This window comes from Devosia pacifica (assembly GCF_014652635.1).
GTDB classification, from domain to species: domain Bacteria; phylum Pseudomonadota; class Alphaproteobacteria; order Rhizobiales; family Devosiaceae; genus Devosia; species Devosia pacifica.
Map to the genome: position 1 here is coordinate 55,165 of NZ_BMZE01000002.1, position 112,226 is coordinate 167,390.

Here is a 112,226-nt window from a genome sequence, read left to right on the forward strand (position 1 = left end):
GGGCCGCCTCAAAGCACTGGGGGATGAAATTGAAGCTTGTCGGTGTTGTCGCTGCACTCGTCGTCGCCGTTGGTATCGCGCTGGCGGGATGGTTCGTTGGCTCTTCGCTGGTCGAAAGCCGGCAACCGCTGCGAACCGTGACCGTCAAGGGACTATCGGAGCGCCCTGTGCGCGCTGATCTTGGCTTTTGGCCAATCAGGTTTGTTGCAACGGGGGCGAGTCTTGAGGAGGCTCGGGCGGGGCTGGCCGATTCAGAATCCGCCGTTCGGGCCTTTTTGGCGGATAGAGCGTTCTCGGACGAGGAGATTCAGGTCCAGACTGTTCTCGTCGAAGATCGCGCTGCCGGATACAATGCCGGCTCGACGCCTGATGCATTCCGGTTCGTACTGACAGAAGAAATGCTGGTAACGACCAACAAAGTCGAAGAGCTCGCCGAGGCATCGCGCATGGTGGCCGACCTGCTCCGCCAGGGGGTCGTGTTTTCGTCGGACGCCTATAATGCGGGAGCCTCGTTCGTCTTCACGGGCGTCAATGACTACAAGGCTGATATGCTGACTGAGGCGACGCAGCGGGCTCGGGAAACAGCAGCACAGTTCGCCGAGGAGTCGAACGCCGTAGTGGGTGATATCCAGACCGCCAATCAGGGCGTTTTCGAAATCCTGCCGGCCGTCGAGATACCGAATGACCGGCCGGAAAAGCAGATCGACAAGAAGCTGCGAGTGGTGACGACGATCACCTACTTCTTAAGCGACTGAGTGTCTCTACGAGCTGTCTACCGACACACATCAAGAGGCGCGCCGCCATGGCGCGGCACCAAGAAATTTGCGCAGTTCAGCTTCCGGCATCGGCCGCGCGAACGCATATCCCTGCAGAATGTCGCAGCCGAGATCGCGCAGGATCCGCGCGTGCTGCATGGTTTCAACGCCCTCCGCCAGCACCTCGATGTCGAGCGATTTGCCGATATCGATGATCGATGTCAGGAGCTTGCGCTGGGCTTTATCGCTGACAATGGGATCCACCAGTTGGCGATCGATCTTGAGACGTTTCGGGCGCAGCTTCTGCAAGGAGACGATCGAGGCATAGCCGGTTCCAAAATCATCGATTTCGATGTCGACGCCCAGCTCCTTGAGCTGATCGATGTTCCAGCCAACCATGTCCTGGCTGTCGTCGAGGAAGATCGACTCTACCAGTTCAAAAGAAAGCTGCCCGGGCTTGAAATGCAGCTGCCTGAGGCTCGGAACAAGGTTCTCCTCATGCAACCGGCGCAATGAGACGTTCACGGAGACGCGCGGGACGGCGACGCCCGCCGCATTCCACGCGCGCAGGTCGCGCAACGCCACCTCCATGATGTGCCGGTCGATGTTCGCGACAACGTTAAGGTCTTCTGCGATACCCAAGAATGTGTCCGGCGCCTGCAGGCCACGCTCAGGGTGATCCCAGCGTGCCAGCGCTTCCACCCCGACAACATCGTGCGTGGCCGCATCGAACTGCGGCTGGTAATGCGCCACAAACTCCTGGCGCTCCAGGCCGACCAGGATCTCGTCAGCCATTTGCTTGGTCCGGACAAGTTCGGCCTGCAGCGCATCGCTGAAGAACTCGAAGCGACTTCTGCCGCTGGACTTCGCGCGATAAAGCGCGATGTCGGCATTTACCAGAAGCGTGCGGACATCCATGTCGCCCCGCTCGACAGCAATGCCAACGCTCACACCACAACGACATTCATGTCCCTGATAGGGTACGGGCTGGCGCATCAGCGCGATGATCCGCTCGGCGAGTTCGACCAGCTTCTCCTCGCCATGCGAGACCGAACAGACGATAACGAACTCGTCTCCACCGATCCGGGCAACAAAGTCGCCGGGCGCCACAGACGTCGTCAGCACACGCGCAGCGTGACATAGCAGAGAGTCGCCGGCGGCATGCCCCAGCGTGTCATTGATCTGCTTGAACCGGTCCAGGTCTATGTGCAGAAGAGCGACAGGGTTCCTGCGGGTCTCGAGTTGCGCTCTACGGCGCAGCATTTCGTCAAGATAGCGCCGGTTCGGCAGCCCGGTCAGGCTGTCATGCAGCGCGTTGTGTTCAATTCTCGCCTTGGCAGCTTCCAGCTCAAGATTGCGCTCTTCCGTGAGCTGCTTGGCACGACGAAGGTCCTCGTTCCGCCTGACGTCAGCCGTCACATCCCAGTTTACGCCGATCACACGCGGCGTTTCACCAACGGAGCGGACGACGCTGCCAAGGGACCTTATGTGCCGCACCTCGCCGGATTTCATCTGGATACGGAATTCCGTTTCAAGCGTTCCACCGTCTTCCGTCACCTGGCGGAGTTCTTGCTCTGTCCGGGAACGGTCATCCGGGTGCAGAGCTGAGGACCAGTCTTCGTAGCTGCCGCTGCGCGCCGTTGGTACGAGCCCATAAAGCTCGTGCATCCGCTCATCCCAAATCAGCTGCCGCGTCGTAAGGTCCAGCTCCCACACACCTACACGCGAGCTTTCGAGAGCAAGCGTCAGCCTCTTGGAAAGCGTTGCCAGTTCAACCTCGCGCTGGCGCAATTGTCGAACAGTCTTTTGGCGCTGCGCCAGAAAGTGCCCTGTCGTCACGATTGGCACGACGACCAGCAGCCCCGCGATCGCAACAGCAGCGCGAATCCACCAGATTTCGGAACTTGGTTGAGTCCATCCCGTGGTTGGTATTCCAGCGATCTGCCAGGATCCATTTGGCAAATCCACTGTGGCCAGGACGGGATCGCGATCGAAGACTGCTGAGTCTCCGTAAAACAGCTGCCCTTCGGTGCCACGGCCGTCTCGTCCGAGGATCGCGAGATCGAGAGGCGAGTCTGCATCGAGCAGCCCGGCGTTGGCGTAAAGTATATCGGCGTCGATCACTGCAGAAACGACGCCCCAGAACGCGCCGCTATTTGTGGTTACGGGGAAGCGTGCGACGAATCCGCGACCGCCCTGCACGAGATCGACGGGACCGGCGACGATAATCCGGTTCTCCCGCATCACCCGCATCGCCGCCTCACTTTGCTCTGGCTGCGTGCGGTAATTGAGACCCATCACCGACTCATTGCCAGCGAGCGGCGCGACCATCGTAACAGTCATGTCGGGGGCCGCCGCGATGCTGCGCAACGATGAGCCGGCAGTAAACAGGGAGCGCGTGAGGTTCGCAAATCGCTGTTGATCGATGTCCGGCTCGGCCGCAATTACACTGACGAGACCACGCACCAGCTGGATATTTCCAGAGATTTCGCCTTCGAGCTTGGCACGCAGAAGCGAGACGTCAGACGTGACCTGTGTGCGAAGCCGCTCGCGGGCGACCTGGTTGTGCTGCCATTCCGCGAACACGCCGGCTACCACGACAATCAGCAAAGCGATCGAGGCGGCAATCAGCGGCGTTGGCCTGAGCAAGCGCCCGACACCTGAATTATGCCCTGTCTGGTCACTCACCTGAAAGACCCTGCACTGGATATACTGCGCAGGACGTTAGTCGAGGTTCGTTTACAAACAGCTTAGCCAGTGCAAAGCGCTTCCAGGGCGCATCTGTCGTTTTCTGATCTTACTCGACCCGCTGTCCCGTCTCGCTAACGAAGCTGTGAAGGGCAGATGCTGGCATGAACAGTTTGATATGACTGCCTTCGCCCTCGGCGAGGCGCCCCTGCACTACGACGGTTGCCAGCGTCTCTATCCCGTTGAGATTGACATAGACGTGGCTCTCACCGCCGACCGGCTCAATCAGCTCCACCGTCCCCTCGAGCGCGATGAAGGGTTCCGCCGGCTCTTCGAGCCGCAGCGCTTCGGGACGAATCCCGACGAGATCGGCTTTCGCGGGAATGCTGGCTGGAAGCGTCGTTCCCGGAAGTTGACGCAAAGTCGCCAGCTCGAAAATGTTCATCGGCGGGGAGCCGATGAACCCCGCAACGAAGAGCGACGCCGGGCGCTCGAACAGATCTACGGGCTTGCCGACCTGCTCGATCCGGCCCGCATTCATCACCACCAGGCGGTCCGCCAGCGTCATCGCCTCGAGCTGATCGTGTGTGACGTAAACGCTCGTGGTTTTCAGTGATCGCTGCAGGCGCTTGATCTCGATCCGCATCTGGCCGCGCAACTTGGCATCAAGATTGCTCAGCGGCTCATCAAACAGGAATGCCTTTGGCTGGCGTACGATCGCCCGGCCCATCGCAACGCGCTGGCGCTGGCCACCAGAGAGCTGGCGCGGTTTTCGGTCGAGGAATCGGGTTATTTCGAGAATGCGGGCAGCCTCGTTTACGCGTTGCTCAATTTCCGCTTTCGGCGTCCTGCGGTTCTTGAGGCCATACTCAAGGTTCTGGCGCACGCTCATATGCGGATAAAGCGCGTAATTCTGGAACACCATGGCAATGTCGCGCTCAGCGGGTTCAAGCTTGTTGACGACCTTGTCGCCAATCCTGACTTCGCCGGCGGTGATGCTCTCGAGCCCAGCGATCATGCGCAGGAGGGTGGACTTGCCGCAGCCAGATGGGCCGACGAGGACAACGAGTTCACCGTCCGAGATGTCGAGATTGAGATCGCTGATCGCTTCGACATTGCCCGGATAGACCTTGCGGACGGAGGAGATTTTGATGCTAGCCATGATTATTTCTCCGTTTCGACCAGGCCCTTGACGAACAGGCGCTGCATGGAAAGGACCACGAGAACAGGGGGAAGCATGGCGAGGATGACGGTCGCCATCACCAGGTTCCAGTCGGGCTCGCGGTCGGTCTGCGCCATCAGGCGCTTAATGCCCATGACGATGGTGTAGAACTGTTCCTGCGTGGTGACGAGCAGCGGCCACAGGTACTGGATCCAGCCATAAATGAACATGATCACGAACAGCGCCGCGATGTTGGTGATCGATACCGGAACGAGGATATCCTTGAAGAACTTCATTGGACCGGCGCCATCGACGCGGGCCGCTTCCATCAGTTCTTCCGGCACAGTCATGAAAAACTGACGGAACAGGAAGGTGGCGGTAGCCGAGGCTATAAGCGGCAGCGTGAGACCAGCGTAAGAGTTCAGCAATCCGAGATCTGCGACGACGGCGAAGGTCGGCATGATGCGCACTTCGACCGGCAGCATCAGGGTGATGAAGATCGTCCAGAACGCCAGGGTGCGAAGCGGAAAGCGGAAGTAGACGATGGCAAATGCCGACAGCAGCGAGATGATGATCTTGCCGACGGCGATGATCATCGCCATCCAGAATGAGTTGGTGAGCATCAGCCACACTGGCGGCGTGCCGGCCAGTTCGAGCCCCTCTCCGAGCATACGCGAATAGGTCTCGACCATGTTGTCGCCCGGCAGCAGCGGCATGACGCCACGCACGAAGGCAGACGGCTCGTGCGTCGAGGCAATGAAGGCGACATAGACCGGGAAGGCAACGATCAGTACGCCGACCACAAGGACGAGATGGGTCAGAGCATCGAGCCAGGGCCTGTTTTCTACCATTGGACCGCTCCCTTAGTAGTTGACCCGGCGTTCGACGTACCGGAACTGAATGAAGGTGAGGAAGATGACAATGCCCATCAGCAGCACCGACTGGGCCGAGGACGAGCCGATATTGAGCCCCGCAACGCCATCAACATAAACTTTGTAGACGAGGGTCGTGGTGGACTGACCCGGGCCGCCTGAGGTCGTGGCGTCGATCGTTCCGAAGCTTTCGAACATCACGTAGTTGATGTTGATGATCATCAGGAAGAACGTTGTTGGCGACAGCAGCGGAAAGATAATCGTCCAGAAGCGCTTGAACGGCCCTGCGCCGTCGATGGAAGCGGCCTCGGAGAGCGACGCTGGAACCGACTGCAGGCCGGCGACAAAGAACAGGAAATTGTAGGAAATCTGCTTCCACGCCGATGCGATGACGATCAGTGCCATCGCCTGGCCACCGGAGACCCGATGATTCCAGTCATAGCCGAAGCCTTCGAGGATGTAGGGCAAGAGGCCAATAGTGGGGTTGAACAGGAACCACCACAAGACGCCCGCCACAACCGGCGCAACGGCGTAAGGCCATACAAGCAGCGTCGTGTAAAGCCGTGCCGTGCGGATCGCCCGATCAACGCACACAGCCAGCAACAGCGCGAAGCCCATCGAAACAGCGACGACACCAAATGCGAACACTGCCGTGTTCCATAGGGCATTGGCGTAGGACGGATCGGACAGAACACGCGTATAGTTTTCGAACCAGACGAAGGTGGTGCGAAATCCGAAGGGATCCTGCCGCTCAAAGCTCGAGGTCACTGCCTGGCTTGCCGGCCAGATAAAGAAGATGAGGGTAATTATGAGTTGCGGCGCCAGCAGGACATAAGGAAGCCAGCGATTGGTAAAGATAGACCGTTTGGTCTGCATGGAGCGCCCCTGAACTGATTGTTCTTGTTCCGCCGGCCTTCTTTGGCGTGCCGGTTGAATAGAGCAGACCCCGGCCCATCGGGCCGAGGTCCTAATCTATTAGCGCAACTTAGGAGTTGGCAGCTTCGAAATCGCGCAGGATCTGGTTGCCGCGCTCGACAGCGGAGTCGAGTGCTTCCTGACCAGTCTTGTCACCAGCGAGAACCGACTGCAGTTCCTCGTCCATGACCATGCGGAACTGCGGCATGTTGCCGAAGCGCAGGCCCTTCGAGTTCTCGGTCGGCTCGTTCAGGTTGATCTGTTCGATGGCGATATCAGCGCCCGGGTTCTCTTCGTAGTAACCCTGCTCCTGGCTCAGCTCGTAAGCAGCCTGCGTGATCGGCAGGTAGCCAGTCCCCTGGTGCCATTCGGCCTGAACCTCTGCGGAGGAGAGGTAGTCGAAGAACGCAGCAGTTGCCGCATATTCCTCATCGGAATGGCCCTGAAGAACCCAGAGGGTCGCGCCGCCGATGATCGAGTTCTGCGGAGCACCATCGACATCGTCATAATAAGGCAGCATGCCGAACCCGACTTCGAAATCGGTGTTGGCCAGCACGCCGGCGCGCGAAGCAGACGAGCCCATGTAGATGGCGCATTCACCCGAATAGAAGGCCGGAGCGTTGTCCGAACCGCCAGCAGGGCCGCCATAAACAAAGATGCCTTCATCCTGCCAGCGAGCGAGGTCGTCCCAGAAGCGGGCTACGGTCTCGTTGTTGAAGGTGAACTCTGTACCGAGACCACCGAAGCCGTTCTCCATGGTACCGTAAGGCAGGTTGTGAAGAGCGGAGAAGTTCTCGGAGCCGATCCATGTGGCCGTGTAGGTGATCGCCATGCCGCAATTGGCAGCGCCGGATTCAACGATCTGGCGGGACATTTCCTCGGCTTCCGCCCAGGTGGTCGGGGCTGTTTCCGGGTCGAGGCCGGCTTCTTCGAACACGTCCTTGTTGTAGTAGAGGATTGGCGTCGAAGAGTTGAACGGCATCGAGAGCATGTTGCCGTTGGTATCGGTATAGTAGCCGGTGACAACCGGGAGGAAGTTCGACGGGTCGAAGTCGTTGCCGTACTCTTCCATCAGTTCATAAACCGGATAGACGGCGCCTTCGGCAGCCATCATGGTGCCGGTACCCACTTCGTAGATCTGCACGATCGTGGGCTGCTCGCCGGCGCGGAAGGCGGCGATGGTGTTGACCATCGTCTCTTCGTACTCACCGCGATAAGAGGGGGTGACGACATAGTCGTCTTGGCCGGCATTGAAGTCTTCGGCGATCTGATTGACGCGCTCGCCCAGTTCGCCACCCATCGAGTGCCACCAGGAAATTTCGGTCTGCGCGAACGCGACCGACGATGACAGCGTGACGGCCAGAGCCGCAAGGCCCGCCTTCGCAGTAAACTTATGCATGATGTTCTCCCGTTGATCGGACTTCCACTGCGGAATTCCGCGCACCTGCCAGGCCTTCTTTGCCTGTGCCTGATCAGATTTATGACAGCTAGTCAGAATAGTTTTTGCTGGTCAAGACGAACCCCAACCGAAACCAAAACACCAGATATCCGAAACCTGATATGCGCAGATGGAACCTTGGCCACTCAAGGTGTTGGCCATGAACCGGTGCCCCGTCTAGTCAGACTGGATAAATGCTCGATGACGGTTTCATGACAGATTTATGACTGAGGTTCGAGCGAAGCTTGCTGCAGCTCAACAAGGGTTCCTGCGAAGTCCTTGGGATGCATGAAGATAACGGGCAATCCGTGTGCGCCGAGACGCGGCGCCCCATCGCCCAGCACCGTGGCTCCATCGGCTTTGAGCCGCGCCATCGCGGCCTCTATATCGGGTACTTCGAAGCACAAATGGTGCTGACCGCCCTGCGGATGACGCTCCAAGAACCGGTGCAAGGTCGAATCCGGACCAAGCGGGGAGAGCAGTTCCAAACTTGCGCTACCGGCTTCGATGAATGCGACCGTCACCCCATGCTCCGGCAAGTCCTTCGGTTCGCCAATGTCGGCGCCGAGTCGGGTTCGATACAGCGCCGAGGCCGCAGCGATATCGGGTACAGCTATGCCGATGTGATGCAGACGCCCGATCATCGGTTGCTCCTGCGGCCTTCGATGCGGTCAAGGACGGCAAATGCAGCCGCCAGAACGTTCGTACCGGGGCCGAAGATTTCGGCGACACCAGCGTCTTGTAGCGCCTCCTGATCCTGCTGAGGCACAATACCACCGACAACGACAATCATCTCGTCCGCCCCTCGCTCGGTGAGGGCGGTCATCAGTTCAGGAACAAGCGTTGCGTGACCTGCGGCAAGGCTCGACACGCCGATAGCGTCAACACCGAGGCTCTGGGCCTGCGCTGCCGCCTCCTCCGGCGTCTCGAAAAGATCACCCAAATGCACCGTCAGCCCGACATCCGCGAAGGCGGACGCAATGACCTTGGCACCGCGATCATGACCATCCTGGCCGAGCTTGGCGATATAGATCGAAGGCGCACGGCCGGAGGTACTTGCGAAGCGTTCGATACGATCGATGAGCGCTGCGTATTCTGGATCGTTTCGGTAGGCGTCGCCATAAACGCCCTTCACCACCCGCGTCTCAGCGACGTGGCGGCCATAGACATCCTCAAGCGCGGCGGTAATCTCCCCGAGCGTTGCTCGCGCCCGCGCCGCGGCGACCGCTGCTTCGAGCAGATTGCCCTCGTTCATCGCTGCATATTCTCGCAACGCCGCGAGCATTGCCCGGCACTCCGGATCGTTGCGCTGATTGCGCACAGCTTCAAGCGTAGCCGCCTGTTCAGCACGCACCCGGGCGGTATCGACGATACGCGGCTCCACCCGGCCTGCAGCATCCGAGCGGTATCGGTTAACGCCGACGATGACCTCCTCGCCGCGGTCGATCCTCGCCTGCTTCAGCGTCGCTGCCGTCTCAATCGCCAGTTTCGGGCTGCCTGCTGCAACCGCAGCCGTCATCCCACCCTCCGCCTCGATCGAGGCGATCAACTGCTGGGCTTTATCGACCAGTTCAGCCGTGAGCGCTTCGACATAGTAGGATCCGCCGAGTGGATCGACGACATCCGTCACATGACTTTCGTTCTGAAGGATCAACTGGGTATTGCGAGCGATGCGCGCGGCATCGTCGCTCGGCAAGGCGATAGCTTCGTCGAAGCCATTGGTATGAAGGCTCTGTGTTCCGCCGAGTACCGCTGCAAGGGCCTCGAGTGTCGTCCGGACGACGTTATTATAGGGGTCCTGCTCGGTCAACGAGACGCCCGAAGTCTGGCAATGCGTGCGCAGCATCTTTGAGCGCGAATCTTTTGCCCCCAGCTCACTCATCATCCCGGCCCAGAGCATCCGCGCCGCGCGCAGCTTCGCCGCCTCGAGGAAGAGATTCATGCCGATGCCGAAAAAGAACGACAGGCGTGGCGCGAACCGGTCGATCTCGAGACCCCGGCGCATGGCGGCGCGCACATATTCGCGGCCATCAGCGAGGGTATAGGCCAGTTCCTGTACCGCCGTCGCTCCGGCCTCGTGCATGTGATAGCCGGAGATCGATACGGAGTTGAATCGCGGCATGCGTTCGGCCGTATAGGCGATGATATCGCCAACGATCCGCATCGAGGGTTCGGGCGGATAAATGTATGTGTTGCGGACCATGAACTCCTTGAGGATGTCGTTCTGGATGGTCCCCGTCAGGGCGCCCTGAGAGACGCCCTGCTCTTCCGCCGCGACGATAAACATCGCCAGAACCGGCAGCACTGCGCCATTCATGGTCATCGAGACCGAGACGTCATTCAACGGAATACCGGCGAAGAGTGCCTTCATGTCCTCGACGGTATCGATGGCGACTCCAGCCTTGCCGACATCGCCGGCAACGCGAGGATGGTCGCTGTCATAGCCACGATGGGTTGCGAGATCGAAGGCGACGGATAATCCTTTTTGTCCCTCCGAGAGCGCCTGCCTGTAGAACGCGTTGCTTTCCCGCGCGGTCGAAAAACCGGCATATTGGCGAATGGTCCAGGGACGGTTTGCATACATCGTGGCCCTGACGCCACGGGCGAACGGCTCCTGCCCTGGGATTGCCGCTGCGGCATCGGCGGGCACGTCTGAGGCGAAATAGGCGGGGCGCGTCTCGATCCCCCCGTAGTCCTTGTTCAACGCAGATGGATCTTTATCGCCGAGCTCGTTTGCGGCGATGTGTGCCCAATCGGCGAAGGTTGCGGGTCTGTCGGGCATCAGGGTGCTTCGAACTCCATCATCACGGCATCGACAGCCAGAACGTCACCCACAGCGACATTCAAGGCGGCGACACGCGCGCGCTTTTGTGCCCGCAGGACATTCTCCATTTTCATCGCCTCAACGATTGCAAGTGCCTGACCTTCTTCCACAATATCCCCCTCGGCGACATCGAGGCGCACCACCTGGCCCGGCATTGGGCAAAGCAGCTGGTTGGAACGATCGGGCGGTGTCTTGACCGGCATCAGCGGCATCAACGCCGCTATGTGCGGTGGCAGCACGCACGCGTTGAGGTTAACACCACGGTAACGCAACCGGTATCCGAGTGTCGTCGGTTCGGTCTTGATTGCGGCATTGAAGGCCCAGCCATGTCCGCCGCTCGCTTCCTTATAGAGCCTTGCAATCGTGTCGCCGGGACGCCAGTCGATCCGAACGGTCTCCACGTTATTCTCAAAGCGCATTGCCAGAGTCGTGCCGGGGTCCGGAACGTTTGTCGAGGCCAGATGTTCGGGCTCGACGATGACCGCCACGGGCGCCTCGTCTATGCCTCCAACGCAATAGTCCCGCTGCGCCGCGCCCCCCGGTTCGCGTCCGATCTGGACGCGCTGGTCTGAAATCCAACGCAGCGCCGCAGCAACTTGAATAAGGTTCTGACGCTCGTTTGTTGAAAGCACCGGACCATTAAAGCCGTCGGGAAACTCCTCGGCGATATAGCCTGTCGTCAGGCCGGCTGTCCTGAACCGCTGCTGGCCGAAGACAGTGGCCAGGAAGGGCAGATTGTGGCCGATGCCCTCGAGCTCGAACTGATCGAGCGCATCGCGTATCGTCGCGATTGCCGCATCGCGACTGGGCCCCCAACTGCACAGCTTGGAAATCATCGGATCGTAATAGGGCGAGATCTCGCCGCCCTCTAAAACGCCGCCATCTATCCGCACTACGCTGGTCTCGTCTGCGCGTTCCTCAGGTGGCCGATACCGCGTCAGCCGACCGGTTGACGGCAGGAAATTGCGGTAGGGATCCTCTGCGTAAACGCGGGCCTCGATGGCCCAGCCTTCGAGCCGAACATCCTCCTGCCGCAGCACAAGCGGTTCGCCTGCGGCAATCCTGATCATCAATTCGACAAGGTCGAGACCGGTCACCAGTTCCGTGACTGGATGCTCCACCTGCAGCCGGGTGTTCATCTCGAGAAAGTAGAAGTTCTGATCGCTGTCCGCGACGAACTCGACCGTGCCGGCGCTGCGATAGCCAACCGCCTTTGCCAGTGCCACAGCCTGCGCGCCCATTGCGGCGCGTGTGTTCGCGTCGAGCAGCGGAGACGGGGCTTCTTCGATGACCTTCTGGTTGCGGCGCTGGATCGAACACTCACGTTCACCGAGGTGAATGGTGAGACCATGCGCATCGGCAAGTACCTGAATCTCGATGTGCCGCGGGTTTTCAATGAATTTTTCGATGAACAACCGGCCATCGCCGAATGCTGCCGAGGCTTCGGCGCCGGCGCGCTCGAACCCCTCACGCACCTCATCGGCATCATGCGCAATGCGCATGCCCTTGCCGCCGCCGCCAGCCGAGGCTTTCAGCATGACGGGATAGCCTATGCTTTCGGCAATCTCGATTGCTGCGCTTGCGGACGCAATCTCGCCGGCTTGCCCCGGCACCACCGAAACGCCCGCCTCCGCAGCCAGCCGCTTGGCAGTAATCTTGTCGCCCATGGCTGCGATTGCAGATGCCGGCGGACCGATAAAGACAATGCCGGCGGCTTCGAGCGCTTCTGCGAAACGCGCGTTCTCGGAGAGAAACCCGTAGCCAGGATGAACCGCATCGGCGCCGGTTTCGCGGCATGCCGCAATGATCCGCTCGATCACCAGATAGCTATCGCGCGTCGGTGCCGGGCCGATATGGACGGCTTCATCGGCCAGTTCGACATGCAGCGCCTGCGCGTCGGCGTCGGAATAGACGGCGACCGTCGCGATGCCCATGCGCCGGGCGGTCCTGATCACCCGGCAGGCGATTTCACCGCGATTGGCTATGAGGATCTTTCGAAACATCGGCGCTTTGCCTCAATTGCCGGCGTCTGGGCGGCGCGCCACCAGGTCGATTTCGACCAGCGCATGCAGCGCCAGCCCGTTGACCCCGACAGTTGTTCGTGCCGGGCGCCGGCCTTCGGGAAAGGTCTCCATCCAGATGGCATTGAGCGCATCGTAGTCGCGGTAGAAATCCGTGAGGTAGATGCGTGCCATAACAATGTGCTCAAGGCTCAGCCCGATGCCGGCAAGCACGATCCGCAGATTCTCGATGACCCTGTGGGTCTGTGCCTTGATCCCCTCTGGCAGCGGAGCGTCGGGCGCTTCCGGATCGGTGGGCATTTGCCCGGTGACGAACACCAGCCCGTCAGTCTCAACGGCATGCGAGAATGGAGCGACGGGACGCGGCCCGCCAGCGATCATGTGAAAAAGCGGATCGGTCATGCCTGTCCCTAAAGTGGAATATTGTCGTGTTTCTTGGGTGGGGTTTGGGTGCGCTTATCGGCAAGCGTTGAGAACGCCCGGATGATGCGGCGACGCGAGCTGTGCGGCATGATCACATCATCGATGAAGCCGCGCTCGGCGGCAACGAAGGGGTTGGCAAAGCGCGCCTCGTACTCTGCGGTGCGTTCGGCGATTTTTTGGGGATCGTCGCGCTCGGAGCGATAAAGGATTTCCGTTGCGCCCTTCGGTCCCATGACGGCGATCTCGGCGGTGGGCCAGGCATAGTTCACGTCAGCGCGGATGTGCTTTGATGCCATGACGTCATAGGCGCCGCCATAGGCCTTGCGGGTGATCAGGGTCACCATCGGCACTGTCGCCTCGGAATAAGCGAACAGCAGTTTGGCGCCGTGCTTGATGATGCCGTTATGCTCCTGCGCAACTCCGGGCAGGAAGCCCGGCACATCGACGAGGGTCAGAATCGGTATCTCGAACGCATCGCAAAAGCGGATGAACCGCGCCGCCTTTCGCGACGCGGCGATATCGAGGCACCCCGCCAGCACCATTGGCTGGTTGGCGACAACACCGACGGGGTGGCCATCGAGACGGATAAAGCCAGTCAGGATATTGCCGGCATAGTCCTTTTGCTGTTCTAAAAACTCGCCCTCATCTGCGACGGCTCTGACGATTTCTGCCATGTCGTAAGGCATGTTGGCGTTGGCGGGAACGATGCTGTCGAGACTGGGGATCGTCCTGTCCTGCCGGTCAGCGCTGGCCTGCCTTGGTGGTTTCATGCCGGCTCGTGCCGGCAGAAACCCGACCAGCCGACGAACCTCCAGCAAGGCTTCGATATCGTTGTCGAATGCCCGGTCCGCGACGGCAGAGATTTTGGTGTGCGTTTCGGCGCCGCCGAGAGCCTCGTGCGTCACTGTTTCATTGGTGACGGTCTTCACCACATCGGGACCGGTCACGAACATGTAGCTGGTGTCGCGCACCATGTAGGTGAAATCGGTCATTGCCGGTGAATAGACGGCGCCACCGGCGCATGGGCCCATGATCACCGATATCTGGGGGACGGCGCCGGAGGCCTGCACGTTGCGCCAGAAGACTTCGGCATAACCACCGAGCGAGGCCACGCCTTCCTGGATGCGGGCGCCGCCGGAATCATTGAGCCCGATGACCGGAGCGCCATTCTGCATCGCCAGATCCATGATCTTGCAGATCTTTTGCGCGTGTGTTTCGGACAGCGAACCGCCGAAGACCGTAAAATCCTGGCTGAAGACATAGACCGGCCGGCCATCGATTGTTCCCCAGCCGGTAATCACGCCATCACCGTGAAACACCTTGCCGGCCATTCCGAAATCGGTCGCGCGGTGGGTGACGAACATGTCGTATTCTTCGAAGCTGTCTCTGTCGAGCAGGACGTCGAGCCGCTCGCGTGCGGTCAGCTTGCCTTTTTCATGCTGCGCAGCAATGCGATGGTCTCCGCCGCCCTTGCGCGCTTCTGCCCGCCGCTCCTCAAGCTGTTCGAGAATAGTCTGCACGCGCACCCCTCGCCGCATTCTTGCTGCTGTGTGACGAAGAGTGACGGCAGAGGCGGGAAAAAGCAATTGCCGCGCGTGAAGGCTATCCTCAGGCCGGATCGAAGTCGCGCGGATGGCCTGGCACCAGCTCCAAGCCGCGCGCGAAGCGCCTGGCGTTTTCGACATAGCCGTCTGCAGACTTCCTGAGCCCAGCTACCGCCTCGGCGTCGAGTTCGCGCGCCACCTTGCCAGGGGCGCCGATAACAAGCGAGTTGTCTGGAATGGTCTTGCCTTCGGTGACCAGCGCGCCGGCGCCGATCAGGCAGTTGCGTCCTATCTTCGCCCCATTGAGGATTGTCGCGCCCATACCGATAAGCGTGTTGTCACCGATGACGCATCCATGCAGCATCGCCTTGTGCCCGATCGTACATCCCTGCCCGATGGTCAGGGGAAAGCCCATATCGGTGTGCAGCACCACATTTTCCTGAACGTTGCTGCGGGCACCGATGGTGATTGGCTCGTTGTCGCCACGCGCGACGACGCCGAACCATATGCCCACCTCGGGGCCGACAATGACCCGCCCGACCAGAACGGCGGTGGGCGCGATCCAAGCTAAGTCCGGGGCGAGTGTCGGCGCTACGCCATCGAGCGCGTAAATCGGCATCGCATATCCTCCTAAGGCACGATGGCGTAAGCTTGGCGCATCTCGGCAATCTGTTCCAGCGTCTGTGTGAAAAGCCGCCAGTCGTCGCTATCGGCGATCGGCGCCCAGATCGCCTCAACGTCTTCGATCAGCATGGTACGCGGCGTCTGGCGGGCGAAATAGTCATGATCTAGATTGAGGTCTGCAACAGGAGTGAAGTTTTCGAGCGCGTCCGCCACCGGGCGAAATGCCTCGGTTGCGTAGTGCTCATGCGCGGGGCTTTCGGCGGCACGTTTCGCGCTCGCTATGCCGCCATACCAATCAAAGAAGAACTGCTCGTAAGGGGCCTTGCTGCGACCAAGGAAGCCAAAGAGCGCAGTAACGAACGCAGTGTCGGCCTCGCCGCCCGTCGGCTTGAGCCCGAGCCGGCCAAGTATTGCATCGGACAGTGTCTTGCGAAACTCCGGCCAGACCGTGTTGAGCGCCGGCTCAAGCGCCTCGACGCTCGAGATTGGCACAAGGCACTCCGCCAGCCGCGTCAGGTTCCAGGCCAGCGTATCCGGCTGCCGACCGAAGGCATAAAGCCCCGTTTCATCGAAATAGGCGGCCGTGAAATCGGGGTCATAGTGCGGCAGGAAACGCCACGGCCCGTAATCGAAGCTCTCGCCGGTGATGTTGATGTTGTCGGTGTTGAGGACGCCATGAACGAAACCCGCCGCCGTCCATTGCGCACCGAGTTGCGCAACCCTCGCGGTGACCGCTCTCAAGAACGCGGCGGCTTTATCATCGCTGCCAGCAAGCTGTGGATAATAGGTCTCGATGCAGTAATCGAGGAGGCGCGCTATCGCCGCGTCGTCCTCGAGATAGGCAAGGCGCTGAAACGTACCAATGCGAATATGCGAATGGCTGAGCCGGGTGAGCACCGCAGATCGCGTCGGGGACGGCTCGTCGCCGCGCCATAGCTGCTCGCCAGTCTCGACGAGCGACAGACTTTTTGATGTGTAAACGCCAAGCGCCTCGAGCATTTCCGTCGCGAGAACTTCGCGCACGCCGCCCTTCAGCGTCAGCCGTCCATCGCCGCCCCGAGACCAGGGCGTTCGCCCGGAGCCTTTGGTGCCGAGATCGAGCAGGCGGTCGTCCTTTAGATCGTGGCATTGCGCAAAGAGGAACCCGCGCCCATCGCCAAGTTCGGGATTGTAGCTGCGAAACTGGTGGCCGTGATAACGCAGCGCCAGCGGCGCTTCGAGACTACCCTTTAGTGGCTCGAACCGCCCAAAATGCCGGAGCCAGTCTTCTTCGCTGAGGTGTTCGAGCCCGATGCGCCCGGCCCAGCGCTGATCACGGTGACGAAGGACGGTTTGCGGAAATTGCGCCGGCTGCACCGGATCGAAGAAGTCGGTGCCGAGACGCTCATGGTTGCGTGCTGGTCTGAATTCACCCATGCCGCTGCAACGCCTTTATGGCCACATCGATCCTGACTAGACCGCCGCGACCGCCTTGCGATTCTGCCAGCTGTTCCGGATGAACACGACAATGAAGATCGCCGTCAGCAGCAGCACAATCGTCGGAGCCGGTGCACTGTCGATCCAGAAGCTGGCATAGATCCCGGCAATCGTCGAGAAGACCGAGATAGCGGTCGCAAAGATCAGCATGTGCGACAGGCGCTTGGTCAACAGGAACGCGATGGCACCAGGCGCAACCATCAGCGAGATGACCAGAATGATGCCGACGGCCTTCAGCGCGCCGACGATGGTCAGCGAGAGGATCGCGAGAAGGCCATAATGCAGCAGGCGCACCGGCAGACCGATGGCGGAGGCCTGTTGCTGATCGAAAACATAAAGCATGAGGTCACGCCAGCGGAATACAATAACCAGCGTGACGACCGTCGCGATGACGGCGCTTTCGGCGATATCCGCCCAGCTGGCGCCAAGCATGTTGCCGAACAGGATGTGATCAAGGTGAAGATCAGTGGTGATCGCCGTATAAAGGACGACGCCGAGCCCGAACATGCCCGAGAACATGACACCCATCACGGTGTCTTCCTTGATGCGGCTATTCTCTCTGAGATATCCGGTGCCAATGGCGCATACCATGCCGGCAGCGAAGGCGCCGATGGCGATGGGGAGACCGACGACATAAGCAAGGACGACGCCGGGCAAGACGGCGTGAGAGATCGCATCGCCCATCAGCGACCAGCCCCGCAGCACCAGAAAGCAGCTGAGCAGCGCCGCCGGCATGGCAACGAGCACGCCGATGATGAAAGCGTTCTGCATGAAGCCGAACTGGAACGGCCAGGTAAGATAGAGCAGCGCCTCGTTCATCAGCGCACCCCCTCTCTGACGCGCCGACGTGAAGCCAGAAGGCCATGTTTCGGGGCAAAGAGGAAGGCTGTGAAGAACACCAGCATCTGCAAAAGGACGATAACGCCGCCGGTGGCGCCATCGAGAAAGAAGCTGAGATAGGCACCGATGCTGCTGGTGAACACGCCGACGGCAATGGCGATGAGAATGAGCGGACCGAAGCGATCGGTCAGCAGGTAGGCGGTGGCGCCAGGGGTCACCACCATCGCGATGACCAGAAATGCCCCGACAGTCTGCATGGCGGCAACCGTTGCGGCACTGAGCAGCGTGAAGAAGATCACCTTGAGCAGTTGTGGGCGCAGCCCTACCGAGCGCGCGTGGTTCTCATCGAAGAACACCACCATCAGGTCGCGCCAGATCACCAGCATTACGACAAAGCAGACGACGGCGATGATGACGAGTTGCGTGGTGTCAGCCGGCGTGATCGCCAGAATGTTGCCGAGAACAATGCTCTGCACGTCGACAGGTATCGGGGAGAGCGAGACCATGAACAGCCCCAGCCCGAAAAAGCCGGTGAAGATCAGCCCGATAATGGCATCCTCGCGCAGTTTGCTGCGCTGGGTGAGAAACAGCATGGCCGCTGCGGCCAAGCCTCCGGAGAAGAACGCGCCGAGCGAGAACGGCAGCCCGAGCATATAGGCGCCGGCGACGCCCGGCACGATCGAGTGGCTGAGCGCATCGCCGATCAGTGACCATCCCTTGAGCATCAGATAGGCCGACAGGAACGCGCAGATGCCGCCGACCATGGCGGATACCCAGATAGCGTTGACCATGTAGCCATATGCGAACGGCTCCAGCAGCAGGTCGATCATCGATCGTTCGTCTCCGGGGCGGGATCGACATGCGATTGATGCTGCATGCGGTCCTTTTCGCCGTACATCACCAAAGGCCGTTCATCATCGGTGATAACCGAAAGCGTACGTGGGTCGGCATCGTCGTGAAGGCCCTGCCCTCCGAGAACGAAATGCCGCAACACGCCACCAAATGCCTGTTCGAGATTGCTTCTGGTGAAGATCTCGGGGGTGGGGCCATAGGCGAGCACCGTGCCTTTGACGAGTATGGTGCGATCGCAGAACTCCGGGACCGAGCCGAGATTGTGCGTCGAAACGAGAATGACGCGTCCTTCGTCGCGCAGCGCCCTGAGGAGTGCAATGATCGCGTCCTCGGTCTTGACGTCGACGCCGGTGAACGGCTCGTCCAGGAGGATGATCTGGCCTTCCTGTGCCAGTGCCCGCGCAAGAAACACGCGCTTGCGCTGTCCGCCTGAGAGTTCGCCGATCTGACGCTTGGCGTATTCGAGCATGTTGACCCGCTCGAGGGCCGTGCGGACCATCTCGCGATCGCGCTGCTTCGGGCGGCGCAGGGGCCCCATGTGTCCGTAGCGCCCCATCATCACGACGTCCTCGACGAGGACCGGGAAATTCCAGTCGACCTCCTCGCTTTGCGGCACATAGGCCACGAGGTTGGCCTTGAGCGCGTCTCGCCCACGGCGGCCGAGGATCTCGACGCTGCCCTTCGCCAGTGGGACAAAGCCCATCAATGCCTTGAAGAGGGTCGATTTACCGGAGCCATTGACCCCGACGAGCGCGGCAATGCTGCCGCGCGGCACGACAAAGCTCGCATCGCGCATCGCCATCGTGCCATTGCGATAGGCGACGGTGACATCCGAGACGACAAGGCCAGAGCTTTCGCTCATCTTCATTCGCTAAGTCCCGCGACTATTGTTTCGATCGTAACGCGCAAAAGGTCGAGATAGGTTGGCACCGGGCCATCTTCGGTGGTCAGGGAGTCGACGTAAAGAACGCCGCCATACTCAGCGCCGGTTTCACGCGCGACCTGCTCTGCGGGACGCGAAGAGATCGTGCTTTCGGAAAAGATCGCGGGCACATCGTTCTCACGCACAAGGTCTATAACTTCACGAACCTGCTGCGGCGTTCCCTGCTGGTCGGCATTGATCGGCCAGAGATAGGCTTCGTTGAGCCCGAGATCACGCGCCAGATAAGAGAACGCCCCCTCACTGGTGACAAGCCAGCGGCGCTCTGGCGCGATCTCATCGATCGCAGCGCGCAATGGCGCGACGGTGTCATCGAGGCGCTCGGCATAGGCCGCAGCGTTGGCAGCGTAGGTCTCGGCGTTATCGGGGTCATAGGTGCTGAAGGCGTCGCGGATGTTCTCGATATAGATCAGCGCGTCGGATGGTGACATCCAGGCGTGCGGGTTGGGCCGCCCTTCGTAAGGCCCCGCGCCTATGCTCATCGGCTCCACACCTTCTGAGACGACGACGCTCGGAATGTCGCCAAGGTTGGACAGGAACTGCTCGAACCACAGTTCGAGGTTGAGGCCGTTATACAAAATGAGATCGGCATCCTGGGCGCCGATGAGATCGCCGGGTGTGGGCTGATAGTTATGAATCTCAGCGCCTGGCCGGGTGATCGAGACGACGTCGGCTTCGTTGCCGGCCACGTTGCGCGCCATGTCGGCAATGACGGTGAAGGTGGTAACGACCTTCAAGCGCTCCTGAGCCATTGCCGGCGTTGCGAGCATGAAGAGAACCAGCGCTGCAAGAAATTTGTGCATGAGAACGTGCCTCCGTCAGTCTGCAGAACCGGTCATACTGCAATTGCAAATCATTCGCAAGTTCGTTCGCTGTTAACCGCCGACACTGAAGCAACCCGCCGACCTTCAGCGCCGTTTCAACGCCCGAAGGCAAACACACACACCCATAGGCGAAACGAATGGCAAACAAGACACTCAACGATCTGTTCGAAGATACCCTGCGCGATATCTATTATGCCGAACGTCAGATTCTGAAGGCTCTGCCGAAAATGGCAAAGGCTGCGCAGTCGGACGAGCTTCGGGCAGGCTTTGAAAAGCACCGCACCGAGACCGAAGGGCATGTCGAGCGCCTCGAGCAGGTGTTCGAACTCATCGGCAAGCGCCCGCGTGGCAAGACCTGCGATGCCATCCTCGGAATTATCGAGGAAGGCAAGGAGATCATGGAAGAGTTCGACGGCACCGATGCTCTCGACGCCGGCCTGGTTTCCGCAGCGCAGGCTGTTGAGCACTACGAGATGGCCCGTTACGGCACCCTCAAGACCTGGGCTCAGCAGCTCGGCATGAACGACGCCGTCAAGCTCTTCGATGCAACGCTTTCCGAAGAGAAGGCCACTGACGAGACGCTGAGCAAGCTCGCAACGCAGCAGGCCAACAAGAAGGCCGCCTAATCGTTTGGAGGATTAAGGCGTAATGCCCGACCCTAACGACCCGCAAGATCTCGCAGAGTTTCAGCACGCCGTGCGTGATACGGCATATTTTCTGTGGGAGCAGGCCGGCCGCCCGGAGGGGCGGCCGGACGAGTTCTGGTTCCAGGCTTTGGAAATCCATCTTCGGTCCCGCGCCTATAGCCACTGGCTTAGAGAACAAAAGGTTGATCCTGAGCCGCGAGCGGAAGAACGCTCCAAAGAGCCCTATGGGGCTATCGAAGATGGGGCGCTCGACGATGATGAAGCCATGCGCATGGCAGAATCGATCGAGGAAGAGCGTGATGCCTAAAAACCGTACCATAGCAGACAGATCGCCGATATTCCCAGGTCTCTTAATCGCGACGCGCGCATACTAGCCCGTCTCGGTGCCCTGCGAGGTAGGCCCTATGCACGTTTCCGCGGACCCTTCGAGCTTCGTTCTCACCTACATCGTGCTTGATGCCAGCTGGACGCACGAGCGTCTGGCCAATCGCGTTGTCGGCCGCGTTCACGTGGTGCTCGAAGAAAATCGAAATGGTGAAAAGCAGGAGCATCGCCTGACGGTCCGCTCATGGACAGACCGACGCGACGAGATGAGCGAGGCGGATATCGAGTTGGCGCTCATCAATCGCGCAAGTGACATCGTCGCTCGCATAGTCCGGCGTCTCGAAAACTCTCAAGGGGTTGAGGCGGCGCCGGTTCCGCGGGACTTCAGCGAAGACTAACTCTCAAAAACCAATCGAGCGGAGAGCCTGGCGACGCGACATCTGGACCGCCGTTCCACCGGCGATGCGCCGTGCGTCATGAACCTTGCGCCTTTGCGCATTCACCGCCTCGATGTCGATGCTCGGCCCCGGACGGCGCTGTTCGCGGCGCCTTGTCCGCTCATCGAGAACGAACCCGATAACGGTGATGAGAACAATCGCGAGGATCGCCACCAATTGCCACAACATGTGCGTTCACCTGCCTGAAGACTTGCGTGAACGAACTCTTAACGCAGCTGGCCGCGCTGAAAAGTGTAACCCTTGGTTAAGTTTAATGGATAAAGTCTTAACTATCGCTCGTCTGGCAAATCGAGCGTCGCGCCGCGATTAAGAGCGACCAGCATATGGCGCACCTGTTCTTCTGCTGCCCGCGTCACCGCCTTGCGGTCAGCCTCGCGCTCGAGCGTCAACGGGGCGCCAAAGGCGACGGTGGCATCGCGAACGCCGCCTGTCAGAATCTCGCGAATATTCTGCCCGAGGGATTTTGACTTGATCCAGGCGATCAAGGAGCGGTCGGTACGCCCGACGGGAAGCCCTTGCAGGCGGGTATAGGCGATTGTCATCGGCTGGATCAGCACTTGTGCCGCCCCGGCTTCAAGCATTGCGTGTTGCGCTGCACCAACGAGGGCCGACCGGAACGGCAGCACGTGCGTCCCGATGTCTGAGCGCCCCTCGGCGAACAGCACCACGGCGTTGCCTTCGGCCATGTGCGCTCCCATTTCGCGGCTGGTGCGGCCGGCATCGCCGCGTCGTGTCCGGTTCACATAAATCGTTCGCTGCAGGGACGCGACGAACCCGACGAAAAACCAGGACTTGATTTCGGACTTGGCAACGAAGGTCACATCGGCGACCGAGCCGATCGCGACGATATCGGTCCAGGAAATGTGGTTGGACAGCAAGAGCGTTGCGCGGCCGGTGGCGGGTTGGCCAAGTACCGTGACGCGCAGGCCGAGGAACAAGCAGCCTAGGCGATGAAACATCCGCGGCAGGACGTTCCAGCCCGGCAGGCGCAGCTTCAAGATCAACGCCTGAAGCGGCATCGCGATCAGCATGAATGGCAGCAGTACGAAGACGAAGAACAAGGCCCTGAAGATCAATTCAGCGCTCCTCGTCCTTCTTCTTGCCCGGCAGCGGCACTGCGTAAAGTTCCAGCCGATGGTCGACCAGCGTGTAGCCAAGCTTGCGGGCAATAACCTCCTGAATCGCCTCGATTTCCTCGTTGCGAAACTCGATCACCTGACCAGAGCGGATATCGATGAGGTGATCGTGGTGCTCATCGGGAATCGGCTCGAAGCGGGCCCGCCCATCCTTGAAGTCATGCTTGGTGACCAGCCCCGCCTCCTCGAACAGGTTGACGGTGCGGTAGACTGTCGAAAGCGAGATGCGCGGATCAATGGCGGCAGCGCGCCGATACAGCTCTTCCACATCCGGGTGGTCGTCTGCACCTTCGATGACTTGCGCGATCACCCGACGCTGATCGGTCATGCGCATGCCTCGGGCAGCGCAGGCTTCTTCCAGCGTGGGTTCCTGAGAGCTGCTGGTCACGGCTCCCCCTACTGATACTCTTGGGCCCGGTTAGCCAAGTTCGCGGCTCATGACAAGCGCGGTGGCATGCCGTCCATCGGGGCGCTCATAGTATCCTCGCCGCTCGCCGACACGGTTGAAACCCGTCGTTCGATAGAGCGATACGGCCGCGGCATTGTCCTCCGCCACCTCGAGGAACAGCCGCGCAACCGGAGAGTAGCGCAAATCATCGATGCCCGCCACGAGCAGCGCCCGACCGATGCCCTTGCCGCGCCAGCGCCGCTCTACCGCTATGGTCAGAAGTTCCGCTTCATCCACCGCCACGCGCCAGATTGCGAAGCCGGCAATGCGGCGCCGGCTGTCACAGGCGACATAGGCGGGCGTGCGGTGCGGCTCGTTCAGCATCGCTTCGAACTCTTCAGGGCTCCAGCCTCGATAAAAGCCTGCCTGATGCAGCTGCGCCAGCTTATGCGCGTCCGCAGCAACTGCCGGCTCGATATGTAAGCCCGCAGGGGCAAGCCACAACCGGTCCATCGTCAACGCCTCGCGATGCGTTTGCCATCCTGCGGTTTGGCATCCGCTGAACGCACATAGACCGGCTCTGGGGGATAGTCTCGCGGCACCTGGGTGGCGGCCCATTCGGCGACAGCGGCGATGTCGCAAAACGGCGTTTCAAGCACCTTCATTCCGGCGGGCACGTGTGATGTGACGGCGTCGGCCGGACTCAGCACAGGGTGCTGCAATGGCACGCCCCTGTCTTCAAAGAGCTGCAGATAGGCTTCGCCGCGCCTTGCATCGACGCACACCGCCAAAGGGGCTGCCAGTTCGGCAGACAGGGAGATCGCGAGAAGGCTCGGCACGCCAATGACCGGTATCCGACGCGCCAAGCCGATGCCGCGCGCCGCCGACAGCCCTATTCGCAGGCCAGTGAACGAGCCAGGTCCGGTGGTTACGGCAAGGCGGTCGAGCATGGCATAGGAGGCATTGTTTCGGGCAAGGAGAGCCTCGATGCCCGGGAAAATGCGTTCGGCATGCCCGGTGCCGAGTTCATCGACAATCGTGTCGGGCTGCGCATCGGCGCGACGCAACGCGAGTTGCAGGCGAGGACCGGCGGTATCGATGGCGAGCAGCATAGCGCCGGTATCGTCCCTGTGCCCTGTTCTTGCAAGTCCTCAAACCTGCTTCGTGCGCTTGACGCACCAGAGCAACCCGGCGAGCTTCGTCGCCAATGCCGATTCGCCCGGGGGCACCCTCATGACCTGGCTGGCCGAGACCGCCATGCTGGCCTATGGCTGGCGCCGCTTTGCGCTGCTGCTGATAGCCGGGGCTGTCGCAGGTCTGTCGATCCCGCCGCTGTTTTTCCTGCCCGCCCTGTTCATTGCCATGCCGGTCTGGATCTGGGCGCTCGACGGCACCGCGCCGCAAGGCGGCTGGCGTCGCGTCTTCGGATCGGCGTTCGGCATCGGCTTTGCCTTCGGGTGGGGCTATTTCCTTGTTGCCTTTCACTGGCTGGGTGCGGCGTTTTTCGTCGATGGCGGAATCATGCTTGTGCTGATGGTGCCAGCAATACTGGCGCTCGCAGCGCTGATCGCACTGTTCTGGGGCCTCGCCAGCAGCCTTGCTCATGCGCTGTGGTCGCATAGCGGCTGGCGCATCTTGACGCTGGCGACGGCGCTAAGCGCGGCGGAATGGACCCGCGGGCACGTGCTGACGGGGTTTCCGTTCGATTTGCTCGGCTATGCGCTGACACCCACGGCCGAGATGATGCAGCTGTCTGCCGTCATCGGCGTCTACGGGCTGACGTTTCTTGCCGCGCTGCTGGCGATGACGCCGGCATTGATCTGGCCCGCTGATGAGCGCCCCCTGACGCAGAGGCTGACGCCATTCTTCGCGGCCATTGCGATTTTGGCGGCGCAGCTAGGCTATGGCTACAACCGGCTGCAGGGTGCAACAACGGCTCCGATCGAGGACATGCGGATGCGACTGGTGCAGCCGCTGGTCTACGAGCATTCCAACTGGAGCAGCGCCAACCCCGAGGCCCTGATCGAGCGGCTGATCACCCTGTCGCAGATGCAGGCCTCGCCGGAGGATCCGGGGCTTGCAGCAGTAACGCACCTCGTCTGGCCGGAATCGGCGCTGCCGTTTTATCTCGAACGCTATCCCGAAAGCCTGGCGCGGATCGGCCGCATGCTTGGCCCGGAGCAGATCCTTTTGACCGGCGCTCCGCGCATCTCCTATAGCGGGGCGCCCGACCAGCCTCCCTTCAATTCGGTTCTGGCGATCGACCAGAGCGGCGCTGCGGTTGCGAGCTACGACAAGGCACATCTGGTGCCGTTTGGCGAATTTCTGCCGTACCAGTCTTTTTTTGCCGAACTCGGTATCAAGCAGTTCGTACCGGGGGCCAATGGCTGGCAACCGGGAGATCCGCGTCAGCGGGTGATGGCCCTGCCCTTTGGTCCGACGCTGCTTGTTCTTATCTGCTATGAGATCCTGTTTTCCGGCGATCTCGGCGAGACCGAGGACGCCGAGTTGTTGTTCAACATTACCAATGACGCCTGGTTCGATGGGTCGATCGGGCCGGCGCAGCATGCGCACCATGCGCGGGTGCGGGCCGTTGAGGAAGGCATGAGCCTCGTGCGCGCGGCCAACTCGGGAATTACGTTCGCCACGGATCCTTTCGGGCGCATCACGGGACAATTGCCGGCGCGGCAGATGGACGTGCTCGATGTAACCCCCATGCAGCGGCTCGAGGCTACGCCGTTCACGCAAGTGCGGCACTGGCCGTTTCTGGCGGCGATGCTGGTTGGTGGTCTCGCCAGTGTTTACGCGGCGATCAGGCACGGCGTCCGCCCAAGGCGGCATCAGCGTCACTGATCAGACATATCAAGCTTTCTTTATATCTCTATTGACCAGCCCGCGCGGCAGTGCCAAAACGCCCCATCCGCTCGTTTCTAGAGCTTTTATGCCAGTTTCAGGGGACTACGCTTGGCCCGCTCCTCTTACCATTTCACCTCCGAATCCGTTTCCGAAGGACATCCGGACAAGGTTTGCGACCGGATTTCCGATGAAATCGTCGACATGGTGTTCCGCGAGGCCAAGAAGGCCGGCATGGACGCAGGCAAGGTGCGCGTGGCCTGCGAGACCCTTGCGACCACCAACCGCGTGGTGATCGCGGGCGAGGTGCGCGTGCCGGAGACTCTGCTGAAGAAGGGCAAGGATGGGCAGGTGCTCAAGGACAGCGCCGGCAACCCCGTCGTCAATCCAACCCGCTTCCGCTCTGCTGCGCGCAAGGCGATCCGCAGTATCGGCTACGAGCAGGACGGGTTTCACTGGAAAACCTGCCGCATCGACATGCTGCTGCATGGCCAGTCCGCTGATATTGCACAGGGCGTCGACGAGACCGGCAACAAGGATGTGGGTGCCGGCGACCAAGGCATCATGTTCGGCTATGCGGCGCGCGAGACCCCGGAGCTGCAGCCCGCGCCGATCTACTACGCGCATCGCATTCTCAAGGTCCTGGCCGATGCCCGCAAGGCCGGCGAAGGCTCGGCAGCTGTTCTCGGCCCTGATGCAAAAAGCCAGGTTACCGTCCGTTACGAAAACGGCATGCCTGTTGCCGTGACGCAGATCGTATTGTCGACGCAACATCTCGACGACCGGCTGACGTCGGCCGACATCCGCAAGATCGTCGAACCCTATATCCTCGAGGCGCTGCCCGAGGGGTGGGTGAGCGAGGAGACGGTGTGGCACGTCAATCCCACCGGCAAGTTCGTCGTCGGCGGGCCCGATGGCGATGCCGGCCTGACCGGGCGCAAGATCATCGTCGACACCTATGGCGGTGCTGCACCGCATGGTGGCGGGGCCTTCTCGGGCAAGGATCCGACCAAGGTCGACCGGTCGGCAGCCTATGCCGCGCGCTATCTGGCAAAGAACGTCGTTGCCGCCGGACTTGCCGATCGCGCCACGATTCAGCTGTCCTACGCCATCGGCGTTGCCGAGCCGCTATCGATCTATGTTGACCTTCATGGCACCGGCAAGGTCGAGGAAGACCGCCTCGAACGCGCCCTCAATAAGGTCATGGACCTGACGCCGCGCGGCATCCGTACGCATCTCGACCTCAACAAGCCGATCTATGCCAAGACCGCAGCCTACGGGCATTTCGGCCGCAAGGCGGGTCGCGACGGTTCGTTCAGTTGGGAGCGCACCGATCTGGTCAAGGAACTCAAGGCCGCCGTCAAGACAGCCTGAGCCACTGCGGGAGCGACATGACCAACGAGCTGCCGAAGACCCGCGACGGGGAGGCCAGGGCGTTTTTCGGGCGTCGTTCCGGCAAGGGCCTGCATCCAGGCCAGCGCGCGCTCTATGAGCGCATGCTGCCGGACTATGAAATCGAGCAGGCGGACACGCCCCTCGATCCCAGGACGTTGGTCCCGGACAGCGACAAATATGTGCTCGAGATCGGTTATGGCGGCGGCGAGCATCTGGCCCGGCTGGCAGGCGAGCAACCGCAGACCGGCTTTATCGGATGCGAGGTGTTTTCCGGCGGCATCGCCAAGATGCTGCAGCTGATCGACGAGACCGGGCTCTCAAACGTCAGGCTGTTCACGGACGACGCCATCAAGCTGCTGCCGCGCCTGCCTGAGGCAAGCCTCGATTGCGTATATCTGCTGTATCCCGACCCTTGGCCGAAGACCCGCCATCACAAGCGCCGGTTTGTCTCCCCATCGACCCTGCGCGAAGTGGTCCGCGTTATTCGACCGGGCGGCACCTTTCGCTTCGCAACCGATATCGAGGACTATGCGAACTGGACGCTGGCGCATGTGCTGCGAGAACCGGCGCTGCGGTTTAGTCCACGATCACCGGGAAACTGGCACGAGCCTTTTGCTGGCTGGAAGCCGACGCGCTACGAACAAAAGGCGCGGCGTGAAGGGCGCATGACCAGCTTCTATTTCAGCTTCAACAGGCTTTAGCGCCACTCGTTGAACGCACTGATTGCAGTTTCGGTCTGGATGTTGCGGGCGGGAGCACCATATCGGTGTCAAAGCTTCGGAGACTTCCCATGTCGGAACCGGATACACCCTCTTCACTCGCGGGCGAGACCCTATTGGCCGTCAAACCTTCGAAATGGACGCTGGTGATCGTTACCAGCCTTCGAGAGAATACCCTGAGATTTAACGAGTTGAGGCGAGGGATCGGCGGCATCTCGCAAAAGATCCTTGCGAGTACGTTGCGTGAACTGGAGCGTGACGGGTTTGTGCGCCGCACGGTGTTCGCGACCATTCCGCCGCGTGTCGAGTATCAACTAACCGCGCTCGGGCGTGATCTGTTGCGGATCGCCGAAGCCTGTGAGCAGTTCGTGCGCGAACATCGCGCAGACGTCGAGGCGGCACGTGAGCAATTCGACGCCCAGGCATCGAGCGCGCCGCATTCCCAAATCTGACCTCAACATTGGCACAATGTTAGCTGGAGCCGCCGCCGGAGGCGAACGGCTCCAGGAGGTTGTTAGAGCGTGACTTGCTGGAGCGTGTCGGGCTCGAAGAACAGCATGGTGGTGCTGCCGTCGTCCTGACGGACATATGCGCGAACCAGCGGTCCCCACTCCTCGACATTGGTTGCGTCAACGCCTGACTGCTGCAGGCGCACCAAGATCGAATAGGCAGCAAATTCACGGCTGTCGCTCGACCCTTCGCCAAACGGACGGCCGGTATCCGCAAAGGCAGGAGCGGCTGCCGTCAGCCCGACGGTTGCGACGAGAGCTGCAAGGATTGTCTTACGCATTTTCGTGTTCCTTTCGTTGTTGAACACACTGGAAATGCGCATGCTGCATCAGCTCGCCAAGCCGCAGATTTCAAGAAATTCGCACTTGAAATAGCCTTTGTCGAACCGACGGTTTTGTTTCGTAAAGTCAGTACTTTAAGGCTTACTTATGCACCTGGCGGCAACCTAGTTTCCAGCGCGACACCTAGGCAAATGCATGCGCCCGAGGCAGTGGCCGGGAACCGGATGCGGCTCCGTCGCGTCATCTTCGGAAAGGAGCTGCCATATGCCGACAAGCGTCGCGATCAAGTCGATCAAGCCCGTCACCCACAACGTCAATCATTACCGGGTTGAAAAGCCGAAAGGCTTCACGTTTTCGCCGGGCCAGGCCACTGAGCTTTCCATCGACAAAGATGGCTGGCGCGATGAGACGCGACCCTTCACCTTTACCTCACTCAACAAGTGGGACGAGCTCGAGTTCACCATCAAGTCCTATGACGACCACCACGGCGTCACGCACATGCTTGGTGGGCTCAATGCAGGCGATAGGGTGCTGCTGCGCGATGCCTGGGGCACCATCAAGTACAAAGGCGCGGGCACTTTCATCGCCGGTGGTGCAGGCGTCACCCCGTTCATCGCCATCTTACGCGATCTTGCAGACAAGGGCGGGCTGGCGGGCAACCGCCTCATCGCCTCGCATGCCAGTGAACGCGACATTATCCTGCGCGATGAGTTCGAAGGCATGGCGGGGCTTGAAACCATCTGGACAGTTACCGACGATTCAAAGTCCTCGCTGCTGCAGGAACGGATCGACGCCGATTTTCTCAAGCGGCATATCGACGATTTCGGCCAGAACTTTTACATTTGCGGGCCTGATGCCATGGTCTCGGAACTCCGCGATATCCTCGGCGACCTCGGCGCGAAGGTCGATTCCATAACCTACGAGGAATGAGCTAAAGGCTCATCCAGTGCGCGAGCGCGCCCTGAACCGCAGCGGGTTGTTCGAGCGGCACGAGGTGACCAGCACCCGGCACCCGCGTCAGCTTCGCGCCGGGCACCGTGTTTGCGATCTCCACTGCGGCCTCGACCCCCGTAATCTGATCGGTTTCACCGACGATCACGGCTGTCGGGCATCCGATGCCGGCAAGCATGGGACGGGAATCAGGACGCGCGATGATTGCTTTTTGCTGGACAACATAGGTCTCGGCGCCGGTCGCTGCAGCCATGTCGAGATGAATGGCGCGCAACCGTTCATTGCCGACATTATCCGAGTGAACGACAAGGGGAAACGCTGCCTTTGCGACTGAAGCGAATTTCCCGGATTCCGTCAAAGCGATCTGGCGCTCCCGGTTTTCTGTCTGTTCAGGCGTGTCGGGGCGGGCGGATGTTGCAAGACAGCACAGCCGCTCTATCCGATGCGGTGCCTGGCGAAAGATTTCGAAGGCGATATAGCCGCCCATGGAAAATCCCAGCAGGGCAAATCGTTCAGGGGCTTCCGCGAGAATGCCGCGAGCAATTTCGGTAACGGTGCCCCCTCGCCTGTGATTGGCAATGGTGACGGACCCGAAGGGCCAAAGGGCCGGCAGCACTTCAACAAAGGCACGCTCGGTGCAATTCAGGCCAGGCACGAGGACGATCGGCGTGAGGGGCATCAGCAACCTTTCAAGATCAAAGCGTGATGAGCGAGCCCGTGGAGATGGCTTGCAGGGCGCTTCAAACACGGCTATAAGAGTGACCAATATCTCTGGCTGAATTGCAGAGTGGGGCTTCAACCGGCCCCACTCTTTTTTATTACCCGAAGGGATTTGTCGACGCCAATGGCTTTCGACCTCACCGAAAAACGCTACATCAAGGAGACCGGGCTCGAGGCGCGCATCGCCGCGATCGTCGAGCCGGTGGCAAACGATCTCGGCTATTCGCTCGTGCGCGTGAAGATGACCCAGGAAAACGGGCTTACGCTGCAGATCATGGCCGAAGACGGGAACGCACGATTCACCATCGCCGATTGTGAGACCCTCTCCAAGGAGCTGTCGCCGGTCCTTGACGCGGAAGATCCGATCGATCGCGAATATCACCTCGAAGTCTCGTCGCCCGGCATCGACCGTCCGCTGGTACGGCGGCGCGATTTTGAGAGCTATATCGGATACGAAGCGCGCATCGAGCTTGCCGACCCGATCGATGGCCGCAAGCGCTATCGTGGCGAGATTGCTGGTGTCGACGAGACCAGCTTCACCATCCGGCTGCCCGACGCCCCTGCCGATTCCGAGCCCGATCATCGCCTGCCGTTTGTGCAGCTCGGCGAGGCCAAGCTGATCATGACCGATGCCTTGATGGACAAGGCGCGGCAGGACCAGGAACTACATCCCATCGACGACGAGGATACCGAAATCGTCGAGTACCAAGACGACACTTCCGAGGAGTTGAACTGATGGCCGTCAGTGCGAACAGGCTGGAACTGCTGCAGATCGCGGATGCCGTTGCCCGCGAAAAGTCGATCGACCGCATGATCGTGATCGAGGCAATGCAGGACGCCATCGAAAAGGCCGCCAAAGCACGCTATGGCGCAGAGACCGAGGTCAAGGCCGAGATCAACCCGCGCTCTGGCGAATTGCGGATGTGGCGTCTGCTCGAGATCGTTGCGGATGTTGAAGAGCCAAGCCGGCAAGTGACCCTGGATTTCGCCAAGGCGAAGAGCCCGAATGCCAAGCTCGGGGACTTCCTGACCGAGCCGCTGCCGCCGATCGAATTCGGCCGCATAGCCGCACAGTCGGCCAAGCAGGTGATCGTCCAGAAGGTGCGCGATGCCGAGCGCGACCGGATGTATGACGAATATTCCGGCCGTATCGGTGAAGTCGTCAACGGCACCGTAAAGCGCGTCGAATACGGCAATGTGATTGTCGACCTTGGCCGCGGTGAAGGCATCATTCGGCGTGATGAGCTGATTCCGCGTGAACTCTATCGCTACGGCGACCGCGTGCGGGCCTATATTTACGATGTGCGTCGCGAACAGCGCGGACCGCAGATCTTTCTCAGCCGTACGCACCCGCAGTTCATGGCCAAGCTGTTCATGCAGGAAGTGCCGGAAATCTACGACGGCATCATCACCATCCGCTCGATCGCGCGCGATCCGGGCAGCCGCGCCAAGATTGCGGTCACCAGCTCTGATTCCTCGATCGATCCGGTCGGTGCCTGTGTCGGTATGCGCGGCAGCCGTGTTCAGGCCGTGGTTGGCGAGTTGCAGGGCGAAAAAATCGACATCATCCCCTGGACCGACAGCATTGCAGACCTTGTCGTCTCGGCGCTTCAGCCGGCGGATGTGGCAAAGGTCGTTCTCGACGAGCAGGCCGAGCGCATTGAAGTTGTGGTGCCCGACGAGCAGTTGTCGCTTGCCATCGGCCGGCGCGGCCAGAACGTGCGCCTCGCCAGCCAGCTGATCGGCTGGGATATCGACATTCTTACCGAGCAGGAAGAGTCCGAACGGCGCAATAAGGAGTTCACCGAACGCTCCGGCCTGTTCATGGAAGCCCTTGACGTCGACGAGATGGTTGCCCAACTACTGGCATCGGAAGGGTTCTCGACGGTCGAGGAACTGGCCTATGTCGATCTGGTGGAAATCGCCTCGATCGAAGGGTTTGACGAAGAGACCGCTTCTGAGATCCAGAACCGTGCTTCCGAGTATCTTGCCGAGATCGAACGCGGGCAGGACGAGGAACGCGTCAAGCTTGGTGTATCCGAAGAGCTTTATGATATTGCTGGCCTCAATGCCGCGATGCTCGTGGCGCTTGGTCAGGAGGACATCAAGACGGTCGAGGATTTCGCCGGCTGCGCAGCAGACGACCTTGTTGGCTGGACCGAACGCAAGGACGGCGAAGTGAAGCGGTTCGACGGTACGTTCAAGGACTTCCCGGTGTCGCGCGAAGAGGCCGAGGATATGATCATGCAGGCGCGTCTCAAGGCGGGCTGGATCACCGAGGACGAACTGGCTGACGCTTCCGGTGAAGACGAGAGCGAAGCGAGCGAGGAGGAGGCGGTCTGATCCTGAGGGGTCACGGAGGACCGCAAGATGGCCAAAAGCCCTTCTTCCACCGAACGGATGTGCGCGCTCACCCGCGCGCACAAACCGATTTCGGAGCTCATACGGTTTGTCCTCAGCCCTGACGGGGTGCTGGTTCCGGACACGGAAGCCAAGGCCGAAGGGCGCGGTGTGTGGATCAGTCTTGATGCCGCATCGGTAACGGAGGCGGCGCGCAAGAATGTATTTGCGCGCAGCCTCAAGACCGCAGTCACCGTTCCTGACGGGCTGGCGGAGCTGACCGCAGAAAGATTGCAGCAACGATTTGCTGCATCGCTTTCGATGGCGCGAAAGGCCGGCCAGTTGGTGACCGGCTCGACAAAGGTGAGGGTGGCGATCGAAAGCGGCGATATTCTCGCCCTAGTGACCGCCACCGACGCGGCGCCCGACGGGCGCAACAAGATGATGTCGGCGGTGCGAGCCCTGCAATACGCCGCCAAAGAGGATGGAGACGCCGATTTTTCGGTGCCTCATCTGGAATTACTCAGTTCGGACCAATTGGGTTTGGCACTCGGACTGGAAAATGTGATACATGCTGCGCTCACGACAGGGGCTGCAGCCCAAGCCGCGCTTGAAAAAGGCCAGAGACTGGCCCATTACGGCGCGAGAACCGAGGAAAGCGACCACCGCCGCACCACGCGGAGCGGTGTCGCTTTGCCGCACGAGACGAGATAGAGACGCGATATACATGGCTGATAACGACGACAAGCGCACAGACGACACCTCCAGCGGCGGCGGAAAGAAGACGCTGACCCTGAAGGGTGGCCCTGGCCTGGGCAACCGGTCGGGTATGTCGCGTTCCTCGCGCACGGTGGTGGTTGAAAAACGCACCCGCCGCGTCGCGACGCCTCCAGGCGGCGGCAACCAGCGCCCACAAGGCGGCGGCCCCCCTTCCGGGCGCCCGCAGTCGCGCCAGAACCAGGGTCAGCCGCGCAGCGGTGCCGGGCTTTCGGCCACAGAGGCCGAGGCACGCCGCATAGCGCTGCGCGAGGCAGCCGCCCGCCAGGCCGACGACCAGGAACGCTTCAAGGCAGATGAGCAGCGCCGCATCGAGGAAGATGCGCGCCGCCGTCAGGTGCGTGAAGAATCCGCGCGCCAGGAAGAAGAAAAGCGCCAGCAGGCGGAAGCCGAGGCGCGCGCCAGCGAAGAGGCTGCCAACGCACCGGCCAGCGAGCCGGAGCCCGAAGCGTCACCCGCTGCAGCTGCTGCTGCTCCGCAAAAGCGCGAGGCCGGCCCGAAGTCGGTGCGCTATGTTTCGGGTCGCCCTGGTCAGCCGGCACGACCTGCCCGCAAGGATGCACGTCCCTCAACGCCCGAGGGCCGCAGTGGCACCAGCGAGCGTCCGCAGCGTGGCGAGCGTGCAGCGCCCTCCGACCGGCGCAGTGCCGGCGCGGGCATGTCCCCGATTGCCAATGTGCCGCCCCCGCCCCCGAGCGAGGCGGATGGCCGTCGTACGCGTTCGGCGCCGCCTGCCAACAAGGCTTCGGTGAGCGACGCAGAGATGGAGAACGCCCGCCGTGTTTCACGCGGCGCAGACCGTCCTTCGCGCCGCACCGGTGCCGATAGCGGCAAGCGTGGTCGGTTGACGGTGACCAATGCGGGTGTCGAGGGCGATCGTGATCGCGGTCCCTCGCTCGCGGCCATGCGCCGCCGCCGCGACAAGAAGATGGGTCGCTCGAACCAGCAGGCGCAGCCCAAGCTGAGCCGTGAGGTGACTGTTCCGGACGCGATTACCGTTCAGGAACTCGCCAACCGCATGGCCGAGCGTGCCGTTGATGTCATCAAGATCCTGATGACGCAGGGCCAGATGGCCACCATCAACGATGTCATCGATGCCGATACGGCTGAACTGATTGCCATTGAACTCGGCCACACCGTCAAGCGTGTTTCCGAATCGGATGTTGAAGAGGGCCTGTTCGACGTGCCCTCCGAAGATAATCCGGCCGACCTGCGCCCACGCGCACCGGTGGTGACGATCATGGGTCACGTCGACCACGGCAAGACCTCGCTGCTCGATGCGATCCGTCAGGCCAATGTGGTTTCGGGCGAAGCCGGCGGTATCACGCAGCACATCGGCGCTTATCAGGTTGAGCAGAATGATCAGCAGGTAACCTTCCTCGACACCCCCGGCCACGAGGCGTTCACCGCCATGCGTGCCCGTGGTGCGCAGGCAACGGATATCGCTGTTCTGGTCGTTGCTGCAGACGATGGCGTGATGCCGCAGACCATCGAGTCCATTCGGCACGCGAAGGCGGCCGAAGTACCGATTATCGTCGCGATCAACAAGATCGATAAGCCGGAGTCGGATGCCCAGCGCGTGCGCACGGAATTGCTTCAGCATGAAGTGTTCGTGGAATCCATGGGCGGTGATGTTCTTGACGTTGAGGTTTCCGCGCATACCCGCCAGGGCCTCGACAAGTTGCTCGAGACCATTCTGCTTCAGGCCGAGTTCCTCGAACTCAAGGCGGTCCCGGAAGGGCGTGCCGAGGGTTTGGTGATCGAAGCCAAGCTTGACCGCGGCCGCGGTGCCGTGGCGACTGTGCTGGTTCAGCGCGGCACGCTGCGTGTTGGCGACATTCTGGTGGCCGGCACAGAGTTTGCCCGAGTTCGTGCTCTGATCAACGACAAGGGCGAACAGGTCAAGGAAGCGGGCCCCTCGACTCCGGTGGAAGTGCTCGGCTTTAACGGCGTGCCGTCAGCTGGCGATCGCTTCTCGGTGGTCGAGAACGATGCCCGCGCTCGTGAGGTCACCGAGTATCGTCAGCGCGCCATCCGTGAGAAGACGGCAGGCGGCGGTGCGACCAGCCTCGAGCAGATGATGACCCAGCTCAAGGCCTCCGGAATCGCCAAGTTCCCGCTGGTGATCAAGGGCGACGTGCAGGGTTCGGTGGAAGCCATCGTCGCCTCGCTCGACAAGCTCGGCACCGACGAAGTGTCGGCGCAGATCATCCTGTCTGGCGTTGGCGGCATCACCGAGTCGGATGTGACCCTCGCCTCCGCGTCGAATGCGATCATCATCGGCTTCAACGTGCGTGCCAACAAGCAGGCACAAGAGCTGGCGAGCCGCGACGGCATCGAAATTCGCTACTACAACATCATCTACGATCTCGTCGACGATGTGAAACAGGCGATGTCGGGTCTGCTCAAGCCGGAGCGCCGCGAGACCTTCATCGGCTACGCCGAAATTCTCGAAGTTTTCAATATCACCAGGGTCGGCAAGGTCGCGGGTTGCCGCGTCACCGAGGGCATGGTGGAGCGTGGTGCGGGCGTGCGCCTGCTGCGTGATGACGTGGTTATTCACGAAGGCAAGCTGTCGACGCTCAAGCGCTTCAAGGACGAGGTCAAGGACGTCCAGGTCGGCCAGGAATGCGGCATGGCGTTCGAGCGGTACGAAGATATTCGTCCGGGCGACGTTATCGAGTGCTTCCGCGTCGAGACCGTCCAGCGCAGCCTCTAGGCCGCCAGACGCAAGAAACAGTATCGAAAGGGCGCCACTGGCGCCCTTTTTTGTGTCCAGGGAGAGCTAAACAGGCGTTCGACACGTAGCAATCAGGCTACGGGAGATCAGCATGCAGCTTGTCGTCGTACTTGGTGATCAACTTACACTCGGCACCGGTCCGCTCGAAGCGCTCGAGCGAGAGGACACAGTCATCCTCATGGCCGAAGTCGGGACAGAGACCACCTATGCCTGGCACCACAAGCAGAAGTTGGTGCTTGTCCTGTCGGCAATGCGTCACTTCGCCGAAGACCTGCGCGCCGAAGGCTGGCATGTCGATTACGTTCAATTCACCGATGACGGTAACAGCCATAGCCTTGATGGAGAGGTTCAACGGGCAGTTGAGCGCCATAAGCCTGAGAGGATCCACGTCATCGAGGCTGCCGAGTGGCGGGTGCAGCAGATGCTGCTCGGATGGGAGGGGCTCACTGGCGTGCCCGTCTCCATCTACGAGGATCAGCGTTTCATCTGCAGCCACGCAACGTTCAACGGCTGGGCCGAGAACCGCAAACAGTGGACGATGGAATTCTTCTATCGCGAGATGCGCAAGCAGACGGGACTCCTGCTCGATGCCGGTGGAGAGCCTGTCGGTGGAAGATGGAATTTTGATACGGAGAACCGCAAGCCGGCGCAGAAAGACCTGTTCACACCCAAGAGCCGCCGCTTCGAGCCAGACGACACGACCAAGGCGGTGATGGAACTCGTGGCTGACCGGTTCGGAGGCAATCCCGGCAGCCTTGAGCAATTCGGCTATGCCGTCACCCGCGAGGACGCCGAGGCCGCTCGCGACAGCTTCATCGACGAGTTGCTGCCACGCTTTGGCGATTATCAGGATGCGATGCTTACGGGCGAGCCGACGCTCTACCATTCAGTGCTGTCGGCTTACATCAATATTGGCCTGCTCGATCCGCTCGACGTCTGCAAGCGTGCAGAGGCAGCGTACGAGGCAGGCGATGTGCCGCTCAACTGCGCCGAAGGGTTCATTCGGCAGATCCTCGGCTGGCGAGAGTATGTGCGTGGCGTTTATTGGCAGCAGATGCCGGACTATCGTGATCGCAATGCGCTCGAAGCGAACGGCACCCTGCCCTGGTTCTACTGGGATGGCAGGACCGACATGCACTGCATGGCCGAGGCGCTTGGACAGACGCTCAATGACGCCTACGCGCATCACATTCAGCGCCTGATGATCACAGGCAATTTCGCGCTGATAGCCGGGATCGAGCCGCAGCAGGTGCACGAATGGTATCTGGCGATCTATATCGACGCGTTCGAGTGGGTGGAACTGCCGAACACGCTGGGCATGAGCCAGTTCGGTGATGGCGGCCTACTTGGCTCGAAACCCTATGCCGCCAGCGCCAACTACATCAACAAGATGAGCGATTACTGCTCGGGCTGCCGCTATGCCCGCGGCAAACGGCATGGCGACGACGCCTGCCCGTTCAACTTCTTGTACTGGGATTTTCTGGCAAGGCACCGCAACGCGTTCTCGAAGAACACTCGGATGAAGCGCACCTATATGGTGTGGGACAGGTTCGACGAGGCCGAACAGAAGGCAATCCGGTCGACTGCCGCGCACTATCTCGACGCTCTCGAAAAAGAGGCGCGCCGGAACTACGCTACACATAAAGAGGCGGCGCAGGACTGACCCCGCAGCCGCCAAAAAATCACGACACTTACTGGCGCACGATGACGCGGGTGCCGCTTGGCACGCGTGAATGCAGATCGATGATGTCCTGATTCATCAACCGTATGCAGCCCGAGGACACATTGGTGCCGATGGTGTAGGGCTCGGTCGTGCCATGGATGCGGAACAGCGTATCGCGGCCATTGCGATAGAGATAAAGCGCACGTGCACCAAGCGGGTTGGTGATGCCGCCAGGCAGACCATCGGCATAGGGACGGTAGCGCTCTGGCTCACGACGGATCATGTTCTGCGTCGGCGTCCAGCGCGGCCATACAGCCTTTCGGCCAATCGTCGCCGTACCTCGGAACTGCAGCGCTTCCTCACGGCCGACGCCGACCCCATAACGCATTGCGCGGCCGCCTGCCTGGACGAGGTAGAGGAACCGCGAGGGGGTATCGACCACAATGGTTCCGGGTGCTTCAGAGCCCGCATAATCGACTTCCTGGCGCCAGAAGCGCGGATCGACGCGGCGAAGGTCGACGGCAGGAATGCGATTACCGTTGTCGACTACGCTGCCGTAGATGCTCTGGTAATAAGGATCGACCCGCAGCTCCGGGGCGGCGCGGCGGCCGGCGCTGGAACACGCAGCCAGCGCAACAGGCAGGCCGAGCATGAATAGACGACGATTAATCACGGAATGTCCCCGGAAAGATTCTGTATTGGCAAAGGCCTAAGGTGCCCTCGCCTCAGTGTCGAGTGCAGCAGCGCAACTCACGCCGGCAATGTTCGTTCCTCGCGCCAAGTTGATCATGGCGCCATTGTGGCGAAAGCGCCACGGCTTGGCTCACGAACAGAAAAAACAGCCCGGACCAAATGGCCCGAGCTGCAAATTTTTCCGATGAAGGATCAGCTTATTCGGCGACTTCTTCGCGCAGCTTTTCCTTACCGGTATCCTGATCGATCACCTTCATCGACAGGCGCACCTTGCCGCGCTCATCGAAGCCGAGAAGCTTGACCCAGACCTTGTCGCCTTCCTTGACGACATCGGTGGTCTTGCCAACACGCTGATCGGCGAGCTGGGAGATGTGGACCAGACCGTCCTTGGCGCCGAAGAAGTTCACGAAGGCGCCGAAATCAGCGGTCTTGACGACCGTGCCCTGATAGATCTCGCCAACTTCCGGCTCATCGGTGATCGACTTGATCCACTTGACGGCTGCATCGATCTGAGTGCCATCGCTCGAGGCGATCTTGATGGTGCCGTCGTCCTCGATATTGATCTTTGCGCCGGTCTTTTCGACGATCTCGCGGATCACCTTGCCGCCGGTGCCGATCACGTCACGAATCTTGTCCGTCGGGATCTTCATGGTCTCGATGCGTGGGGCAAATTCACCAACTTCGCCGCGCGAAGCCGAGATTGCCTTGTTCATCTCGCCGAGGATGTGCAGGCGACCGTCCTTGGCCTGGCCCAGCGCCACCTTCATGATCTCTTCGGTGATACCGGCGATCTTGATGTCCATCTGCAGCGATGTGACGCCGCTTTCGGTACCAGCAACCTTGAAATCCATATCGCCGAGGTGGTCTTCGTCGCCGAGAATGTCGGACAGAACCGCATACTTCTCGCCTTCAAGGATCAGACCCATGGCGATACCGGCCACCGGACGCAGGATCGGGACACCGGCATCCATGAGCGCCAGAGAAGTGCCGCAAACGGTCGCCATCGAGGAAGAGCCGTTCGACTCGGTGATCTCGGAGACGATACGGATGGTGTAGGGGAAATCCTCGACCTTCGGGCGCAGAGGATTGACGGCGCGCCATGCAAGCTTGCCGTGGCCGATCTCGCGGCGGCCCGGCGAGCCCATGCGACCGGCTTCACCGACCGAATAGGGCGGGAAGTTGTAGTGCAGCATGAAGTTCTGCTTGAAGGTGCCCTCGAGGGAATCGACGAACTGCTCGTCTTCGCCGGTGCCGAGTGTGGCGACAACGAGCGCCTGGGTCTCGCCGCGGGTGAACAGGGCGGAACCGTGGGTACGCGGCAAGACGCCGACCTCGGCCACGATCGGACGCACGGTGACGAGATCACGTCCGTCGATGCGCGACTTGGTATCGAGGATGTTCCAGCGCACGATCTTGGCCTGGAGCGACTTGAACACCGCAGCGACTTGTTCGGCGGTCAGTTCTTCCGATTCGATGCGGGCAGCGTAATGCTCCTTCACCTTCGTCTTGGCGGCATCGACCGCAGCGTAGCGGTCTTCCTTCTTGGTGATCTTGTAGGCTTCGCGCAGATCAGCCTCGATCATCGAGAGCATGTCGGCCTCGAGCGCCGAGCTGTCTTCCGCCTCGAACTCGCGCGGCTCTTTCGCGGCAAGCTCGGCAAGCTTGATGATCGCGTCGATAACCTTGCGGGACTGCTCGTGGCCGTACATGACAGCGCCGAGCATGACCTCTTCGGACAGTTCCTGAGCTTCCGACTCGACCATCAGCACAGCGTCTTCAGTGCCGGCCATGACGAGATCGAGCTTGGAATCGGCGCGGCGGTCGACCGGCAGGTTCAGCACATACTCGCCATCGACGTAACCGACGCGAGCGGCGCCGATCGGGCCCATGAACGGCACGCCCGAAATCGTGAGCGCGGCTGATGCCGCGACCATGCCGAGCACGTCCGGGTTGTTTTCCATATCGTGCTGCAGAACGGTGACGACGACCTGCGTCTCGTTCTTGTAGCCATCCGGAAACAGCGGGCGGATCGGGCGGTCGATGAGACGGGAGACCAGCGTCTCGTTTTCTGTCGGACGGCCTTCACGCTTGAAGTAGCCGCCGGGGATCTTGCCGGCCGCGAAGGTCTTTTCCTGATAGTTTACGGTCAGGGGGAAGAAATCCTGGCCGGGCTTGGCAGATTTGGCCGAAACCACGGTCGCGAGAACGATCGTCTCGCCGAGGGTTGCCAGTACGGCACCGTCGGCCTGACGCGCAATCTTGCCGGTCTCGAGGGTCAGCGGCTGGCCGCCCCAGTTCATTTCTACCTTGTGGTGATCAAACATCCATTCGTCTTTCCATCTGCTGGCGACGCGGCAGCGGGTTTATTTCCCGCGCTCTCGCCAGTGTGCCGGCCCGCACGCACCCCATGTGCTGCGGCCCCGGCACCGTTTCGGTCCGGCGACCGGAACATGAGCAAGACGACAAGACGCTCTCAGAAGAATTAAACCTGATACCGAGTTCTCGGTCACAGGGCGGTTCCGAGAGCGGCCGATGATCCTGCCATGCTCCGTGACCTGCCGGTCATTCAATGCCGCCAAAGCGACATGCCGGCATGACGCTGACGCGCCATGCCGGAGTTCGTACTCTAGCGGCGGATACCCAGCCGCTCGATCAGCGTGCGATAGCGCTGCTCGTCGTTCTTCTTGACATAGTCGAGAAGGCGGCGGCGCAGCGAAACAAGCTTGAGCAGGCCACGACGGGAATGGTTGTCCTTGGCGTGGCTCTTGAAGTGCTCGGTCAGGTTGGTGATGCGTTCCGTCAGGATCGCAACCTGCACCTCGGGTGAGCCGGTATCGCCCGCCTTGGTGCTGAATTCCTGGATGAGCTCAGCCTTGCGTTCAGCTGTGATCGACATCGTTCATATCCTTTCATGTGGAGGATTTGGACGCCTCGGCCGGGATGTCGTCCAGGCGAGGCCATGTGCCAGGGCGCATGTGGCACCCTAGTCTGCGCGCGATATACGCAAATTCCGGCGCGATGGCCAGAGCTTTTCCCTATGCCTGCTGCTCGGACTGGCCATAGTCCGGATGCAGTGCTGCGAGCGGGATGTCGAACCGCCACTCGATGCCATCGTTATGGATTATGCGCTCGACGGCAGCACCAAGCGCGCCACCAACCATGTTGTTGAGCACGATACTGCCGAACCCGCGGCGTTCACCGATCTCCGGCGCATGCCCGGTAATCTCCCTCCAGACAAGGTGGAGCGTCTCATCCTCACTCTTCCAGCTGATCTCGAGGCGCCCGTTAATGTCGGAGAAGGCCCCATACTTCACAGCGTTCGTGGACAGTTCGTGGGTTGCCATGCCGAGGATTTGCGCTGCCTGCGCATTGAGCCGGATCGGATCTCCCTTGAGACACACCCGCTCGGTATCAGCCGGACCAAAGGGCGCTATCTGATGGGTTAACAATTCCTTGAGCTCGACGCCTGCGCGACCGTGAGTCAACAAAAGATCGGTGGACCGGGCGAGGCCCAGAATGCGCTTCTCGAAATTCTGGACATAATTCTGGACGTCGTCCTCGCCGCGCGCCGTCTGCTTGGCCATCGCGGCGATAACCGTCATCTGGTTCTTGGAACGGTGCGCAAGTTCGCGCATCAGGAAGCGTACTTCGCTTTCGGCGCTCTGGCGCTGTTGCGAGGCCTCGGCCAGAGCGGCTGAGATGTCGGCGATTTCCGTAATTGGATAGTCGCGCTGATGAACCAGTTCGCCGCGGCCCAGGCGCTTCGCGTCGCGGGCAAGCCCCCGCACGGAACTGCCAATGCTGCGCGAAATCCCATAAAGCGAGAGTATAACGATTGTGGCGAGGACGACACCTCCTGCGACAAGAGACAACATCGCCTCGAACAGCGGCCGATCGATGACGCGCGCCGGGGCGTATGAGACCAGCCGCCATCCCGTGAGGACAGAACGCTGCATCGCCACTTGGTAGGCGTCATTTTCGGTCTGTATGCGCTGCCAGCCGACCGAGAACGGCTGCTCCATGACGTCGAACGGCTCAAAGCTGTCGCCTGTCTGCCCGGCTCCGGCAGTCGCCGCGATGATCTTGCCCTGGTTATCGATGAGAACCGAATTCCAGCCATCGGGCAGCCGGTTAATGACCAGCGCGCGCCCGATATTCTCGGCGCGCTGATTGAGCGCCACCACCTTTTGCCCGCCGACCTCAAGCTCGACGGGCATCAGTATGTTGTAGACCCATCTTTGAGACACCGCCCCAAGCACGAGATCCGTGATCACGATGTCGTCGGTTTCGAGAGCCCGTTGCGCCGACCTTGGATCAGATGTCATGCCACCTGCCCCACCAAAGGGCACCAGCGTACTCAACAGAACAGTATTGTCCGTGTTGAGCACGAAGAGGTTTGCGTCCGTTTCAGCAAGAGCAAGACGGGTGCGGTTGTAAAAGCTCTCATACTCGCCCTGATCGAGCGCTGGCGTGCTCGCCAGCACCTTGAGCGTTGTGATGTTGGCGTTGAGCTCACGGTCTACAGCCTGGATAAGCGATCGCGTTGTCGCGGTGATCAGAATCTCTACCGTGTCTTCCTGACTGGCGTGGTTGCGCTGAATCAGGATTCCCGCAAAGAGAAACGACGGCATGATGGTCACAACCGCTAGAACCACCAGATAGGTAGCGATGGAACTGTGTCTCCAGTGCCGTTTCGAGAGGCGCTCTTTTTTAATCGCACTGGCCGGCATGTGATTGGGATGACCTCTGATTTGTCCGCGCCCGCAGCATAGACGCGGGGGCCGCAAGTGCCTAGCGTACAGTCGACATTGCGCACCCAGTGTGCCATGCCAAACACAAGTTTCGCCCCTTCATGACCAAGCAGGAGCGCCATATGCTCAGACTGATCGCCGGCGCGCTGATTGCTGCCATTCTGGCGTGCGCCCCGGTCGCCGCCCAGCAGGAAAATGCCATGGATGCGCCACGCGACGTCATCGCCGAACTGCTGGGGCAGGATTCGGTCAGTGCGGAGCGGTTCACCCCGGCGTTTCTGGAGCAGGTGCCGATCTCGCAGATCGAGGCGTTGCTGGCGCAGGTTCGCTCGACAATCGGCGCCACCGAATCGGTGATCCCGCGCGGAGACAGCTACGTCGTCAGGACCCGCACCCACACCATGCCCGTCGAGATCAGCCTGACGGCAGATGGCCGCATTTCACGGCTGTTATTCCGCCCGCCGGTTCAGCGAAATGCCTCGATCGCCGATATCGCCGCGCAGTTCGACGAACTCGAAGGCGCGGTTTCCTACCTGGTGCTGCGGGACGGAGAGGAGATGGCCAGTTCACGCGCAGACGATGCGCTCGCGGTCGGCTCAGCGTTCAAGCTCGGGGTGATTGGCGTCGCACAGCAGAGAGTTGCGGATGGCGCGCTTGGCTGGAGCGACGTGCTGAGGCTTGACGCGCGTCACGTATCCCTGCCCTCGGGCCTGCTGCAGACATTTCCCTCTGGAGCGCCGGTGACGGTGCACACAGCCTCTGCCCTGATGATTTCCATCAGCGACAACACTGCGACCGATCTGCTGATGGACGCGCTCGGACGTGAAGCCGTTGCCGAACAGTTGGGCATAGAGTTCGCACTGACCACCCGCGAGTTCTTCTTTTTAAAGGGCGATATCGAGATGCGCGAAGCGTATCTTGCTGCGGATACGGCAACGAAGGCAGAGATTGCGCAGCAGATGGCGGCGCGTGAACTGCCCGCGCTCAATCCGAACCTGCCGCTGCACGATGAGGGCGTCGAGTGGTATGTCTCGGCGCGGACGCTGTGCACGCTGATCGAAGATGTCGCCGATCTCGACGTCATGCAGATCAACCCCGGCGTTGCCGATCCCGCGCAATGGCAGAGCGTTGCCTACAAGGGGGGCAGCGAGACGGGGGTTCTCAACATGACGACGTATGCGGTGGGGCAGGATGGCAGCCGCAACTGCGTGGTTCTCACCATCAATGCGGCGCAGCCGATCCAGGCGACAACGCCGACCTCGATCTACGCCTCCATCCTCGCGGCGCTGTCGCCGCAGGATACCGACTGATTACAGGTTGAACACGCGCCGCGGCTGGAAGCGCCCAGCTTCCACCGCGCCGATTGCGACGACCTCGCCGGCAAAACTCGCCCAGGCTTCCTCGAGCATGACCGGCGCCCCGGCACCCATCAGCAGCACTGGATTGCCGTGACGGACCGCCGTAACCTGATCACCGTAAAGGCGCACTTCCGGCACGTCCGTCAGCGCGCTCGAAACTGTCTCCAGCATCGCATCGCGCTCCTCGCGGCTGGCCGCTTCGAGTTGATCCATAGTGACGGCGCGCGCCTCGCTGAACCCGCCGACTGCGGTCCGTCGCAGGCTCCCGACGTGACCGCGCGTTCCGAGATGTTCGGCAATGTCGCGTGCCAGAGCGCGCACATACGTGCCTTTGCCGCAATGCGCCTCGAGCACCGTCTCGGAATCGGAATGTGAGATCAGTTCAAGGCTGCTGATTTCAACGGTGCGCGCAGACAGCGCCACCTTTTCTCCGGCCCGCGCCAGATCGTAGGCGCGCTCGCCCGAAACCTTGATGGCGGAATAGACCGGCGGCACCTGGACGACATCGCCCGTAAACTGCGGCAGGATAGTCTCCAGCTGTTCGCGGGTGGCGCGATGATCGCTGGTCTCCAGCACCTCGCCTTCGGCGTCGTCGGTGGTGGTGCTCGTGCCCCAGGTGATGGCGAAGCGGTAGCACTTCTCGCCATCCTGAACGTTAGGCACAGCCTTGGTTGCCTCGCCGAGCGCAATCGGCAAGATGCCGGTGGCCAGCGGATCGAGGGTGCCTGCATGGCCGGCCTTGGCTGCGCCGAACAGCCAGCGCACCTTGCCGACCGCTTGCGTCGAGGTCATGTCGAACGGCTTGTCGAGGATCAGCCAGCCGGAGATCCTTCGCTTTTCACGCTTGCTCTGTGCCACTGGCTAGTCTTGGTCCTCATCGTCGCCCAGATCGCGCTGAACGCGTTCCGAGCGCAGCAACTCATCGATCCGGCTCGCTTCATCGAAAGTCGTGTCGACGAAAAACCTGACGTCCGGGGCGAATTTGAGGTTGAGCTGCGGGGCGATCCTGCCCCGAATGAACTTGCGATTGCGGTTCAACGCCTCGACAACCCGCTCGGCGTGCTGGCCACCGAGCGGCATGATGTAGGCGTTGGCCAGTTTCAGGTCGGGCGTCATGCGCACCTCGGGGACGGTGACGACGATGTCGCGCAGCGCCTCATCCTCCACCTCACCGCGCGCGAAAAGCGCTGCGAGTGCGTGCCGGACCAGTTCGCCTACCCTCAGCATGCGCTGGGACGGCCCCTTTTGCTTGGTATCCTTGCTCATCGGCTGCACTTAAGCGCTGGCGCTTCGAGCGTCAATCTCCAGCGAGCAGCAGTTGTACGCGACTTGCCAGTGCGTCCGCGCGCAACTCCACTGTCTCGGCTGAAACCGGCCAGGTGCTGATATTGCCCGGATCGAACGCCGGGCCCATCCACTCCTCGTAGACGACCGCAACCCCCTGATCCGACTGACGAAAGGTCATGATGACGATCTCACCGAGGCCAGCAAGGCTTGGCAGCCTGTCGGCGAACAGCCCGCAAACGAACCCGAGCGGAGCTAGAGTCTCGCCATCATCGGCGCTGAGCTGGAAGAACCCGGTCAGATCAGGCTGGCACAATTGCGCGTAGCTGAGCATGACGGTTCTGCGATACTCGCGAAGCGAACGTTGCGGTTCAAGGGTCAGGCGGGCTGCGAACAGCGCGACGATGTCCTGATCCTCGGTCTCCAGCGGGGAGACCTCAACCAGTGCCTGACGGGTATCGGCGGTAACCTTGACGTCGAACCGCTCGGTTATTGGCGCTTGTCCAGCTGACCACCATTGGGGGGCCGGCAGAACCAGCTGGTGGTCGAGGGCCGAAAACACCAGGTCGGATCCGACTTCGCTCAGCGGCGGAGACGGCACCTCCTGCGAAGATGCCGGCAATGCACTTACTGCCGCGATTAGTGCCAAACTCAGCGTCAGACGTCTCACACGCAACTCCCTGCCCGGCATTACCGGGCTGACGTCCTGATTTGGCAATCCCGCCAGGCGATGACAAGCCTCGTGCGAGCCCGTCTGCCGCTTCCGCCTCGCACTGGAGCAACAGGGCAACAGGTCTTGTGATCAGATGATGATCAGCACGATGGAGGCGGCGTAGAGCAGCAGAACGATGGTGCTCTCGAACCCGATATTGGCCGGGCCCGATTTCTGACGCCTGATCAGCCCCAAGAGCAGAACGGCCGTCATCAGAATAGCAATGAGCGCGGTCGTTCGGTGCTGGTTCGTCATTTCGGCGTAGATCGAGCCACCGTAAAAGACATCCGCGGCACTGAGGAACATCACCTCGAAGGCATTGCCGCCGATGACATCACCAACCGCCAGGCTGACGGCGCCGATGCGAACTGCAGCGATGGCGGTGACCAGCTCCGGTAGAGAATTGGCGACTGCGGCAAAGATCGTTCCGACTGCGGTCTCAGACAGCCCGGTATGATCGACGATCGCGATACTGGCTTCGCCGATTGCATATCCGGCGAGTGCGGTGATGCCGGCATAAAGCAGGAACCGAGACCACAGGGAAAGATCCGATTCATCGTCCCCGTCATCAGGTTTCGAGATCGCCTCGCGCGTTTCATCGGTTTCGACAGGCTCCCACATCGGTTGTTTCTGGATGCCTGACAATTGCCGCAGACCAAACAGATAGGCGATCGGGATCAGGATCGACACCGGATGAACATGCCACAGCGTAAATGCCGGCTGTGCCGAGGCGATGAGCGGCAGCGACAGGATCGCGACGAGCAGGACCCCTTGTGCCAGCCCCGTGGCGCTTGCCGCCGCATGTTCGAGATTGGCGCGCTTATAGAAAAGGTCGGCCAGAGCAACGAAGGCGGTTTGTGCTGTGAGGCCGCCCAGCGCATTGCCGATCGAGAGTTGCGCTGCGCCCTGGGCGGCCGTGGTGACCGAAGTTATCGCGCCCGGCAGAGAGGTCGCTGCGCCGAGAAAAAGGGCGCCCGCGACCACCTCGCCCATACCGGTGCGGTCGGCGAGGCGGTCAGCGAGCCCGGAAATCTTGAACCCTGCAAATGTTATGGCTGCAGCAGCCGCAATAAAAACCGCGATGCTGGCCCACAGCGAGAACTGCGAAATATCGACCATGCGTTGCCCCCAAAAATCCGCAACGCAATCACCCGCCAATGGACCAACCGGATAAACTCAGGTTAGGGCGTGACCATTCGTCCGCCTACCATCTGGCCTTCGGGCAACACCCGATGCGGCGGCTGATGCCCATCCATGAAGGTGCGGATATTGACGATGACCGTCTCGCCCATTTCGATCCGGGCTTCGAGCGTTGCCGATGCCATATGCCCGGTCAGCACCACCCGATCGGCATCGGCGAGCGCCAGCAGCCGTGGATCGATGCCCGCTTTGTGCTCGAAAACGTCGAGCGCCGCTCCGCCCAGCCGGCCGGATTCCAGCTCACCAACGAGCGCTGTCTCGTCGATCAGCTCGGGACGCGACACGTTGACGAGAAAGCTGCCATGGCGCATCCGCGCCAACCTTTGCGCGTTGAGCATCCTATGGGTTTCACGGGTCAGGGGCGTATGCAGGGAGACGATATCGACAGCCTCGAGCATGGCATCGAGCGAGTCCCAGTAGCGGGCGTTGAGGGGTTCCTCGATCGGTGGCGGGCGGCGGCTGCGGGAGAAGTAGTGGATCGACAAGCCGAAGGCGCGGGCGCGCTGCGCAACGGCCGTGCCGATCCGTCCCATGCCGACGATTCCGAGCGCCTTGCCGCGCAGCCGCGTGCCCAGCATGGAAGTCGGCGACCAGCCCGGCCAGTGCCGTTCGATCATCAGACGACGATTGTTCTCGATCAGCCGACGCGGCAGCGCCATGATCAGCGCCAGCGCCATGTCTGCCGTGTCTTCGGTGAGGACGCTCGGGGTGTTGGTGACAGTCAAACCGGCAGCCCAGGCGGCCTCGATATCGATGTTGTCGATGCCATTGCCGAACTGGGCGATCAGGCGCACCGTGCGGGGCAGACGCCCGATCAGATCGGCATCGAGCCGATCGGTGATCGTCGAGACCAGAACGTCCTTGTTTTCGAGACCGTGAAGAAGTTCATCACCGCTGAGCTGGATATCTTCGGCGTTGACATCCGTTTCGAACAGCGTCGCCATGCGGTCCTCCACGGAGGATGGCAGGCGCCTGGTGACGAGGACGCGCGGGCGAACACCGTTCATCGGCTCTGTCCCCGGCCGCATTCAGGCATTTCAAGCAAACTGGAGGGCATCATGCGGATCGGCTGCTGCCCCCTTCAGCCACCATTAAGGATCATGCATTAGTGATAGGTCAAAACCGACAAGTCTGCAAAGCCATGATCGCGATTGTGCGCCAAAAGCGCCGCACGTTTCACCTGACGATTGCCTGCCTGCTCACCTGCCTGATGGCGGTGACTATGCTCGTGTTTACGGTGCCCGTGAGTATCGCCCAGGACAATCCGAGCGGCCTGGCTTTGCCGCGATTCGCTTCGACCCGCTCGTCCCCGGTCAATGTTCGAGTCGGACCGGGCACGCAATACGACGTGGCCTGGATCTACGTCAAAGCCGGCATACCAGTCGAAATCATCCAGGAATTCGATACCTGGCGGCGCATCCGCGACGTCGATGGCGAAGACGGCTGGGTCCATCAGAACCTTCTGGTCGGCGACCGACGTGGCTATGTCGCCCCATGGGCTGTGGACACGCAGGTTCCCCTACGCAGCGGCCCGGACGCCAGTGCGACGACACGTGCAGTGCTGACATCCGGAATGCGGGTGCAGGTTTCCGAGTGTGACGGCACATGGTGCGCGGTCCGCGCAAGCAATAGCGGCGCATCAAGCGGCCCGACCACCTATTCAGGCTATGTCGAGCAGGACGAATTGTGGGGCGTCTATCAGTCGGAAGTGATCGAGTAGGTCAGGCGCGTTCCGCATCGGCGCGCTGGCGCGCCATACGCACATCGTCTGGCTGCTTCGGGCACGTTGCGCAGTATACGCCGGGCTCGATCAGGTAATCGAGGCAACAGCCTTTGCGGGCGATCACGAGCACCTCGTGGCCATTGTCGAGATGGATCGATTCGAGGTCGCCGTGCCCTGTCAGCTCCATGGCGGCGAGCCAATGGGCGCAGCGGGCGCGAATGTCATCCGGCGTCAGATCCGGCCGCCATCGCTGAAGTGAGGTCATCAGCCCCAGCATCCGGTCGGTCAGCAGCCGCAGGGCGGGAATCCGCTTCAACCGCGCGAGGGTGTTGGTTTCGGCGTACATGGTGTCGGCCAGTGCGCGGAGCTGGCGGCCCATAGTGTCGATCGCGCGCCATTCGTCTGTAACGGGGCTGATCTCTCCGGTGAGCCGATAGCCGCCGATATGTATACCCTGGCGGCGTTGCGCCATCTGCGAAAGATCCGGCAAGGCCGCAGCGGTGTGGAGCGCGATCACCGACAGGAATGCCGGCTGCCAGATCAGGTTCGTCCACACCCGGACCACCCATAGCGGCCAGCCTGCATCGGGATAGGTGCGGCCAAGATCGGTGTAGAGCTGGCGAAGCAGCGTGGAGTTGTCTGCACCCGGTCGATACCAGTCCTGCGGCCCCGTTCCGGCCACGCCATCGAAATATCCGGTCAACGCTCGCGCGTGCTGCGTCAGCGCGGCAGGCGTGTCGATAGCTGATGAATAATCCGACGGTCGAATGATCGCGTGCTGCATGCAATGCTGATAATTCAGGTCAGGATAAAACGCAAATCGCGCTGGTGTATCGCGGTTGACACGCACTTATGGTGTGCTACATATGTGGCACACTATAAAGGCAGGACACATGGACGATTTCCATGCCGGTCAACCGATCTTCATCCAAATCCGGCAAAGGCTCATCACGATGATACTCAGCAATGCGGTGGTGGAAGGCGATGCGTTACCCTCAGTGCGTCAGATTGCAGCAGACCTCTCGGTCAACCCGCTTACAGTGACGCGCGCCTACGATACGCTCGTGGACACTGGCGCAGTAGAAAAGCGTCGCGGGCTCGGCATGTTCGTCGCAGAGGGCGCGCGCGACATTCTTCTGGCGCAGGAGCGGCGAACGTTTCTTCAAGAGGAGTGGCCGCGAATTGCGGCTCGGATCGCAGCGCTGGAGCTCGACGCCGATACGCTGCTTGGCGCCATCACCGATGAAAAAGAGAAGGACCCCAGCGATGACCAGTGAAGCAGAGCCGATCATCACGGCGCGGGGGCTGCGCAAGAAGCTGGGTGGCCGGGAGATCCTTCACGGGCTCGATTTCGATATTCCCGCGGGACGAATCTACGGGCTCGTCGGACATAACGGTGCCGGCAAGACCACGACGCTCAATGCCATACTCGGACTGACCAGTTGCGAGGGCAGCATTCGGGTCCTCGGCGAAGATCCATTCGCGCGCCGGGCACAGTTGATGCGCAATGTCGCCTTTATTTCCGATGTCGCCAGCCTGCCCCGGTTCCTGCGCGTGCGCGAACTGCTGACATTGGTGGCGAACATTCACCCGAGTTTCGATCAGGCCAAGGCGCGGCAACTGCTCGAAGGCACCGACATTCGCATGCAGGCGCGCGTCAAGGAGTTGTCGAAGGGCATGGTGGCCCAGCTTCACCTGGCTGTTGTGATGGCGATCGATGCGAAGCTGCTGGTGCTGGACGAACCGACACTCGGGCTCGATATAACCTACCGAAAGCGGTTCTACCGCCGCCTTCTCGAAGACTACATGACGGAAGAGCGCACGCTGTTAATCACCACGCACCAGGTCGACGAGATCGAGTTCATGCTCTCCGACATCATGTTCATGCGGGACGGGGATCTGATCCTGCACATGCAGATGGAAGCAGTGAACGAGAAATTCTCGCAATTGCTGATCTCCGACGCGACGCAGAAAGAGCCTGCGCGGGCGCTTGGACCGGTGTTCGAAGAAACGCGGTTCGGACAGACGGTGATGGTGTTCGATGGCGTCGACCGACAGGCTCTGTCCGCCTTCGGGCAGGTTTCGACGCCCACGGTATCGGACCTTTTCGTTGCGCTGATGGAACGCCCGACATCGCCGCGAGGTGAAGCATGAAGTCGATGTTGGCATTGATCAAACGTGAATACATCGAGCACAGGGGCGCTTTCGTTATTGCGCCATTGATCCTCACGGCTCTGGTGTTCGGCGCCATCCTGCTCGGCTTCACAGTCGGGCGAGTCGACGTGCGCTTTTCGGGGAGCGTGTTTCAGCTGAGCCCGACACTCATCTATGAACGCGCCTTTCTGGTTCTCGGGTTTGCCTGGTCGCTCTATCTCGCCGGCGCCCTGTTCTTTTATGGCGCCGGGAGCTTTTCTGCCGACAGCCGAAACAATGCGATGCTGTTCTGGAAATCGATGCCGGTCAGCGACCTCAGGATCATGGTAGCCAAGTTCATCGCGGGGCTGACGGTGCTGCCGGCCAGCATACTCGGCTTTGCGCTGCTCAGCGGGCTTCTGGTCCTGACAGTGATGAGCGTGACCATGGCAATGACCGGGGCGGCCATCGGATCGGTCTTGCCGATGTTGCTTTCAGGCTTCGGCAAGGTGGCTGCCGCCCTCGCTTTGGCGATGGTAACGCAACTGCTCTGGTACCTGCCGGTCCTCGCCCTGGTCAGCGCCATGGCAACCCTTGTCGGGCGCTGGGCCGTTCCGGTCACTGCACTTGTCCCATTGATGGTCTCGATACTCGAGTGGGTGGCGTTTGGCGGGCTGAGCCCGTTCCACACCGCGAGCTGGGCCTATTTGTCCTCACGGCTCGAGACTCTGCTGCCCGAAAGCTATCTCGAGCAGTGGTTCATCGATGAAAGCGCAAGCTTCAGCCTTGGCCGCTTCACTTCGGAACTGCTGATGCAGATCGACTGGGCGCAGATGCTTGTCGGCTGGCTGCTTGCCGCGGTGCTTGTCTATGCAGCGAGTGAATATCGCCGACGTTACGTGCTGACCTGAGGCACTGCGAACCAAAAGGCGGTCACACCTTGACCGCCTTTTCGACCCGCCCGGCTTCGCCGAAAATCCTCAAATAGCGGGCGATCTCATCAGGGTCGCCCGTCGCCTTGCGAGGGTTGTCGGAGAGCTTTACCGCAGGGCGGCCATTGGCTGAGCTGACCTTGCATACCACCGAGATCGGATCGAGCTGCGGATTGGCATCCGGTGCGCATCCTTCGAAATCATTGGTCAGGTTGGTGCCCCAGCCAAATGCCATGCGGACCCGGCCGGAGAAATGGTTGTAGGCCTGCTCGATCATCTCGACATCGAGCGCATCGGAAAAGATCAGGATCTTGTCGCGCGGATCGCGGCCGCGCTCCTTCCAGAACTCGATGATGCGCTCGCCGCCCTCGATCGGCGGGGCGCTATCCGGTCGGAAGCCGGTCCAGTCCGCCACCCAGTCGGGTGCGTGGCGCAGAAATGACTCGGTGCCGAAAGAATCCGGCAGGACGATCAGCAAATTGCCGCCATAATAGCTGCGCCAGTCCTGCAGCACCCGGTACGGCGCCTCGCGCAGTTCCTCGTCCGAGCGCGCAAGCGCTGCGATCACCATCGGCAGTTCATGGGCATTGGTGCCGAGCGCCTCGAGATCGGTATCCATCGCCAGCTTGACGTTCGATGTGCCGGTGAAGTTGTCGCCGATGCCTTCCTTCAGTGCCTCGACGCACCAGCGCTGCCACAGAAACGAATGGCGACGTCGCGTGCCGAAATCGGAGATCCGCAGATCCGGAAGCTTTTGCAGCCGCTCGACCTTTTCCCACATATGCGCCTTGGCGCGGGCGTAGAGTACATCGAGGGTAAAGGGCCCATAGGCGCGCATCGCAGCACGCGAGCGCAACTCGTTGATGATGGCGAGCGCCGGAATCTCCCACATCGTGGTCTCGTACCACTTGCCGGCAAACTCCAGTTCGAATTGCCCGTCACGCTTCTCGAGCCGGTATTCGGGCAGTCGGAAGTCCTCGAGCCAACGCAGGAAGCCGGGCGAAAAGATCTGCTTCGAGCCGTAAAAGCTGTTGCCCGCGAGCCATATCTGTTCCTGCTTGGTGAAGCGCAATGTACGGGCATAATCAAGCTGGGCGCGCAGTTCGTCGATGTCGATCTCATCGGCCAGACGCACGGATTTGGTACGATTGATCACTGAGAATGTGACGTCGATATCCGGGTACAGCCCCCAGATCATCTGCAGCATCAAAAGCTTGTAGAAATCCGTGTCGAGCAGCGACCGCACGATCGGATCGAGCTTGAATGTGTGGTTGTAGACCCGGCGCGCCAGATCGGTATAGATCGCCATCAGCAGGCCCTCCACTCGCCACGCTTGTTAGCGCAGGCGCGCTGGCTTGGCCATAGACGGCAGGCACGCTAGCCGGAAGCACCCTGTTGCCGGCCCGCATAGTCCAGCGTTGCCATCACCGCCTCGCGCGGGATCCCCTCGGCGAGGCTGCCGAGATAGTATTCACGGCCTTCCGGATCCGGCTCACGGCCGAGAAACCGCCGGTAGGCGAGCGTAATGAAGTCCGCGTCGGTTTCTGCCCGCAGCATCGGGTCCGGTTGTGTATCCCTGTCCTTACGGCCAACCACATCGAGCAGCCACTCGTCATGATGGCCCAGGTACTCGACAGTGAACCCGGCGTCCTCGAGGGCGGCGGATATCGACAGTTCGGTAAAGCCGTTTAGATGGAAATCGCCTTGGTAGCCCTGCGTGCCGAACATGCATTGAAGCAGCACCGCGTGCTGCTCGACTGATTGGCGCTGCTGCATCAAGCGGCCCAGCGCGATCACGTCCGGCACGCGCAGGTCCAGCAATCCGCCTGGCTTGAGCACCCTGTTCCACTCGCGCAGAGCCGTCGCACAACGATCGCGGTGAACATGCTCAAGCACATCCTGCGCCAAAGCATAGCTGGCGGTTTTATCGGCGATGTCTCGCAGATCCGTCACGTCCGAGACGATCTCCGGCCCGTGCCTCTCGTGCATGTCGACGTTCACCCAGCCCGACCGCACATCAAAGCCGCAGCCGAGATTGAGCTTAACGCCATCGACAGCATCCGGCGTCGGGCGCTGCGCTACAGCCGGTGCTGCCGTATGGTCCGCCTCAGTCGATCGAGCCGGCAAGACGGTTCTGGCGAGGCGAGACAAACGGGAGCGCAGTGTCATGAATCCTCAGCTTTGCCAGAAACAACGCCCCGCTAGCACAAGGACCGCAGGAATGGTGCCAAGGACTAACACGTAGAGGTGCCAAGAAAAAAGTGTACCGGTTGCGGCGGTGGGCATCTTGGATGCTATCCTGCGCCATGGAGGTGAGCCATGACGAGCTATTTTTACGGCACCGAAATTCTCTATCTGGCCCTGTTCGGCAGGCCTACCGACCCAGAAGGTCACTCGTGGATCAATGGAGTTACCGATTTTTGGGAGAATACGGACGCTGCTATCGCAATTACATATTCTGATGAGTACCAGTCGCTGTTTTACTCAACGGATGATGTCGACAACCTGCACCGGGACATGATCACGAAGATCTATCAGAACGCATTCGACCGCGCTCCGGACGCAGAGGGCCTGAACTTTTATGCTGGCCAGTATGAAGAGGGCGAGGACATGGCGACCATAGCACTCAACATCGTGTCCGGTGCGCGCGGGGACGACTTGGACACCCTGACACATAAAGTATTAGCGTCGAAAGCTTTTACGAACGCGTTGGATACTGCAGTGGAGATCGCAGCGTATGCGGGCGATACGGCAGCAGAAGTCGGATACGCGTATCTCGATCCGGTCAACGCAAACAACATGCCAGCAGACGGGTATCGCCAGAAGGCTGAAGCGGCAGTCGAGTTACTGGTCATCAGCGACGCGAGCTACATCTAGAATAATTGATAGATTTCTCTTGAGAAAAGGATGGTGGAGCCAAGCGGGATCGAACCGCTGACCTCCTGCATGCCATGCAGGCGCTCTCCCAGCTGAGCTATGGCCCCATGTCCTTGGGATGCTTGAAGGGTCAAGGACCCTTGCGAAGCGAGGCGCAACCTATTGGAGGTGGCGGCGCGTCGTCAAGCAGATATTTGGCGGCTGCACCCGTGCGCCGCGCCTGTGGAAAAGCGCAGCAAATGTGCGGCCGCCAAAGGGCTTAGCGTTCCTCGTCGTCTTCATCTTCAACGTCGATGTCGAAATCTTCGTCGTCATCATCGTCGTCTTCGAGGAACACATCGCTGTCGTCGGAATCGTCGGCGATTTCCTCAACTTCCTCGTCGTCGTTGCTGTCCGCCTGTTCCTTGTCCTCGGCGTCATCGAGCGAAATGACCTCGGGACCGCCGGTCTCGGTCTGTTCGGTCTCCTCGACTTCTTCTTCCTCGGCCTCCGGCTCTGCGCGCCGCGCACGCTCGGGCGCCGGCTTGCCGGCAGTTCCGCTCGTTGCCTGCTCGAAGAAGGAAACCGGATAGGACTTTCCGGTATAGGGCGACACGATCGGATCCTGATTGAGATCGTAGAACTTCTTGCCGGTATCCGGATCGGTGCGCTTGGTGCCGCGTTCTTGTTTGGCCACTTCCGTATCCTCGTGATTGTCGTCTTCCGCCGGCCGCCACCACGCGAAAGCGTCTCAAATTGGCTGCAGGGCAATGCGTGAGCCCGTATTCATGATAATGCAGAGCCTTCGGGGCCGTTCGGTTAGGGCCAATCATTTCGGCTGTCAAACGCTAATTGAGTGTTCACGTCATACCGGCATTTCGCCTGCGGTGTGGCCCGGCCCGCAGGGCTGTGCTAAGCGGCGAGGACGCTGCATGTTGAGGAGGGCGAGATGATCATCGCCGTCGATGGCCCGGCCGCTTCCGGCAAGGGGACGCTGGCTTCGGGCCTTGCCCGCCATTATCAGCTGCCGCATCTCGACACCGGCCTGCTTTATCGAGCGGTCGGGCAGGCGGTGGACGGGCTCGAGGATGATCCCGAATTCGAGGCGGCGGCGATTGCTGCCGCACAGGCGCTCGATCCATCACAGCTCGACAATGCCGAGGCTCTGACAGCGGCGCGCGCCGGCGTGATGGCCTCGAAAGTTGCGGTAATCGGGCCGGTGCGCGAGGCGCTGTTCGAATTTCAGCGCAGCTTTGCGCTGCAGGATGGCGGCGCGGTGCTCGATGGTCGCGATATCGGAACCCGGATCTGTCCCGATGCCGACGTGAAGCTGTTCATCAGGGCGGATTCCAAGGCACGCATGGAACGACGGGCGCGTCAGCTGGAACAGCGCGGGCAAAGGGTTGACCGATACGCGCTCTATCACCAGATAGAGGAGCGGGATGCCAGGGACATGGCGAACCCGCATGGCGGCTTCTACAAGGCAGACGACGCAGTCTTGCTCGATACCACGCAACTGGGTATAGAAGCCGCACTCCAGGCTGCCGTCGCGATTGTTGACGAGGCTCTGGCCAGCAGGAACCGCGTCTGAGGCCTCTTGTCTCCCGGATGCGCAATCCAAATTTCTGCGGCCGGGCCATCTGCGATCATTGAGCGCCGGACCTGGGCTGGACCAACAGAATTATCCCATCTGGTGACTGCCGATCTGCGCCGGGTCGTTCCGTGTGAACGGCTGGCAGCACCATTTCAAACACTCAACACGAACCACCGGCGCGAACGGAGAGAAATTTGGCACAGCAATCTGTGACGAAAGAAGATTTTGAATCCCTTTTGATGGACTCGTTCATTGATAACGAGCCGTTGGAAGGTGCCGTCGTCAAGGGCAAGGTCGTCGCGATCGAAAAGGATCTTGCGATTGTCGACGTCGGTCTCAAGACTGAAGGGCGCGTGGCGCTCAAGGAATTCGGCCAGGCAGGCCGTGACGGCACCATCGAGGTAGGCTCGGAAGTCGAGGTCTATGTCGATCGGGTCGAGAACGCGATGGGCGAAGCGGTTCTGAGCCGCGAGAAGGCCCGCCGCGAAGAGAGCTGGGTCAAGCTCGAAGAATTCTACAACAAGAACGAGCGCGTTGAAGGCACCATCTTCAACCAGGTCAAGGGCGGCTTCACCGTCGACCTCGACGGCGCCGTTGCCTTCCTGCCGCGTTCGCAGGTGGATATCCGCCCGATCCGCGACATCGCTCCGCTGATGAACGTGCCGCAGCCGTTCCAGATTTTGAAGATGGACAAGCGCCGCGGCAATATCGTGGTTTCGCGCCGCGCGATCCTCGAGGAAAGCCGCGCCGAGCAGCGTTCCGAGATCGTCCAGCAGCTCGAAGAAGGCCAGGTTGTCGAGGGTGTCGTCAAGAACATCACCGATTACGGTGCGTTCGTCGATCTCGGCGGCATTGACGGCCTGCTGCACGTCACCGACATCGCATGGCGCCGGGTCAATCACCCGACCGAGGTGCTGTCGATCGGCGAGACCATCAAGGTGCAGATCATCCGCATCAACCAGGAGAGCCACCGCATCAGCCTCGGCATGAAGCAGCTGCAGGCGGATCCGTGGGAAGGCATCGAGGCGAAGTACCCGGTCGACGCACGCTTTACCGGCCGCGTGACCAACATCACCGACTATGGTGCGTTCGTCGAACTGGAGCCGGGCATCGAAGGCCTGATCCACGTCTCCGAGATGAGCTGGACCAAAAAGAACGTCCATCCTGGCAAGATCGTATCGACCTCTCAGGAAGTCGATGTGATGATCCTCGAGGTCGATCCCGACAAGCGCCGCATTTCGCTCGGTCTCAAGCAGACCCTGTCGAATCCGTGGGAGAGCTTCGTCGAGAACTTCCCCGTTGGTGCGACTGTCGAAGGCGAAGTCAAGAACAAGACCGAGTTCGGTCTGTTCATCGGCCTCGAAGGCGATGTCGACGGCATGGTGCACCTGTCGGATCTCGACTGGCAGAAGTCCGGCGAGCAGGCTCTCGAAGACTACAACCGCGGCGATATCGTGCAGGCCAAGGTTCTCGACGTCGATGTCGAGAAGGAACGCATCTCGCTCGGCATCAAGCAGCTGGCGACCGGTGAAGTCACCGATACCGGCGGCGATGGCATCCGCAAGGGCGCTGTCGTGACCGGCACCGTGACAGAGGTCAACGATGGCGGCATCGAGGTTCAGATCGCCGACAGCGAGATGACCGCGTTCATCCGCCGGTCGGATCTCAGCCGCGACCGCAACGACCAGCGTCCGGAGCGTTTCTCCAAGGGCGAAAAGGTCGATGCGCGCGTCACCCAGTACGACCGCAAGACCCAGCGCATCCAGCTGTCGATCAAGGCACTGGAAATCGCCGAGGAAAAGGAAGCCGTCGCCAATTACGGTTCTTCGGATTCCGGCGCTTCGCTCGGCGACATCCTGGGCGCAGCGCTCAAGGATCGCAGCGGCAACTAAGCCGCGTTGTCGAACACAATCTCGGGGTCCGCGCTTGTGAGCGCGGGCCCTTTTTGCTTGAAAGGCGCCATGGCGATTTCGGATATCCACTGGCGTGCGTTGACGATGCTCGACATGCCGGCGCTCGCTGACATCGCGGCACAGGTGCATCCCGACTACTTCGAGGATCTTGCGGTTCTTGCCGAAAAGCTGACGCTTTATCCTGATGGCGCCCGGCTCCTCGAAATCGCCGGCGAACCGGCAGGCTATCTGCTCAGCCACCCCTACCCTTACTTGTCTGTGCCGCCGCTCAATCGGCTGATCGGCAAGATCCCGGCTCCGGCCGATTGTCTTTATCTGCACGATCTGGCGTTGCTGCCCAAGGCACGCGGACGCGGTGCGGCAGGCTGGGCGGTCGAAGACCTCGCCCGCCACGCGCAGCGCCAGGGGTTTTCGGCTATGGCGCTGGTATCGGTCGGAAACAGCGCCGCGTTCTGGGGCCGCTTCGGCTTCAGCCCCGTAGATCGCCCGGAACTCGCCGCAAAACTCGCGAGCTATTCTGAGACTGCGCGCTACATGGTCCGTCCGCTCGACAGGAGCTTGCCAGGTTCGTAGCGCCAGATCAGTTCCGGATCGCCCGGATCCAGCCCTTCGATGCGACCGCATTCGAAAAAGCCTTCAGCGGCAAACAAAGCCTGCACCGGATGGTTGGACACATTGCAGGACGTCCAAAGTACCTGCTCGCCACTGGCTGCGACGGCGGCTTTAGCCAAGGTCCGGCCTACCCGCTGGCGACGCGCTGCCTCGGCGACCATCAGCATCGCAAGGAAACGTCGCTCGAAGAAACTGTAATCTATGACGGCATAGCCAAGGATGGTTCCGCCCCGGTCTGCAACAAGGCACTCCGCCTGGCCGACCCAATGTTCGATCTGCCGCCGACGGCCCGTATCCGTTCGGGCAACAGTGTCGATGGCGATCAGCGCCGGGACATCATCATCCAGCGCAGGGCGTATGCGCGGGGTTGTCGCCGGTCGGAGGGTCGAAGCCAAGACTTGTCTCGCCAGATCGCTCGTGGTTAGTGCCAGAGTGTCATCACACAGGCGAGCCGGCAAGGCACCGGCGCGGGAAGGGGTCCGCAAGGACCAATGCGATAGATGAGCGACGACATCCGTTATGACAGTGCCCACACCGTGCTGGCGGCCGACCGCTACAGACGCTCGCGCGGCCTATGGCGTCTCCTGGCTTTCGCCGCACTGGCGATCGCCGTCCTCGCCATTGCCGGGCGTTTCGCCCTTATCGATGCACCCGGCCCTGGTGACAGGATTGCGCGGATCGAGATCAACGGGCCGATAGCGACCAGCCAGGCACGGTTCGAGGCCATCGAAGATCTGATGGACGATGAGGCCGTCAGGGCCGTGATCGTTTCGATCAATTCTCCGGGAGGCACGACCGCCGGTGGTGAAGAAATCTACGAGGCACTGCTGCGGCTTCAAGAGGTCAAGCCGGTGGTTTCGGTCATCAACGAACTCGGCGCCTCTGCCGCCTATATGAGCGCTATCGGCACCGAACGCATCTATGCTCGGCGCCTGTCGATCGTCGGCTCTATCGGCGTGCTCTATCAGCATGTCGATGCCGGAAAGCTCCTCGACACCATCGGAATAGATTTCGACAAGATCGCCTCGGGGCCCCTCAAGGCGGAGCCTGACATCGACGAACCGCTGGTGGGCGCCCCGCGCGACTCTCTGGCGCGGCTGGTGAACGACAGCTTCGAGTGGTTCGTCGATATTGTCGCCGAACGGCGCGGGTTTGAGCGCTCACGGGCACTCGAGCTTTCCGATGGACGTGTGGTCACCGGTCGGATGGCCGAGGCGGCGGGCCTAATTGATGCGCTTGGCGGCGAACGCGAAGCGCAGCTCTGGCTTGAAGAACAGCGCGAGGTCGATGCCGACCTGCCGATCGTCACTGCCTATCCAAAACCGCAGGAAGGGTTTGGCTGGTTCTCGGACATGGTGGTCCGCGAGGCACGCAGCGCGATCGGAATAAGCCCGGATGGTCCAGTCGTGCTTGACGGTCTCGTTTCGCTTTGGCAGGTTGAACAAAGATAATGTGCAGCAGGTGCTAAACATTTCAGGGTCACGAGCTGAGGTTTTGGGGGGACGATGATCAAGTCCGAACTCGTTGAGAAACTGGCAGCGGAGAACCCGCACCTTTTTCAACGCGATATCGAGAATATCGTGAATGCGATCCTCGATGAGGTCAGTGACGCGCTGGCGCGTGGCGACCGGGTCGAACTGCGCGGGTTCGGGGCGTTTTCCGTCAAGAACCGCCCGGCAAGGGTCGGGCGCAATCCGCGCACCGGTGAGCAGGTGGACGTCGGCGAAAAGTACGTGCCCCAGTTCAAGGCCGGCAAGGAAATACGTGAACGGCTGAACCGCTCTTAACGGGCGCAGCGGAACCGGGACTCAGATGTTCAAGAAAATTGCCGGCTGGATCATTCTCGTGCCGCTCTGCGTCATTCTGGTGGCGTTTGCTTTGGCCAACCGGCAACTTGTCAGCCTGAACGTCAACCCGTTCACGCCGAATGACGGCCTTGACGCACCTGGCGCAGGCGTTCCGATGTTTCTGGTTCTGTATGCGGTGCTTCTGGTCGGCGTGCTGCTGGGCGGCATCGCCACATGGTTTGCGCAGAGCCGGCACCGTCACAATGAGCGGCATTGGCGCCGCGAAGCGCATCAGCTGTCGCGCGAACTTGAAACACTCAAGCGGCAGACCCGGCCCACGCCTTCCCGCAGCCGCGAAGTCGACGATCTGCTGGAAATTCGCTGAGGCGAAGCGTCCCACTTCACTTGTCCAGATGATCCGTTGACATGACCACGCCCCTCACCATCAAGATTTGCGGCATCAAGACCTTCGACATCCTCGACGCTGCAATAGCCGCCGGGGCCGACATGGTCGGTTTCATGCATTTCCAGCGTTCGCCTCGGCATGTCGATCTCGAAGAGATCGGCTCTTTGATCAGCCAGGCGCGCGGACGGATCGAATCCTGTGTCGTCTTGGTCAATCCTGACAACTCGTGCGTTGCCGAGATTGCCGCGCTCGGCCCGGACTGGATCCAGCTGCACGGGCCCGAAACCATACACCGCGTGGAAACCATTCGCGCCGAGGCTGGCGTCAACATCATCAAGGCCCTGCCGATCGCGACTGCTGAAGATCTCGAACTGGTCGCAGGGTTTGCCGAAGTCGCAGACCGGATCCTGCTCGATGCCAAGCCGCCAAAGGGCGCCGAGCGACCCGGCGGACTTGGTCAGCCGTTCGATTGGCGTCTGCTCGAGGCGCTTGACCCGGAGGTTCAGTTCATGCTTTCGGGAGGTCTTACGCCCGACAATGTGGGCGAGGCCGTTGCGGCCGTCCGCCCCTACGGGTTAGACGTTTCCTCCGGCGTCGAAACTGCACCGGGCGTCAAGAATGCGGCGTTGATCGAGACCTTCATTCGCAAGGCGCGCGCCGCCGCGTGAAACTGCCGGTCCGCCGCATGGACGGACCGTGCCTCTTCAAGGAACCGACACGGTGAGCACCGACCGCATCAACTCCCTCCGAAACGGGCCGGACGAGAACGGCCGGTTTGGCCTGTTCGGCGGCCGTTTCGTGGCCGAAACCCTGATGCCTTTGATCCTCGATCTGGAGCGCGCCTATCGCGACGCGAAACAGGATCCTGAGTTTGAGGCCGAGATCACGGATCTTGCCGCGCACTATACGGGACGGCCCAGCCCGCTCTACTTCGCGCGGCGGCTGACCGAGCATCTTGGCGGCGCCAAAGTGTGGTTCAAGCGTGAAGAGCTGAACCACACAGGCAGCCACAAGATCAACAATTGCCTTGGCCAGATCCTGCTTGCAAAGCGGATGGGCAAGACCCGGGTGATCGCCGAAACCGGCGCCGGCCAACACGGGGTTGCGACAGCCACGGTTTGTGCGAAGTTCGACATACCCTGCGTCGTCTTCATGGGCGCAACCGATGTCGAGCGGCAATGGCCGAACGTGTTGCGCATGAAGATGCTTGGTGCCGAGGTGCGTGCTGTATCGGCAGGCGCGGGCACACTGAAGGACGCAATGAACGAGGCGTTGCGTGACTGGGTCACCAATGTCGACAACACTTATTACCTGATCGGTACGGCTGCGGGCCCGCATCCCTATCCGGAGATGGTGCGCGATTTCCAGTCGGTCATCGGCACCGAACTGCGTGAGCAGTTCCTCGAAACCGAGGGCAAGCTGCCGGATGCGGTCGTGGCCTGCGTTGGTGGTGGCTCGAACGCGATCGGCACTTTCCACGCGTTTCTTGATGATCCCGAAGTTGCAATCTACGGCGCCGAAGCGGGCGGGCACGGACTCGAAACCGAAAACGGACACGCTGCATCGATGAATGGCGGGCGCCCCGGGGTTTTGCACGGCAACCGCACTTATCTCTTGCAGAACGAGGACGGCCAGATTCTCGAAGGCCACTCGATTTCGGCGGGGCTGGACTATCCGGGTGTTGGCCCGGAACACTCGTTCCTTCATGATTCCAAGCGCGTCACCTATGCCCCGATCACCGATGAGGAGGCGATTGCCGCATTCCAGCTGTGTACTCGGATGGAAGGCATCATCCCGGCGCTGGAGAGCGCACACGGCCTTGCGCAGGTGATGAAGCTGGCGCCTGAAATGTCTGCGGATCAGTCGATTGTCCTGTGCATGTCCGGTCGCGGCGACAAGGATGTCGAAAGCGTCGGGCGCTATCTCGGGATGGATCTCGATTCATGAGCAGACTACCTGAACGCTTTTCTGCCTGCGCCAAGCAAAATCGGCCGGCGCTCGTCACGTTCGTCATGGCCGGCGATCCCGACCCGGAGACCGGGTTTGATATTTTGTCGGCGCTGCCTGCGGCTGGCGCCGATATTATCGAACTCGGGATGCCGTTCTCCGATCCAATGGCGGATGGTCCGGCCATCCAGCAGGCCGGTCGGCGGGCACTCAACGCCGGCCAGACCCTGTCAAAGACGCTGCAGGCGGTAGAGCGCTTCCGCCAGCAGGACGCTGACACACCAATCGTTCTGATGGGCTATTACAATCCGATCTACGCATTCGGCGTCGACAAGTTCTTGTCGGACGCCAAGAGTGCCGGCGTTGACGGGCTGATCGTCGTGGATCTGCCGCCCGAGGAAGACGCGGAACTGTGCATACCGGCGATCAAGGCCGGCATCAATTTTATCCGCCTGACCACCCCGACGACGGATGACCGCCGCCTGCCGGCGGTCCTCGAGAACACATCGGGCTTTGTCTATTACGTTTCGATGACCGGGATCACGGGCGGCGCTATCCGCTCGCGCGAGGCAGTCGGCGGCGCGGTTCAGCGAATCAAGCGCCATACCGAACTGCCGGTGGCAGTCGGCTTCGGCATCAAGACCGCAGAGGACGCCGCAATTATCGGACGCGATGCCGACGGCGTGGTCGTCGGCTCGGTGCTGTGCACTGCCGTCGCGGAGTCTTTGAAGGATGGCAAGGGCGGCGCGCAAAGCGTCGAGGCAGTGCGCGCTGTCGTCTCCGAACTCGCCGAGGGCGTCCGCCAGGCACGCCGCTGAGTCAGGCTGCCCTTTTTCCGCCCTGCCCGACCTGATAATCTGGGCGGGCATCACGATATAGACTGACGGGCATGAAGCCGGCGCTGTTAAGCACGGCGCCCTAACAGGAACTGGCCATGAACTGGATCGATAACTTCGTCCGCCCCAAAATCCGCTCGTTTCTCAACAAGCGCGAGACACCCGAGAATTTGTGGGTGAAGGATCCCGAGTCGGGCGAGATGGTGTTTTATCGCGATCTCGAGGCCAATCAGTGGGTAGTGCCGAACTCCGGCTACCACATGAAGATCAAGGGCCATGACAGGCTCGCCAGCTTTTTCGATCATGGCAAGTTCGACATCGTGCCGGTCAGCGCCGTGGCGCAGGACCCGCTGAAATTCCGTGATCAAAAACGCTATGTCGATCGCCTCAAGGAAGCGCGAACCAAGACTGGCCGAGAAGATGCGGTGCTGGTTGCGACCGGCAAGCTTTATGATCGCGATGTGACCGCCGCGGTGCAGGATTTCGACTTCATGGCGGGATCGCTCGGAATGGCGGCCGGCCAGGGCATCGTGACCGGGCTCGAAACTGCGGCTTCACGCAAGACGCCATTTGTGCTGTTTGCAGCCTCCGGCGGCGCACGGATGCAGGAAGGGATCCTCTCCCTGATGCAGATGCCGCGCACCACGGTGGCCGTGCTTCGCCTGCGCGAGGCCGGGCTGCCATTCATCGTCGTCTTTACCAATCCGACGACCGGCGGCGTTACCGCCTCCTACGCCATGCTTGGCGACGTGCACATTGCCGAGCCAGGGGCGCTGATCTGCTTTGCGGGCCCCCGTGTCATCGAGCAAACGATCCGGGAAAAGCTGCCAAAGGGCTTTCAGCGCTCAGAGTATCTGTATGACCACGGGATGGTCGACATGGTGGTTCACCGGCACAATCTGCGCTCGACCATCGGCTCGCTGCTTGGTCTTTTGACCAATGCCGAACCGATCGAGGAGCTGGCGACAGTTTCGGCATCGACGCAACTGACAGTGACGGAAACGGATCTGTCGCCCAAGGATGAGGTGCAGCAGCCCCCACCTGCGGCCAGCGCCGAGTAGCGTCCGTCCGCGCCGGCTTGTTGAACGAGACGGCGCCTTTCCATTTTGCGGTGCTCGTTGCCGCGCGTCTTCATAGCCAGTGTTTCGTGTGAACGTTGTTTCGCCCGGTCAGTCGGGCACGCCAACGACTGCGTTTCAGGAGCCCGTCTTGTCCCGCACCGACGCCATTCTTGCGCGCCTGCTCACGCTTCACAGCAAGTCGATCGACCTCAGTCTCGATCGTATCGAAGCGTTACTGGCCGATCTTGGATCGCCGCACCTCAAGGTGCCGCCGGTCATTCATGTGGCAGGCACCAACGGCAAGGGCTCGACGGTCGCCACTCTGCGGGCGTTTCTGGAAGCCGCCGGCAAATCCGTACACGTCTATACGTCGCCGCATCTCGTCAATTTCAACGAACGCATTCGGCTCGCTGGACAGCTGGTGACCGCGCACAGGCTCAATGCGGCGCTTGAGCGCTGTGAGGCGGTGAATGCGGGCCGACCCATCACCTTTTTCGAGATCACGACAGCCGCAGCCTTCTGCCTGTTCGCTGAGGAGCCCGCCGATTACCTGCTGCTCGAAGTCGGCATGGGCGGTGAGTACGACACGACCAATGTCGTGCCGCATCCGCTCGGCACCATCATCACCACGGTGTCGCTGGATCATCAGCAGTTCCTTGGCGACACCGTCGGCGAAATCGCATCGGTCAAAGCTGGCATTCTCAAGCGTGGTGCCCCGGCGGTGATCGCCCGGCAAACCGATGAGGGCGAAACGGCGATCCTCAAGCGAGCGAGGGCGCTTGGCGTCACCCCATTTGCAGCCGGACAGGATTTCGATAGCTACGCGTCAGATGGTCGAATGGTCTACCAGGACGAAGCGGGATTGCTCGATTTGCCTCGCCCGCGATTGGTGGGCGCACACCAGATCGACAATGCCGGGCTGGCTATTGCCGCAACCCGGCATTTCGGCCTGCCTGTCTCGGACAAGCACATCGCTGCAGGGCTCGGCAAGGTCGATTGGCCGGCCCGGCTCTCGCCGCTCTCCGGCAAGCTGGCGGACATGCTGCCGCGCGGGCACGAGCTGTGGCTCGATGGCGGTCACAACGCCAATGGCGCCGAGGCACTGGCGCGCGCACTCGCGACCATGAACGAGACCCGCCCAGCGCCGCTGGTGATGATTTTGGGGATGATGAATACCCGCAAGCCCGAGGACTTTCTTGTGCCATTCGCGGAGCTCAACCCAACGGTAATGGGCGTGACCATTCCTGGCGAAGACAACGCACTCAAGGCCTCGGAGATTGCGCGCCGGGCCAAAGCCGCAGGATTTTCGGCCTCCTCCAAGCGCTCGGTGGTTTCGGCGCTGGCCGACGCCGCTGCGGTGCCCGATGCCCGCGTGGTGATTTGCGGCTCGCTTTATCTCGCGGGCGATGTTCTCGAGCGAAACGGCACCCCGCCGGCGTAAAAAAAAGCGCCGGCTGATGCCGGCGCTTTTTTGTTACGGGCTTAGAGGCTGTCCGATCAGGCGGCGTGGCCTTCAAGCCATTTGGTCAATCCGGCCTTGGGTGTACCGGCGCCAATCTTCATGTCGGCGGCTTCGCCGTCCTTGAACAGAATCATGGTGGGAATGGAGCGCACACCGTACTTGACGGTGGTCGAGGGATTCTCGTCAATATTGAGCTTGACGATCTTCACCTTGCCGGCGAGCTCGCTCGACAATTCCTCTAGGACCGGCGCGATCGCACGGCATGGCCCGCACCACTCGGCCCAAAAATCCACCAGAACGGGTTCTTTGGAGTTCAGAACTTCCTCGCCGAAATTGGCGTCGGAAACTTGTGTGGTCATCAGATTTTGCCTTCTCGTTGAAAAGCGGTGGCCTGTGTGTTGGAAAAGCTGGTGAGAGTCCACCCCAGGAACAATCTTGTTCACTCCAAGGTGAACTCGTGCGCGGCTTGCGCCAATTGCCCGGGATCAAAATACATCAGTGATTCCAACGATGTCCAAAGGATAGCGGCGCGAACCGGCATATCTGGGAAGAGCTGACCTGCAACCAACGCATATAGCCCCAGCTGGGTAACATAGTTTCCCGGCACCGCCTGCGCAGATTTTGGCAGACTCGCGTCGGACTTGTAGTCGACCACCAAAACCCCTTCCGCGTCAACAACCAGCCGGTCAATACGACCAACCAGGCGAACCGCCTCACCTTTGCGCCGAGCGCTGGCAAGGAACGGCACCTCTGCCCGACTAGCCGGGCCGAACAGGTGCTGGAGTTGTGGCGCGGACAGAATCGAGCACGCCTTCGCCACCAGTTCGTCGTGCAGATGGGGGTGCTCCGGCAACAGCGCCGGCATCGCCTTTTCTGCAATCTTGTGACGTTGGTCGGCCTCGATCGTCGCGAGATGCTGCAGCAGGGCGTGCAGCGCCAGCCCCGCCTTGCGCGCCTCCTCGGCATCGCGCACGGATTGAACCGCCGGCTCGAGGTTCATGGCGCCGGCACGATTTGTTCCTGCTGAAGAGGGCTGTACGACCGCCACAAGCTTCGGCTGACGCAGCGGCGGCAGGCTGACGAGGTCGAGTTCCACTGCCATGGGAGCGCTGCGCCGGCCGGCACTGTCCCCGGCATGGGCCGGATAGACCAGCGCCGTTTCGTCGCCCGCCTCGTCGGTTTCGATCCGCGCCTCGTCGCGCAAGGCCCGCTCGATTGCCTGGTACCAGGAGTTCGCCAGCTGTGATTCGGCGGTCTTTCCGGGTGTGAGCGCGCCGGTGACATAAAGCGCCTCTTCGGCGCGCGTCATGCCGACATAAAGCCGGCGCCAATACTCATCCTCGAGTGCCTTGCGCATTGCCTCGCGGATCGGCAGCGTCTGGGGCACATGGTCCGCGCCCCTCGCGGCATGAAGCAGAAGGGGTCCTGGCGCCGTGTCGAGCAGATAGACCGCGCCATTGAGTTGAGTTCCGGAGGGTGTGGTGGCCGCATCGGCCAGAATGACGACCGGCGCCTCGAGTCCTTTGGCGCCGTGCACCGTCATTACCCGCACGCCCCCGCCGCTCTCGGCGAGTTCGCGCTTGATCATCACATCCTGGCGACGCATCGCCGCGAGGAACCCGGTCATCGAGGGTTGGCTGTCCTGCTCATGATCAAGTGCAAGCGACAGGAATTCCCCGAAAACGTCATCGACTTCCGGGCCGAGCCGGGCGTGAAAGCGTTCAAGCCCGCCTTCAGCATAAAGAATATGCGTGAAGAACTCATAGGGCCGGTCGGTGCCCAGCCGCCCGCGCCATCGGGTCAGGTTTCCCGCGGCTGCGGCGCCATGGACATTCTGCGTCTGCTGCAGCGCCTGCCACAGCGTACCCGTGCGCCCGTGGGCGATCTCGAACAGGTCCTCTTCGCCAACATCGAACAGCGGCGAGCGCAGCACCGCCGCAAGTTGCAGGTCATCGTCGGGACTGGACAAGACATCGGCGAGCGACATCAGGTCCATCACTGCGATATGGCCGGTGACGCCGAGCCGGTCCGCACCGGGGGTCGGGACATTGGCCGCCATCAGCGCCTGAATGATCTCGTGAAACAGCGTCGAGCGCGTCTGCACCAGGATCATGATGTCATCGGCGCGCAACGGCTCACCGTTGACGCGGGTGCGCCCGCTGTCGAGCCAGCGCTTGATGTTGGCGGCGATCTTTTGCGCGATCTGGCGCTGGGCTGTTTCCGCCGAGTCCAGCGGTTCGAGCGGCCAGGCATCACTGGGCTCACGCTCGTTCGTCTGCTGAACCGGCGGCCAGAGAGTTACGCTACCGCCTTCATGGGTCCGCGCCGTGTCGTGGTGGACGAGCGTTGCGAGCAACGCCTTGCGGATATCCTCCTGGGCGCAAACCTTGTCGACCGCTTCGAGTATTGGCCGCAGGGTGCGAAAACTGGTCTTGAGTTCGATATCGGAAAAGTCGGCCTTCACCTCTTCGGCGCGCTGGCCGTAGTACCGTCCAGTTTCGAGAAACAGCCGTGGCTCGGCACCCTGGAACGAATAGATGGACTGTTTCGGGTCACCCACTGAAAACAGGGTTCTCGGCCCGGCGACCTGCCCGGCTCCGGTGAAGAACTCATCCGCTAGCGCGCGCACGACTCGCCATTGCGCCGGGTTGGTGTCCTGGCTTTCATCGACAAGGATGTGGTGGATGCCGGCATCGAGCTTGTATTGTACCCACGCCTTGTGCTGGTCAGACAACAGGCTGGCGAGCCGGTCGATAAGATCATCAAAATCGAGCAGCGAGCGGGCACGCTTGCGTGCTTCATATTCGCCGGTGATCGAGCCGAGAACATCGAGCAACGCTTCCGAGCGAACGACCAAGCGGGCCGTCTTGCGCTCGATGCAGAGCGCTGCGAGCCGCTCCGCTTCCACCAGTACCCGCTCCGCCAGAATCTGATCGCCGGCATAGAGCGCCTTTTTCGGAAAGTTTTTGCGCACCTCGAGCTCGTTGGTCAGAAAAACTGCCAGCCAGCCATCGAGAGACGGGCTCTCGGCGTCGAGCAACGCCAGATTGGCTTCGAAGGTGTTCTTGCCGGGCTGTGGCGGACAGATCGAAAAGATCCGCGTGATCTCGCCTGGCCCTATCAGCCGATCCGCGATCATCTCGTTTTCGACCGCCTCGGCCGTGCGTCCGCGATAATCTACAAGCGTGCGCAGCCGGTGCTTTGCCCCTTGCGGATCAGAAAGCACGACGCCCAGCCGCCGGCCGGCGCCAAGTGCTGCGCTAATGGCCTCATCGATGGCGAAATCGCTCATCTGATCGAACAGTTCTTCGACCGCTTCAGTACCGGCATCGCCACGCAACCCGGCGGCGAGCACCGCCTCGCGCGATTGCCGGATCAGTTCTGCCCGGGCGACATCCTCGATCACCGTAAAATCGAACGGCACTTCAGCTTCCAGCGGAAACCTGTGCAGCACGCTCTCACAAAAGGCGTGGATGGTGACGATCTTGAGCCCCCCTGGCGTCTCGAGAGCACGGGCAAACAGCTGGCGCGCCTTGAGGCGCAATGGCTCAGTTATCGTCTGTCCAAGTTCAAGAAGCTTCGCGTCAAGCTCTGCATCTTCGATGATCGCCCACTCACCCAGAACCGCCGAGATGCGGCTGCGCATTTCGGCCGCTGCCGCCTTTGTATAGGTCAGGCACAATATGGCTTCCGGCTGAGCGCCAGCCAGCAGCAGACGCAGCACGCGCTGGGTGAGGACATGCGTCTTGCCGGAGCCGGCATTGGCCGAAACCCACGCAGACCCGGTAGGGTTTGAGGCCTGGCGCTGATGGTTGATCGTGTCGGCAGGAATGTCGAAGGCACGGGTCAAACCGATTCATCTCCCTCCGCGAGGCTCCATTCGGCCACTCGCGCCAGATGGTCATAGGCGCCGGCAAAGCGTTGCGTCGGCTTGGGGTAGAGCTGGGAGATCAGCGGCCTTTGATGGAACAGCAGCGCCTCGATCAGCATCTGTGTCCTGCGCGAGGCTTCTTCAACCATCGTGTCGAGGTCACGCCCCGGCGCCAGTGCAAACGGCGTGGGACGGAATGCCTGCGGGTCGAACCCGATCTTGACGTAGGTCAGGACCCCGGCAGACGCCGGCTCAACGCTCTCAATCGCACCCGATGCAACCATTGCCGCCTCCAGCAGCATCTGCGGGGCCTCGAACTCCCTCATTTCGCGAGGCGTCGGCAGGCTGCCTGTCTTGAAATCGAGGATCTCGATCAACCCGTCCCGTCGCACATCGATCCGGTCGGCGCGGCCGGTCAAGACGAACGGCTCTGGCAGCGGCAACTCCCAGCGGCCCTTCAACTCTGCCAGCCGTCGCTCGATCTGCGCGTCACGCTCACGTTCGAATATGAGGAATTTTTCTGCAGCGCGGCCAAATCGGCGCAGCCAGATCTGGCGGCGGTCAGCGATTGCGTCGAGACCGGCGAACGCCTCAATGGACATGGCCTTGAGCCTGTCGAGCGCATCGGGCGCCGCGATATCGTGACCTGCGGCGATGAAGTCGCCGAGCACGTTGTGAATGAGGGTGCCGCGCTCCCGCCCGCTCGGATCGTCGCCAAGCCGGTCATATTCCTTGAGACCAAGCACATGGCGCGCATAGATATCGTAGGGGCTTCGGAACAGGGTCTCGATCTCGGTGACCGAGAGTTGGCGCGGCCTGACGGCGACTGGCGGATTCGGTTCGGGACGGCGAGCCCGACGACTGCCGGGCGAACCATCAAGGCGCCGCGCATCACGACACCAGACCGCGCCGCGCTGGCGAAGCATCGCCGTACAGTCCTTGCCGACAAACGCCTCGAGCCGCTGCACAAAACGCGATGGCACTGCAGGCCCGGTGCCGAGGCGCTCGGCGAAGGCCAGGATCACCTCACGGTTGCCGAGCGCCATTTCGAAGTCATGCGCTGCTAGACCGATCCGCCGCTCAGGCGGCTCAAGCCCGGCAGCGATCCGCATGGCGCGGCTCAGCCAGGGGCCGGGATCGGCGACTTCCGGCCAGACATCCTCATTGAGCGCCGCAACGATCACCAGATCCGGGCTTTGCAGCCGCGCTTCGAGTTGTCCCCAGATGGCGATATCGGTGCGGCGCGGCGCGCTGTTGCGCACCTCGAAGCCGCGCATCAAGACGCCAAGAACCTCATCGAGGCCGCGCGGCCTGAAGCGCATGCCGTCGCCGCCATGTCGGATCGTTTCCTCGCACCAGCGGTGATACTCCTCGGTCCCGTCTGGCACCGCTGTTGGCGAGACGAGCGCATCGAAGGCTGACGACAGTGCAACAGCGAGGCTGGCGGCATCGATAAACGGCATTGCGAGGAGTTCGGCTACAGGCCGCAGGGCCTCTTCCAGCCCTTTCAACACCGCCTCGATCGCTGGTGCGGCGCTCTCATCAAGCCTGCGCGCCGGATGCGTGGTGCGCCGGCTGACATTGTCCTTGAGCACCTGGCGCAGCCCCTGAACACCCGGCCCCGGACGCTGGCCCCGCAATAGCCCGTATTCGATATTGGAAACCACCCGCCCCGACAGACGCGCCTCGCCATCGATCGACAGAGCCGGATTACGCAGCAGCGCCATCAGGTCGATGGGGGCGTAATCATTGGCGGCGACCGCAAGAATTTCGCGCAGCATCCGTCCGGCCGGGGATTGAAACAGCGGCTGGCCGGCAGCATCGTCGACAAATACACCGAACCGGGCCAGCTCCGCAGCAATCCGCCGCGCAAGGTTTCGATCGGGCGTGACGATGCCCACCGTCTTGGTCTCGACGAGACCCTGCCGGGCTGCCAAAGCAATGGCGCGCGCTTCCTCATCGAGGGTGCGTGCGCAAAGAATCGAAAGCCCGTTCGTCGCTTCGGCCAGACGCCGTTTGCCAAAGCGGTTGTCCGCCCAGTGAGCCGTCGCCTCTGCCGGCGCCAGCGCCTGGCGCAAGAGCTTGGTCCGCGCCGCTGGCTCTTCGGCGAGTTCCCTGACATCGCCGATCCCGGCACCCAGCCGGCGCAGCAGGCGTGCCAGGCCGTATTGAGCATGGCCATGCGAAGCGGTCGCGCCATCAATCAACTGCTGGTGGGCTGTTGCCGTCAGATCGGTATCGAGCCCCGGCAGCACCACCGCGCCACGCGGCAAAGCATGGATGGCGCCCAGCAGGCGCGCCGTCGCCGGGATTGAGCCGGTCGAGCCCGCCGCGATGACCGGCCGGTCGCCATAGACAAGCCTCGCCGCCTCGGCCTGGCGATCGAGCCGCATCGTACGCAGGCTGACCGAATCCGCCTTACCCCGGCCTTTCAGCTCCTCGGGCCAATATGACAGCGCAATCTCGAGAAATCGCAGCGTTTGCTGCCAATTTTCGGCCAACTCATCGGGAACAATCGCCGAAAGGCTATCGGCGGTACACCCTTCAGTTTCCAGATCATCGATGAGATCGCCGAGGGACTCGGCCATCGCCAGCATCTCGGCCGCATTGGGCGGGGTGGCAAATGCTTCGCGGCCCGCCGGAGTTTCGGACCATTTCGCGATCAGGCGCGAAAGCGCCATTGTGCGCTCCAGCCGGCTCGCGGCGGGCGGTGGCACCGGAGCATCAAAGGGCGGCAGAAAGGGCTCCTCGTCCGCGGCTTCGCCGCCGAACGTGCGCATGTCCGGCAAGAGCACCGCGCCATTGCGCGCGAAAATTTCCGCCAGCGCCTGGCGGGCACGCCGCGTCGGCAGCACCACGGTCATATCGGCAAGCCAGAATGGCCCTGTTCGCTGCCAGTCAGGGAACAGCGCGCCGCTCAGCATGCGCTCGGCCAGGGTTTCGAGAAATGGCGCGTGCGGGGCGATGGTGAACAATCCGCCCATCAGCTGAACGCCGCCTCGGCAAGCGCGAGACCGTGCGGATCACCGACATGGTGCCACGGAGCGTCGAGCAGCACGCCGCTCAACTGATCTTCTTCAAGCGCCCGTTCCATCAGCGGGAACAGCGAAGCCGGCCCGGGTGCCATCTCTTCGAACAGGCTGCGCCGCGCCAGCGCAATCCCCGCATAAATCACCGGAAGACCGCTGTCCCGCGTCACACGCCCGCGCGGATCAAGGCAGAAATCATGGCTGCGAGAGAACCCGGTGGCGCGCGCCGGATGCGCGCAGAGCAGCGTCATCGCTGATCGGTTGTCTTCGTGGCGCGCCTGCATACGGGTCAACGGACGATCATTGCCGAGGGGCCACACGGCATCGGTATTGGCAATGAAGATGTGTTCGCTCTCGAGCGCAGGCAGGGCATTGCGAACGCCGCCGCCCGTGCCGAGCAGCACATCTTCTTCAATTACCACAACATTGTCTCGAGCGGCGAAATGCGTCTTTATCTGCGCCGCACGGTAATGCGTGTTGACGACAAATGTTTCGGCACCCTCGGCGCGAAACGCTGCGATGACATGCTCGATCAACGGTTTGCCGGCGAGCGGCACCAGAGGCTTTGGCGTTTCGTTGGTAAGCGGGCGCAGTCGCGTACCGAGGCCGGCAGCGAGCAGCATGGTCGAGGGGAATCGCGCGGCAAACGACATGCCCGATATGACCTCGTGCCGGCAATGCTGTCCAGTGCCAAGGCCGCGCAAGCCATTGGCGCTGGCCCGGTTTGCGGCTAATCACTGCTGCAGCAAAAACCTTGGAGACTTCACCCATGGATGTTCGTCAGGCCACCGAGAACGACAGGCAGGCGCTGTTCGATATTTGCCTGCGCACTGCCGATTCTGGCGCTGATGCCAGCGCGCTTTACTGGGACAAGGAATATCCGGGGCTTGTGTGGGCGGTACCCTACCTGGAATTCGAGCCAGGCTGCGCGCTTGTCCTTGCGGAGGAGGATCGCGTCCTCGGCTACGTCGTCGGCACACCCGATACGCAGGCATTTGCGCAAAAGCTGGAGGAGCACTGGTGGCCGGTACAGCGGCGCCGGCTTGCCGGACGTCAGGCCGTTCGCAAGAAGGATCAGAGCGTTCTCGATATCGTCGCTTCGCCGAGCATGCCGCCGGAAGAGATCGTTGCGGACTATCCGGCTCACCTGCACATCAATCTGCTGCCAAAAGCGCAGGGCAAGGGAAATGGTCGCATGTTGATCGAAGCAGAGCTCGAAGCGCTACGCCAGGCAGGTGCTGAGCAGGTACATCTTGGCGTTTCACCAAGCAATGACCGGGCAAAGGCATTCTACGCCCGTCTGGGCTTCGAACGCCTTTCCAAAGACGATGAGACATGGATGGGCCGGGCGCTCTAAAGCGCCGGTCGCGATTGGCGACCAACTGCAAAGCGCGCCGGCCCATGCCAGATTAGGCGGCGTTGACGATCTCGACGAGTTCCACGTCGAAGACCAGATCCTTGCCGGCAAGCGGATGATTGGCATCGAGCTGCACGCTGCTTTCGTCGACACCCACCACTGTCAGCGGGACAGTCTGGCCGTCAGGGGTACGGGCCTGCAGCTGTGCGCCGATATCGAGCGGCACGTTTTCCGGCACGCTTGCACGCTCAACGGTCTGGATCGCCTCAGGCCGATGTGGGCCATAGGCTGCGTCGGACGGGATGGTTACCGTGTCCTTGGCGCCAACTTCCATGCCATCGATATGCTTTTCAAGACCCGGGATGACCTGGCCGGCCCCCAAGGTGAACTCCAGCGGCTCGCGGCCTGCGGAGGAATCGAATTCAGTGCCATCGGTCAGACGACCGGTATAATTGATGCGCACAGTGTCGCCGGATTTGGCTTGGGTCATGTGCTCGTCCTTTGAGGATTTTCTTGGGACCGAACGCTTCGGGGCGCCATGCGGTCCGTTCACGACAATCCACGCGGCCGATTGCTGCGCGGTGCGGACCTCTAATCTAGGAACTCTGTTGCCGATGTAAACCGGCAGCGCTCAAGAACGCCTCATAACTATCGCAAGCGGCTTGATCCTATTGGCATTACAAAGGCATAAATGCCGTTAACTTAGCCTAACCACCGGTTAATCGCCTTACGTGTAGTTTCAGGAGCATCCGTGCGCATGTTCGATTCGCGGCTCACGAAGTCCGGCACGAGCCGGATGGGCCTTGCCATCCTCACCGTGCTGATCACGCTTCTGGTATCTCCGTTTGCCTCAGCGCAGACCATTCCCGGCCTGACGGCCCCCGCTGAAACCGAATCGACAAGCGAGGATCCCGCGGCGGAACAGCAACCGCTCGAAGCCTTGCTGGAGGTCTTGCGGGACGATACCGCCCGACAAGAGCTGATCGAGGAACTTGAAGCCCAGCTTCAGGCACCTGCCGAACAGCCGGTGCCAACGATCGAAGATGACGTCAACACGTTTGGCGGGCGCATCGCCGATTTTACCAAAAGCATGACGGAATCGGCGGCGGAATCGGTCGACGGATTCGTTGACCAGATCCAGCAGGCGCCGGCGCTGTTCACGGCGCTGGGGGATGCCGACTATCGTGTCATCGGCGAACTGACCATCGATCTCGCGCTGCTGGTGCTGGTCACTTACGGCGTTTTCTTTCTCGCCCGTTATCTTACCGAGAACTTCCGCAACGTCCTCAAGCTTCGCTCGGCGCGTTCAGGCGTACTTGCCGCTTTGCTGGCAACCGTCTTCCTGCTGGTTTCGAACCTCATCATGGTGGTTGTCGCCTGGGCCGCCGGGCAGATCATGGCGGTCACGTTCCTCAGCACGGCCGGTCGCATTGCCTTCCACCATTCGCTGTTTCTCAACGCTTTCCTGCTGGTTGAAGTCATACACGCCTTCGTGCGCGCCATCCTCAGCCCCGGACGACCGCAATTGCGGCTGGTGGCACTGCCGAACGAGCAGGCAATCGCCCTCACCCGCTGGGCCCGCATAACGGTCTCGATCCTGGCTTTCGTGCAGCTTCTGATCGTGCCGGTATTCGACCGCTACGTGTCGATTTCCGCCGGCGAGGCGATTTCGGTGGTCGGATACCTGATCGTGCTGGCGCTCCTCGTGAACCTCACATTGCGGCTCCGCCAGCCGGTTGGGCAGTGGCTGCTGCACCTGACGAGCGACGATCCGGGCGGCGTGTTGCACTTCATCGCCCGGTTCTGGCACCTGCCGGTACTTGTCTACCTGATCATCCTGTTCGCTGTCGTGGTGATCTGGCCCGAGGCCGTGCTGCTCGGGATGCTCGCAGCAACCGGCAAGATCATCATTGCCATCATCATCGGCGCTATCGTCGGCACCATCATCAGCCGCATCATCATGGCCGGTATTCGCCTGCCGGAAGGCGTCAGCTCGAAAGTGCCGCTGCTGGAGCAAAGGCTTAATTCCTTCGTTCCACGCGCCCTGACAGTGCTGCGAATCCTGGTGGTGATTATCGTCGCTGGCTACGTGCTCGATGCGATCGGCGTGTTCAGCGTCGCCGGGTGGCTGGAGTCCGAATTGGGCGGCCGCATAACCGCCGCGATCATCACGGTCGCGGTCATTCTTTTCGTCGCGTTCGCCATCTGGCTGACCGTCAGTTCCTGGGTCGACTACAGGCTGCAGCCTGCGGCCGGCCATTCGGTAACGTCGCGTGAGCGCACGCTGCTAATATTGCTGCGCAACGCCATCACGGTTGCCATCATCGTCTTTACGCTGATGTTCTGCCTCGCCGAAATCGGCATCAACATCGCGCCGCTGCTGGCCTCCGCCGGTGTTATCGGCCTCGCCATCGGTTTTGGCGCGCAAAAGCTGGTGCAGGATATCATCACCGGCATTTTCATGCAGCTCGAAGGCGCCATCGATGTTGGAGACGTGGTCGAAATCGGCGGCATTTCCGGTAGCGTCGAACGCCTCACCATCCGCTCGGCGGGACTCCGCGACCTCAATGGCGTCTATCATCTGGTGCCGTTCTCTTCGGTCGATACCGTTTCGAACTACATGCGCGGCTTCGCCTATGCGCTATGCGACATGGGCGTGGCTTATCGCGAGAATGTCGACGACGTGAAACAGGCGATGTTCGATGCCTATGACCTTTTGATGGAAGACCCGGACGTTGCGCCAAACCTCGTCGACCGGCAGCCTGAATGGATGGGGCTTGACCGGTTCGATGACAGCGCCGTGATCCTGCGGCTGCGCATCAAGACCTTGCCGGGCCAGCAATGGGGCGTGGGGCGCGCGTATAACGCGGTGCTGAAGCGCATCTTTGACGAGCGCGATATCGAGATCCCGTTCCCGCATCAGACGGTCTATTTCGGTGTCGACAAGGCGGGCAAGGCGCCCCCGATGCATGTCATCGAGGATGGCGAGGCGCCTGGCGCGAGTGGCAAGACACCGCCGAAGCGCAAGCGCCAGCGTCGCGCGACGCCATCGGCACAAACGCCCGGCCTTCCCGACAATGATCGCGATGACGACGACGGAGATGCGCCGCGTTGACCAGGCAAACGTTGCGCCACCGGATGACTTTGCGGTGTCGTGAAACAGGTCTATGGAGAGCCCATGAGCATCGATCTGCATCTCAACCTTGCCCCGTTCGAAGCCGTGATCTTCGATATGGACGGCACCATCCTCGACACCGAGGCGGTGTTCCGCACGATCGTCTTCGAGGTCTGCGAGGAGCTCGGTTTCGAAATGACGGACGAGGTTCACCGCTCGATGGTGGGCTCGAGCCACGAACGCACCAACCAGTTGCTGATCGAAGCTTATGGCGTGGCCTTTCCCTACGCGCTGTTCGACGACAAGTGCCGGGCGATCATGAAGACGCGCATGCACACCGACGTTCCGGTGAAAGCGGGCGCGCGCGAATTGATCGACGAGCTACATTCACGCGGGATCCCGAGCGCGGTCGCGACTTCCTCGCGGCGACCGCACGCCGAACTGCATCTTGGCACGGCGGGGCTCCTGCACCGGTTCGAAACCGTCGTCACGCGTGATGATGTCATCAATCCGAAGCCGCATCCGGAGCCCTACCTGATGGCAGCGCAACGGCTAGGTGTAGAACCGCGTGCCTGCCTCGCGCTCGAGGACAGCCACGCTGGTGTGAAGGCCGCGCACGCCGCCGGGATGCAGACGATCATGGTACCGGACCTGATCCACCCGAGCGAAGAAATCCGGGCCCTTGGTATCGCCGTGATGGAAAGCCTTGATCACGTGCATCGGGCCGCATTCTTCCCGCGAAGCTGAACCTTACTCCCTGCGTGAAGACTATGGCGGGCGGAAAGCGACCGCCGTCGTCGCTGCGGCGTTTCGTCTCTGCAACACTTCATTAACCAAAATGCCGCGCTGTGCGTGATCGATAAACTTTTAATTGTCGGTGCAATGGCTCGTTGAGCATAGACCAAACCATTGTCTGATAAGGCTTTTCGTGGCGGACGCTGCCTGTTAACCGTGAATTAACCCGCTAAGCGCTATGGTTAACCACCGGTAAAATTTGGTTGCAGAAGCGCGCGGTTTGGCTACGGTGCAACCGGACTTGCTGCAAGCGGCCACGAGGCCGCCGCGAACTTGGGCTTCCAGCTCATTTCGCGCTCTAGGGATAACCGAGGGTGCCCGTGTTTCGGGCGGTCTCAAGGGGAAGGACGGGGCAGATTGACGTCTCTGGGACTTAAAACTGCGCGTGCCGTGTCACGCGCCGTAGCGATGTGTGCGGTCGCCGTCGTGGCTTTGGCCACCACCCACACGGCATACGCAACGGAAACGTCCGTAGACGCCATTGTTCCTGCTGCCATGCCGGCCTCTATAGCCGAAGCCCGAACGCAGCCATCAAGCGGGACCTTTGCGGTTCCCGTCGCTCCCGGAACGCAGCCACTGACGCAAGAGTTGCTTGCCAATTACGTCGAGCGCCAGAATGCGTTGAGGAGCTTTGACGGGTTTTATAATCGTGCCCTGTCGGCTGGCGGCCAGCAGAGCGATGTCGCAATGGGCTATATCGCGCGTGGTTCGCTCGGCGCAGGCAATACCGCGCTACAGGCGATCTCAAGCTTCACTGCCGATGAGGACGATTCCGGCCTCAATGATTCCCTGCTCTCCGCTTATGTTCAGGACGGCTACCTGCCAACGCAGGAACGAATTCTCAAAGCAGACAAAGAGCGCGATTGTCTCGCCCAGGCCATCTATCATGAGGCCCGTGGTGAATCGGCGTCCGGCCAAATGGCGGTGGCCAATGTGATCGTCAACCGGGCCTTGTCGAACCGCTACCCCTCGAGCCTTTGCGGCGTCGTCTATCAGAACGCCGACAAGGGCCGGTATCGCTGCCAGTTTACTTTTGCCTGCGACGGCCGCTCGGATAATCCGACAGAACGGCGCGCCTGGCTGCGCTCCAAGGCGCTTGCCGATGAGGTCTACACAGAATATGCGCTTGGCGAAGGACTTGAGACGCTTCCGTCCTCAGTGCTCTATTATCACACCACTGCCGTGAAACCGTCATGGTCACGCGTTTTCACACGCGTCGCGCAGATCGGTTCGCACATCTTCTATGCGCCGAATTAAGGCTCAACCGCATTCTTGAAGCATTGCAGCCGCCCGTTTCGGGCGGCTTTTTGCTGACGGGCCCGACTAATCGAGCGCCTTTGCAATCGTGTCCGTCATATCCTCGGGCGCCGTCTGCGGCTCAAAGCGCTCGACAACCTCCCCATTGGGCGCCACAAGGAACTTGGTGAAGTTCCACGCGATGTCTCCGGGCTTTTGCCGCTTGAGCTCCGCAAACAGCGCGTCGGTGTTGTCACCGTTGACCTCGATCTTCTCGAATACGGGAAACGTCACATCATAGGTGGTGGAGCAAAACTCGGCGATTTCCGACGAGCTGCCCGGCTCCTGCTCTCCGAATTGATTGCAGGGAAAGCCGAGCACCATCAGCCCCTGGTCCCGAAACTTTCGCCATAGCACCTCGAGCCCTGCATATTGTGGCGTCAGGCCACACTTGCTCGCCACGTTGACGATCAGCAGATGTTTGCCGCGATAGTCTTCGAACGGAACCGGGCGGCCGTTGAGCAACGGCATCTCAAGGGCGAAAATATCGGTCATCAAAGCCTCTACGATGTTCAGGTGGGACGCGAAAGCGTATCCCCATCCTGAATTCGCACAAGCCTTCAATGTTCCGTCGGGTTAGTCGTCACCCATCTTCAGCGCCTTGATGAAAGCCTCTTGCGGGATCTCGACCGAGCCGAACTGGCGCATGCGCTTCTTGCCGGCCTTCTGCTTTTCCAAAAGCTTGCGCTTGCGGGTGGCGTCGCCGCCATAGCATTTCGCCGTCACATCCTTGCGCATGGCGCGCACGGTCTCGCGCGCGATGACCTTACCGCCGATTGCGGCCTGGATCGGGATGGTGAACAGATGCGGCGGGATCAGTTCCTTGAGCTTTTCGCACATCACACGCCCGCGGCTTTCCGCGGCTGAGCGGTGCACCAGCATTGCCAATGCATCGACGGGTTCCGCATTGACGAGGATCGACAGTTTCACCAGGTCGCCGGTGCGGTAATCGGCAAGCTGGTAGTCGAAGCTGGCATAGCCCTTGGAGATCGATTTCAGCCGGTCGTAGAAGTCGAACACCACCTCGTTCAGCGGCAGATCATACTCGACCATCGCACGTTGGCCGACATAGGTGAGGTTGGTTTGGATGCCGCGCCGGTCCTGGCAGAGCTTCAGGACGCCACCGAGAAATTCGTCAGGCGTCAGGATCGTCGCCTTGATCCACGGCTCACGGATTTCCTCGATCTTGACGACGTCCGGCAGGTCGGCCGGGTTGTGAAGGTTGATCAGTTCCCCGTCGGTCATCTCCACCTCGTAAACCACCGACGGTGCGGTCGCGATGAGGTCGAGATCGAACTCACGGCTCAGGCGCTCCTGGATGATCTCGAGGTGCAAAAGCCCCAGAAAGCCGCAACGGAACCCGAAGCCCAGCGCCGCCGATGTCTCCATCTCGTAAGAGAAGCTCGCATCGTTCAGCCGCAGCTTGCCCATAGCGCCGCGCAATTCCTCGAAATCCGAAGCGTCCACAGGGAACAGGCCGCAGAACACCACAGGCTGGGCCGGGCGGAAGCCCGGGAGCGCCTTTGCGGTTGGTTTCTTGTCGTCCGTGATCGTGTCGCCGACATTGGTATCGGCCACTTCCTTGATCGAGGCAGTGAAAAAGCCGATCTCGCCGGGCCCGAGTTCGCCGACATCGACGAGCTTGGGCGAAAAGACGCCGACCCGGTCGAGTTCATAGGCGGCCCCGGTGTTCATCATCCGGATCTTCTGGCCCTTCCTGATCCGCCCGTCGATCACGCGGATGAGGACGATGACGCCGAGATAGGTGTCGTACCAGGAATCGACCAGCAGCGCCTTGAGCGGCGCGTCTTCTTCGCCAACGGGAGGCGGCAGGCGTTTGACGATGGCTTCAAGCACCTTGTCGATACCAAAGCCCGTCTTGGCCGAGATCTCGACCGAGTCCGACGCGTCAATGCCGATGACGTCCTCGATCTGCTGCTTGATGCGTTCGGGCTCCGCCGCCGGCAAGTCGATCTTGTTGAGAACCGGGACGATCTCGTGGTTCACCTCGATCGCGTGATAGACATTGGCGAGCGTCTGCGCCTCGACACCCTGGCTGGCATCAACAACCAGCAGCGAGCCCTCACACGCCGCGAGCGAGCGGTTGACCTCATAAGCGAAATCGACGTGGCCGGGCGTGTCGATCAGGTTGAGGACATAAGTCTCGCCATCTTCGGCGTGATAGTTCAGCCGAACCGTCTGCGCCTTGATGGTGATGCCGCGTTCGCGCTCGATGTCCATCGAGTCGAGGACCTGGTCCTTCATCTCGCGCAAGTCGAGCCCACCAGTGTTCTGGATCAACCGATCAGCAAGCGTCGACTTGCCGTGGTCGATATGGGCCACGATGGAAAAGTTGCGGATATTCTTGAGCGGCGTTGTCATGGGCCGGCTGATAGCAGAACCCCGGTGCGCCGCAAAGGTGGTTTATCGCGGGTAAACGCTGTTCCGCGTGCATGGCGCAAGCTTGGAAGGGCACAAGGCAACGGCTTGGCCGATCAAGCGTTCACGATGCATGCGCATCACCCCGATCCTCGCCGCCCTCGCCCTTTCCGTTTCCCCGCATATTGCGGCGGCGCAATCTTTGCCGCGTGCATTTGAAGATATGGTCAATGCCGTTGGCGCCGGGATTGAGGATCTTGGCGACGAGCTTGCCGGCCCCAGAGCCCAAGAGCGTCGCGCGCCATCGGCTCGGATTGCACCGGCACCTCGAGCCGTCTCGGAAGAAGACGTACCGTTGCCAGCGCCGCGTCCCGAAAACCGTGCAGCGCTGGCGCAGGTGGCCGATGAGGATCTGCCTGACGAACAATCGAGCGACGCGGATGACGACACCGACGAAAGCACCGGTGCTACCTCGCCAGTCGCTGACGATACCGCGACTATGACTGAAGACGACGAGGTCTCCCCTCAAAACGACAGTTCGGAAGAGAGCGTCACCGATGATGGTGACGCGCTGACAGAAGAGGAGACTCCGCTTCCAAGACAGCGTCCCGCCGAGGCCCCAATCGAGCCGCGTGCAGTCGACAGCGACCATGAGGACGTTGCGGAAAGCGATCGCATCTACCAGAGCAGCTGCCCTGCGGTCCTGTCAGGTCTTGTAACTGCAGAGGCCTTGCCGCCAATCGCCGAGGGGCGGTGCGTCGAGCGCTCGCCGCTTTCGGTGACAGCCGTCGAGGCCAACGGACGCACCATTGCGCTGTCGTCGCCGGCAACGCTGAATTGCGAGATGGCGACAGCATTGCCGAAATGGCTTGAGGCTGTTGATGGCTACGCAAAGAGCCGTGAGAACGCGCGGCTGGAGACACTGGTCATTGGCACAAGCCAGTTTTGTCGCCCGCGCAACAATATCGCGGGCTCGGATCTTTCTGAGCACGGCTTTGCCAATGCGCTCGATGTAACCGGCTTTCAGTTGAGCGATGGTCGCACTGTCAGCCTGCCGGGTGACTGGACGCCGGCGCGCTCTGCTGAGGGCCGGCTGCTACGCTTCGCGCATGGCGCTGCGTGCACAAACTTCACCACCGTTCTCGGGCCGGAAGCCAATGCGCTCCACAAAGACCATTTCCACGTCGATCTGGGCTGCCATGGCAGCACCTGCACAGCCCAGATCTGCGAATAGTTACTGTTGGGCGTAAAGGTCGAGCACGCGCGTGACGCTGGCCACGTCGGCACTGCCTTCCGCGCAATCAAGACCTTGCGCATCAAGCGTTGTCACGATCTGATCATAGGCTTCCGCGGCGGCATCGCCAGTCAGTCCGAGCTGGTCAATATAGCGCGCCTCGTCCGCGGCCATTGCCGATGCGACCTCTGAATCAACATCAATATCGCATGCCTCAGCGGTTGCCCGCGTTGCATAAAGACCGGTCAGCAGATCGTTGGGGTTCGGCGGCATGGCATAGGCCGTGACCGGCTCTCCGTCCGGGGCCACGGATTCAGCCTCTGCACCCGTTCCTGGAGACATTTGCGGTGTGCTCGGCGATTGCATGTCCTGCGCGCCCGCCGCGGCCGTCAGAACGCCGAACGCCGCTGCGGCTAGCGTCAATCTTGAACCCAACATCAGCATCAACCTCATCATTCTTGTTTGTTGCCGTCATGGCCGCATAGCCAAGCTTGGTGAGGAGAATGAGGCAGATACGTGCAGGTTGCCGATTAGCAGCCACACGAACATCGCGACCGATCTGTTGGCGGGTGGTGTGGCGGCAAGTCCGCCCAATGCTCAGGGCTGGGGCATATGCTGTCCGATTTTGGCTCCAGAAGCCGGGCAAGCGCTGCAAGCAGCTTTTGCAAGAGTGACAATCTGCTATACATTTTCTCACCTCTTCGGTTGATCTATACGCAGAATATCCAGTCGCTTGGCCTCGGCAATCGACGTTTCATCGCTGTCTGGTTTAGGAAAACTATAGTGTCATCTGCTTTTCCGATCCCGCTGAATGCACTGAGGGCCATCGAGATCGTTGCCCGTCGCGGCGCGCTGGCTCCTGCGGCAGAGGAACTGGGCGTCACCGTCGGCGCGGTCAGCCAGCATATTCGGCGCGCAGAGGCACGGCTGGGCGTCGACCTGTTCGAGCGGACACCAAGAGGGCTCATTGCACTGCCGGTGCTGGCGGAGGTTCTGCCGCAGCTATCGCAGGGGTTCACGACCTTGGCCGATAGCCTCGCCACGCTGAGTGGCAATGAAGACCAGGTGCTGACCGTGACGGTTGCCGGGGTTTTTGCGTCGCGCTGGCTGATCTGGCGCATTGGCGAGTTTTCCAAACGCCATCCGAACATCGAACTCAGATTGTCCCTGTCAGCGCAGGTTCTCGACCTCAACCGCGCCGACATCGATTGCGGCATCAGGTTCGGCGAAGGGCACTGGAGCGGGGTGCGCGCCGAGCCGATCGGCGGCTTCGAGTATCGACCAGTTTGCGGACCGAGAACCGCAGAACGCCTGGCCTCTGCATCAAACCTTGCCGACGTCCCGGTGATCCGGGACACCTCGACGATGCTGTCCTGGCAGGCCTGGTGGACCGCAATGGGCGTTGAGGAGCCGCTTGCGACCAGCGGGCCGACCTATCACGATCCCTCGCTGGCATTCGATGCGGCGATCTCCGAGCAGGGCGTGTTGCTGACGGTCGACATGATGACTGAGGATGCCGTTCGCCAAGGCAGGCTCGTCCGGCCCTTTGCAACCGCCGTCACCAGCTCGCGCGGATACTGGCTCGTCACTGGCGACGCTCGGCGCGCGACGCCGAAGGTCTCGGCCTTTCGCGCCTGGCTGCTCGAAGAAGCACGGTTGCAGACTTCTTAGAACCGTTCTAAAGTAGTTTTGAATGGTTCTAAACTAGGCGGTTCAGATGTTTGCTCTCCGCAGCTCGGCCAAGCGCGATTTTTCCTCCCTCAACGCGCGCGAGGTGCTGTCTCTGGCAATTGCCGCAGAGGAGGAAGATGGCAGGATCTATTCGGAGTTCTCGAGCCGGCTCGCAGAGCATTTTCCTGGCTCTGCCGCCCTTTTCGACGGGATGGCAGCTGAAGAGGACGAGCATCGGCGCCGATTGCTCGATCTTTACATTGAAAAGTTCGGCACACGCCTTGTCCCGATCCGGCGTGAGCATGTGCGCGGGTTTCTCGAGCGCAAGCCGATCTGGCTGATGGAGCCGATCGCGCTCGAGGCCGTGCGCCAGCAGGTCTGGGAGATGGAGGAAAGCGCCTATCGCTTCTATCTTGCCGCAGCCGATCGCACCGATGATGCCGAGCTTCGCAAGCTGTTCGGTGACCTGGCGCGACAGGAAAAGGCCCATGCACACGCCGCCGATCGCCTCGAGGCCGAGCATCTCGGTGAGGCCGGCAAAAAGAACGAGGCCGACGAGGCGCACCGCCAGTTTGTCATGACTTATGTGCAGCCGGGCCTTGCCGGGCTGATGGACGGATCGGTCTCGACACTTGCGCCGGTGTTCGCCGCTGCATTCGCCACCGGCGATACCTGGCAGACATTCCTTGTGGGACTGGCCGCAGCGATTGGCGCCGGCATCTCCATGGGATTTACCGAAGTGGCGTCAGACGATGGCAAGCTCACCGGGCGCGGCTCGCCAATCAAGCGCGGACTTGCGGCCGGGGTGATGACGGCCATAGGCGGGCTGGGGCATGCCCTGCCATATCTGATCACGGATTTCGTCACCGCTACGACAGTTGCAGTATTGATCGTGATCGCGGAATTATGGGCTATTGCCTATATTCAGAACCGCTACATGCAGACCCCTTTCTGGCGGGCCGTTATGCAAGTGGTGCTGGGAGGCTCGCTGGTGTTTGCCGCAGGGATACTCATCGGCAACGCCTAGAACAGGCGGTCGCGACATGGATTTGACGAACAGGACTGCGCGTTTCGCCTTGGCGCTTGTTACCGTGACGGCATGGTCCATGCCAATAGCCGCGGGACAGCAGCGAACCTCGCCGGTGATGGTGGGCGGCAATGACGGGCTCGATGCCTGCATGTCGTATGGTGAAGTCGTCGGCCTCGACCCGGCCGGTGACGGGTTTCTGTCCGTTCGCGCGGGTCCGGGTACGCATCATGGCGAAGTGGACAGATTGAGCCTCGGCACGGGCGCATTTGCCTGCGATGAGGCTACAGCGGATGACGGGACGTCGTGGGTCGGCATCGTCTACGGCGAGGAGTGTGGCGTCAGCAGCCCTATTGATGGTCGTCACCCCTATGACGGACCGTGCCGCTCGGGCTGGGTGCACGCGGACTACTTCGTGATCACAGCCGGCTGAGCACGGCGTTCAGAGCCCGCCGCGCTCGCGCACCATGTCGCGCATCGCAAGCGACGCTGCATCGCCCGCGTTTTCAAGCCCTGCGGCAACACCCTGACGATCCGGCACAGCCCGGTTCTGGCTGGCCTTGAACTTGCCGGCAAGAGACGCAATCGGCACCTCGATACCGACAATGCCCTTGATCTGCCCGGCGATGAATGACGCAGGCGCGTCCGAAACGGCCCAAGGTTGCGGACGTTTGCCTTCATGAAGGCGCGTCAGCGCTTCGATTTGCGCCGCCAGCCACTCGGGTTCCTGATGGATACTCGCGACGCCGCGCGCCTCAACCACGGCATAGTTCCAGGTCGGCACCACACGCCCGTGCTCGGCCTTGGCCGGATACCATGAGGGGCTGATATAGCCATCGGCCCCGCGAAACACGATCAGCGCCTCGGGAGCGTCGCTCAGGACCTGCCATTGCGGATTGGCGCGCGACACATGGCAGCGCAAGGTGCCGCGCTCGCCGCCGTCTCGATCAAGAACGAACGGTACCGGATCCGCCAGAGCACCCTCGGGTCCAACACTGATCAGCAAACCAAGGGGGTTTGCCGCCATGAAATCGAACAGGGGCTCCGGCTCGGTCTCTATGAATGCGGGAGGCTGATACATCGCCAAACTCCATCTAATCCGCGCCATCCGGCAAGGCGGCGACGCGGATGGCTATATAGCACAGGGTCAGCTGTGATCAGCGGCAATCATGCTTGCGGCCTTCGAGCCGATGGCCATCGCCGGTGCGTTGGTATTGCCGGAGACGATCTGCGGCATGATCGAACAATCGATGACGCGCAGCCGATCGATGCCGCGCACCCGCAGCCGGGCATCGACCACTGCGCTCGTATCGCCATCCGGCCCCATACGCAGCGTGCCAACGGGATGGTAATTGGTCTTCACCGTCTGCCCGCAATAGTGATTGAGCTTGTCGTCATCGGCCATGACCTCTGCGCCGGGCAGCAGCTCGCGGTCGATTTTCGATGCGAAGGGTTCGGTTGCCAGCAATTCGCGCGCATGCCGCAATGCCCCGATGGTCAGGCGCAGATCGTCCGGATCACCGAAGAAATTGCAATCGACGACCGGCTGCGCCTCTGGGTCGGCGGATGCGAGCTTTACCGAACCGCGCGCCTTTGGGCGCAACAGGCAGGTGGTGAAGGTGACACCCCAGGTCGGCTCGGCAGCCGACACATCGCGATCGAGATAAACGATAGGCGCGCAATAGAGCTGGATGGTCGGGCGCGAGCCGCCATCCGGGTCGAAGAACAGGCAGGATTCGATTCCCGTGGTGGTCACCGGCCCCGAATTGAACATCAGGTATTGCAGGCCATTGCGCACCATGGGCCAGCCCTTGTCTTCGCCGAAATAGCCGGACTTGCCCTTCGTCGTCGCGATGACCGGCACTTCGTGGTGGTCCTGCAAATTCTGCCCCACGGCCGGCTGGTCGAGCCGGACGGAAATGCCATTCTCGCGCAAATGATCGGCAGGCCCGATGCCCGAAAGCATCATCAGCTTGGCACTGTTATATGTGCCCGCCGCAACCAGCACTTCACGGCCGGCGCGCACCGTATGGCTCTCGCCATTGCGGCGGTAGACCACACCCGTGGCAACCCCATTCTCTATGATGATGCGCTCGACCAGCGCCTGGGTGACCACCGCCAACCGGTCGTCTTTGGCTAGCGGGTCGAGAAACGCCTTCTTGGCGTCGGAGCGTTCCACATAGCGCCCCCACTGGCCGTAGGTGTGCTGCATCACCCCGACGCCGTTCTGGCGCTCGCCATTGAAATCGGGGTTGTATTTGTGGCCAAGCCCTTGCGCCGCCCTCAGGAAATCCTCGGTCGTGCCGCTGAGGTGACCCGGATCCGAGACCCGTAGATTGCCGCCAATGCCATGGTAGCGATCGTTGAACTTGGCATTGGATTCGATGCCGGTGAAGTGTCCTAGCAGATCCTCATAAGACCATTCGGTGGTATTGCCGAGCCCGGCTGCCCAGCCATCGTAGTCTTCCCTTTGCCCCCGCATATAAACCATTGCATTCACGGCACTGCCACCGCCGAGCACCTTGGCCACGGGCACGGTGGGCGCCCTGCCACCAAGCTGCGGCTGCGGCACGGTCTTGTGCATCTCGAGGAAGGTGTCCTTGGCCAGATACTTCATGTAGCCGGCAGGCATAGCCATCACCCGATTGGTCGCTGGTGCACCACGCTCGATGATCAGCACCGAGTAGCCAAAATCGCGCACCAGGCGCATTGCCGCGACCGAAGCGGCCGAGCCGCCGCCGGCGATGATGAAGTCGTAAGTTTTTTCGGGCATTTGCTCCTCCGGGCGCGGACACTAGCCGCTTCGGCGGAGCCGTTAAAGTCTCAACCGGCGCGGCGCAGTCGCTTTCGGGGGATCATCCTGAAGTAGATCAGCGCTGCGACAGCGAGCGCAATGCCGATACCGATCAGCGATGGCGTCCAGCCTGCCTCATAGCCGAACAGCACGGCATGCATACGCCGGCCAGGCAGCAGGGTGAAGGCGCCGGCAAGCATTAGTGCCGAGACGAACACCGTCACCATGCCGGCACGATGTTCGGCGACATTTCCGCGCCTGATGGCAAAGAGTGCCTGCGCAATGCCTGAGTATGTGAGCAGCGAGAACAGATGTATCGGGCTGAATGGGCCGATCAGGCGAATTTCGTTGATGAAGAATGCGCTGGTCGCAACCACGAGCATCAGCACAACCCAGACGCGCCCAAAAAGCTTGTGGAGCCTCGTTCCCTTGCGCCGAACAAGCACAAATGCACCAAGAGCGGTCGCGAGAATCGCCGCGTAGGTGTGCATCTGGATCATCAGGCTCGATTGCATCAGTGGTTCGAGTGTCATTGTCGGCTCCTGCCACACGGATCGGTTGCACCGGGTTTGCGTGCCGCAGATGAGGCGCTAGTGTGGGGTCGAGCAACCTTCCATTCGTGAACCGCAGCGCTGCTACGTGAACGACACGCCCTGGCAATTGACGGTCCGCGAACTGCATGCGGAAGCACGCAACCCACGCGTTTGGGCAGTCATGGCGATTGCGTGCCTGCTGATTGGCGCAATCGGGCCGTTTGACACCTTTACCCTGCCCCTGCCGATGCGCGTCGGTTACTGGTCGATGATCGTTGTCTCGACCTATGCGCTTGCCACCGCCGTCGCGACCTATGTGACGATCCGACTCGAGCCGTTGCTGCCGACCACTCTCGCTTATGCTCTTGCTGGTGCGATTGCGGGTTTGCCGGTGGCGTTCCTGGTCATGGCGATAAACGCGGTGATGTTCGAGCACACAGCGATCGATCCGGTTCTGCTGCTTGTCTACTGCCCGCTGGTCGCGTTGTGCATTTCCGTGCTGTCGAGCTTTCTGCCTCATGCGACGGCGCCGAGACCAACCACCGGACAGCCGCAAGCTGTTGCACAAGATCCGCCGATACTTGTGCGCCTCCCGCTGCAGCAACGCGGGCGCCTGCTCGCCCTGTCGGTGAGCGACCACTATGTTGACGTGATCACCGACAGGGGGCACGCCCTCGTACTGATGCGTCTTTCCGATGCCATCGGTGAAACGCGAGGCGTTGAGGGATTGCAGGTGCACCGGTCGCACTGGGTGGCGGTTGCGGCAGTCAAACGTGCGCGGCGCAGCAGCGGTCGGCAAATTCTCGAGCTCGAAGACGGACGCGAAATTCCGGTGAGCCGCACCTATTTGCAGGCGGCGCGCGCGAAAGGTTTGCTGGGCTAACAACAGCTTGCCCGTGTTGGCAGACGCAGGGCTGAACTGGGCGGCGCTTCAGTGCGTTAGAAGACAAACATTGTTCAGGAGACGCGCAGATGGCCGAGCACAAGTTCAGCGACGCGGCATTGTCGATTTTCACGTTCGCCGCCTACCACGCACTGGTCAGTGGAGATCCGGTCAGCGAGGTAGTTCTTGACGACGGGCATGGCCACAAGGCCAGCCCGGAGGGTATTTCAGAATTGCAGGACGCGGGCCTTCTGGAGATGGACGGAGATCGCGGTGCCTTCAATAGCGAAGGCGAAGCGGTTCTTGCCGACATGATCGCGCACATTCGCGCCTTCAAAAACTAGTCTTTGCCCATCCTAATTTTCAAGCCTGTATGTCAGGCCAAAAAGCTCAACAGTAATGTCTCAAGCACAAAACCTGACATGCGATGTCGCAGTCATTGGGGCGGGCACGGCCGGTCTCGCTGCAGCACACGAAGCGCAACGGGCAGGAAAGCGCCTGCTGCTGATCGACGATAAATTCGAGGGCACGGTCTGCGCCCATGTCGGTTGCATGCCCTCGAAGCTGTTGATCGCGGCATCCCGCACCGCACACGGCGTCACTGTTGCGGACACGTTCGGCGTTCACGTTACTGACTGGCACGTCGATGGTTCCGAAGTGATGGCGCGAGTGCGGCGGGAGCGGGACAAGTTTGTTGCGGCAACGAAGAAGTCATTTGCCGATTTTCCCGAAGACAGCCTGATCAAGGCGCGCGCTCGCTTCTCCTCTCCGGGAACTCTGGTGCTCGACGACGGACGTGCGATCGAGGCGAAGGCCATTGTTATTGCAACGGGCGCCACCGCACAGGTTCCGCCGCCACTCAAACCCATCGAAGACCGCATTCTCACCAACCGCAACGTTTTTGAACTGACGCAGCTGCCGAAGTCGTTGGCCGTTGTCGGTGGTGGCGCACTGGGACTTGAATTGGCCCAGGCCTTTTCGCGGCTGGGGGTCGAAGTGACCATCTTCGACCGTTCCACCCAGATCGGCGGCATTGCCGACGAGGAGGCGCAACAGGAGCTGCAAAGCTGTATCAGCAACGAGCTGACGCTACGGCTAGGAGTCGATGTCGACGCGGAAGCGAGCGGCGAAGGTGCAACGCTCAGTTGGTCGGGCGCCAGCAGCGGAAAAAAGACCTTTGAAAAAGTACTGGTGGCAGCGGGACGCAAGCCGCAGCTGGAAGATCTAGCGCTTGAGAACAGCGGACTTGCACTCGACGATAAGGGCGTTCCGGTCTTCGACCCGCAGACCATGCGCTGCGATCATAGCGCGATCTATATGGCCGGTGACAGTGATGGCTCTTTGCCAGTGCTGCACGAGGCCTCTGCGGAAGGGCGCATAGCTGGTCGCAACGCGGCGCTGCATCCCGATGCAGAACAGCACACCCGCATGCCTGCCTTTAGTATGGTGTTCAGCGAACCGAATGCGGCGGTTGTCGGCGAACCGCCGCAAAGCCATAGCCTGATCGGACGTTCGAGCTATCAGGATCAGGGCCGCGCCAAGGTCGACGATCGGGCCTATGGTATCGTCAAGATTTACGCCCGGCCAGGCGATGGAATGCTCACAGGTGCCACCGTAGTTGCGCCGGGAGGCGAGCATCTGGCGCACCTTCTGGCCTGGTGCATCGGTGCGGGGCTGACAGCATCACAGGTTCTCAACATGCCATTTTATCATCCGACCCTTGAAGAGGGACTGCGGTCTGGCTTGAGGCAAATCTGCGATCAGGCGCCGGATACGGGCGAGATCGATCGCAATACGCCGCCCGGCGTCTAACCCCCGCTTACCCCAGTCGTCTTTTCCCAGACTTACCGAAGGTGTCCTTTGCCCCAAGCCAGCAGCCAACGCCCCAATCCGATGCCGAACCGCTCGATCAACGATCACGGCGTCATCGGAAATCTCGATACGGCGGCGCTTGTGGCGCTTGACGGTGCCGTCGATTATCTGTGCTGGCCGCACCTCGACAGTCCGACAATTTTTGCAGCATTGCTCGATCCTGACGCGGGCGGCGAGTTCACGCTTCAGCCTCACCTTGATAACGCCCGGACCGTACAGGCCTATGTGCCCGATACAAACGTACTGACGACGCGCTGGCTGGCGACGGAAGGCGCGCTCGAAGTCGTCGACCTGATGCCTTATCCCCACATCAACGGCAACAGCTCGCGCATGCTGATCCGCCGGGTCCGTGCCACGCGCGGTACGATCACTGTCTCTGGCGCCTGTCGCCCACGCTTCGACTACGCGCGGCTCGTTCCGCGTACCTTTGAGGACGAGGCCAGCGTGGTTTTCAAGGCGGAAGACTCGCCTTCGCTACGGCTTGATGCCACCGTGGCACTGGCGGCCCAGGATGGCGAGGCAGTCGCAAAGTTCACGCTCAAGCAGGACGAGACTGCCTGGTTTGTGCTGCTCGATGAGGACGAGGATCGTCCGAGCGTCGCGGAGCTTGAGACCATTTACGCCAGAACACTCGATGCATGGCGCAAATGGACGGCACGCTCCAATTACAAAGGACGTTGGCGCGAAGAGGTGGCCCGATCGGCGCTTGCACTCAAGCTTTTGACCTCAGCCGAACATGGCTCGATTGCTGCAGCGGCAACGTTCGGATTGCCAGAGGCAACCGACGCCTCTCGAAACTGGGACTATCGCGCCACCTGGATCCGGGATGCTGCCTTCACCATCTATGCTTTCCTCCGGCTTGGACATGTCGAGGAAGCCGAGCAATTTCGCGGATGGGTCAACGAGCGTATGATGCATCTCGACGATGGCGCACTCGAAGTGATGTACGCCATGGATGGGAGCGAAGCTGCCGATGAAGTCGAGTTGCACCAGTTCGCGGGCTATGCCGGCGCGAAGCCGGTGCGCATCGGCAATGCCGCCCACACCCAGGACCAGCTCGATGTATATGGCGAGCTGCTCGATAGCGTCTATCTCGCCAACAAATATGGCTCCGCCATCAGCCGCGAAGGTTGGCTCGGGGTGCAGCGGATCATCGAGCATGTGCGCGAGAACTGGGACACACCAGATGCCGGAATTTGGGAGATCCGCGGCGAGCCTCGACATTTCCTGCACTCACGCCTGATGTGCTGGGTCGCCATAGACCGGGCAGTGCGGCTGGCCCGCAAGCGGTCCCTGCCCGCTCCATTCAACGAGTGGGAAATGGAGAGAAATCGCATCGCCGAAGATATCTGGGCGAATTTCCGGCACCCCGAACACGGCTATTTCGTTCAGCACAAAGGCTCGACCGATCTTGATGCCGCCGTCCTGATGATGCCGCTTGTGCGGTTTGTTTCCGCTACAGATCCGGTCTGGCTCAAGACCCTTGATGCGATTGGTGAACAATTGACCAGCGACGGCATGGTCTATCGCTATCTCACCCATGACGGGCTCGAAGGCGGCGAAGGCGCTTTTACCACCTGCACCTTCTGGTATGTCGAATGCCTTGCGCGAGCCAACCGGCTTGAGGAAGCGCAGTCAGTGATGAGCAAGGCCCTGCTCTATTCCAACCATCTCGGCCTGTTCTCGGAAGAACTCGACGAGCGCGCGCTGGCGCTCGGCAATTTTCCGCAGGCACTGACGCATCTCGCCTTCATCAGCGCCGCCTATTTCCTCAACCGTCGGCTCGACAGCCCGGATGGCGACGTCTGGCAGCCTTGACCAGCTGTCAGTGACCGGCGTCCTTTGATTGCAGGGCGCTGATGATCTCCTGATTGCTGATTGAGCCGACGGACTTGCCATCCTCGTCGGTGACGCCGATCAGTTCGGCGCCGGTCGACAGACTGTCGATCACCTCGGCCACTGGCGTCTGCAACCCGACTTCCGTCTCGGCCTCGGGGGCAGGCTTATCGATCATGACATCACCAGCCGTCAGCACGTTCAACGGGTTCATGTGGGTGACGAAGTCCTCCACATAATCGTTAACCGGATTGGCGATGATCTCCTGCGGGGTCCCACACTGAACGATGCGCCCGCCTTCCATGATGGCGATGCGATTGCCCAGCTTGAACGCCTCGTCGAGGTCGTGCGACACGAAGATGATCGTGCGCTTGAGCTTTGCCTGCAACTCCAGAAGCTCATCCTGCAAACGACTGCGGATCAGCGGATCGAGCGCGGAGAACGGCTCATCCATCAGCAGGATCGGGGCCTTGGTTGCAAAGGCGCGCGCCAGCCCGACACGCTGCTGCATGCCGCCCGACAACTCGGAAACCTTGTTGTCGGCCCATTCGGAGAGCCCAACCAGTTCGAGTTCTTCGCGAACCTTTTCTTCGCGCTCCGTCTTGCCCATGCCGCCAAGCTCGAGCCCGAGGGCAACATTGTCGAGAACGTTGCGCCAGGGCAGCAGACCGAACTGCTGGAAGACCATGGCCACGCACTCGCGCCGCAGCTTGAGAAGCTCGTCATTGCTGCAATTGGCGGGATCGGCCGACCAATCCCCACTCGTCACCGTCACATGTCCGCGCACGACAGGGTTAAGCCCGTTGACGGCACGCAGCAGGGTGGATTTGCCCGACCCCGACAGGCCCATGAGAACGACGATTTCGCCCTCCTCGATCTCGAGCGAGCAATCATGCACGCCGAGTACCTGGTGGGTTTCCTGCTGGATTTCCGAGCGCGACTTGCCCTCGTCCATCAGCGGCAGGGCGCTTTCCGGCTTGTCACCGAAAACGATGCTTACCTTGTCGAATACGACAGCCTTGCTCATTTGGTGTTGTCCTGTCCAATCCGAAGCATACGGTCGAGCATGATGGCCACGACCACGATGATGAAGCCGCTCTCGAAGCCGAGCGCAGTGTTCACCTGATTGAGCGCACGCACTACAGGTACACCCAGCCCGTCGGCGCCGACCAATGCCGCGACAACGACCATGGATAGAGAAAGCATGATGGTCTGATTGAGGCCTGCCATGATCTGCGGCAGCGCGTAGGGCAGTTCAACCTTGAGCAGCTTTTGCCGGCCGGTGCCGCCAAAGGCTTCCGCCGCTTCAAGCAGCGGTGTCGGCGTGGAAGACACGCCCAGATACGTCAACCGGACCGGTGCGGGGAGAACGAAGATCACCGTTGCGAACAGCCCCGGCACCATGCCGATGCCAAAAAAGACGATTGCCGGGATGAGATAAACAAAGGGCGGCAGGGTCTGCATCAGGTCGAGGACCGGCTGGAGAACGCGATAAAGGCCGGGTCGGTGTGCGGCGGCAATGCCGATGGGCACCCCGATGGCCATGCACACGAGACAGGACGAGAGGACAAGCGTCAGGCTCTCCGTCATCTCTTCCCAGTAGCCCTGGTTGAGAACGAACAAAAAGCCGAGGGCCACGAGCACGCAAACTTTCCAGTTGCGCTGCAAAAGCCAGGTCGCGCCCACGAACAGCGCGCCAATTATCAGCGGATGCGGCGTCTGCAGCAGCCACAACATGCCCTCGATCAGCCATTCGGCGCCCTCGGCAAGCCCATCGATGACGCCGGCGAAATTGTCGCGGATCCAGTTGAAGAAATAGCTTGCCCAATCCCCGACCGGAATCTTGTTCTCAGTGAGCCACTCCAAGGGCCAATCCCCGCAATTGTTGAGGTCAACGAGAAGCGGCCCGGGGACACCGGGCCGCTTCATCGGTCAGATTATAGCTCGAGCGCTTCGCGCACGGCTTCTTCTGCGTCACCACCCTCGACGGTGGTCACACCCTCGAGCCAGCTCAACGGCAGCTCGGGATTGTCCTGCATCCACTGCATGGTGGCCTCATCAGGGTCCATGCCCTCATCGAGGATCATGCCCATGATTGTATTTTCCATCTCGAGCGTGAAGCTGAGGTTCTCGAGGAAAGTGCCAAGGTTCGGGCATTCTTCAGTGAAGCCCTGACGGGTAACGGTGTAGACATTGCCTTCACCGCCGAAGAAATCCTCGCCACCCTCGACATAGGCCATGTCGAAATTGGCGTTCATCGGGTGCGGCTCCCAGCCGAGGAAAACGATATCCTCGTCGCGATCGACGGCGCGCTGCACTTCCGAGAGCATGCCCTGCTCGGAGCTTTCGCGGACCTCGAAATCGCCAAGGCCGTATTCACCTGCGTCGATCAGGCCGACCAGATAGCTGTTGGCCTCATTGCCTGGCTCGATGCCGTAGATCTGCGAATCCAGTTCCTCGGCGAAGTCTGCGATGTCCTCGTAGGTCTGAAGGCCCTTCTCGTAGGTATAGGCCGGCACTGCGAGGTTATACTTGGTGCCTTCGAGATTGGCCGCAACGCTCTCGATCTCGCCGCTTTCGAGGTAGGGCGTGATTGCCGCCTCCTGTGAGGGCATCCAGTTACCGAGGAACACGTCGACGTCGTCGCTTTCAAGCGAGGCAAACGTCACCGGTACCGACAGCACGCGCACATTCACGTCATAGCCCAGCGCTTCGAGCACCTGCTTGGTCGCCGAGGTCGTGGTGGTGATGTCGGTCCAGCCGACATCCGAGAACGATACGGAATCGCATTGGGCCTGCGCGAATGCAGCAGTCGAGACGAGCGACAGCGCAAGCGCACTGGTCAGGGTCGCGGCGTGTTTCATCATAGCCATCTCCTTTGTCAGGGGCTGTGAAGCGAAATTTGTTGATTGACTGGTCAATCAAAGACGAACTAAGTGAATATGTAAACAGTTTTTTCGGGACCAGTGCAAATATGCCCAGGAAAGGCATGCCGATCTTGCGTCGACAGGCGCTGATTTCGGCGACAATCGCAGAGATTGGTGAGGCGGGCACACTGGATGTGACTGTTAGCCAGATTGCGCGTCGTGCGGGCATGTCTTCAGCGCTGGCCCACCATTATTTCGGCTCGAAGGATCAGATCTTTCTGTCGGCCATGCGCCATGTTCTAGAGACTTTCAGGCTTGCTGTGCGAGCGCGCCTGATAGTGGCTAAAACACCCGAAGCGCGCATCCGCGCGATCATCGATGCGAGCTTTGAATCGAGCCAGTTCGAGCGCGAGATCGTTGCCGCATGGCTGGCGTTTTACGTGCGGGCGCTGCAATCGGGAGAGACCCGCCGCCTGCTGCAGGTCTACTCGCGCCGGCTACACTCGAATCTGATGGTCAACCTGCGGCAGCTATTCGATGCGGATACTGCGCAACTCGTGGCACAGGGCCTCGCCTCTATGATCGACGGCTTTTACATCCGCCACGCGCTGCAGGACGCGGTGCCCGACCGTGAGGGCTCGCGCGACATGGTCAACGATTATCTTCAGCTCTGGCTTGAAAGGAAAAGGCGCTCGTGACGCGTAAGCCGAACATTCTGGTGCTCATGGTCGATCAACTGAACGGCACGCTGTTTCCCGACGGGCCAGCGGATTGGCTGCATGCGCCGAACCTCAAGCGCCTCGCTGAGCGCTCCGTGCGGTTTGCCAATACCTACACCGCCTCACCTTTGTGTGCGCCGGGCCGCGCCAGCTATATGTCCGGCCAGTTGCCACGGCGGACACGCGTCTATGACAACGCCGCCGAATTCGCCTCGGATATCCCGACTTATGCGCATCATCTGCGCCGCGCGGGTTATCTCACAACGCTTTCGGGAAAGATGCACTTTGTCGGCCCGGACCAGATGCACGGCTTCGAGGAGCGGCTGACGACAGATATCTACCCCGCCGATTTCGGCTGGACGCCGGATTACCGCAAACCGGGCGAGCGTATCGACTGGTGGTATCACAACCTCGGCTCGGTCACCGGTGCCGGCGTTGCCGAGACCAGCAACCAGCTGGAATACGATGACGACGTGGCCTTTCAGGCGCGCCAGAAACTCTACCAGAATGCCCGCGGTCTCGATGAACGCCCGTGGATGCTGACCGCCAGTTTCACGCATCCGCACGACCCATACGTTGCGCGGCGCAAGTACTGGGACCTCTATGAGGATTGTGCGCATCTCGAACCCGATGTTCCGGCGATCGGCTATGAGGATCTTGATCCGCACTCGCAGCGCATTTTCGATGCCAATGACTGGCGCAGCTTCGATATCGCGCGCGAGAACATCCGGCGGTCGCGGCGGGCATACTTCGCCAACATCTCCTATCTCGACGAGCAGATCGGCGAGATCCTCGACGTGCTCGAGGCGACACGGCAGGCGGACAACACCATCATTGTGTTCGTATCGGACCATGGCGACATGCTCGGCAACAAGGGATTGTGGTTCAAGATGAGCCCGTTCGAGGGGTCTTCCCGCGTGCCGCTGATGATTTCGGCGCCGGGGCTCGATCCGGCGTTGATCAAGACCCCGGTCAGCACCATGGATGTAACGCCGACGCTGGCCGATCTCGTCGGCATCGATCTGTCGGAAGTGCTGGCCTGGACCGATGGCGAGTCGCTGCTGGGACTGATCAACGGCGGTGAGCGCGCCGATCCGGTGCGGATCGAATACGCCGCCGAGGCCTCCTATGCGCCGCTCGTCGCCATTCGCGAGGGACAATGGAAGTACATTCACTGCGAACTCGACCCGCCGCAACTGTTTGACCTGGTGGCCGACCCGCACGAACTCAAGAACCTTGCAGCCGACCCCGACCACGCCGAGACCGCCGGCTATTTCGCCGAGCGCGTTCGGCACTACTGGGATCTTGATGCTTACGACCGCGAAGTGCGCCAGAGCCAGGCGCGACGGCTGGTGGTTTACGAGGCGCTACGCCACGGAACGTATTACCCGTGGGACTTCGAGCCGCTGCAACGCGCCTCGGAGCGCTACATGCGCAATCACATGGACCTCAATGTCCTCGAAGAGAACAAACGCTTCCCGAGGGGAGAATAGCCATGCAGAACGTTCAGCCAAAAGCCAGCCACTTCATCGATGGTGCCTTCGTTGAGGACAGCGCGGGTGCCGTGATTGAATGCATCTATCCCGCGACTGGCGAAGTAATCGCCCGGGTGCACAGTGCAACACCGGCCATCATCGACAAGGCGCTCGCTTCAGCCGAACGTGCGCAGCGTGAATGGGCCGCACTGGCCCCGGTTGCGCGCGGCCGCGTGCTGCGCCGTGTGGCCGACATACTGGTCGAGCGCAACCGCGAACTGAGCGAGCTCGAAACCCTCGATACCGGCAAGCCATTGCAGGAAACCCTGGTGGCAGATGCGACCTCGGGTGCCGAGGCGCTTGAGTACTTTGCGGGGCTTTCCGCCACCATTACCGGTGACGCGATCCCTCTTGGCGAGGATTTCGCCTATACGCGGCGCGAACCGCTTGGGGTATGCGTCGGTATCGGTGCGTGGAACTACCCGACGCAGATTGCCTGCTGGAAGGCGGCGCCGGCGCTCGCATGCGGCAATGCCATGGTGTTCAAGCCGTCCGAAGTGACCCCACTTTGCGCGCTCAAGCTTGCCGAGATCTTCATCGAGGCGGGCGCCCCTGCCGGTCTGTTCAATGTGGTTCAGGGCTATGGCGATGTTGGTGCCGCCCTCGCAACCGATCGACGGACAGCCAAGGTCTCGCTCACCGGATCGGTGCCGACCGGGCGCAAGGTCTATGCTGCCGCCGCGGAAGGCATCCGTCATGTCACGATGGAGCTTGGTGGCAAATCGCCGTTGATCGTGTTCGAGGATGCCGACATCGACAACGCCGTGAGTGCGGCGATCAATGCCAATTTCTATTCCACCGGCCAGATCTGCTCGAACGGCACACGCGTCTTCGTTCATGAGGACATCCATGACCGGTTCGTCGAGCAGCTTTTGCAGCGCACCAGCAAGGCGGTTCTCGGAGATCCGCTCAACGAGGCCACCCAGATCGGCCCGCTGATTTCGAAGGCGCAGCGCGACAAGGTGCTCGGCTATATCGAGATCGGCAAATCCGAAGGCGCAACGCTGGCATTTGGCGGCGCGGTGCCCCAGGACCTCGACAGCGAAGGGTACTTCATCGCACCGACGCTGTTCACCGATGTGCGCGACACCATGCGCATCGCTCAAGAAGAGATTTTCGGTCCGGTGATGTGCGTCTTGCGCTTCAAATCGGAAGACGAGGTAGTGACGCGCGCCAATGACACCGAATACGGCCTATCGGCAGGCGTCTTCACCCGCGATATCCAGCGCGCTCACCGCGTGGTCGCTGCGCTCGAGGCGGGCACCTGCTGGATCAACACCTACAATCTGACGCCGGTCGAGATGCCGTTTGGCGGCGTCAAGCAATCCGGTGTCGGGCGTGAGAATGCGCGCGCTGCAATCGAACACTATTCGCAAGTCAAATCCGTCTATGTGGCCATGGGCGACGTCGAGGCACCGTTCTAGCCGGGAGACCACTCGTGCAGGCAGATTACATCATCATCGGGTCAGGTTCGGCAGGCGCCGCAATGGCCTATCGGCTCAGCGAGGACGCGAGCAACTCCGTGATCGTCCTCGAGTTTGGCGGCACCGATGTCGGGCCGTTCATCCAGATGCCGGGCGCCTTGAGCTATCCCATGAACATGGCGCGCTATGACTGGGGGTTCAAATCCGACCCGGAGCCCGGTCTCGGTGGACGCAGGCTCGCATGCCCGCGCGGCAAGGTCATCGGCGGGTCGTCGTCGATCAACGGCATGGTCTATGTGCGCGGACACGCGCGCGATTTCGACCATTGGGCCGCCTCCGGCGCGACCGGCTGGGGCTATGCCGACGTTCTGCCTTATTACAAGCGGATGGAACACTGGCATTCGGGCGGGCATGGCGGCGATGCGGACTGGCGCGGCAAGAACGGCCCGCTGCACATCACCCGTGGCAAACGCGACAACCCCCTGTTCAAGACCTTCGTCGATGCCGGCGAGCAGGCGGGCTTTGAGCGCACCGAGGACTATAATGGACAAAAGCAGGAAGGCTTCGGCCCGATGGAGCAGACGGTCTGGCAGGGCCGCCGCTGGTCGGCGGCCAATGCCTACCTGAAACCGGCACTGAAGCGATCCAACCTCGAACTCGTCCGGTGCTTCGCCCGTAGAGTCGTCATCGAGAATGGCCGCGCTGTCGGTGTCGAGATCGAGCGCGGTGGCCAGATCGAGACCGTGAAGGCCAACCGCGAGGTGATCGTTGCCGCCTCCTCGATCAACTCGCCGAAGCTGCTGATGCTCTCTGGCATCGGCCCGGCGGCGCATCTGGCGGAGCACGGCATTGATGTTGTCGCTGACCGTCCGGGTGTCGGGCAGAACCTTCAGGATCACCTGGAACTCTACATCCAGCAGGCATGCACCCAGCCGATCACGCTTTACAAGCACTGGAACCTGTTCGGTAAAGCCATGGCCGGCGCGTCGTGGCTGTTCTTGAAGCAAGGCCCCGGCACCTCCAACCAGTTCGAAAGCGCCGCGTTCGTGCGCTCGCGCGCCGGTGTCGACTACCCGGATATTCAGTACCACTTCCTGCCGATCGCAGTACGCTATGACGGCCAGGCGGCTGCCGAAGGACATGGATTTCAGGCGCATGTCGGGCCGATGCGATCGCGTTCGCGCGGCGCGGTGACGCTGCGCTCGGCTGATCCGAAGGCCGACCCGAGCATTCTGTTCAATTACATGTCGCATCCCGAGGACTGGGCCGATTTCCGCCACTGCATCCGCCTGACCCGCGAGATTTTCGCGCAGCCGGCGTTCGATGAGTATCGCGGCAAGGAGATTTTGCCGGGCGCAGATGTCGAGAGCGACGACGAACTCGATGCGCATATTCGCGAGCACGCGGAAAGCGCCTACCACCCGTGCGGCACCTGCAAGATGGGCCGCGCCGATGATCCGACGGCGGTTGTCGATCCGGAATGCCGGGTGATCGGCGTCGATGGCCTGCGGGTCGCCGACAGTTCGATCTTTCCGCGGATCACCAATGGCAACCTCAACGGGCCATCGATCATGGTGGGCGAGAAGGCATCGGACCATATTCTGGGGCGCCATCCGCTGCCGCCGGAAAATGCCGAACCCTGGATCAACCCGCGCTGGGAAACCTCGGACCGCTAGGGCGATAGCGACGGCCTCTCGCGCCAATGTGTGCTGAACTTTTCGGGCAACCGGCACTATCCACTTGCCGGAGTCCTCAACGTGCTCTATCGCTCGCGTCGTCCTCGATCTCGCCGATCGGGGGCTTGGCCCGGTCGGAGATTCCACCTCCTGGCCGGGCCTTCATTTATCCAGCATGGATTCGCCTCAATGGCTTACCCGCCGCGCCGTCACACTAGCGCCACTGAAAAGGCCGAAGCCCTTTTCAAGGCTGCGACCACAAAGCCTGCGGACGCCAAGCCCAAGGCCAATGTCATCCCCCAGGGCAAGGAACAGGTCTCGATCCGCATCGATCACGACGTTCTCGCCTACTTTCAGGATGAGGGCGCCGGCTGGCAGGACCGCATAAATTCAGCGTTGCGCAAGGCAGCCAAGCTCGATTGAGGCCACACGCATGAAACCATTTCAAAAAGACAGCTTCGCCGACCGGCGCAAGAACTCGGTCGACGCCAAGAAGCAGCTGCTCGACAAGCTGAAGGCGAAGTCGGACGCCGCCAAAGACGACTCCGACGGCTCCGACAAAAAGAGCTGATAGACACAAAGGGCCGGACACTCGCCCGGCCCGTCATTCGTGATCTAGCGGGCGGCCCAGTTCATGCCGCGCTGCACGATGGTGCGCATCTGCGGCACCTCGAACTCGCTCGCGACATGCCCGAGCGCACTGTAAAACACCCGGCCCTCGCCATGCTTCCGCTTCCAGGCGACAGGCATCGTCACGCCATCCACCCAATAGGCATGCTCGCCGGTGAAGGTGGTGGTGGCGAGCACCTCGTTCGATGGGTCGACATGCATGTAGTACTGCTCGGAATGGAACGGGAACCGTTCAATCCCCTCCATGATCGGATCATCAGGCTTGGTGATGTCCACATGATAGTCGATCACACCGCCGGGGTGGCTCACGAACTGGCCCCCAACCATAAACTGATAGTCGACCGCTTCACGGAATGAATCCCCCATGCCGCCGTGGAAACCAGCAAGGCCAACGCCGTTGCGCACCGCCTCGCTGAGGTTGGAAAGCTCTTCTTTTTCGATCTTCGACATGGTGATGATCGGCACGACGAGGCTCAGGTCGCGCACTGACGGATCGGCGAACGCTTCGGTCGAGTTTTCGACATAGACCTTGAAGCCGTCTTCCTCCAGCATCGAGCGCACGATATTGGCGCAAGGCTCGGGCTCATGGCCACTCCAGCCGCCCCAGACGATCAGTGCTTCGCGCATGATAAATCCTCCTCCTGAAAATAATGCGGATTGAAATCAGCGAACCTGGCGGTCCGCATTTGATGGACTGCGACCGTTCAGTGCGTGCCGAATGGTTTGCGCGCCGGCATAGGCGGGGCCGGTTGTTCCCCACGGGGCGCCGTACAGTTCGCTCAAGGCGACGGCGGCTGCGCCACGTGCCCAAAGCGCGTCACCAACATCGTCGACCACAAGATTGAGCACTGATTCGAGCGCCGGCGGCAGAGACTGGCTCAATGCGGTCCGCAGTGGATCGAGCAAATGGTCCTCCAGCACCAATCCGCCGCCGACCAGTATCACGCGCGGCGGTGCGAACAGGCAGACAAGATTGGCGATCGCGAGGCCAAGCGCCTTGCCCGCGCGCGAGGCCGCCGCTCGCAACTCTGTATCGCCCTCTTCGATCAGCCGACGCATCTGGCTCATGCCATGGCCGAGCCGGATGGCTTCACGAAGGCGCGGATCCGGGTGGTTGGCATCGAGAATTGAGCGTTCGCTGGCGATGTGCGACAGGCGCTCCGAGGTGCTTGGATCAGAACCCATCATCATGTTGCCGAGCGCGAGGCTGAGTTCGCGCGCCCCGCGAAACAGCTGGCCGGCATGCATCACGCCAAGTCCGAGATCCTCCTCGATCGAGACCAGCACGAAATCATCGCAATCGCGTGCCTGGCCGAACCAGTGCTGCGCGATGGTGATGGCGTTGGCATCGCTTTCAACGAGAGCATCGATGCCCAGCCGCGCCTCGATTGCGCTCTTGAGCGGCACGTCGGCATCGCGAAACAACGGGCTCGAGCGCACCTTACCGGTCGCATGCTCGATGACGCCCGGCAAAGCCAGGGCGATGGTCTTGATCTCGGATAGCGTCAGACCGGCATTGAGCACGCAGCGGCGCACGCCGTCCTCGACCAGATCAACAATCACATCGCTGGGCAGGCGATCCACCCGAACCGGCAATGTAAGCTCGGCAACCGGATCGCCTTGAAAGTTGGTGACTGCAAAAGACAGGCGGTTGGTCGCCAATTTGGCCCCGACGATACGTGCCGCGTCGGGATTGAGGCGCAGCATGACGCGCGGACGTCCCCGGCTATTATTGCGCAGGTCGCCCTCATGATGTGTCGAAATCAGCTCGTCATCGAGCAGTGACGCAGTGATCGCCGAGATTGTCGTCGTCGACAGTTCAGTGCGTTCGCCGATCTCGACACGGGAGATCAATCCCGATCGCCGGATGACGTCGAGAACGTGAAAGCGATTGATGGCGCGCATCAATTCGGGGTCGGCGGTCTTCATGCTCCTCCAGCTCGCGACAGCGCCTTCAAGGCTTTATTTTGTATCGCGAATAAATGGCGATGCCTTCGTGCCACGAAGCTGTACTCGTTGACAAGCTTCTCGCAAGAAAACCCCGACGCAGCAGTCGTTATTGCCAGCGCTGTTCAGCCGTGGCCGAAGTGCCTCTTGACATGCGTACCTCATGGCGCACTATTTAATCCGCAATATGGACAAATATGTCCTTGCGGGAGGAGAAATCGATGATCCACAATTTTGGCCGCCTTGCGCGGCACAGGAATGCTATTGCCCTGAGCTTGGCGGCACTGCTCGCCGGCGCCTCCGCGAGCGCCGCTCAGACCACCATCAACTGGCTCCACCTCGAGGCCAACCCGGAACGTCTCGCCACCTGGGAAGAGATTGCTGCCGCCTACGAGGCGGAGAACCCGGACGTCAATATCGAGTTCCAGTTCCTTGAGAACGAGGCCTTCAAGGCCAAGCTGCCGACGCTGCTGCAGTCCAACGAAGCACCGGACATGTTCTACACCTGGGGCGGCGGCGTGCTTGAGGCACAATCGCAGACTGGCGCCATTCGCGACATCACCGCTGCAATGGACGAGAATGACGGCGAGTGGCGCAGCTCCATCAGCCCTGCCGCTGTCGACGGGCTCACCATTGACGGCAAGGTGTGGGCCGCACCGATCCAGTCGGGCGTGGTTTCGTTCTTTTACAACAAGGAACTGTTCGAAGAGGCCGGTGTCGATGGCGAAAGCATCGAGACCTGGGACGATTTCCTTGCGGCCGTGCAGGCGCTAAAGGATGCGGGCATCACCCCGATCGCGGGTGGCGGTGGCGAGAAATGGCCGATCCACTTCTACTGGTCTTATCTCGCCATGCGCGAACTCGGCCAGGAAGGCTTTAATACCGCCAAAAATGGCGAAGGCTTCATGGGCGAAGGCTTTGTTGCAGCCAGCGAAAATCTGATCGAACTGGGCGAACTCGATCCGTTCCAGGAAGGCTGGCTTGGGGCAACGTGGCCGGAAACACAGGCGGTTTTTGCTGATGGCCGCGCCGCCATTATCCTCAGCTTTGAGAACACCGCGACACCGCAGAACCAGGCAAATGCCGCCACCGACGGCGAAGGCTTGGCGCAAGACAATATCGGTCGTTTCCCGTTCCCCGTCGTTGAAGGCGGCGAGGGCCAGATCACCGATGATTTCGGCGGACTGAATGGCTGGGTGGTGACGACCAACGCACCGCCCGAGACGGAAGACTTCCTCAAATACTTCACCAATGTGGAAAACACCCGGCTGCTGGCTGAGCGCAACAACGTGCTTCCCACCACCATCGGTGCGCAGGAAGGCGTAGCGGATCCGACAATGGCCATGGCTGCCGAACAGATGTCGAAGGCCACCTGGCACCAGAACTATCTCGACCAGGATCTCGGGCCCAATGTCGGTCGCGTGGTCAACGACATGTCGGTCGAGCTGGTGGACGGTCAGATGACGCCGCAGGAAGCCCTGCAGCAGATTCAGGACGCCTTCTCGATGGAAATGATGTGATGTCACTTGGCCGCCGCTCAACGAGCGGCGGCCGCACCGACTGGTCCCGAAAGCGGGAGTTTTCTTTAGATGAGTCAATCCAGCTCTATTTCGGGAAGCACACCGGCCGCTCTCGGCCGTGCATCGCGTACTGGCAGCCGGCGGCGCAGCGAACTGCGGGACAAATTGCCGGTCCTGGTGCTGTTCCTGCCTCCGGCTCTCCTGGTGTTCACCGTCTTCGTCATTCTGCCGATGGGCGAGGCCGCGTGGTACTCGTTCTTTAACTGGAATGGGTACGGTCTGCCGACGCAATGGGTCGGCTGGCGCAATTACGAGCTGATTTTCAACAACAGCGCGTTCCGCCAGGCACTGACCAATAACGGTCTCATCATCCTGGTTTCGATCGTTGTTCAGATCCCGCTGGCGCTGTGGCTGGCGACGATGGTGTCGAACCGCATCAAGGGCGCCGTCACCTTTCGGTTGCTGTTCTTCTTACCCTATGTTCTTGCCGACGTTGCCGCCGGCCTGATCTGGCGCTTCGTCTATGACGGCCAGTTCGGCCTCGTTGCCGGCATCTATGAGGCCTTCGGGGCCGAGGCGCCGTTCTGGCTGGCGGATCGCGATGTTGCATTTTATGCCGTGCTCGCGGTGATCGTGTGGAAGTATTTCGGCTTTCACATGATGCTGTTCGTTGCGGGTCTGCAGGCGATCGACCGCAATGTGCTTGAGGCGGCAGATATGGACGGTGCAACGCGCTGGCAGCGCTTCTATCTGGTCACCCTGCCGCTGCTGGGCTCGACAGTGCGGCTGTCCATATTCTTTGCGGTCATAGGATCGCTGCAGCTGTTCGACATGATCATGCCGCTGACCGGTGGCGGACCGTCGAACTCCACCCAAACTCTGGTGACGTTCCTGTACTCGTTCGGCGTCATGCGCATGCAGGTCGGCTTCGGCTCTGCCGTCGGCGTCGTGCTCTTCGTCATCTGCGTCACCCTGGCCTTCGGCTACAAGCGGATCTTCATGAAAAATGACTGATGCAACAGCTTCGACGCGGCCGCCGATCGGGGCGGAAACCGGCAGAACGGTCTCCTTCGAGGCCAAGCTTTATCTTTATACGAGCCTGTTCGTTGTTGCCGCGATCATCATCATTCCGCTGTTGATGACAGCGCTCGGAGGCTTCAAGACCCTGGGGGAGCTGCGCAGCAACCCCTTCGGTCTGCCCTCCGAGTGGCAGTGGTCAAACTATGCGGACATCCTGTTCAGCCAGCGCTACTGGCTGCAGATGGGCAATTCACTGCTGATCGCCGCATTCACGGTGTTTCTGACCCTGATGTTCGCCTCAATGGCGGCGTTCACCTTCGCCCATGTGAAGTTCTTCGGCTCAGGCTATCTGCTGAACTATTTCCTTATCGGCCTGATGTTCCCGGCTGCGACCGGCATCCTGCCGCTGTTCATCCGTATCCGGGATCTTGGGCTCCTTGACACCTATTGGGGCGTGATCCTGCCGCAGGTGGCGTTCGGGCTGGGGATGAGCATCCTGCTGTTCCGCAACTATTTCCGGAACCTGCCGGGAGAACTGTTCGATGCCGCCTTCGTTGATGGTGCCGGGTATCTTCGGTTCTTCTGGCTGATCACGCTGCCGCTCAGCCGGCCGATTATCGCCACTGTGGGCATCATCGCGTTCGTTCAGAGCTGGAACAGCTATATCCTGCCGCTGATCATGCTGAATTCCGAGGACAAGTATCCCTGGCCACTCGGCATCATGGTCTATCGCGGAGAGTTCAGCACCGACTGGCAGCTGATCCTGGCGTTCATCACATTGACCATTCTGCCAACGGTCATCGTGTTCTTCGCCGCACAAAAGCACATCATCGCCGGCCTGACGGCAGGCGCGGTGAAATAGCCAAGAGCCGCCCTCGTGCACAGGCGAGGGCGGCTCTCTAGCAAACAAACTCATGCGTGAGATCGCGCGAGCGCAGGCTTCCCCATTTCTGGCACCAGGCGGAGCAATCGCCCGAAATGGTCAGGCGCCTGTTGGAGCGGATGGCGATGAACAAGCCGACCGACAGCACCGACTCAATTGCCGCATGCTGGTCAAGCTTGGGATACTCGGCCTGACGTAGTGCAGGCTCGAGCTTGCTCGGGATGGCAAGGCTCGCAACCCGCTCGCCCTCGTGCCATGCAAGCTGCACCACGATATCTCCGGCGCTGGGGCTGGTGTCGTATGCGAATGAGCCGATCATACAAAGTCCTGGAAGGTCTGAAGCGTCTGGTTCCAAGTCTTCAACGAATGAAAACACTTTTTGTAACAGCTGACCAGCGCATTCGTTCGGTTCGAAAACAGACAAGACCCTTTCAACCCGCAAGACGAGGGGTCTTGAAGGTGACGGAGAGGTCTTCGATGAGGGCCGGTTTGCCGAACCAGTAGCCTTGCGCGTAGTGACACCCAAGCGCGCCAATGAGCTGCGCCTCTTCTGCAGTTTCCATGCCTTCGGCGACGAGTTTCTTGTCGAGTGCGAGTGCCAGTTCGACGATGCTCTTGACGATCTTATAGTTGGGCGAGCCCTCTTTCAGGTCCCGCACGAAGCTTCGATCGATCTTCAACGTATCGAACGGCAAGGTCGCGAGGTAGCTGAGAGACGAGAATCCCGTGCCGAAATCGTCAAGAGCGATGCCGATACCGCATTCGCGCAGCGTGTCGAGCGTGAAGAGGACATCCGGGCTGTTGCTGAGGACGCTTTCCGTCAGTTCCACTTCAAGCCGTGTCGGATCGAGGCCGCTCGCCGCAACGATCGTTGCCACGTCCTGCGCAAAGCCAGCGCGTCCCAGTTGCCGGCCCGAGATGTTGACGCTGATACGCCCGAGCCAGGCGTTGCTGGCCGCTGTCTCGCACGCCTGCTGCAGCACCCACGCACCCAGTTCGACGATAAAGCCGGTTTCCTCCGCGAGTGGGATGAACTCAGCCGGCGAAATTGCGCCGAGTCGCGGATGCGTCCAGCGCAGCAGTGCCTCGACGCCGTGCAAGGTGCCGTTCGCAAGGCATATCTGCGGCTGATAAGCGAGATGCAGCTGGCCGGTGCCTATTGCTCTACGCAGTTCCCCGTCCAGAAGCCTCCGGCGCTCAACGCCCTCGCGCAAGGCGGGTGAATAGTGCGATATGGCATCCGAAGCACCGGGGGTCAGAAGTGCCATCTCGGCGGCCCAAAGCAGCTGTTCGGCTGACCAATCCGCCTCAGCGTGCGCATGGGCGATGCTGACGCCGATATGGGCGGCATGCTGTCCCGACACGAACTGGTCGGCAAAGACGCCGCGTATGGCTTCTGCGCCTGTTGAAGCTTCGCAACAGCCAGCTGGCGCCGTGACGGCAAAGGTCTCGTCGCCGACCCGCGCCACGCTGTTGAATTCGAGCGTTGCGAGACGCGAGGCGATCTCTGCCAGCATTTCATCGCGCACCGTCTGACCAAACGCAGCGCCAATGGTATCGGCCCCCTGAAGCCGCATGAGCCATATTTGGCTCTCCGGTGCCGCCGGGCGCAAATTGAGCTCGGAAAGCAGTCCGAACCGATTCAAGGCTCCTGTCACCACATCACGGTGAGCAATAAATTCCAGTCGCGCCTGAAATTCGGTTCGCCGGCGATATTCGTGCTTCAGCCGCTCTATAAGGCCCACCACCATCACCGCGAGGAGCGCCAGATGAAGCGCGGCAGTGCTAATAAGAAGCCCGAAAGCTTCAAGCAGGGCGAGGGCGGCAATTTCGGAGGCCAAAGCCACGGCCAGACATATGCCGATCAGTGGTGCCAGCTTTGGCTTTCGACGTAGGCCAGAAAGCCCGACGACCAGCACCGCCGCCGCCAGCGCAAGCCAGGGACCAGTGCGGATGATCGATCGGTTCTGCAACATTGTCTCAGTCGCGGCGACCTGGATGAGAGGGCCGGCTATGGTGCCGAAGCGCGGCGCAGTAAAGAAATCGCGCAATTCCACGGCAGTCGCGCCGATGATGACCGTCTTGCCCGCGACCCGCTCGCGATCGAACGTCCCGGACAGCACTTGCGCGGCCGTCAATCTGTCGATCTTCGTGACGTCGATCCCGAAGTCGATCTCCTGCACGCCCTCCAGCCGGACCTGCCCGCCCGCAAGCACCGACGGCATCGAGGCGATCGCCCCCTCGCTTGTTGCAATGGCCTCGGTCACGGCCGTAACAAGCGTACCCTGTCGCTGAACATTGACCAGAACCGGCTGCGCATGCGCTGCGAAGGCGGCTATCGGCAGGGACAGGCTCGTTTGCTGTGTTGCCGGCGAATACTGCCGGAATGCGGCGAGATAGGCTTTGCCTTCGGCGCGCGCCAGCGACGCCGCGAAAGCGGCATCGTCCTCGGGGTTTGAGCTGGCGCTGAAATCGATGTCGAAGGCCACCCGGGACGCGCCGCTGTCCACCAAAGTGTCCAGAAGCAGGGCATGCAGGAAACGTGGCCACGGCCATATACCGACTTCGCCGAGGCTCGTGGCGTCAATCTCCACGAGCACGACGTCACCAGACGGCGCTCGCGAGGTCGCCTCAAACCGTGCGTCTTCGATCGCCTGGTGCAACGAGGCAAAGACGCCGGCAAAGTCGAGAAGAAAACAACCAACCACCACGGCCAGAAGCACGCCGGTACGCGTCAGGCCGGACATAGGCGGACCCTCCAAATGAGCGGGTAAGCGGGCTAGCGCCCGCGGTTGCCGTTGCCGTCACCATTGCCGGAGTTCCCACCGCCATTGCCGTTGCCGCCGCCGTTACCGGAGTTGCCGCCGCCATTGCCGTTGCCGCCGCCATTGCCGGAGTTTCCACCGCCATTGCCGTTGCCGCCGCCATTGCCGGAGTTCCCACCGCCATTGCC

General features: G+C 61.2%; 107 protein-coding genes and 1 tRNA gene. 52 read left to right on the forward strand and 56 right to left on the reverse strand.

Going from position 1 to position 112,226, the window contains the following annotated elements; translation table 11 throughout:
- Positions 1-23: 23 nt before the first annotated feature.
- Positions 24-755 carry an SIMPL domain-containing protein gene (locus IE127_RS07380; RefSeq protein ID WP_189424861.1) on the forward strand — a complete coding sequence of 244 codons (732 nt, stop codon included), beginning with the start codon at positions 24-26 and terminating at the stop codon, positions 753-755.
- Positions 756-785: 30 nt separating this feature from the next.
- Here the strand turns inward: IE127_RS07380 and IE127_RS07385 are convergent, their stop codons facing one another.
- The 16 genes from IE127_RS07385 to IE127_RS07460 all read right to left on the reverse strand — a co-directional run bounded on the left by IE127_RS07385 (position 786) and on the right by IE127_RS07460 (position 20,177).
- The gene (locus tag IE127_RS07385) at positions 786-3,443 is read right to left on the reverse strand and encodes a bifunctional diguanylate cyclase/phosphodiesterase (protein WP_244640029.1); all 2,658 of its coding nucleotides are present in this window, start codon (positions 3,441-3,443) and stop codon (positions 786-788) included.
- 109 nt (positions 3,444-3,552) lie between these two features.
- Positions 3,553-4,605 carry a sn-glycerol-3-phosphate import ATP-binding protein UgpC gene (locus IE127_RS07390; RefSeq protein ID WP_189424863.1) on the reverse strand — a complete coding sequence of 351 codons (1,053 nt, stop codon included), beginning with the start codon at positions 4,603-4,605 and terminating at the stop codon, positions 3,553-3,555.
- A gap of 2 nt (positions 4,606-4,607) precedes the next feature.
- Positions 4,608-5,456, reverse strand: a complete 849-nt coding sequence (ugpE, locus tag IE127_RS07395) for a sn-glycerol-3-phosphate ABC transporter permease UgpE (RefSeq protein WP_189424865.1) — start codon at positions 5,454-5,456, stop codon at positions 4,608-4,610.
- A 12-nt stretch (positions 5,457-5,468) separates the two neighbouring features.
- The gene (gene ugpA / locus IE127_RS07400; RefSeq protein WP_189424866.1) at positions 5,469-6,353 is read right to left on the reverse strand and encodes a sn-glycerol-3-phosphate ABC transporter permease UgpA; all 885 of its coding nucleotides are present in this window, start codon (positions 6,351-6,353) and stop codon (positions 5,469-5,471) included.
- A 109-nt stretch (positions 6,354-6,462) separates the two neighbouring features.
- On the reverse strand, positions 6,463-7,791 hold the full coding sequence (ugpB, locus tag IE127_RS07405; protein WP_189424868.1) for a sn-glycerol-3-phosphate ABC transporter substrate-binding protein UgpB: 1,329 nt from the start codon (positions 7,789-7,791) through the stop codon (positions 6,463-6,465).
- Positions 7,792-8,051: 260 nt separating this feature from the next.
- Positions 8,052-8,474 carry a methylmalonyl-CoA epimerase gene (mce, locus tag IE127_RS07410; protein WP_189424870.1) on the reverse strand — a complete coding sequence of 141 codons (423 nt, stop codon included), beginning with the start codon at positions 8,472-8,474 and terminating at the stop codon, positions 8,052-8,054.
- Positions 8,471-10,612, reverse strand: a complete 2,142-nt coding sequence (gene scpA / locus IE127_RS07415) for a methylmalonyl-CoA mutase (RefSeq protein WP_189424872.1) — start codon at positions 10,610-10,612, stop codon at positions 8,471-8,473. Before scpA ends, mce begins: the two co-directional genes overlap by 4 nt.
- Positions 10,612-12,657, reverse strand: a complete 2,046-nt coding sequence (locus IE127_RS07420; RefSeq protein WP_189424874.1) for an acetyl-CoA carboxylase biotin carboxylase subunit — start codon at positions 12,655-12,657, stop codon at positions 10,612-10,614. The genes scpA and IE127_RS07420 overlap by 1 nt, the downstream gene beginning before the upstream one ends.
- A 12-nt stretch (positions 12,658-12,669) precedes the next feature.
- Positions 12,670-13,077, reverse strand: coding sequence for a RidA family protein (locus tag IE127_RS07425; protein ID WP_244640030.1), 408 nt, complete (start codon positions 13,075-13,077; stop codon positions 12,670-12,672).
- An 8-nt stretch (positions 13,078-13,085) separates the two neighbouring features.
- Positions 13,086-14,618: an acyl-CoA carboxylase subunit beta gene (locus IE127_RS07430; RefSeq protein WP_189424876.1), complete on the reverse strand. Its 1,533-nt coding sequence runs from the start codon at positions 14,616-14,618 to the stop codon at positions 13,086-13,088.
- 88 nt (positions 14,619-14,706) lie between these two features.
- Positions 14,707-15,261, reverse strand: coding sequence for a gamma carbonic anhydrase family protein (locus IE127_RS07435; RefSeq protein ID WP_189424877.1), 555 nt, complete (start codon positions 15,259-15,261; stop codon positions 14,707-14,709).
- An 11-nt stretch (positions 15,262-15,272) separates the two neighbouring features.
- Complete coding sequence (locus IE127_RS07440; RefSeq protein WP_189424879.1) at positions 15,273-16,682, reverse strand: protein adenylyltransferase SelO; 1,410 nt, start codon at positions 16,680-16,682, stop codon at positions 15,273-15,275.
- A 36-nt stretch (positions 16,683-16,718) separates the two neighbouring features.
- Positions 16,719-17,561: a metal ABC transporter permease gene (locus IE127_RS07445; RefSeq protein WP_189424881.1), complete on the reverse strand. Its 843-nt coding sequence runs from the start codon at positions 17,559-17,561 to the stop codon at positions 16,719-16,721.
- Positions 17,561-18,412 (reverse strand): metal ABC transporter permease, encoded by an 852-nt coding sequence (locus IE127_RS07450; protein ID WP_189424882.1) that lies wholly within the window; start codon positions 18,410-18,412, stop codon positions 17,561-17,563. The genes IE127_RS07445 and IE127_RS07450 overlap by 1 nt, the downstream gene beginning before the upstream one ends.
- Positions 18,409-19,302 (reverse strand): manganese/iron ABC transporter ATP-binding protein, encoded by an 894-nt coding sequence (locus tag IE127_RS07455; RefSeq protein WP_280516641.1) that lies wholly within the window; start codon positions 19,300-19,302, stop codon positions 18,409-18,411. The genes IE127_RS07450 and IE127_RS07455 overlap by 4 nt, the downstream gene beginning before the upstream one ends.
- Entirely contained in the window at positions 19,299-20,177 is an 879-nt protein-coding gene (locus tag IE127_RS07460; RefSeq protein WP_189424886.1) for a metal ABC transporter substrate-binding protein, read from the reverse strand. The genes IE127_RS07455 and IE127_RS07460 overlap by 4 nt, the downstream gene beginning before the upstream one ends.
- A gap of 158 nt (positions 20,178-20,335) precedes the next feature.
- Between IE127_RS07460 and IE127_RS07465 the strand changes: the two genes are divergently transcribed.
- The 3 genes from IE127_RS07465 (at position 20,336) to IE127_RS07475 (ending at position 21,567) form a co-directional block, all read left to right on the forward strand.
- Positions 20,336-20,824, forward strand: coding sequence for a YciE/YciF ferroxidase family protein (locus tag IE127_RS07465; RefSeq protein WP_189424888.1), 489 nt, complete (start codon positions 20,336-20,338; stop codon positions 20,822-20,824).
- A 22-nt stretch (positions 20,825-20,846) separates the two neighbouring features.
- Positions 20,847-21,152, forward strand: a complete 306-nt coding sequence (locus IE127_RS07470) for a DUF2934 domain-containing protein (RefSeq protein WP_189424890.1) — start codon at positions 20,847-20,849, stop codon at positions 21,150-21,152.
- Positions 21,153-21,249: 97 nt separating this feature from the next.
- A complete protein-coding gene (locus IE127_RS07475; protein WP_189424892.1) occupies positions 21,250-21,567 on the forward strand; it encodes a hypothetical protein in 318 nt (105 codons plus the stop codon).
- 3 nt (positions 21,568-21,570) lie between these two features.
- On the opposite strand, the gene IE127_RS07480 is transcribed toward IE127_RS07475, so the two are convergent.
- From IE127_RS07480 to tsaB, 5 genes are all read right to left on the reverse strand, one after another.
- Positions 21,571-21,795, reverse strand: coding sequence for a hypothetical protein (locus IE127_RS07480; protein ID WP_189424893.1), 225 nt, complete (start codon positions 21,793-21,795; stop codon positions 21,571-21,573).
- A 101-nt stretch (positions 21,796-21,896) separates the two neighbouring features.
- The gene (locus tag IE127_RS07485; protein WP_189424895.1) at positions 21,897-22,703 is read right to left on the reverse strand and encodes a lysophospholipid acyltransferase family protein; all 807 of its coding nucleotides are present in this window, start codon (positions 22,701-22,703) and stop codon (positions 21,897-21,899) included.
- Position 22,704: 1 nt separating this feature from the next.
- Positions 22,705-23,097, reverse strand: coding sequence for a Fur family transcriptional regulator (locus tag IE127_RS07490; protein WP_189426045.1), 393 nt, complete (start codon positions 23,095-23,097; stop codon positions 22,705-22,707).
- A gap of 84 nt (positions 23,098-23,181) precedes the next feature.
- Positions 23,182-23,664 carry a ribosomal protein S18-alanine N-acetyltransferase gene (gene rimI / locus IE127_RS07495; RefSeq protein WP_189424897.1) on the reverse strand — a complete coding sequence of 161 codons (483 nt, stop codon included), beginning with the start codon at positions 23,662-23,664 and terminating at the stop codon, positions 23,182-23,184.
- A 2-nt stretch (positions 23,665-23,666) separates the two neighbouring features.
- Positions 23,667-24,263, reverse strand: a complete 597-nt coding sequence (gene tsaB / locus IE127_RS07500; protein WP_189424899.1) for a tRNA (adenosine(37)-N6)-threonylcarbamoyltransferase complex dimerization subunit type 1 TsaB — start codon at positions 24,261-24,263, stop codon at positions 23,667-23,669.
- A gap of 121 nt (positions 24,264-24,384) precedes the next feature.
- Between tsaB and lnt the strand changes: the two genes are divergently transcribed.
- The 4 genes from lnt (at position 24,385) to IE127_RS07520 (ending at position 28,570) form a co-directional block, all read left to right on the forward strand.
- Entirely contained in the window at positions 24,385-26,004 is a 1,620-nt protein-coding gene (lnt, locus tag IE127_RS07505) for an apolipoprotein N-acyltransferase (RefSeq protein WP_189424901.1), read from the forward strand.
- Between the two features lie 111 nt (positions 26,005-26,115).
- Complete coding sequence (gene metK, locus IE127_RS07510; RefSeq protein ID WP_189424902.1) at positions 26,116-27,378, forward strand: methionine adenosyltransferase; 1,263 nt, start codon at positions 26,116-26,118, stop codon at positions 27,376-27,378.
- Positions 27,379-27,395: 17 nt separating this feature from the next.
- On the forward strand, positions 27,396-28,100 hold the full coding sequence (gene trmB, locus IE127_RS07515; RefSeq protein WP_189424904.1) for a tRNA (guanosine(46)-N7)-methyltransferase TrmB: 705 nt from the start codon (positions 27,396-27,398) through the stop codon (positions 28,098-28,100).
- 89 nt (positions 28,101-28,189) lie between these two features.
- Positions 28,190-28,570, forward strand: a complete 381-nt coding sequence (locus IE127_RS07520; protein ID WP_189424906.1) for a winged helix-turn-helix transcriptional regulator — start codon at positions 28,190-28,192, stop codon at positions 28,568-28,570.
- A gap of 62 nt (positions 28,571-28,632) precedes the next feature.
- Here the strand turns inward: IE127_RS07520 and IE127_RS07525 are convergent, their stop codons facing one another.
- Positions 28,633-28,908, reverse strand: a complete 276-nt coding sequence (locus IE127_RS07525; protein ID WP_189424908.1) for a hypothetical protein — start codon at positions 28,906-28,908, stop codon at positions 28,633-28,635.
- 265 nt (positions 28,909-29,173) lie between these two features.
- On the opposite strand from IE127_RS07525, the gene IE127_RS07530 reads away from it, so the two are divergent.
- Entirely contained in the window at positions 29,174-29,839 is a 666-nt protein-coding gene (locus tag IE127_RS07530; protein ID WP_189424910.1) for a ferredoxin reductase domain-containing protein, read from the forward strand.
- Position 29,840: 1 nt separating this feature from the next.
- On the opposite strand, the gene IE127_RS07535 is transcribed toward IE127_RS07530, so the two are convergent.
- A complete protein-coding gene (locus tag IE127_RS07535; RefSeq protein ID WP_189424912.1) occupies positions 29,841-30,539 on the reverse strand; it encodes an alpha/beta fold hydrolase in 699 nt (232 codons plus the stop codon).
- A gap of 165 nt (positions 30,540-30,704) precedes the next feature.
- On the opposite strand from IE127_RS07535, the gene rimP reads away from it, so the two are divergent.
- From rimP to IE127_RS07560, 5 genes are all read left to right on the forward strand, one after another.
- Positions 30,705-31,316: a ribosome maturation factor RimP gene (gene rimP / locus IE127_RS07540; RefSeq protein WP_189424913.1), complete on the forward strand. Its 612-nt coding sequence runs from the start codon at positions 30,705-30,707 to the stop codon at positions 31,314-31,316.
- Positions 31,316-32,923, forward strand: a complete 1,608-nt coding sequence (nusA, locus tag IE127_RS07545; protein ID WP_189424914.1) for a transcription termination factor NusA — start codon at positions 31,316-31,318, stop codon at positions 32,921-32,923. The genes rimP and nusA overlap by 1 nt, the downstream gene beginning before the upstream one ends.
- Before the next feature lie 27 nt (positions 32,924-32,950).
- Positions 32,951-33,634 (forward strand): RNA-binding protein, encoded by a 684-nt coding sequence (locus tag IE127_RS07550; RefSeq protein WP_189424915.1) that lies wholly within the window; start codon positions 32,951-32,953, stop codon positions 33,632-33,634.
- 13 nt (positions 33,635-33,647) lie between these two features.
- Positions 33,648-36,416: a translation initiation factor IF-2 gene (infB, locus tag IE127_RS07555; protein WP_189424916.1), complete on the forward strand. Its 2,769-nt coding sequence runs from the start codon at positions 33,648-33,650 to the stop codon at positions 36,414-36,416.
- 112 nt (positions 36,417-36,528) lie between these two features.
- On the forward strand, positions 36,529-38,100 hold the full coding sequence (locus IE127_RS07560; RefSeq protein ID WP_189424917.1) for a cryptochrome/photolyase family protein: 1,572 nt from the start codon (positions 36,529-36,531) through the stop codon (positions 38,098-38,100).
- Positions 38,101-38,128: 28 nt separating this feature from the next.
- Here the strand turns inward: IE127_RS07560 and IE127_RS07565 are convergent, their stop codons facing one another.
- The 4 genes from IE127_RS07565 to IE127_RS07580 all read right to left on the reverse strand — a co-directional run bounded on the left by IE127_RS07565 (position 38,129) and on the right by IE127_RS07580 (position 43,424).
- Positions 38,129-38,773 carry a L,D-transpeptidase gene (locus tag IE127_RS07565; RefSeq protein WP_373297301.1) on the reverse strand — a complete coding sequence of 215 codons (645 nt, stop codon included), beginning with the start codon at positions 38,771-38,773 and terminating at the stop codon, positions 38,129-38,131.
- Positions 38,774-38,990: 217 nt separating this feature from the next.
- Positions 38,991-41,117, reverse strand: a complete 2,127-nt coding sequence (gene pnp, locus IE127_RS07570) for a polyribonucleotide nucleotidyltransferase (protein WP_189424918.1) — start codon at positions 41,115-41,117, stop codon at positions 38,991-38,993.
- A 302-nt stretch (positions 41,118-41,419) separates the two neighbouring features.
- Positions 41,420-41,689 (reverse strand): 30S ribosomal protein S15, encoded by a 270-nt coding sequence (gene rpsO, locus IE127_RS07575; protein ID WP_189424919.1) that lies wholly within the window; start codon positions 41,687-41,689, stop codon positions 41,420-41,422.
- Positions 41,690-41,828: 139 nt separating this feature from the next.
- On the reverse strand, positions 41,829-43,424 hold the full coding sequence (locus IE127_RS07580; RefSeq protein WP_189424921.1) for a sensor histidine kinase: 1,596 nt from the start codon (positions 43,422-43,424) through the stop codon (positions 41,829-41,831).
- Positions 43,425-43,666: 242 nt separating this feature from the next.
- Here IE127_RS07580 and IE127_RS07585 point away from each other — a divergent pair, with 242 nt between their 5' ends.
- Complete coding sequence (locus tag IE127_RS07585) at positions 43,667-44,854, forward strand: serine hydrolase (protein WP_189424923.1); 1,188 nt, start codon at positions 43,667-43,669, stop codon at positions 44,852-44,854.
- Here IE127_RS07585 and truB read toward each other — a convergent pair whose 3' ends face one another.
- From truB to IE127_RS07610, 5 genes are all read right to left on the reverse strand, one after another.
- The gene (truB, locus tag IE127_RS07590; protein ID WP_189424925.1) at positions 44,855-45,760 is read right to left on the reverse strand and encodes a tRNA pseudouridine(55) synthase TruB; all 906 of its coding nucleotides are present in this window, start codon (positions 45,758-45,760) and stop codon (positions 44,855-44,857) included.
- A gap of 3 nt (positions 45,761-45,763) precedes the next feature.
- Positions 45,764-46,168: a 30S ribosome-binding factor RbfA gene (rbfA, locus tag IE127_RS07595; RefSeq protein ID WP_189424927.1), complete on the reverse strand. Its 405-nt coding sequence runs from the start codon at positions 46,166-46,168 to the stop codon at positions 45,764-45,766.
- Positions 46,169-46,199: 31 nt separating this feature from the next.
- Entirely contained in the window at positions 46,200-46,856 is a 657-nt protein-coding gene (locus IE127_RS07600; RefSeq protein ID WP_189424929.1) for a hypothetical protein, read from the reverse strand.
- A 132-nt stretch (positions 46,857-46,988) separates the two neighbouring features.
- The gene (locus tag IE127_RS07605) at positions 46,989-48,017 is read right to left on the reverse strand and encodes a sodium:calcium antiporter (protein ID WP_189424931.1); all 1,029 of its coding nucleotides are present in this window, start codon (positions 48,015-48,017) and stop codon (positions 46,989-46,991) included.
- 62 nt (positions 48,018-48,079) lie between these two features.
- Positions 48,080-49,105: a 2-hydroxyacid dehydrogenase gene (locus tag IE127_RS07610; protein ID WP_189424933.1), complete on the reverse strand. Its 1,026-nt coding sequence runs from the start codon at positions 49,103-49,105 to the stop codon at positions 48,080-48,082.
- 134 nt (positions 49,106-49,239) lie between these two features.
- Here IE127_RS07610 and IE127_RS07615 point away from each other — a divergent pair, with 134 nt between their 5' ends.
- Complete coding sequence (locus IE127_RS07615) at positions 49,240-49,818, forward strand: SH3 domain-containing protein (protein WP_189424934.1); 579 nt, start codon at positions 49,240-49,242, stop codon at positions 49,816-49,818.
- Between the two features lies 1 nt (position 49,819).
- Here the strand turns inward: IE127_RS07615 and IE127_RS07620 are convergent, their stop codons facing one another.
- Positions 49,820-50,605, reverse strand: a complete 786-nt coding sequence (locus IE127_RS07620; RefSeq protein ID WP_189424936.1) for a siderophore ferric iron reductase — start codon at positions 50,603-50,605, stop codon at positions 49,820-49,822.
- Between the two features lie 109 nt (positions 50,606-50,714).
- Here IE127_RS07620 and IE127_RS07625 point away from each other — a divergent pair, with 109 nt between their 5' ends.
- Genes IE127_RS07625 through IE127_RS07635 form a run of 3 tightly spaced genes read left to right on the forward strand, consistent with a single transcriptional unit; the run spans position 50,715 to position 52,865 of the window.
- The gene (locus tag IE127_RS07625; protein ID WP_189424938.1) at positions 50,715-51,098 is read left to right on the forward strand and encodes a GntR family transcriptional regulator; all 384 of its coding nucleotides are present in this window, start codon (positions 50,715-50,717) and stop codon (positions 51,096-51,098) included.
- Positions 51,088-51,975 carry an ABC transporter ATP-binding protein gene (locus IE127_RS07630; RefSeq protein WP_189424940.1) on the forward strand — a complete coding sequence of 296 codons (888 nt, stop codon included), beginning with the start codon at positions 51,088-51,090 and terminating at the stop codon, positions 51,973-51,975. The genes IE127_RS07625 and IE127_RS07630 overlap by 11 nt, the downstream gene beginning before the upstream one ends.
- A complete protein-coding gene (locus tag IE127_RS07635) occupies positions 51,972-52,865 on the forward strand; it encodes a hypothetical protein (protein WP_189424942.1) in 894 nt (297 codons plus the stop codon). The genes IE127_RS07630 and IE127_RS07635 overlap by 4 nt, the downstream gene beginning before the upstream one ends.
- Before the next feature lie 22 nt (positions 52,866-52,887).
- Here the strand turns inward: IE127_RS07635 and pncB are convergent, their stop codons facing one another.
- Positions 52,888-54,195, reverse strand: a complete 1,308-nt coding sequence (gene pncB, locus IE127_RS07640; protein WP_189424944.1) for a nicotinate phosphoribosyltransferase — start codon at positions 54,193-54,195, stop codon at positions 52,888-52,890.
- A 68-nt stretch (positions 54,196-54,263) separates the two neighbouring features.
- Complete coding sequence (locus IE127_RS07645) at positions 54,264-55,055, reverse strand: DUF4214 domain-containing protein (protein ID WP_189424946.1); 792 nt, start codon at positions 55,053-55,055, stop codon at positions 54,264-54,266.
- Between the two features lie 150 nt (positions 55,056-55,205).
- Here IE127_RS07645 and IE127_RS07650 point away from each other — a divergent pair, with 150 nt between their 5' ends.
- Positions 55,206-55,763 carry a DUF4214 domain-containing protein gene (locus IE127_RS07650; protein ID WP_189424948.1) on the forward strand — a complete coding sequence of 186 codons (558 nt, stop codon included), beginning with the start codon at positions 55,206-55,208 and terminating at the stop codon, positions 55,761-55,763.
- A gap of 31 nt (positions 55,764-55,794) precedes the next feature.
- On the opposite strand, the gene IE127_RS07655 is transcribed toward IE127_RS07650, so the two are convergent.
- Positions 55,795-55,870 (reverse strand) — tRNA-Ala (locus IE127_RS07655).
- 152 nt (positions 55,871-56,022) lie between these two features.
- The gene (locus IE127_RS07660) at positions 56,023-56,439 is read right to left on the reverse strand and encodes a TIGR02300 family protein (protein ID WP_189424950.1); all 417 of its coding nucleotides are present in this window, start codon (positions 56,437-56,439) and stop codon (positions 56,023-56,025) included.
- 252 nt (positions 56,440-56,691) lie between these two features.
- Here IE127_RS07660 and IE127_RS07665 point away from each other — a divergent pair, with 252 nt between their 5' ends.
- The 3 genes from IE127_RS07665 to IE127_RS07675 all read left to right on the forward strand — a co-directional run bounded on the left by IE127_RS07665 (position 56,692) and on the right by IE127_RS07675 (position 59,822).
- Entirely contained in the window at positions 56,692-57,333 is a 642-nt protein-coding gene (locus tag IE127_RS07665; protein ID WP_189424952.1) for a (d)CMP kinase, read from the forward strand.
- 152 nt (positions 57,334-57,485) lie between these two features.
- A complete protein-coding gene (rpsA, locus tag IE127_RS07670; protein ID WP_189426047.1) occupies positions 57,486-59,228 on the forward strand; it encodes a 30S ribosomal protein S1 in 1,743 nt (580 codons plus the stop codon).
- Positions 59,229-59,297: 69 nt separating this feature from the next.
- The gene (locus tag IE127_RS07675) at positions 59,298-59,822 is read left to right on the forward strand and encodes a GNAT family N-acetyltransferase (RefSeq protein ID WP_189424954.1); all 525 of its coding nucleotides are present in this window, start codon (positions 59,298-59,300) and stop codon (positions 59,820-59,822) included.
- Here IE127_RS07675 and IE127_RS07680 read toward each other — a convergent pair.
- Complete coding sequence (locus IE127_RS07680) at positions 59,780-60,256, reverse strand: GNAT family N-acetyltransferase (protein WP_189424956.1); 477 nt, start codon at positions 60,254-60,256, stop codon at positions 59,780-59,782. The two genes, IE127_RS07675 and IE127_RS07680, sit on opposite strands and share 43 nt — an antisense overlap.
- Before the next feature lie 105 nt (positions 60,257-60,361).
- Between IE127_RS07680 and sppA the strand changes: the two genes are divergently transcribed.
- The 8 genes from sppA (at position 60,362) to IE127_RS07720 (ending at position 67,339) form a co-directional block, all read left to right on the forward strand.
- The gene (sppA, locus tag IE127_RS07685; RefSeq protein WP_189424958.1) at positions 60,362-61,312 is read left to right on the forward strand and encodes a signal peptide peptidase SppA; all 951 of its coding nucleotides are present in this window, start codon (positions 60,362-60,364) and stop codon (positions 61,310-61,312) included.
- A 54-nt stretch (positions 61,313-61,366) separates the two neighbouring features.
- Positions 61,367-61,648, forward strand: coding sequence for an integration host factor subunit beta (locus IE127_RS07690; protein ID WP_189424960.1), 282 nt, complete (start codon positions 61,367-61,369; stop codon positions 61,646-61,648).
- A gap of 25 nt (positions 61,649-61,673) precedes the next feature.
- Positions 61,674-62,033, forward strand: a complete 360-nt coding sequence (locus IE127_RS07695) for a lipopolysaccharide assembly protein LapA domain-containing protein (protein WP_189424962.1) — start codon at positions 61,674-61,676, stop codon at positions 62,031-62,033.
- 41 nt (positions 62,034-62,074) lie between these two features.
- Entirely contained in the window at positions 62,075-62,722 is a 648-nt protein-coding gene (locus IE127_RS07700) for a phosphoribosylanthranilate isomerase (protein ID WP_189424964.1), read from the forward strand.
- A 52-nt stretch (positions 62,723-62,774) separates the two neighbouring features.
- Positions 62,775-64,001 (forward strand): tryptophan synthase subunit beta, encoded by a 1,227-nt coding sequence (trpB, locus tag IE127_RS07705; RefSeq protein WP_189424966.1) that lies wholly within the window; start codon positions 62,775-62,777, stop codon positions 63,999-64,001.
- Positions 63,998-64,819, forward strand: a complete 822-nt coding sequence (trpA, locus tag IE127_RS07710) for a tryptophan synthase subunit alpha (RefSeq protein WP_189424968.1) — start codon at positions 63,998-64,000, stop codon at positions 64,817-64,819. The genes trpB and trpA overlap by 4 nt, the downstream gene beginning before the upstream one ends.
- A gap of 116 nt (positions 64,820-64,935) precedes the next feature.
- Positions 64,936-65,898, forward strand: a complete 963-nt coding sequence (gene accD, locus IE127_RS07715; protein WP_189424970.1) for an acetyl-CoA carboxylase, carboxyltransferase subunit beta — start codon at positions 64,936-64,938, stop codon at positions 65,896-65,898.
- A 148-nt stretch (positions 65,899-66,046) separates the two neighbouring features.
- A complete protein-coding gene (locus tag IE127_RS07720) occupies positions 66,047-67,339 on the forward strand; it encodes a bifunctional folylpolyglutamate synthase/dihydrofolate synthase (RefSeq protein WP_189424971.1) in 1,293 nt (430 codons plus the stop codon).
- 56 nt (positions 67,340-67,395) lie between these two features.
- Here IE127_RS07720 and trxA read toward each other — a convergent pair whose 3' ends face one another.
- From trxA to IE127_RS07740, 4 genes are all read right to left on the reverse strand, one after another.
- Positions 67,396-67,722 (reverse strand): thioredoxin, encoded by a 327-nt coding sequence (trxA, locus tag IE127_RS07725; RefSeq protein WP_189426048.1) that lies wholly within the window; start codon positions 67,720-67,722, stop codon positions 67,396-67,398.
- Between the two features lie 77 nt (positions 67,723-67,799).
- Positions 67,800-71,210 (reverse strand): double-strand break repair helicase AddA, encoded by a 3,411-nt coding sequence (gene addA, locus IE127_RS07730; RefSeq protein ID WP_189424973.1) that lies wholly within the window; start codon positions 71,208-71,210, stop codon positions 67,800-67,802.
- Positions 71,207-74,215, reverse strand: a complete 3,009-nt coding sequence (addB, locus tag IE127_RS07735) for a double-strand break repair protein AddB (RefSeq protein WP_189424975.1) — start codon at positions 74,213-74,215, stop codon at positions 71,207-71,209. Before addB ends, addA begins: the two co-directional genes overlap by 4 nt.
- Positions 74,215-74,913 (reverse strand): nucleotidyltransferase family protein, encoded by a 699-nt coding sequence (locus IE127_RS07740; RefSeq protein ID WP_189424977.1) that lies wholly within the window; start codon positions 74,911-74,913, stop codon positions 74,215-74,217. Before IE127_RS07740 ends, addB begins: the two co-directional genes overlap by 1 nt.
- Before the next feature lie 116 nt (positions 74,914-75,029).
- On the opposite strand from IE127_RS07740, the gene IE127_RS07745 reads away from it, so the two are divergent.
- On the forward strand, positions 75,030-75,617 hold the full coding sequence (locus IE127_RS07745; RefSeq protein WP_189424979.1) for a GNAT family N-acetyltransferase: 588 nt from the start codon (positions 75,030-75,032) through the stop codon (positions 75,615-75,617).
- Positions 75,618-75,669: 52 nt separating this feature from the next.
- Here IE127_RS07745 and IE127_RS07750 read toward each other — a convergent pair whose 3' ends face one another.
- Complete coding sequence (locus tag IE127_RS07750; RefSeq protein ID WP_189424981.1) at positions 75,670-76,107, reverse strand: FKBP-type peptidyl-prolyl cis-trans isomerase; 438 nt, start codon at positions 76,105-76,107, stop codon at positions 75,670-75,672.
- Between the two features lie 267 nt (positions 76,108-76,374).
- Here IE127_RS07750 and IE127_RS07755 point away from each other — a divergent pair, with 267 nt between their 5' ends.
- The 3 genes from IE127_RS07755 (at position 76,375) to IE127_RS07765 (ending at position 80,784) form a co-directional block, all read left to right on the forward strand.
- Positions 76,375-78,732 (forward strand): mechanosensitive ion channel domain-containing protein, encoded by a 2,358-nt coding sequence (locus IE127_RS07755; protein WP_189424983.1) that lies wholly within the window; start codon positions 76,375-76,377, stop codon positions 78,730-78,732.
- Positions 78,733-78,795: 63 nt separating this feature from the next.
- Complete coding sequence (locus IE127_RS07760) at positions 78,796-79,479, forward strand: HAD family hydrolase (protein WP_189424985.1); 684 nt, start codon at positions 78,796-78,798, stop codon at positions 79,477-79,479.
- Between the two features lie 405 nt (positions 79,480-79,884).
- Positions 79,885-80,784 carry a cell wall hydrolase gene (locus tag IE127_RS07765; RefSeq protein WP_189424986.1) on the forward strand — a complete coding sequence of 300 codons (900 nt, stop codon included), beginning with the start codon at positions 79,885-79,887 and terminating at the stop codon, positions 80,782-80,784.
- Between the two features lie 66 nt (positions 80,785-80,850).
- On the opposite strand, the gene IE127_RS07770 is transcribed toward IE127_RS07765, so the two are convergent.
- Both IE127_RS07770 and lepA read right to left on the reverse strand, forming a co-directional pair.
- On the reverse strand, positions 80,851-81,318 hold the full coding sequence (locus IE127_RS07770) for a glutathione peroxidase (RefSeq protein WP_189424988.1): 468 nt from the start codon (positions 81,316-81,318) through the stop codon (positions 80,851-80,853).
- A gap of 81 nt (positions 81,319-81,399) precedes the next feature.
- Positions 81,400-83,205, reverse strand: a complete 1,806-nt coding sequence (gene lepA / locus IE127_RS07775; RefSeq protein WP_189424990.1) for a translation elongation factor 4 — start codon at positions 83,203-83,205, stop codon at positions 81,400-81,402.
- A 130-nt stretch (positions 83,206-83,335) separates the two neighbouring features.
- Here lepA and IE127_RS07780 point away from each other — a divergent pair, with 130 nt between their 5' ends.
- A complete protein-coding gene (locus tag IE127_RS07780) occupies positions 83,336-84,436 on the forward strand; it encodes an extensin-like domain-containing protein (RefSeq protein ID WP_189424992.1) in 1,101 nt (366 codons plus the stop codon).
- On the opposite strand, the gene IE127_RS07785 is transcribed toward IE127_RS07780, so the two are convergent.
- The gene (locus tag IE127_RS07785; RefSeq protein ID WP_189424994.1) at positions 84,437-84,859 is read right to left on the reverse strand and encodes a hypothetical protein; all 423 of its coding nucleotides are present in this window, start codon (positions 84,857-84,859) and stop codon (positions 84,437-84,439) included. It lies immediately after the preceding gene.
- A gap of 360 nt (positions 84,860-85,219) precedes the next feature.
- Between IE127_RS07785 and IE127_RS07790 the strand changes: the two genes are divergently transcribed.
- From IE127_RS07790 to IE127_RS07800, 3 genes are read left to right on the forward strand one after another with little or no spacing between them, the layout of a single operon-like run.
- Complete coding sequence (locus IE127_RS07790) at positions 85,220-86,107, forward strand: LysR substrate-binding domain-containing protein (protein ID WP_189424996.1); 888 nt, start codon at positions 85,220-85,222, stop codon at positions 86,105-86,107.
- A 46-nt stretch (positions 86,108-86,153) separates the two neighbouring features.
- Positions 86,154-87,134: an iron exporter MbfA gene (gene mbfA, locus IE127_RS07795; RefSeq protein WP_189424998.1), complete on the forward strand. Its 981-nt coding sequence runs from the start codon at positions 86,154-86,156 to the stop codon at positions 87,132-87,134.
- Positions 87,135-87,150: 16 nt separating this feature from the next.
- Positions 87,151-87,567, forward strand: a complete 417-nt coding sequence (locus IE127_RS07800) for an integron (protein ID WP_244640034.1) — start codon at positions 87,151-87,153, stop codon at positions 87,565-87,567.
- 9 nt (positions 87,568-87,576) lie between these two features.
- On the opposite strand, the gene IE127_RS07805 is transcribed toward IE127_RS07800, so the two are convergent.
- From IE127_RS07805 to IE127_RS07815, 3 genes are all read right to left on the reverse strand, one after another.
- The gene (locus IE127_RS07805; protein ID WP_189425000.1) at positions 87,577-88,215 is read right to left on the reverse strand and encodes an FMN-binding negative transcriptional regulator; all 639 of its coding nucleotides are present in this window, start codon (positions 88,213-88,215) and stop codon (positions 87,577-87,579) included.
- Positions 88,216-88,281: 66 nt separating this feature from the next.
- Positions 88,282-89,907 carry a GMC family oxidoreductase gene (locus tag IE127_RS07810; RefSeq protein WP_189425001.1) on the reverse strand — a complete coding sequence of 542 codons (1,626 nt, stop codon included), beginning with the start codon at positions 89,905-89,907 and terminating at the stop codon, positions 88,282-88,284.
- 50 nt (positions 89,908-89,957) lie between these two features.
- Complete coding sequence (locus IE127_RS07815; protein ID WP_189425003.1) at positions 89,958-90,461, reverse strand: DUF2306 domain-containing protein; 504 nt, start codon at positions 90,459-90,461, stop codon at positions 89,958-89,960.
- 106 nt (positions 90,462-90,567) lie between these two features.
- On the opposite strand from IE127_RS07815, the gene IE127_RS07820 reads away from it, so the two are divergent.
- From IE127_RS07820 to IE127_RS07835, 4 genes are all read left to right on the forward strand, one after another.
- Positions 90,568-91,344, forward strand: coding sequence for a LytTR family DNA-binding domain-containing protein (locus tag IE127_RS07820; RefSeq protein ID WP_189425004.1), 777 nt, complete (start codon positions 90,568-90,570; stop codon positions 91,342-91,344).
- Positions 91,345-91,433: 89 nt separating this feature from the next.
- On the forward strand, positions 91,434-91,688 hold the full coding sequence (locus IE127_RS07825; RefSeq protein WP_189425006.1) for a hypothetical protein: 255 nt from the start codon (positions 91,434-91,436) through the stop codon (positions 91,686-91,688).
- Between the two features lie 55 nt (positions 91,689-91,743).
- Positions 91,744-93,156, forward strand: a complete 1,413-nt coding sequence (locus tag IE127_RS07830; RefSeq protein WP_189425009.1) for a dihydrolipoyl dehydrogenase — start codon at positions 91,744-91,746, stop codon at positions 93,154-93,156.
- Between the two features lie 48 nt (positions 93,157-93,204).
- Positions 93,205-95,034 (forward strand): glycoside hydrolase family 15 protein, encoded by a 1,830-nt coding sequence (locus IE127_RS07835; protein ID WP_210310456.1) that lies wholly within the window; start codon positions 93,205-93,207, stop codon positions 95,032-95,034.
- A 7-nt stretch (positions 95,035-95,041) separates the two neighbouring features.
- On the opposite strand, the gene choV is transcribed toward IE127_RS07835, so the two are convergent.
- From choV to choX, 3 genes are all read right to left on the reverse strand, one after another.
- Positions 95,042-96,079 (reverse strand): choline ABC transporter ATP-binding protein, encoded by a 1,038-nt coding sequence (choV, locus tag IE127_RS07840; RefSeq protein WP_189425010.1) that lies wholly within the window; start codon positions 96,077-96,079, stop codon positions 95,042-95,044.
- On the reverse strand, positions 96,076-96,918 hold the full coding sequence (gene choW, locus IE127_RS07845; protein WP_189425011.1) for a choline ABC transporter permease subunit: 843 nt from the start codon (positions 96,916-96,918) through the stop codon (positions 96,076-96,078). Before choW ends, choV begins: the two co-directional genes overlap by 4 nt.
- A gap of 71 nt (positions 96,919-96,989) precedes the next feature.
- Positions 96,990-97,919 (reverse strand): choline ABC transporter substrate-binding protein, encoded by a 930-nt coding sequence (gene choX / locus IE127_RS07850; protein ID WP_308430293.1) that lies wholly within the window; start codon positions 97,917-97,919, stop codon positions 96,990-96,992.
- A gap of 107 nt (positions 97,920-98,026) precedes the next feature.
- On the opposite strand from choX, the gene betI reads away from it, so the two are divergent.
- From betI to IE127_RS07880, 6 genes are all read left to right on the forward strand, one after another.
- Positions 98,027-98,617 (forward strand): transcriptional regulator BetI, encoded by a 591-nt coding sequence (gene betI, locus IE127_RS07855; RefSeq protein WP_189425013.1) that lies wholly within the window; start codon positions 98,027-98,029, stop codon positions 98,615-98,617.
- Positions 98,614-100,131, forward strand: a complete 1,518-nt coding sequence (betC, locus tag IE127_RS07860) for a choline-sulfatase (RefSeq protein WP_189425014.1) — start codon at positions 98,614-98,616, stop codon at positions 100,129-100,131. The genes betI and betC overlap by 4 nt, the downstream gene beginning before the upstream one ends.
- Positions 100,132-100,133: 2 nt before the next feature.
- Positions 100,134-101,597 carry a betaine-aldehyde dehydrogenase gene (gene betB / locus IE127_RS07865; RefSeq protein WP_189425015.1) on the forward strand — a complete coding sequence of 488 codons (1,464 nt, stop codon included), beginning with the start codon at positions 100,134-100,136 and terminating at the stop codon, positions 101,595-101,597.
- 14 nt (positions 101,598-101,611) lie between these two features.
- Entirely contained in the window at positions 101,612-103,273 is a 1,662-nt protein-coding gene (betA, locus tag IE127_RS07870) for a choline dehydrogenase (RefSeq protein ID WP_444542491.1), read from the forward strand.
- A 189-nt stretch (positions 103,274-103,462) separates the two neighbouring features.
- Positions 103,463-103,696, forward strand: a complete 234-nt coding sequence (locus IE127_RS07875) for a BrnA antitoxin family protein (protein WP_189425017.1) — start codon at positions 103,463-103,465, stop codon at positions 103,694-103,696.
- A 10-nt stretch (positions 103,697-103,706) separates the two neighbouring features.
- Positions 103,707-103,844, forward strand: coding sequence for a DUF6481 family protein (locus IE127_RS07880; protein ID WP_189425019.1), 138 nt, complete (start codon positions 103,707-103,709; stop codon positions 103,842-103,844).
- A 44-nt stretch (positions 103,845-103,888) separates the two neighbouring features.
- Here IE127_RS07880 and IE127_RS07885 read toward each other — a convergent pair whose 3' ends face one another.
- Entirely contained in the window at positions 103,889-104,530 is a 642-nt protein-coding gene (locus IE127_RS07885; protein ID WP_189425021.1) for a ThuA domain-containing protein, read from the reverse strand.
- 36 nt (positions 104,531-104,566) lie between these two features.
- Positions 104,567-105,832 (reverse strand): ROK family transcriptional regulator, encoded by a 1,266-nt coding sequence (locus IE127_RS07890; protein ID WP_189425022.1) that lies wholly within the window; start codon positions 105,830-105,832, stop codon positions 104,567-104,569.
- 239 nt (positions 105,833-106,071) lie between these two features.
- On the opposite strand from IE127_RS07890, the gene IE127_RS07895 reads away from it, so the two are divergent.
- The 3 genes from IE127_RS07895 (at position 106,072) to IE127_RS07905 (ending at position 109,252) form a co-directional block, all read left to right on the forward strand.
- The gene (locus IE127_RS07895; RefSeq protein WP_189425024.1) at positions 106,072-107,370 is read left to right on the forward strand and encodes an ABC transporter substrate-binding protein; all 1,299 of its coding nucleotides are present in this window, start codon (positions 106,072-106,074) and stop codon (positions 107,368-107,370) included.
- A 69-nt stretch (positions 107,371-107,439) separates the two neighbouring features.
- Positions 107,440-108,384 (forward strand): carbohydrate ABC transporter permease, encoded by a 945-nt coding sequence (locus IE127_RS07900; RefSeq protein WP_189425026.1) that lies wholly within the window; start codon positions 107,440-107,442, stop codon positions 108,382-108,384.
- A complete protein-coding gene (locus IE127_RS07905) occupies positions 108,377-109,252 on the forward strand; it encodes a carbohydrate ABC transporter permease (RefSeq protein ID WP_189425028.1) in 876 nt (291 codons plus the stop codon). The genes IE127_RS07900 and IE127_RS07905 overlap by 8 nt, the downstream gene beginning before the upstream one ends.
- Before the next feature lie 37 nt (positions 109,253-109,289).
- Here IE127_RS07905 and IE127_RS07910 read toward each other — a convergent pair whose 3' ends face one another.
- Both IE127_RS07910 and IE127_RS07915 read right to left on the reverse strand, forming a co-directional pair.
- Positions 109,290-109,592, reverse strand: coding sequence for a hypothetical protein (locus tag IE127_RS07910; RefSeq protein ID WP_189425030.1), 303 nt, complete (start codon positions 109,590-109,592; stop codon positions 109,290-109,292).
- A gap of 112 nt (positions 109,593-109,704) precedes the next feature.
- Positions 109,705-112,020, reverse strand: a complete 2,316-nt coding sequence (locus tag IE127_RS07915) for a putative bifunctional diguanylate cyclase/phosphodiesterase (RefSeq protein ID WP_189425032.1) — start codon at positions 112,018-112,020, stop codon at positions 109,705-109,707.
- Between the last annotated feature and the right edge of the window lie 206 nt (positions 112,021-112,226).

Excerpts from the sequence above, each read along its gene's own strand:
- IE127_RS07380 (WP_189424861.1), top strand. The coding sequence starts at position 24 with ATGAAATTGAAGCTTGTCGGTGTTGTCGCTGCACTCGTCGTCGCCGTT.
- IE127_RS07390 (WP_189424863.1), bottom strand. The coding sequence starts at position 4,605 with ATGGCTAGCATCAAAATCTCCTCCGTCCGCAAGGTCTATCCGGGCAAT.
- ugpE (WP_189424865.1), bottom strand. The coding sequence starts at position 5,456 with ATGGTAGAAAACAGGCCCTGGCTCGATGCTCTGACCCATCTCGTCCTT.
- ugpA (WP_189424866.1), bottom strand. The coding sequence starts at position 6,353 with ATGCAGACCAAACGGTCTATCTTTACCAATCGCTGGCTTCCTTATGTC.
- ugpB (WP_189424868.1), bottom strand. The coding sequence starts at position 7,791 with ATGCATAAGTTTACTGCGAAGGCGGGCCTTGCGGCTCTGGCCGTCACG.
- mce (WP_189424870.1), bottom strand. The coding sequence starts at position 8,474 with ATGATCGGGCGTCTGCATCACATCGGCATAGCTGTACCCGATATCGCT.
- scpA (WP_189424872.1), bottom strand. The coding sequence starts at position 10,612 with ATGCCCGACAGACCCGCAACCTTCGCCGATTGGGCACACATCGCCGCA.
- IE127_RS07420 (WP_189424874.1), bottom strand. The coding sequence starts at position 12,657 with ATGTTTCGAAAGATCCTCATAGCCAATCGCGGTGAAATCGCCTGCCGG.
- IE127_RS07425 (WP_244640030.1), bottom strand. The coding sequence starts at position 13,077 with ATGACCGATCCGCTTTTTCACATGATCGCTGGCGGGCCGCGTCCCGTC.
- IE127_RS07435 (WP_189424877.1), bottom strand. The coding sequence starts at position 15,261 with ATGCCGATTTACGCGCTCGATGGCGTAGCGCCGACACTCGCCCCGGAC.
- IE127_RS07440 (WP_189424879.1), bottom strand. The coding sequence starts at position 16,682 with ATGGGTGAATTCAGACCAGCACGCAACCATGAGCGTCTCGGCACCGAC.
- IE127_RS07445 (WP_189424881.1), bottom strand. The coding sequence starts at position 17,561 with ATGAACGAGGCGCTGCTCTATCTTACCTGGCCGTTCCAGTTCGGCTTC.
- IE127_RS07450 (WP_189424882.1), bottom strand. The coding sequence starts at position 18,412 with ATGATCGACCTGCTGCTGGAGCCGTTCGCATATGGCTACATGGTCAAC.
- IE127_RS07455 (WP_280516641.1), bottom strand. The coding sequence starts at position 19,302 with ATGAAGATGAGCGAAAGCTCTGGCCTTGTCGTCTCGGATGTCACCGTC.
- IE127_RS07460 (WP_189424886.1), bottom strand. The coding sequence starts at position 20,177 with ATGCACAAATTTCTTGCAGCGCTGGTTCTCTTCATGCTCGCAACGCCG.
- IE127_RS07465 (WP_189424888.1), top strand. The coding sequence starts at position 20,336 with ATGGCAAACAAGACACTCAACGATCTGTTCGAAGATACCCTGCGCGAT.
- IE127_RS07470 (WP_189424890.1), top strand. The coding sequence starts at position 20,847 with ATGCCCGACCCTAACGACCCGCAAGATCTCGCAGAGTTTCAGCACGCC.
- IE127_RS07475 (WP_189424892.1), top strand. The coding sequence starts at position 21,250 with ATGCACGTTTCCGCGGACCCTTCGAGCTTCGTTCTCACCTACATCGTG.
- IE127_RS07480 (WP_189424893.1), bottom strand. The coding sequence starts at position 21,795 with ATGTTGTGGCAATTGGTGGCGATCCTCGCGATTGTTCTCATCACCGTT.
- IE127_RS07490 (WP_189426045.1), bottom strand. The coding sequence starts at position 23,097 with ATGCGCATGACCGATCAGCGTCGGGTGATCGCGCAAGTCATCGAAGGT.
- rimI (WP_189424897.1), bottom strand. The coding sequence starts at position 23,664 with ATGGACCGGTTGTGGCTTGCCCCTGCGGGCTTACATATCGAGCCGGCA.
- tsaB (WP_189424899.1), bottom strand. The coding sequence starts at position 24,263 with ATGCTGCTCGCCATCGATACCGCCGGTCCTCGCCTGCAACTCGCGTTG.
- lnt (WP_189424901.1), top strand. The coding sequence starts at position 24,385 with ATGACCTGGCTGGCCGAGACCGCCATGCTGGCCTATGGCTGGCGCCGC.
- trmB (WP_189424904.1), top strand. The coding sequence starts at position 27,396 with ATGACCAACGAGCTGCCGAAGACCCGCGACGGGGAGGCCAGGGCGTTT.
- IE127_RS07520 (WP_189424906.1), top strand. The coding sequence starts at position 28,190 with ATGTCGGAACCGGATACACCCTCTTCACTCGCGGGCGAGACCCTATTG.
- IE127_RS07525 (WP_189424908.1), bottom strand. The coding sequence starts at position 28,908 with ATGCGTAAGACAATCCTTGCAGCTCTCGTCGCAACCGTCGGGCTGACG.
- IE127_RS07530 (WP_189424910.1), top strand. The coding sequence starts at position 29,174 with ATGCCGACAAGCGTCGCGATCAAGTCGATCAAGCCCGTCACCCACAAC.
- IE127_RS07535 (WP_189424912.1), bottom strand. The coding sequence starts at position 30,539 with ATGCCCCTCACGCCGATCGTCCTCGTGCCTGGCCTGAATTGCACCGAG.
- rimP (WP_189424913.1), top strand. The coding sequence starts at position 30,705 with ATGGCTTTCGACCTCACCGAAAAACGCTACATCAAGGAGACCGGGCTC.
- nusA (WP_189424914.1), top strand. The coding sequence starts at position 31,316 with ATGGCCGTCAGTGCGAACAGGCTGGAACTGCTGCAGATCGCGGATGCC.
- IE127_RS07550 (WP_189424915.1), top strand. The coding sequence starts at position 32,951 with ATGGCCAAAAGCCCTTCTTCCACCGAACGGATGTGCGCGCTCACCCGC.
- infB (WP_189424916.1), top strand. The coding sequence starts at position 33,648 with ATGGCTGATAACGACGACAAGCGCACAGACGACACCTCCAGCGGCGGC.
- IE127_RS07560 (WP_189424917.1), top strand. The coding sequence starts at position 36,529 with ATGCAGCTTGTCGTCGTACTTGGTGATCAACTTACACTCGGCACCGGT.
- pnp (WP_189424918.1), bottom strand. The coding sequence starts at position 41,117 with ATGTTTGATCACCACAAGGTAGAAATGAACTGGGGCGGCCAGCCGCTG.
- rpsO (WP_189424919.1), bottom strand. The coding sequence starts at position 41,689 with ATGTCGATCACAGCTGAACGCAAGGCTGAGCTCATCCAGGAATTCAGC.
- IE127_RS07580 (WP_189424921.1), bottom strand. The coding sequence starts at position 43,424 with ATGCCGTCGTTTCTCTTTGCGGGAATCCTGATTCAGCGCAACCACGCC.
- IE127_RS07585 (WP_189424923.1), top strand. The coding sequence starts at position 43,667 with ATGCTCAGACTGATCGCCGGCGCGCTGATTGCTGCCATTCTGGCGTGC.
- rbfA (WP_189424927.1), bottom strand. The coding sequence starts at position 46,168 with ATGAGCAAGGATACCAAGCAAAAGGGGCCGTCCCAGCGCATGCTGAGG.
- IE127_RS07605 (WP_189424931.1), bottom strand. The coding sequence starts at position 48,017 with ATGGTCGATATTTCGCAGTTCTCGCTGTGGGCCAGCATCGCGGTTTTT.
- IE127_RS07610 (WP_189424933.1), bottom strand. The coding sequence starts at position 49,105 with ATGAACGGTGTTCGCCCGCGCGTCCTCGTCACCAGGCGCCTGCCATCC.
- IE127_RS07615 (WP_189424934.1), top strand. The coding sequence starts at position 49,240 with ATGATCGCGATTGTGCGCCAAAAGCGCCGCACGTTTCACCTGACGATT.
- IE127_RS07620 (WP_189424936.1), bottom strand. The coding sequence starts at position 50,605 with ATGCAGCACGCGATCATTCGACCGTCGGATTATTCATCAGCTATCGAC.
- IE127_RS07625 (WP_189424938.1), top strand. The coding sequence starts at position 50,715 with ATGGACGATTTCCATGCCGGTCAACCGATCTTCATCCAAATCCGGCAA.
- IE127_RS07630 (WP_189424940.1), top strand. The coding sequence starts at position 51,088 with ATGACCAGTGAAGCAGAGCCGATCATCACGGCGCGGGGGCTGCGCAAG.
- IE127_RS07635 (WP_189424942.1), top strand. The coding sequence starts at position 51,972 with ATGAAGTCGATGTTGGCATTGATCAAACGTGAATACATCGAGCACAGG.
- pncB (WP_189424944.1), bottom strand. The coding sequence starts at position 54,195 with ATGGCGATCTATACCGATCTGGCGCGCCGGGTCTACAACCACACATTC.
- IE127_RS07645 (WP_189424946.1), bottom strand. The coding sequence starts at position 55,055 with ATGACACTGCGCTCCCGTTTGTCTCGCCTCGCCAGAACCGTCTTGCCG.
- IE127_RS07650 (WP_189424948.1), top strand. The coding sequence starts at position 55,206 with ATGACGAGCTATTTTTACGGCACCGAAATTCTCTATCTGGCCCTGTTC.
- IE127_RS07665 (WP_189424952.1), top strand. The coding sequence starts at position 56,692 with ATGATCATCGCCGTCGATGGCCCGGCCGCTTCCGGCAAGGGGACGCTG.
- IE127_RS07675 (WP_189424954.1), top strand. The coding sequence starts at position 59,298 with ATGGCGATTTCGGATATCCACTGGCGTGCGTTGACGATGCTCGACATG.
- sppA (WP_189424958.1), top strand. The coding sequence starts at position 60,362 with ATGAGCGACGACATCCGTTATGACAGTGCCCACACCGTGCTGGCGGCC.
- IE127_RS07690 (WP_189424960.1), top strand. The coding sequence starts at position 61,367 with ATGATCAAGTCCGAACTCGTTGAGAAACTGGCAGCGGAGAACCCGCAC.
- IE127_RS07695 (WP_189424962.1), top strand. The coding sequence starts at position 61,674 with ATGTTCAAGAAAATTGCCGGCTGGATCATTCTCGTGCCGCTCTGCGTC.
- IE127_RS07700 (WP_189424964.1), top strand. The coding sequence starts at position 62,075 with ATGACCACGCCCCTCACCATCAAGATTTGCGGCATCAAGACCTTCGAC.
- trpA (WP_189424968.1), top strand. The coding sequence starts at position 63,998 with ATGAGCAGACTACCTGAACGCTTTTCTGCCTGCGCCAAGCAAAATCGG.
- accD (WP_189424970.1), top strand. The coding sequence starts at position 64,936 with ATGAACTGGATCGATAACTTCGTCCGCCCCAAAATCCGCTCGTTTCTC.
- addB (WP_189424975.1), bottom strand. The coding sequence starts at position 74,215 with ATGGGCGGATTGTTCACCATCGCCCCGCACGCGCCATTTCTCGAAACC.
- IE127_RS07740 (WP_189424977.1), bottom strand. The coding sequence starts at position 74,913 with ATGTCGTTTGCCGCGCGATTCCCCTCGACCATGCTGCTCGCTGCCGGC.
- IE127_RS07745 (WP_189424979.1), top strand. The coding sequence starts at position 75,030 with ATGGATGTTCGTCAGGCCACCGAGAACGACAGGCAGGCGCTGTTCGAT.
- IE127_RS07750 (WP_189424981.1), bottom strand. The coding sequence starts at position 76,107 with ATGACCCAAGCCAAATCCGGCGACACTGTGCGCATCAATTATACCGGT.
- IE127_RS07755 (WP_189424983.1), top strand. The coding sequence starts at position 76,375 with ATGTTCGATTCGCGGCTCACGAAGTCCGGCACGAGCCGGATGGGCCTT.
- IE127_RS07760 (WP_189424985.1), top strand. The coding sequence starts at position 78,796 with ATGAGCATCGATCTGCATCTCAACCTTGCCCCGTTCGAAGCCGTGATC.
- IE127_RS07770 (WP_189424988.1), bottom strand. The coding sequence starts at position 81,318 with ATGACCGATATTTTCGCCCTTGAGATGCCGTTGCTCAACGGCCGCCCG.
- lepA (WP_189424990.1), bottom strand. The coding sequence starts at position 83,205 with ATGACAACGCCGCTCAAGAATATCCGCAACTTTTCCATCGTGGCCCAT.
- IE127_RS07780 (WP_189424992.1), top strand. The coding sequence starts at position 83,336 with ATGCGCATCACCCCGATCCTCGCCGCCCTCGCCCTTTCCGTTTCCCCG.
- mbfA (WP_189424998.1), top strand. The coding sequence starts at position 86,154 with ATGTTTGCTCTCCGCAGCTCGGCCAAGCGCGATTTTTCCTCCCTCAAC.
- IE127_RS07800 (WP_244640034.1), top strand. The coding sequence starts at position 87,151 with ATGGATTTGACGAACAGGACTGCGCGTTTCGCCTTGGCGCTTGTTACC.
- IE127_RS07805 (WP_189425000.1), bottom strand. The coding sequence starts at position 88,215 with ATGTATCAGCCTCCCGCATTCATAGAGACCGAGCCGGAGCCCCTGTTC.
- IE127_RS07810 (WP_189425001.1), bottom strand. The coding sequence starts at position 89,907 with ATGCCCGAAAAAACTTACGACTTCATCATCGCCGGCGGCGGCTCGGCC.
- IE127_RS07815 (WP_189425003.1), bottom strand. The coding sequence starts at position 90,461 with ATGACACTCGAACCACTGATGCAATCGAGCCTGATGATCCAGATGCAC.
- IE127_RS07825 (WP_189425006.1), top strand. The coding sequence starts at position 91,434 with ATGGCCGAGCACAAGTTCAGCGACGCGGCATTGTCGATTTTCACGTTC.
- IE127_RS07830 (WP_189425009.1), top strand. The coding sequence starts at position 91,744 with ATGTCTCAAGCACAAAACCTGACATGCGATGTCGCAGTCATTGGGGCG.
- choV (WP_189425010.1), bottom strand. The coding sequence starts at position 96,079 with ATGAGCAAGGCTGTCGTATTCGACAAGGTAAGCATCGTTTTCGGTGAC.
- choX (WP_308430293.1), bottom strand. The coding sequence starts at position 97,919 with ATGATGAAACACGCCGCGACCCTGACCAGTGCGCTTGCGCTGTCGCTC.
- betI (WP_189425013.1), top strand. The coding sequence starts at position 98,027 with ATGCCCAGGAAAGGCATGCCGATCTTGCGTCGACAGGCGCTGATTTCG.
- betB (WP_189425015.1), top strand. The coding sequence starts at position 100,134 with ATGCAGAACGTTCAGCCAAAAGCCAGCCACTTCATCGATGGTGCCTTC.
- IE127_RS07875 (WP_189425017.1), top strand. The coding sequence starts at position 103,463 with ATGGCTTACCCGCCGCGCCGTCACACTAGCGCCACTGAAAAGGCCGAA.
- IE127_RS07880 (WP_189425019.1), top strand. The coding sequence starts at position 103,707 with ATGAAACCATTTCAAAAAGACAGCTTCGCCGACCGGCGCAAGAACTCG.
- IE127_RS07885 (WP_189425021.1), bottom strand. The coding sequence starts at position 104,530 with ATGCGCGAAGCACTGATCGTCTGGGGCGGCTGGAGTGGCCATGAGCCC.
- IE127_RS07890 (WP_189425022.1), bottom strand. The coding sequence starts at position 105,832 with ATGAAGACCGCCGACCCCGAATTGATGCGCGCCATCAATCGCTTTCAC.
- IE127_RS07895 (WP_189425024.1), top strand. The coding sequence starts at position 106,072 with ATGATCCACAATTTTGGCCGCCTTGCGCGGCACAGGAATGCTATTGCC.
- IE127_RS07900 (WP_189425026.1), top strand. The coding sequence starts at position 107,440 with ATGAGTCAATCCAGCTCTATTTCGGGAAGCACACCGGCCGCTCTCGGC.
- IE127_RS07905 (WP_189425028.1), top strand. The coding sequence starts at position 108,377 with ATGACTGATGCAACAGCTTCGACGCGGCCGCCGATCGGGGCGGAAACC.
- IE127_RS07910 (WP_189425030.1), bottom strand. The coding sequence starts at position 109,592 with ATGATCGGCTCATTCGCATACGACACCAGCCCCAGCGCCGGAGATATC.
- IE127_RS07915 (WP_189425032.1), bottom strand. The coding sequence starts at position 112,020 with ATGTCCGGCCTGACGCGTACCGGCGTGCTTCTGGCCGTGGTGGTTGGT.